Annotated in this window: 110 protein-coding genes, 1 other RNA gene, 1 pseudogene and 3 other annotated features (2 of these 115 only partly in view); of the genes and pseudogenes, 85 read left to right on the plus strand and 27 right to left on the minus strand. The window is 34.5% G+C overall.

The features are described from left to right. The 4 genes in view from HLK68_RS09410 to nth are tightly spaced (at most 15 nt apart) and all read left to right on the plus strand, a layout consistent with a single transcriptional unit that may run on beyond the window. On the plus strand, window positions 1-1,033 hold the 3' portion of the coding sequence (locus HLK68_RS09410) for a CCA tRNA nucleotidyltransferase (RefSeq protein ID WP_132942662.1). The gene continues 128 nt to the left of window position 1, outside the view; only the last 1,033 of its 1,161 coding nucleotides appear in the window; the start codon falls outside the window, past its left edge; the stop codon is at window positions 1,031-1,033. Beyond that, a complete protein-coding gene (locus HLK68_RS09415; RefSeq protein WP_009607331.1) occupies window positions 1,017-1,493 on the plus strand; it encodes a hypothetical protein in 477 nt (158 codons plus the stop codon). The genes HLK68_RS09410 and HLK68_RS09415 overlap by 17 nt, the downstream gene beginning before the upstream one ends. 10 nt (window positions 1,494-1,503) lie before the next feature. Next, the gene (locus tag HLK68_RS09420) at window positions 1,504-2,181 is read left to right on the plus strand and encodes a DnaD domain-containing protein (protein ID WP_006785419.1); all 678 of its coding nucleotides are present in this window, start codon (window positions 1,504-1,506) and stop codon (window positions 2,179-2,181) included. A 15-nt stretch (window positions 2,182-2,196) separates the two neighbouring features. Beyond that, a complete protein-coding gene (gene nth, locus HLK68_RS09425; RefSeq protein WP_006785420.1) occupies window positions 2,197-2,841 on the plus strand; it encodes an endonuclease III in 645 nt (214 codons plus the stop codon). Between the two features lie 36 nt (window positions 2,842-2,877). On the opposite strand, the gene HLK68_RS09430 is transcribed toward nth, so the two are convergent. Together HLK68_RS09430 and recU are read right to left on the minus strand one after the other, a co-directional pair. Then, window positions 2,878-5,928: a PBP1A family penicillin-binding protein gene (locus tag HLK68_RS09430; protein WP_132942663.1), complete on the minus strand. Its 3,051-nt coding sequence runs from the start codon at window positions 5,926-5,928 to the stop codon at window positions 2,878-2,880. 22 nt (window positions 5,929-5,950) lie between these two features. Then, complete coding sequence (gene recU, locus HLK68_RS09435; protein WP_009607335.1) at window positions 5,951-6,538, minus strand: Holliday junction resolvase RecU; 588 nt, start codon at window positions 6,536-6,538, stop codon at window positions 5,951-5,953. A gap of 167 nt (window positions 6,539-6,705) precedes the next feature. Here recU and rnpB point away from each other — a divergent pair. The 13 genes from rnpB to miaA all read left to right on the plus strand — a co-directional run bounded on the left by rnpB (window position 6,706) and on the right by miaA (window position 21,379). Continuing rightward, an RNA gene (gene rnpB, locus HLK68_RS09440) (RNase P RNA component class B) lies at window positions 6,706-7,084 on the plus strand. Window positions 7,085-7,341: 257 nt separating this feature from the next. Further along, complete coding sequence (locus tag HLK68_RS09445; protein WP_055165113.1) at window positions 7,342-8,202, plus strand: helix-turn-helix domain-containing protein; 861 nt, start codon at window positions 7,342-7,344, stop codon at window positions 8,200-8,202. Window positions 8,203-8,211: 9 nt separating this feature from the next. Then, entirely contained in the window at window positions 8,212-8,793 is a 582-nt protein-coding gene (gene pgsA, locus HLK68_RS09450) for a CDP-diacylglycerol--glycerol-3-phosphate 3-phosphatidyltransferase (RefSeq protein WP_006785424.1), read from the plus strand. Window positions 8,794-8,939: 146 nt separating this feature from the next. Next, window positions 8,940-9,977: a recombinase RecA gene (recA, locus tag HLK68_RS09455; protein WP_006785425.1), complete on the plus strand. Its 1,038-nt coding sequence runs from the start codon at window positions 8,940-8,942 to the stop codon at window positions 9,975-9,977. Between the two features lie 284 nt (window positions 9,978-10,261). After that, complete coding sequence (gene rny, locus HLK68_RS09460; RefSeq protein ID WP_006785426.1) at window positions 10,262-11,815, plus strand: ribonuclease Y; 1,554 nt, start codon at window positions 10,262-10,264, stop codon at window positions 11,813-11,815. Between the two features lie 102 nt (window positions 11,816-11,917). Continuing rightward, the gene (locus HLK68_RS09465; protein ID WP_006785427.1) at window positions 11,918-12,709 is read left to right on the plus strand and encodes a TIGR00282 family metallophosphoesterase; all 792 of its coding nucleotides are present in this window, start codon (window positions 11,918-11,920) and stop codon (window positions 12,707-12,709) included. Window positions 12,710-12,778: 69 nt separating this feature from the next. Further along, window positions 12,779-13,042, plus strand: a complete 264-nt coding sequence (locus HLK68_RS09470; RefSeq protein ID WP_006785428.1) for a stage V sporulation protein S — start codon at window positions 12,779-12,781, stop codon at window positions 13,040-13,042. Window positions 13,043-13,231: 189 nt separating this feature from the next. Further along, window positions 13,232-14,740 carry a tRNA (N6-isopentenyl adenosine(37)-C2)-methylthiotransferase MiaB gene (miaB, locus tag HLK68_RS09475; protein ID WP_006785429.1) on the plus strand — a complete coding sequence of 503 codons (1,509 nt, stop codon included), beginning with the start codon at window positions 13,232-13,234 and terminating at the stop codon, window positions 14,738-14,740. After that, window positions 14,724-15,074 carry a YlbF family regulator gene (locus HLK68_RS09480; RefSeq protein WP_006785430.1) on the plus strand — a complete coding sequence of 117 codons (351 nt, stop codon included), beginning with the start codon at window positions 14,724-14,726 and terminating at the stop codon, window positions 15,072-15,074. Before miaB ends, HLK68_RS09480 begins: the two co-directional genes overlap by 17 nt. A 159-nt stretch (window positions 15,075-15,233) precedes the next feature. Further along, window positions 15,234-15,779: an outer spore coat protein CotE gene (cotE, locus tag HLK68_RS09485; protein ID WP_006785431.1), complete on the plus strand. Its 546-nt coding sequence runs from the start codon at window positions 15,234-15,236 to the stop codon at window positions 15,777-15,779. A gap of 193 nt (window positions 15,780-15,972) precedes the next feature. Then, on the plus strand, window positions 15,973-18,612 hold the full coding sequence (mutS, locus tag HLK68_RS09490; protein WP_009607339.1) for a DNA mismatch repair protein MutS: 2,640 nt from the start codon (window positions 15,973-15,975) through the stop codon (window positions 18,610-18,612). A gap of 7 nt (window positions 18,613-18,619) precedes the next feature. Further along, window positions 18,620-20,449 (plus strand): DNA mismatch repair endonuclease MutL, encoded by a 1,830-nt coding sequence (mutL, locus tag HLK68_RS09495; RefSeq protein ID WP_006785433.1) that lies wholly within the window; start codon window positions 18,620-18,622, stop codon window positions 20,447-20,449. 9 nt (window positions 20,450-20,458) lie between these two features. Beyond that, a complete protein-coding gene (gene miaA, locus HLK68_RS09500) occupies window positions 20,459-21,379 on the plus strand; it encodes a tRNA (adenosine(37)-N6)-dimethylallyltransferase MiaA (protein WP_006785434.1) in 921 nt (306 codons plus the stop codon). 232 nt (window positions 21,380-21,611) lie between these two features. On the opposite strand, the gene lexA is transcribed toward miaA, so the two are convergent. Then, a complete protein-coding gene (gene lexA, locus HLK68_RS09505) occupies window positions 21,612-22,259 on the minus strand; it encodes a transcriptional repressor LexA (protein WP_006785435.1) in 648 nt (215 codons plus the stop codon). Window positions 22,260-22,410: 151 nt separating this feature from the next. Between lexA and HLK68_RS09510 the strand changes: the two genes are divergently transcribed. Further along, window positions 22,411-22,584, plus strand: a complete 174-nt coding sequence (locus tag HLK68_RS09510) for a hypothetical protein (RefSeq protein WP_009607333.1) — start codon at window positions 22,411-22,413, stop codon at window positions 22,582-22,584. 44 nt (window positions 22,585-22,628) lie between these two features. After that, window positions 22,629-22,868, plus strand: a complete 240-nt coding sequence (locus HLK68_RS09515) for a DUF896 domain-containing protein (protein ID WP_006785436.1) — start codon at window positions 22,629-22,631, stop codon at window positions 22,866-22,868. 50 nt (window positions 22,869-22,918) lie between these two features. On the opposite strand, the gene HLK68_RS09520 is transcribed toward HLK68_RS09515, so the two are convergent. After that, window positions 22,919-23,086 (minus strand): DUF362 domain-containing protein, encoded by a 168-nt coding sequence (locus HLK68_RS09520; protein ID WP_006785323.1) that lies wholly within the window; start codon window positions 23,084-23,086, stop codon window positions 22,919-22,921. Between the two features lie 318 nt (window positions 23,087-23,404). On the opposite strand from HLK68_RS09520, the gene tkt reads away from it, so the two are divergent. From tkt to HLK68_RS09535, 3 genes are all read left to right on the plus strand, one after another. Further along, entirely contained in the window at window positions 23,405-25,387 is a 1,983-nt protein-coding gene (gene tkt, locus HLK68_RS09525; RefSeq protein ID WP_055165122.1) for a transketolase, read from the plus strand. 145 nt (window positions 25,388-25,532) lie between these two features. Further along, the gene (locus HLK68_RS09530; RefSeq protein WP_132942664.1) at window positions 25,533-26,807 is read left to right on the plus strand and encodes a PTS transporter subunit IIC; all 1,275 of its coding nucleotides are present in this window, start codon (window positions 25,533-25,535) and stop codon (window positions 26,805-26,807) included. Between the two features lie 57 nt (window positions 26,808-26,864). Continuing rightward, window positions 26,865-27,089: a YneF family protein gene (locus HLK68_RS09535; RefSeq protein WP_006785326.1), complete on the plus strand. Its 225-nt coding sequence runs from the start codon at window positions 26,865-26,867 to the stop codon at window positions 27,087-27,089. Window positions 27,090-27,168: 79 nt separating this feature from the next. On the opposite strand, the gene HLK68_RS09540 is transcribed toward HLK68_RS09535, so the two are convergent. Beyond that, a complete protein-coding gene (locus tag HLK68_RS09540) occupies window positions 27,169-27,363 on the minus strand; it encodes an aspartyl-phosphate phosphatase Spo0E family protein (RefSeq protein WP_006785327.1) in 195 nt (64 codons plus the stop codon). A gap of 42 nt (window positions 27,364-27,405) precedes the next feature. After that, complete coding sequence (gene plsY / locus HLK68_RS09545; RefSeq protein WP_006785328.1) at window positions 27,406-27,987, minus strand: glycerol-3-phosphate 1-O-acyltransferase PlsY; 582 nt, start codon at window positions 27,985-27,987, stop codon at window positions 27,406-27,408. A gap of 257 nt (window positions 27,988-28,244) precedes the next feature. Between plsY and parE the strand changes: the two genes are divergently transcribed. The 21 genes from parE (at window position 28,245) to tyrS (ending at window position 53,174) form a co-directional block, all read left to right on the plus strand. Beyond that, window positions 28,245-30,179: a DNA topoisomerase IV subunit B gene (gene parE, locus HLK68_RS09550; protein WP_006785329.1), complete on the plus strand. Its 1,935-nt coding sequence runs from the start codon at window positions 28,245-28,247 to the stop codon at window positions 30,177-30,179. Window positions 30,180-30,182: 3 nt separating this feature from the next. Continuing rightward, window positions 30,183-32,588 (plus strand): DNA topoisomerase IV subunit A, encoded by a 2,406-nt coding sequence (gene parC, locus HLK68_RS09555; RefSeq protein ID WP_006785330.1) that lies wholly within the window; start codon window positions 30,183-30,185, stop codon window positions 32,586-32,588. Window positions 32,589-32,733: 145 nt separating this feature from the next. Next, window positions 32,734-33,000 carry a hypothetical protein gene (locus HLK68_RS09560; RefSeq protein WP_155077865.1) on the plus strand — a complete coding sequence of 89 codons (267 nt, stop codon included), beginning with the start codon at window positions 32,734-32,736 and terminating at the stop codon, window positions 32,998-33,000. Further along, window positions 32,990-34,117, plus strand: a complete 1,128-nt coding sequence (locus HLK68_RS09565; RefSeq protein ID WP_132942665.1) for a sporulation protein YqfD — start codon at window positions 32,990-32,992, stop codon at window positions 34,115-34,117. Before HLK68_RS09560 ends, HLK68_RS09565 begins: the two co-directional genes overlap by 11 nt. Before the next feature lie 12 nt (window positions 34,118-34,129). After that, a complete protein-coding gene (locus HLK68_RS09570; RefSeq protein WP_006785332.1) occupies window positions 34,130-35,098 on the plus strand; it encodes a PhoH family protein in 969 nt (322 codons plus the stop codon). A 17-nt stretch (window positions 35,099-35,115) separates the two neighbouring features. After that, the gene (ybeY, locus tag HLK68_RS09575) at window positions 35,116-35,589 is read left to right on the plus strand and encodes an rRNA maturation RNase YbeY (protein WP_006785333.1); all 474 of its coding nucleotides are present in this window, start codon (window positions 35,116-35,118) and stop codon (window positions 35,587-35,589) included. After that, complete coding sequence (locus HLK68_RS09580) at window positions 35,567-35,956, plus strand: diacylglycerol kinase family protein (protein ID WP_006785334.1); 390 nt, start codon at window positions 35,567-35,569, stop codon at window positions 35,954-35,956. Before ybeY ends, HLK68_RS09580 begins: the two co-directional genes overlap by 23 nt. A gap of 8 nt (window positions 35,957-35,964) precedes the next feature. Next, a complete protein-coding gene (gene cdd / locus HLK68_RS09585; RefSeq protein WP_006785335.1) occupies window positions 35,965-36,369 on the plus strand; it encodes a cytidine deaminase in 405 nt (134 codons plus the stop codon). Continuing rightward, on the plus strand, window positions 36,369-37,277 hold the full coding sequence (era, locus tag HLK68_RS09590) for a GTPase Era (RefSeq protein WP_006785336.1): 909 nt from the start codon (window positions 36,369-36,371) through the stop codon (window positions 37,275-37,277). Before cdd ends, era begins: the two co-directional genes overlap by 1 nt. Before the next feature lie 100 nt (window positions 37,278-37,377). Beyond that, window positions 37,378-37,539 carry a YqzL family protein gene (locus HLK68_RS09595; RefSeq protein ID WP_006785337.1) on the plus strand — a complete coding sequence of 54 codons (162 nt, stop codon included), beginning with the start codon at window positions 37,378-37,380 and terminating at the stop codon, window positions 37,537-37,539. Between the two features lie 4 nt (window positions 37,540-37,543). Then, a complete protein-coding gene (gene recO, locus HLK68_RS09600; RefSeq protein WP_006785338.1) occupies window positions 37,544-38,287 on the plus strand; it encodes a DNA repair protein RecO in 744 nt (247 codons plus the stop codon). 139 nt (window positions 38,288-38,426) lie between these two features. Further along, window positions 38,427-38,604 (plus strand) — a binding site (T-box leader). A 79-nt stretch (window positions 38,605-38,683) separates the two neighbouring features. Beyond that, the gene (locus HLK68_RS09605) at window positions 38,684-40,057 is read left to right on the plus strand and encodes a glycine--tRNA ligase (protein WP_006785339.1); all 1,374 of its coding nucleotides are present in this window, start codon (window positions 38,684-38,686) and stop codon (window positions 40,055-40,057) included. 47 nt (window positions 40,058-40,104) lie between these two features. Further along, window positions 40,105-41,901 (plus strand): DNA primase, encoded by a 1,797-nt coding sequence (gene dnaG, locus HLK68_RS09610; protein WP_009607147.1) that lies wholly within the window; start codon window positions 40,105-40,107, stop codon window positions 41,899-41,901. 14 nt (window positions 41,902-41,915) lie between these two features. Further along, a complete protein-coding gene (rpoD, locus tag HLK68_RS09615; protein WP_132942666.1) occupies window positions 41,916-43,286 on the plus strand; it encodes an RNA polymerase sigma factor RpoD in 1,371 nt (456 codons plus the stop codon). 11 nt (window positions 43,287-43,297) lie between these two features. Further along, window positions 43,298-43,987 carry a tRNA (adenine(22)-N(1))-methyltransferase gene (locus HLK68_RS09620; protein WP_006785342.1) on the plus strand — a complete coding sequence of 230 codons (690 nt, stop codon included), beginning with the start codon at window positions 43,298-43,300 and terminating at the stop codon, window positions 43,985-43,987. Beyond that, on the plus strand, window positions 43,975-45,084 hold the full coding sequence (locus HLK68_RS09625) for a Nif3-like dinuclear metal center hexameric protein (protein WP_132942667.1): 1,110 nt from the start codon (window positions 43,975-43,977) through the stop codon (window positions 45,082-45,084). The genes HLK68_RS09620 and HLK68_RS09625 overlap by 13 nt, the downstream gene beginning before the upstream one ends. A 67-nt stretch (window positions 45,085-45,151) precedes the next feature. Beyond that, window positions 45,152-45,357, plus strand: a binding site (T-box leader). Window positions 45,358-45,403: 46 nt separating this feature from the next. Beyond that, the gene (pheS, locus tag HLK68_RS09630) at window positions 45,404-46,432 is read left to right on the plus strand and encodes a phenylalanine--tRNA ligase subunit alpha (RefSeq protein WP_006785344.1); all 1,029 of its coding nucleotides are present in this window, start codon (window positions 45,404-45,406) and stop codon (window positions 46,430-46,432) included. 31 nt (window positions 46,433-46,463) lie between these two features. Then, window positions 46,464-48,881, plus strand: coding sequence for a phenylalanine--tRNA ligase subunit beta (gene pheT / locus HLK68_RS09635; protein ID WP_132942668.1), 2,418 nt, complete (start codon window positions 46,464-46,466; stop codon window positions 48,879-48,881). A gap of 130 nt (window positions 48,882-49,011) precedes the next feature. Beyond that, window positions 49,012-50,070, plus strand: coding sequence for a bifunctional 3-deoxy-7-phosphoheptulonate synthase/chorismate mutase (locus HLK68_RS09640; RefSeq protein ID WP_009607146.1), 1,059 nt, complete (start codon window positions 49,012-49,014; stop codon window positions 50,068-50,070). Between the two features lie 218 nt (window positions 50,071-50,288). Beyond that, window positions 50,289-51,278, plus strand: a complete 990-nt coding sequence (locus HLK68_RS09645; protein WP_006785347.1) for a substrate-binding domain-containing protein — start codon at window positions 50,289-50,291, stop codon at window positions 51,276-51,278. A gap of 49 nt (window positions 51,279-51,327) precedes the next feature. Continuing rightward, window positions 51,328-51,540 (plus strand) — a binding site (T-box leader). Window positions 51,541-51,905: 365 nt separating this feature from the next. Beyond that, window positions 51,906-53,174, plus strand: coding sequence for a tyrosine--tRNA ligase (gene tyrS / locus HLK68_RS09650; RefSeq protein ID WP_006785348.1), 1,269 nt, complete (start codon window positions 51,906-51,908; stop codon window positions 53,172-53,174). 58 nt (window positions 53,175-53,232) lie between these two features. Here tyrS and HLK68_RS09655 read toward each other — a convergent pair whose 3' ends face one another. Further along, window positions 53,233-54,141, minus strand: coding sequence for an AraC family transcriptional regulator (locus HLK68_RS09655; RefSeq protein WP_132942669.1), 909 nt, complete (start codon window positions 54,139-54,141; stop codon window positions 53,233-53,235). 176 nt (window positions 54,142-54,317) lie between these two features. Here HLK68_RS09655 and HLK68_RS09660 point away from each other — a divergent pair, with 176 nt between their 5' ends. After that, window positions 54,318-56,750: a glycoside hydrolase family 38 N-terminal domain-containing protein gene (locus HLK68_RS09660; protein ID WP_132942670.1), complete on the plus strand. Its 2,433-nt coding sequence runs from the start codon at window positions 54,318-54,320 to the stop codon at window positions 56,748-56,750. Between the two features lie 347 nt (window positions 56,751-57,097). On the opposite strand, the gene HLK68_RS09665 is transcribed toward HLK68_RS09660, so the two are convergent. Next, window positions 57,098-58,129, minus strand: coding sequence for a YeiH family protein (locus tag HLK68_RS09665; protein ID WP_006785351.1), 1,032 nt, complete (start codon window positions 58,127-58,129; stop codon window positions 57,098-57,100). Window positions 58,130-58,245: 116 nt separating this feature from the next. On the opposite strand from HLK68_RS09665, the gene HLK68_RS09670 reads away from it, so the two are divergent. Next, window positions 58,246-59,136, plus strand: a complete 891-nt coding sequence (locus tag HLK68_RS09670) for a LysR family transcriptional regulator (RefSeq protein WP_006785352.1) — start codon at window positions 58,246-58,248, stop codon at window positions 59,134-59,136. A 49-nt stretch (window positions 59,137-59,185) separates the two neighbouring features. On the opposite strand, the gene rpsD is transcribed toward HLK68_RS09670, so the two are convergent. Both rpsD and HLK68_RS09680 read right to left on the minus strand, forming a co-directional pair. Then, the gene (gene rpsD / locus HLK68_RS09675) at window positions 59,186-59,785 is read right to left on the minus strand and encodes a 30S ribosomal protein S4 (protein ID WP_009607141.1); all 600 of its coding nucleotides are present in this window, start codon (window positions 59,783-59,785) and stop codon (window positions 59,186-59,188) included. Between the two features lie 293 nt (window positions 59,786-60,078). Further along, on the minus strand, window positions 60,079-60,561 hold the full coding sequence (locus HLK68_RS09680) for a GAF domain-containing protein (RefSeq protein ID WP_009607152.1): 483 nt from the start codon (window positions 60,559-60,561) through the stop codon (window positions 60,079-60,081). Window positions 60,562-60,711: 150 nt separating this feature from the next. On the opposite strand from HLK68_RS09680, the gene HLK68_RS09685 reads away from it, so the two are divergent. The 4 genes from HLK68_RS09685 (at window position 60,712) to adhE (ending at window position 68,067) form a co-directional block, all read left to right on the plus strand. Next, entirely contained in the window at window positions 60,712-62,439 is a 1,728-nt protein-coding gene (locus HLK68_RS09685; RefSeq protein ID WP_006785356.1) for a septation ring formation regulator EzrA, read from the plus strand. 397 nt (window positions 62,440-62,836) lie between these two features. Next, window positions 62,837-63,982 (plus strand): cysteine desulfurase family protein, encoded by a 1,146-nt coding sequence (locus tag HLK68_RS09690; protein ID WP_006785357.1) that lies wholly within the window; start codon window positions 62,837-62,839, stop codon window positions 63,980-63,982. Further along, window positions 63,979-65,208: a tRNA uracil 4-sulfurtransferase ThiI gene (thiI, locus tag HLK68_RS09695; protein ID WP_006785358.1), complete on the plus strand. Its 1,230-nt coding sequence runs from the start codon at window positions 63,979-63,981 to the stop codon at window positions 65,206-65,208. The genes HLK68_RS09690 and thiI overlap by 4 nt, the downstream gene beginning before the upstream one ends. Window positions 65,209-65,469: 261 nt before the next feature. Continuing rightward, window positions 65,470-68,067, plus strand: a complete 2,598-nt coding sequence (adhE, locus tag HLK68_RS09700) for a bifunctional acetaldehyde-CoA/alcohol dehydrogenase (protein ID WP_006783246.1) — start codon at window positions 65,470-65,472, stop codon at window positions 68,065-68,067. Window positions 68,068-68,241: 174 nt separating this feature from the next. On the opposite strand, the gene HLK68_RS09705 is transcribed toward adhE, so the two are convergent. From HLK68_RS09705 to HLK68_RS09730, 6 genes are all read right to left on the minus strand, one after another. Further along, window positions 68,242-68,919, minus strand: a complete 678-nt coding sequence (locus HLK68_RS09705; protein ID WP_006783245.1) for an ABC transporter ATP-binding protein — start codon at window positions 68,917-68,919, stop codon at window positions 68,242-68,244. 16 nt (window positions 68,920-68,935) lie between these two features. Next, window positions 68,936-70,468 carry an ABC transporter permease gene (locus tag HLK68_RS09710; protein WP_006783244.1) on the minus strand — a complete coding sequence of 511 codons (1,533 nt, stop codon included), beginning with the start codon at window positions 70,466-70,468 and terminating at the stop codon, window positions 68,936-68,938. A gap of 948 nt (window positions 70,469-71,416) precedes the next feature. Next, window positions 71,417-71,632 carry an alpha/beta-type small acid-soluble spore protein gene (locus tag HLK68_RS09715; RefSeq protein WP_006783243.1) on the minus strand — a complete coding sequence of 72 codons (216 nt, stop codon included), beginning with the start codon at window positions 71,630-71,632 and terminating at the stop codon, window positions 71,417-71,419. A 125-nt stretch (window positions 71,633-71,757) separates the two neighbouring features. Beyond that, window positions 71,758-71,955, minus strand: a complete 198-nt coding sequence (locus HLK68_RS09720; RefSeq protein ID WP_006783242.1) for an alpha/beta-type small acid-soluble spore protein — start codon at window positions 71,953-71,955, stop codon at window positions 71,758-71,760. Window positions 71,956-72,030: 75 nt separating this feature from the next. Further along, the gene (locus HLK68_RS09725) at window positions 72,031-72,213 is read right to left on the minus strand and encodes an alpha/beta-type small acid-soluble spore protein (protein WP_006783241.1); all 183 of its coding nucleotides are present in this window, start codon (window positions 72,211-72,213) and stop codon (window positions 72,031-72,033) included. 83 nt (window positions 72,214-72,296) lie between these two features. After that, window positions 72,297-72,500 carry an alpha/beta-type small acid-soluble spore protein gene (locus HLK68_RS09730; RefSeq protein WP_006783240.1) on the minus strand — a complete coding sequence of 68 codons (204 nt, stop codon included), beginning with the start codon at window positions 72,498-72,500 and terminating at the stop codon, window positions 72,297-72,299. Between the two features lie 153 nt (window positions 72,501-72,653). Between HLK68_RS09730 and HLK68_RS09735 the strand changes: the two genes are divergently transcribed. The 23 genes from HLK68_RS09735 (at window position 72,654) to HLK68_RS09845 (ending at window position 96,514) form a co-directional block, all read left to right on the plus strand. Then, window positions 72,654-73,400: a TrmH family RNA methyltransferase gene (locus HLK68_RS09735; RefSeq protein WP_132942671.1), complete on the plus strand. Its 747-nt coding sequence runs from the start codon at window positions 72,654-72,656 to the stop codon at window positions 73,398-73,400. A gap of 169 nt (window positions 73,401-73,569) precedes the next feature. Beyond that, window positions 73,570-74,037, plus strand: a complete 468-nt coding sequence (gene rimP, locus HLK68_RS09740; protein WP_006783238.1) for a ribosome maturation factor RimP — start codon at window positions 73,570-73,572, stop codon at window positions 74,035-74,037. A 15-nt stretch (window positions 74,038-74,052) separates the two neighbouring features. Next, window positions 74,053-75,108 carry a transcription termination factor NusA gene (nusA, locus tag HLK68_RS09745; protein ID WP_006783237.1) on the plus strand — a complete coding sequence of 352 codons (1,056 nt, stop codon included), beginning with the start codon at window positions 74,053-74,055 and terminating at the stop codon, window positions 75,106-75,108. Window positions 75,109-75,135: 27 nt separating this feature from the next. After that, window positions 75,136-75,408: an RNase P modulator RnpM gene (rnpM, locus tag HLK68_RS09750; RefSeq protein ID WP_006783236.1), complete on the plus strand. Its 273-nt coding sequence runs from the start codon at window positions 75,136-75,138 to the stop codon at window positions 75,406-75,408. A gap of 9 nt (window positions 75,409-75,417) precedes the next feature. Further along, the gene (locus HLK68_RS09755) at window positions 75,418-75,720 is read left to right on the plus strand and encodes a L7Ae/L30e/S12e/Gadd45 family ribosomal protein (RefSeq protein WP_006783235.1); all 303 of its coding nucleotides are present in this window, start codon (window positions 75,418-75,420) and stop codon (window positions 75,718-75,720) included. A gap of 15 nt (window positions 75,721-75,735) precedes the next feature. Then, on the plus strand, window positions 75,736-77,835 hold the full coding sequence (gene infB, locus HLK68_RS09760) for a translation initiation factor IF-2 (protein WP_006783234.1): 2,100 nt from the start codon (window positions 75,736-75,738) through the stop codon (window positions 77,833-77,835). 32 nt (window positions 77,836-77,867) lie between these two features. After that, a complete protein-coding gene (gene rbfA / locus HLK68_RS09765) occupies window positions 77,868-78,221 on the plus strand; it encodes a 30S ribosome-binding factor RbfA (protein ID WP_006783233.1) in 354 nt (117 codons plus the stop codon). 123 nt (window positions 78,222-78,344) lie between these two features. Beyond that, complete coding sequence (locus tag HLK68_RS09770; protein WP_009606220.1) at window positions 78,345-78,800, plus strand: DUF4362 domain-containing protein; 456 nt, start codon at window positions 78,345-78,347, stop codon at window positions 78,798-78,800. 306 nt (window positions 78,801-79,106) lie between these two features. Further along, the gene (gene uvrC / locus HLK68_RS09775) at window positions 79,107-80,888 is read left to right on the plus strand and encodes an excinuclease ABC subunit UvrC (RefSeq protein ID WP_006783231.1); all 1,782 of its coding nucleotides are present in this window, start codon (window positions 79,107-79,109) and stop codon (window positions 80,886-80,888) included. Between the two features lie 127 nt (window positions 80,889-81,015). Next, on the plus strand, window positions 81,016-81,228 hold the full coding sequence (locus HLK68_RS09780) for a helix-turn-helix domain-containing protein (protein WP_006783230.1): 213 nt from the start codon (window positions 81,016-81,018) through the stop codon (window positions 81,226-81,228). 188 nt (window positions 81,229-81,416) lie between these two features. After that, window positions 81,417-82,514: an exonuclease domain-containing protein gene (locus HLK68_RS09785; protein WP_006783229.1), complete on the plus strand. Its 1,098-nt coding sequence runs from the start codon at window positions 81,417-81,419 to the stop codon at window positions 82,512-82,514. A 138-nt stretch (window positions 82,515-82,652) separates the two neighbouring features. Beyond that, entirely contained in the window at window positions 82,653-83,663 is a 1,011-nt protein-coding gene (locus HLK68_RS09790) for a GerMN domain-containing protein (protein ID WP_006783228.1), read from the plus strand. 52 nt (window positions 83,664-83,715) lie between these two features. Next, window positions 83,716-84,426: a ribonuclease PH gene (rph, locus tag HLK68_RS09795; RefSeq protein ID WP_006783227.1), complete on the plus strand. Its 711-nt coding sequence runs from the start codon at window positions 83,716-83,718 to the stop codon at window positions 84,424-84,426. Between the two features lie 14 nt (window positions 84,427-84,440). Next, window positions 84,441-85,034: an XTP/dITP diphosphatase gene (locus tag HLK68_RS09800; protein WP_006783226.1), complete on the plus strand. Its 594-nt coding sequence runs from the start codon at window positions 84,441-84,443 to the stop codon at window positions 85,032-85,034. Between the two features lie 9 nt (window positions 85,035-85,043). Next, complete coding sequence (locus tag HLK68_RS09805; protein WP_006783225.1) at window positions 85,044-85,553, plus strand: metallophosphoesterase; 510 nt, start codon at window positions 85,044-85,046, stop codon at window positions 85,551-85,553. Between the two features lie 21 nt (window positions 85,554-85,574). Continuing rightward, the gene (locus HLK68_RS09810; protein WP_006783224.1) at window positions 85,575-86,501 is read left to right on the plus strand and encodes a tetratricopeptide repeat protein; all 927 of its coding nucleotides are present in this window, start codon (window positions 85,575-85,577) and stop codon (window positions 86,499-86,501) included. Window positions 86,502-87,168: 667 nt separating this feature from the next. Next, the gene (locus tag HLK68_RS09815) at window positions 87,169-87,651 is read left to right on the plus strand and encodes a GNAT family N-acetyltransferase (RefSeq protein WP_006783223.1); all 483 of its coding nucleotides are present in this window, start codon (window positions 87,169-87,171) and stop codon (window positions 87,649-87,651) included. 589 nt (window positions 87,652-88,240) lie between these two features. Next, a complete protein-coding gene (locus HLK68_RS09820) occupies window positions 88,241-88,810 on the plus strand; it encodes a GNAT family N-acetyltransferase (RefSeq protein ID WP_006783222.1) in 570 nt (189 codons plus the stop codon). Window positions 88,811-88,909: 99 nt separating this feature from the next. Then, entirely contained in the window at window positions 88,910-89,416 is a 507-nt protein-coding gene (locus tag HLK68_RS09825; RefSeq protein WP_006783221.1) for a P-loop NTPase family protein, read from the plus strand. A 343-nt stretch (window positions 89,417-89,759) separates the two neighbouring features. After that, a complete protein-coding gene (locus HLK68_RS09830; protein WP_132942672.1) occupies window positions 89,760-90,434 on the plus strand; it encodes a hypothetical protein in 675 nt (224 codons plus the stop codon). Between the two features lie 158 nt (window positions 90,435-90,592). Beyond that, complete coding sequence (locus tag HLK68_RS09835; protein ID WP_006783219.1) at window positions 90,593-92,992, plus strand: type IA DNA topoisomerase; 2,400 nt, start codon at window positions 90,593-90,595, stop codon at window positions 92,990-92,992. Window positions 92,993-93,684: 692 nt separating this feature from the next. Further along, window positions 93,685-94,995, plus strand: a complete 1,311-nt coding sequence (locus tag HLK68_RS09840) for a conjugated bile salt MFS transporter (protein ID WP_009606217.1) — start codon at window positions 93,685-93,687, stop codon at window positions 94,993-94,995. A gap of 655 nt (window positions 94,996-95,650) precedes the next feature. Beyond that, the gene (locus tag HLK68_RS09845; RefSeq protein WP_006783217.1) at window positions 95,651-96,514 is read left to right on the plus strand and encodes a LysR family transcriptional regulator; all 864 of its coding nucleotides are present in this window, start codon (window positions 95,651-95,653) and stop codon (window positions 96,512-96,514) included. On the opposite strand, the gene HLK68_RS09850 is transcribed toward HLK68_RS09845, so the two are convergent. Together HLK68_RS09850 and HLK68_RS09855 are read right to left on the minus strand one after the other, a co-directional pair. Continuing rightward, window positions 96,511-97,077: a chromate transporter gene (locus HLK68_RS09850; protein WP_006783216.1), complete on the minus strand. Its 567-nt coding sequence runs from the start codon at window positions 97,075-97,077 to the stop codon at window positions 96,511-96,513. The genes HLK68_RS09845 and HLK68_RS09850 overlap by 4 nt on opposite strands. 4 nt (window positions 97,078-97,081) lie before the next feature. Further along, entirely contained in the window at window positions 97,082-97,675 is a 594-nt protein-coding gene (locus HLK68_RS09855; protein ID WP_006783215.1) for a chromate transporter, read from the minus strand. A 587-nt stretch (window positions 97,676-98,262) separates the two neighbouring features. Here HLK68_RS09855 and HLK68_RS09860 point away from each other — a divergent pair. Together HLK68_RS09860 and HLK68_RS09865 are read left to right on the plus strand one after the other, a co-directional pair. Beyond that, a protein-coding gene (locus tag HLK68_RS09860) for an IS3 family transposase (RefSeq protein ID WP_128446228.1) occupies window positions 98,263-99,395 on the plus strand; the annotation gives its coding sequence in 2 pieces (ribosomal slippage) (window positions 98,263-98,524 and window positions 98,524-99,395; 1,134 coding nt in all). Window positions 99,396-99,464: 69 nt separating this feature from the next. After that, window positions 99,465-100,394: an AraC family transcriptional regulator gene (locus HLK68_RS09865; protein ID WP_229040252.1), complete on the plus strand. Its 930-nt coding sequence runs from the start codon at window positions 99,465-99,467 to the stop codon at window positions 100,392-100,394. Window positions 100,395-100,726: 332 nt separating this feature from the next. Here the strand turns inward: HLK68_RS09865 and pgeF are convergent, their stop codons facing one another. Continuing rightward, entirely contained in the window at window positions 100,727-101,542 is an 816-nt protein-coding gene (gene pgeF, locus HLK68_RS09870; RefSeq protein ID WP_006785263.1) for a peptidoglycan editing factor PgeF, read from the minus strand. A 254-nt stretch (window positions 101,543-101,796) separates the two neighbouring features. On the opposite strand from pgeF, the gene HLK68_RS09875 reads away from it, so the two are divergent. Next, window positions 101,797-102,465 carry a potassium channel family protein gene (locus HLK68_RS09875; protein WP_006785264.1) on the plus strand — a complete coding sequence of 223 codons (669 nt, stop codon included), beginning with the start codon at window positions 101,797-101,799 and terminating at the stop codon, window positions 102,463-102,465. A gap of 144 nt (window positions 102,466-102,609) precedes the next feature. Next, window positions 102,610-102,927, plus strand: coding sequence for a hypothetical protein (locus tag HLK68_RS09880; RefSeq protein WP_006785265.1), 318 nt, complete (start codon window positions 102,610-102,612; stop codon window positions 102,925-102,927). Between the two features lie 28 nt (window positions 102,928-102,955). Here HLK68_RS09880 and HLK68_RS09885 read toward each other — a convergent pair whose 3' ends face one another. Together HLK68_RS09885 and HLK68_RS09890 are read right to left on the minus strand one after the other, a co-directional pair. Next, window positions 102,956-103,450 carry a GNAT family N-acetyltransferase gene (locus HLK68_RS09885; RefSeq protein ID WP_006785266.1) on the minus strand — a complete coding sequence of 165 codons (495 nt, stop codon included), beginning with the start codon at window positions 103,448-103,450 and terminating at the stop codon, window positions 102,956-102,958. A 12-nt stretch (window positions 103,451-103,462) separates the two neighbouring features. Beyond that, complete coding sequence (locus HLK68_RS09890; RefSeq protein WP_006785267.1) at window positions 103,463-104,053, minus strand: hypothetical protein; 591 nt, start codon at window positions 104,051-104,053, stop codon at window positions 103,463-103,465. A gap of 502 nt (window positions 104,054-104,555) precedes the next feature. Between HLK68_RS09890 and HLK68_RS09895 the strand changes: the two genes are divergently transcribed. Both HLK68_RS09895 and HLK68_RS09900 read left to right on the plus strand, forming a co-directional pair. Beyond that, the gene (locus tag HLK68_RS09895; protein ID WP_006785268.1) at window positions 104,556-104,951 is read left to right on the plus strand and encodes a GtrA family protein; all 396 of its coding nucleotides are present in this window, start codon (window positions 104,556-104,558) and stop codon (window positions 104,949-104,951) included. Window positions 104,952-105,148: 197 nt separating this feature from the next. Further along, window positions 105,149-105,664, plus strand: a complete 516-nt coding sequence (locus tag HLK68_RS09900) for a GNAT family N-acetyltransferase (RefSeq protein ID WP_006785269.1) — start codon at window positions 105,149-105,151, stop codon at window positions 105,662-105,664. Between the two features lie 243 nt (window positions 105,665-105,907). On the opposite strand, the gene HLK68_RS09905 is transcribed toward HLK68_RS09900, so the two are convergent. The 3 genes from HLK68_RS09905 to HLK68_RS09915 all read right to left on the minus strand — a co-directional run bounded on the left by HLK68_RS09905 (window position 105,908) and on the right by HLK68_RS09915 (window position 107,999). After that, window positions 105,908-106,324 (minus strand): hypothetical protein, encoded by a 417-nt coding sequence (locus tag HLK68_RS09905; protein WP_009606924.1) that lies wholly within the window; start codon window positions 106,322-106,324, stop codon window positions 105,908-105,910. Then, entirely contained in the window at window positions 106,318-106,524 is a 207-nt protein-coding gene (locus tag HLK68_RS09910) for a helix-turn-helix transcriptional regulator (protein WP_009606931.1), read from the minus strand. The genes HLK68_RS09905 and HLK68_RS09910 overlap by 7 nt, the downstream gene beginning before the upstream one ends. Window positions 106,525-106,715: 191 nt before the next feature. Continuing rightward, window positions 106,716-107,999, minus strand: a complete 1,284-nt coding sequence (locus HLK68_RS09915; protein ID WP_009606926.1) for a DUF1002 domain-containing protein — start codon at window positions 107,997-107,999, stop codon at window positions 106,716-106,718. A gap of 272 nt (window positions 108,000-108,271) precedes the next feature. Between HLK68_RS09915 and HLK68_RS14725 the strand changes: the two genes are divergently transcribed. Next, window positions 108,272-108,397 (plus strand): hypothetical protein, encoded by a 126-nt coding sequence (locus HLK68_RS14725; RefSeq protein WP_006785273.1) that lies wholly within the window; start codon window positions 108,272-108,274, stop codon window positions 108,395-108,397. 391 nt (window positions 108,398-108,788) lie between these two features. On the opposite strand, the gene HLK68_RS09920 is transcribed toward HLK68_RS14725, so the two are convergent. Beyond that, window positions 108,789-109,478 carry a hypothetical protein gene (locus tag HLK68_RS09920; RefSeq protein WP_055166331.1) on the minus strand — a complete coding sequence of 230 codons (690 nt, stop codon included), beginning with the start codon at window positions 109,476-109,478 and terminating at the stop codon, window positions 108,789-108,791. Window positions 109,479-110,232: 754 nt separating this feature from the next. Here HLK68_RS09920 and HLK68_RS09925 point away from each other — a divergent pair. The 5 genes from HLK68_RS09925 to HLK68_RS09945 all read left to right on the plus strand — a co-directional run bounded on the left by HLK68_RS09925 (window position 110,233) and on the right by HLK68_RS09945 (window position 113,104). Beyond that, entirely contained in the window at window positions 110,233-110,388 is a 156-nt protein-coding gene (locus HLK68_RS09925) for a hypothetical protein (protein ID WP_006785274.1), read from the plus strand. 280 nt (window positions 110,389-110,668) lie between these two features. Beyond that, window positions 110,669-111,118 (plus strand): GNAT family N-acetyltransferase, encoded by a 450-nt coding sequence (locus HLK68_RS09930; RefSeq protein WP_006785275.1) that lies wholly within the window; start codon window positions 110,669-110,671, stop codon window positions 111,116-111,118. Between the two features lies 1 nt (window position 111,119). Continuing rightward, on the plus strand, window positions 111,120-111,533 hold the full coding sequence (locus HLK68_RS09935; protein WP_006785276.1) for a bis(5'-nucleosyl)-tetraphosphatase: 414 nt from the start codon (window positions 111,120-111,122) through the stop codon (window positions 111,531-111,533). 231 nt (window positions 111,534-111,764) lie between these two features. Beyond that, a complete protein-coding gene (locus HLK68_RS09940) occupies window positions 111,765-112,391 on the plus strand; it encodes a hypothetical protein (protein ID WP_009606928.1) in 627 nt (208 codons plus the stop codon). A gap of 242 nt (window positions 112,392-112,633) precedes the next feature. Then, a complete protein-coding gene (locus HLK68_RS09945; protein ID WP_009606925.1) occupies window positions 112,634-113,104 on the plus strand; it encodes a hypothetical protein in 471 nt (156 codons plus the stop codon). 36 nt (window positions 113,105-113,140) lie between these two features. Here HLK68_RS09945 and HLK68_RS14730 read toward each other — a convergent pair. After that, window positions 113,141-113,365: pseudogene (locus HLK68_RS14730) on the minus strand (ribonuclease J); the annotation flags it as partial. A gap of 15 nt (window positions 113,366-113,380) precedes the next feature. Then, window positions 113,381-114,835: a ribonuclease J1 gene (rnjA, locus tag HLK68_RS09950; RefSeq protein WP_269149573.1), complete on the minus strand. Its 1,455-nt coding sequence runs from the start codon at window positions 114,833-114,835 to the stop codon at window positions 113,381-113,383. Window positions 114,836-115,153: 318 nt separating this feature from the next. Between rnjA and HLK68_RS09955 the strand changes: the two genes are divergently transcribed. Then, window positions 115,154-115,343, plus strand: partial view of a Cof-type HAD-IIB family hydrolase gene (locus HLK68_RS09955; RefSeq protein ID WP_006785280.1) — the 5' portion only. Its footprint extends 581 nt past the window's final position; only the first 190 of its 771 coding nucleotides appear in the window; its start codon is at window positions 115,154-115,156; its stop codon lies beyond the right edge, outside the window.

The following is a 115,343-nucleotide window of genomic DNA, read 5'->3' on the forward strand; positions in this document are numbered from 1 at the left end:
AACGTCCGCTAAACCTGATGTCGTCATTGGGTTATTTGAAAAGACGATTCAGACTGGAATTAAACATGGAACGGTGACCGTCATGATAGAAGGAATACCGGTTGAAGTCACAACTTTTCGTGTTGAAGAAGCATACGAAGACTTTAGAAGACCGAGTGAGGTTAGGTTTACGTCATCTCTAATAGAAGATTTAAAGCGTCGAGACTTTACGATGAATGCGATAGCAGAGTCAATTGATGGAACGCTTGAGGATCCCTTTCATGGACTTAAGGATTTAAGTAATCGTCAAATTAAGGCCGTAGGAGAGGCGAAGGAGCGCTTTATTGAAGATCCGTTACGAATGTTGCGCGGACTTCGTTTTATGTCAAAACTCGGCTTTGAGTTAGAGGATGAAACGTCTAAAGCAATAGGTGAAGTGGGCGCTTTAATTGAACACATCTCAAAAGAACGAATCAAAAAAGAAATTGAAGGGATGGTAAGTGGTGAGTTTTCATTAAAGGCATTTAATCTGCTAATCCATACCCCACTTTGTGACTCCATCACTTATTTTAAAGAACTGAAGCGATATTCAAGTTCTAACTTAGCAAGGCTAGAAGAGGGCGTTGAGTTATTTGCCTTAATTGGTTTGACAGTTGAGGAAATGGAAGACTATTTAAAAGCTTGGCCTTTTTCTAACGTTGAAAAACGTATGATTAAAGCGATTAGGGAGTGTTATGACAAACAGTTGCCCCCTCAGTATATTCAGTATAAATACAAAGAAGATTTAGCTCTCCATTATCATCGAATTCAGAATGTATTAAAACAATCAGTTGAAAAATTTGAGTTAAGAGAGCTACCGATTACTGATCGAAAAGAATTGGCGATTGAGGTAGCGGATATTATACAGTGGATTAATCACCCTAAAGGTCCATGGCTTAGTCAGCTACTTGAGGCGTTAGAGTTTGAAGTTGTAATGGGAACACTTGAAAATGAGGTCGTGAGTTTGCGAAACTATATTCAACAGTTAGGAGAAGGTTATGAAATCAAAAAATAGGTGGTTAAAACGATTTGTTTTATTAATAATTGTCCTAATTATTTCGGGATTTTTATTACTATTTTCTTATGTAATGGGACATGAAAAAAGTTTGATGAATTATCAGTCATCGCTTTCTAAGTTACCGGAGGTTGAGCAAGTGCTTGAAATTTCTGAGTATCAAGGGATTGATGCCTATTACGTGGCTAAAGTATTGCTAACGAATGAGACAGAGCAGTATTATTTTATTAAAGATAATGTCGTGGTTTATCAAGTCGAAATAAACAAGATTTTATCAACTGATGCCATTGTAAATAAAGCTTTATCGCTAACAGGTAGTGGGAAAGTGAAGCATTATTATTTAGGTTTTTTGGATGAAAATCCAATTTATGAAGTGTTAGTGACAACGTCTAAAGGTGAGGAATATGTGATTTTAAATGCTTTAGACGGAGAATTGATTTCGCATTTTATTATTGATTAGGAGTAGAAACATGATGTATGACTTATGGGAAAAAAAGCTGCTAGATTTTAATACATTATTGTTAACAATCTATAAAGAGCTTGAGTTAAATGAACAAGAATTTGTTTTTATTTGTTTGCTAGCTAATTTAATTCAAACGAATCCAGGTGGGTGGACCTTTGCCGACATTTCAAAACAGATGACGCTTGATGATGGCAGTTGTTCGCTATTATTTATCGGTCTTGTTGAACGTAAGTATATCTTGGTGAGTAGTAAAACAGATGAATTTGGAAAACGATTTGAAGAATATTCATTATCTCCTTTATTTACGCGTATTGAGAAGCATTTAAAACAGAAGAAAAATCAATCGAAGTCCACGCAACGAGAAGAGATTTTTACGTTGCTTGAGCAAGAGTTTGGAATTTTAAGCCCGCTTGATATAGAAACGATTCACATGTGGATGACAGAAGATAATTTTGATCCAGAACTGATTAAGTTAGCCATTTATGAGGTGAATGCGAATCAAATTAAATCAATTCGCTATATTGATAAAATTTTAATCGAGTGGAAAAAGAAAAATATTACAACCGTTGAGGAAGCTAAACGTCAGTTGATTCAGTTCAGACAACGTAAACAAAGTCCTATGGCAACGAATAATGAAGCTCCAGTAGTCGATCCTAATTTTTATTATGACTGGATGAATGAATAAAGAGGAAGTGAGCAAATGGTATCGAAGAAAAAAGCACTTGAAATCATTGATGTGATGGAAACATTATTTCCAGATGCGCACTGTGAATTAAATTTTAAAAATGAGTTTGAACTGGTATTAGCTGTTTTATTATCTGCCCAAACAACCGATAAAAGTGTTAATAAGCTAACTCAAACGTTATTTGAGAAATATAAATGTCCAGAAGATTATATCAAGGTTCCGTTAAGTGAGCTTGAGCAAGATGTTAAAACGATTGGATTATATCGAAATAAGGCGAAAAATATTCAAGCTTTGTCTCAAATCTTATTAGATAAATATGATGGAGTCGTTCCTTCGACATTTGAGGAACTCGTGAAACTACCAGGTGTTGGTCGAAAAACAGCCAATGTTGTTTTATCTGTTGGATTTGGAGTGCCACGTATAGCAGTAGATACACATGTTGAGCGTATCTCAAAGCGATTAGACTTTGCTAAAAAAGATGATACGGTCCTTGAAGTAGAAAATAGATTAATGAAGTTGATTCCAGAAAATAGATGGTCAAAAGCACACCATCTAATGATTTTCTTTGGTCGCTATCACTGCACGGCTAAGAATCCAAAATGTGAAACCTGTCCTTTGTTTGATGCATGTAAAGAAGGAAAAAAATTAATTAAAAAATAAAAAAGAGAAACGATTTAATCGTTTCTCTTTTTTTATTTAGTTAAAGAAGTTAAACAATGTTCTGATGAAACTAATCGTTTGGGCTCCTACTGGAGTTGCTCGCTCATCATCATCACCATCTCCATTTACGCCTGGATCTGGATTAATTGGATCTGGAATGACAGGCGTTTCTGGTGTTTCTGGTGTGGTACTAGCAGGTCCTTTTGAAACCGTGATGGTTAACGTTGAACCTGGTGTAATAGCAGATCCAATACCCGGATTTGAACCGATGAATCCACCACTTGCAATTGTTTCATGATTTTCTTGGTTGACTTTAATTGAAATCGAATTCAGAGTTCCCCAAGCTTGATATTTATTAATGAAGTCTGAATCTGACTGATAGTTTGGAACGACTAACTGGCTAGTAGCTACTTTGACATAAACGGTTGAACCAGGAGTTAATGTTCCACTGTTTGGAGAATTTGAAATGATAATTCCTTCAGCTACTGTTGTGCTTGGTTCGTCACTGAATGAAATATTAATTCCATTAGAACTTCCCCAAGATTCAGCTTGTGCTTTTGTCCAACCAGCCATATCTGGAATACTAACTGGTTTAAAGCAATTCTCACAGTCTACTGTGATACTGTTTGAATTATTACTTGCTAGAGCCCCGTAATTTTCATAACGTGCACGAATATAGAAATCTGTATAGTAAGACATTTCACCGTATCCAAGATCTTTTGTGAATGAATTATCACTTGTTGTTCCTAAGTGAACCTCATTGCCATCCATGTCTTTGGCATACACATCATAGACAGTTCCACCAATTGTATCTAATTGGAATTTCATCATGTAAAGTTGATCTTCTGGAACTTCAAGTTCTTTACAGCTACTTAACTTTGTACAGTTAGGTGTAATTGATTTATATTGACTGATTAAGCTATTGATATAGTTATAATCTAGCGTATAAGTTTTAATGTGTTCCCAAGATAATTGAAGTTGGCTTCCATTATAAGATCCTGTTAAGTTTTGTGGTGTAGCTAATTGTTCAAAACGCGTTGAATAAGCAGATGGTTGACTACCTTTAGGGAATAATTCAGACGCTTTATAGGCATCCGGTGTTAAAGAAGAAGCTAATTGTACTTGTCCATCTTCTGCACCACTTTCCTTTTCAATTGTGACACTGACTACTGAATCAGGTCGAGTTGGTTCCACATATCCTGCTGGATTTAAATAAGACATCAGGTTTTTAAAGACATACCAAGGAGCTGATTGTTCGCTGTTTGAAATATAGTGTCCTTGGCTCGTATCGGTATAACCGGTCCAAATGGCTGCTGTGTATTCGCTTGAATATCCAACAAACCATGAGTCACGAATTGCATTGTCTGGCATTCCATATTTTTCACGAATTTCTTGTGGGAAGTTTGTTGTTCCTGTTTTACCTGATAAATACATACTTGTAACATTTGCCGTTTTCCCGGTTCCATCTGTCATAACCGTGTGTAACATATCCGTTATAATATAGGCTGTTTCAGGACTCATTGCTGTCTCAGATTTTTGATCGGCATAGATGGTTGTTCCGTCTGATAAGACGATTTTTTCAATGGTGATAGGTTCATTATATGTTCCACCATTACCAAACGCTGCGTAAGCACCTGCCATATCAAGAGGAGAGAATCCTGTTTCAACTCCACCAATCGCTGTTGATTCATTTAATGTATCTTCAACTGGCATTCCAAGTCCTTGCGCAAATTCGGCTACTTTTTTATCCCCAACTGCATTAAATGCTTTAACAGCTGGGACATTTAATGATTTATTTAAAGCATTACGAATTGTCATACGTCCTTGATACATGTGGTTGTAGTTATGAACCATGACATCACTACCATTTTGGTAGGCATAATGATCATCGTTAATGGTTGTTCCTGAACCCCATCCAAGATATTCAATGGCAGGACCATAAGCGAAAATTGGTTTTGCTGTTGAACCAGGTTGGCGCTGGATTTGTGTTGCTAAGTTAAACGTACGCTCACCCTCAGCACTTCCTCCCCCAATCGCTCTGATTTCTCCTGTTTTCGTATCCATGAATATAATTCCTGATTGTAAATCTTGTGGCCAAGTATAATATTGATTTGTATTTTGTAAATCATAAACAAATGCTTGGGCGTATGGGTCCATTGTTGTATAAATTTGAAGTCCTGAATAAGGATCTAAACCGTATTTTTCTTGAACTTCATTGATAACAACGTCAATAAATGACTGGTATTTTGTTTTATCATCGACACCGCTTGTTTGATAAGCCAACATATCAGTAATTGGTTTGGCAGCAGCTAGGGTTGCCATATCTTCAGTGATATATCCGTGTTTAACCATTAGTTTTAAAACGGTATTACGTCGAGTTTCACTTGCATCAGGATTGGTATCTGGTCGATAAACGTTTGGTAATTGGACAATACCTGCAAGCGTTGCAGCTTCTGATAATGTTAAATCACTTGCATCCTTACCAAAGTAGTATTCAGACGCTTTTTGAATTCCGTTTACACTTCCTCCAAAGGGCGAGAAGTTTAAGTAAGCTTCAATAATTTGCTCTTTTGTTAGTACTTTTTCAATTTGAATTGATAAGTAAATCTCTTTGATTTTACGATCAATACTTTTTTCACTAGTTAAGTGAGATTGTTTAATTAACTGTTGAGTTAAGGTACTAGCCCCTTGGTCAAAATCACCTGATTTTAAGTTTGTTATTAAAGCAACTAAAAAACGTTGCCAGTCTACACCGTGATGTTCAAAGAATTTTGAATCTTCTACAGAGACAATGGCATCAATTAAAACAGGAGAGATTTGGTCATAGGTTACCCACTCACGTTTTTGAACACCAAGTTCATCAATAACATTTCCATCTTTATCATAAATATAACTTGATTCTGTCGCATAGATTTTTGAAATATCTAATTCTGGAGCAGTTTCAATCGTTTTGAAAATGATGAAACCACCAATCATCATTGCTGCGATTCCCCCCAATAAGACAACCAATAGGAATCCTTTTAAAATCGTTCCAACCGATTGAAATAGGGTGAGAGAAAATTTTTGTGCACCTTTATTTTTCTTCATCAACGTCACCGCCTTTTATTTTTTATAAGAATAATTCTTCTACCACTTTTAAATAATCAATTCTTGGATACGCTCCTTCATTGATTAAGGTTGCATGCTCCAAAAACTCCTCACGTTTTATCGAACGTCTACTACCTAGTTTATATTGTTGCCAAAACTCGATGAGCTTTTCACCAGGAAGTAAATAAATTTCATTAAATTTAGAAAATTTGACAAGTAAAAAGACAATCCCCCCATGTTTTAAAACTTGAGCCATATGTTCTACCTGATGTGCGTGGAGATTTTGAAGAGGGAAAATAGTTACATTAGATGTTTCTTTTGCTTCAAAATCGATATAGTGTCCTTTGAAAATGCCATTAAAATCTGTTGTTGACGGCGTTCTAAAATAGGCTTCTGTTATAACAGCAGCCGCACGTTTTGGATAGTTTACTTTAACAATTTGCACAGGTGTTGGTTTTTTATGAATGACCGCTTTATTTGTGGATAAATAATATTCATTTGAACGATTTAAATCATCTTCAAAAGACATTCCACGTTTTCCAAAAGTAATCGTTTTTTCACTTGAAGATTTAGAGATAACAGTTGATTTTTTTTTGTGGGGATAATTCACTGGGCTATACACCTCCTAATTGTATATCTTATCAAAAAAAAGGAAAAAAAGCTAATCTTACATAAGATTTCATATTAATATTGAAAGGAATTTGGTAGATAAAATAAAAAAATAGAATTTATTTACAATTGACTTTTATTTTGAAATTTGCCATAATATAAAATGTAACATTCGGGTAATTGCAGTGTCTTATGACATTGAGGAAAGTCCATGCTCGCACAACCTGCGATGGTTGTAGTGATCGTGCCTAACCAAACAATAAGTTAGGGCAGTCAAGTATGTGACTGACGGCTGGGAAAGCACCTAAGTCTTTGGATATGGTGTGATTACCTTTAAAAGTGCCACAGTGACGATAACTGTCGGAAACGGCAGAGTGGAACGGGTAAACCCCACGAGCGAGAAACCCAAATTTGGTAGGGGCACTTCTAAAGCGGAACTGAACGCGTATGGAAGGTAGAGAGTTATTCTCTACAGACAGATAATTACCACCTGAGTACGAGGAGGCATCCGTATGTAGTACAACGGTACAGAACATGGCTTACAGAATGTTATCTATGCATTTAATAAAAACACAGCACACAACAAGATTTGTTGTGTTTTTTTGTTTATAACAAAATATAAAATGTATGAATTATTTAAATTAACTAAACATATGAAAGATAAAGACAATCAATATAACTGGAAAAAACAAGATAAATTTGATAGTTTCGGTATAAAAATACTTATATTCACTTTTTAAATAAATATAGGTATGCTATTATTAATTTAGTTTGTTTTTATGGATGTTACGGGAGGTGTTGGAAATGGATTTTTCAAATAAAGAAAGTAATCAAAAATTAGCTGATTATTTGCGTGAACAACGTTTGAATCGAAGTTTAAATTTAGACGATGTCTCTGACAAAATAGGGGTTCCGATTCAACATTTAAAGAATATTGAAAGTGGCGATTTTTCAAGATTTGATGAGTTTTATTTAAAAATGTATATTAAAAAATATGCTAGTTTTTTATCTTTAAATGTAGATGAAATTTATCAATCTTTCTATGGTGAACAAATAAAACGAGAAGTTGAAGTTAAAATTAAAAAACAGAAGACAGAGAAGCGAACACGTAATTTTGGTCGCCTTGGTGGAATTGTTGCTGCCATATTAGTGATTGGTTTAGGTGGGTATTTTGTGATCGACATGATTAAAGCGGCTTCAGAAAAACCAACCGAAGAAGTTGTGATTAAAAATCCAAACTCATCTGAATTGATTAATGAACCAACAAAAAATACAGAAAATGAAGAAAAAAAAGATGCAGAAATGGTAGAACCGGAAATTTCGTTACCAAAAACAACCATATCGAAAGTATCACAAAACAATCAATCAACGATTTATGATGTGATGTCTGAGGGTGAGCAATTAGATTTAAAAATGGTATTTAACAATGATTGTTGGTTAAATGCAACGATGAATAATCAAAGTATTATTCCTGGGGAAACTTATCGAACTAATGATGTCTTTGAGTATACGTTTACTAAAGATATGCTAACCAATAATGAGGGAGTTTTAGAATTTAATATCGGTAATGTAACCGGATTAGAGATGATGATTAATGGAGAGCTAGTTAGCATTGACGAGACGGTTCCTCATCAATACATTACACTAAATATGAAAGTAAAATAGGTGAAAGTTATGAATTTAGCAAATAAGTTGACACTATTACGTGTGATTTTAATTCCATTTTTTATTGTTTGTTTTTATATCCCAAATTTAGTTTTTAATGTTGTAAATCTAAATGATTATCAAATTCCATTTGCAAATATTTTAGCGTTAATTATCTTTTTAGTTGCCGCAATTACGGATTTTATTGATGGATATATTGCGCGTAAATATAATATGATTACAGATTTTGGGAAGTTTATGGATCCATTGGCAGATAAGTTATTAGTAACAGCCGCTTTATTAATGTTACTTGAAAATACATTAATTTCTGGTTGGGTTGTGTTTGTTATTTTAGCACGTGAATTTATTGTAACAGGGTTCAGAACCATTGCAGCTTCAAAAGGTGTTGTGATTGCAGCAGGATGGTTAGGGAAAATCAAAACAGTTGTTCAATTTATTATGATTTCAACGTTATTATTATTAAATTATCCATTTGAGTTATTAAATTTACCAGTGGATCAAATCTTTGTAGCCTTAGCTGTTATTTTAACCTTAGCTTCAGGGGTTGAGTATATTTACAAAAATCTTCATATTTTTGATGGGGCAAAATAAATATTTTTTAAAAAAGCGAATTTTTGTTCGCTTTTTTGTTGCGCTAAAATAAAAAATAGTTTATTATTAAACTAAATTAAAGGAAATAGTCAACAAAATGGGTATGTTATAAGTAGATAAATAATGAAAGTGGAGGATTAAAATATATGAGTAATAATCGCGAAGCAGCTTTAATGCAGGCGCTTAAAAGTATTGAAAAGCAGTACGGAAAAGGATCTGTCATGAAGCTAGGTGAAAAAACAGATACAAGAATTGAAGTTGTTTCTTCAGGTTCATTAGCACTTGACTCTGCTTTAGGTGTTGGAGGTTATCCTCGAGGACGTGTTATTGAAATTTATGGACCAGAAAGTTCAGGGAAAACAACATTTGCGTTACATGCCATTGCAGAGGTACAAAAAAAAGGTGGAACAGCTGCGTTTATTGATGCAGAACATGCGTTGGATCCAGCTTATGCTGAAAAATTAGGAGTCGATACGGATGAATTATTAGTGTCGCAACCTGATACAGGTGAGCAGGCATTAGAAATTGCTGAAGCTTTAGTTCGAAGTGGAGCGATTGATATTTTAGTTATTGACTCAGTTGCCGCTTTAGTACCACGTGCTGAAATTGAAGGTGAGATGGGTGATTCACACGTCGGATTACAAGCACGATTAATGTCTCAGGCACTGCGTAAATTATCAGGTGCGATTAACACGACCAAAACCATCGCTATTTTCATTAATCAAATCCGTGAAAAAGTGGGGATTATGTTTGGTAACCCTGAAGTAACACCAGGGGGGCGTGCCTTAAAATTCTATTCAACGATTCGTCTTGAAGTACGTCGTGGAGAACAAATCAAGTTAGGAACAGATATTGTTGGAAACGTTGCGAAAATTAAAGTCGTGAAAAATAAAGTTGCTCCACCTTTTAAAACAGTTGAAGTAGATGTCATGTATGGTGAAGGGGTTTCTAAACAAGGAGAGATTCTTGATTTAGCTGTTGAATATAATATCATTGAGAAGAGTGGTTCTTGGTACTCATATAACGGTGAGAAATTAGGACAAGGACGTGAAAATGCTAAATTGTTCTTAAAAGAGAATCCATTTGTGATGGAAGAAGTAGCCGAATTAATTCGTGCTGAATTAAATATTGCAACAGATACGGTGCAAAATACTGGTTTAGATTTAAATTTTGATGAAGAATAAAAATAAAAAGAAGCGTTTATTATAAACGCTTCTTTTTTGTATAAAAAAGTAATAAATAGTAGAAAATAAGGAAGATTTGTAAAACAAATTCACCTTTTTAAGAAGATAAGAAAAATTAGGAAACAGTTTTTGTTTGTTTGTTGTGGAATTCTTGACATGTTATTACAATAATATTAAAATAAATAATGTAGTATTATATCGTAATACTAATTATCTTCAAACTATAGAACCGTTTAGTAGATCTATGGCGGATAATTTGATATTAATTAATTGGAGGTGCGCATATGCTAGAAATTATCATCTCCATTTTGCTAGTAGGGATAGGGTTAGTTATTGGGAATTTTAGAGGAAAGAAAGTCTATCAAGCTGAGATGGAACGAGCTGAACAATCGGCAGGACATATCATCTCAAAAGCAGAAAAAGAAGCTGAATCAAAAAAGAAAGAAGCGCTTTTAGAAACTAAGGAGGAAGTTCAAAAACTTAAAGTTGATGCAGAGCGCGACATTAAGGAAAAGAAAACGGAACTTGTTCGTTTAGAAGAACGTTTAGTACAACGAGAAGAAACAATAGATCGTCGAATTTTAAACTTAGAAAAACGTGAGATTGCTCTTGAAAAGAAAGATGAAGCTATAGCAGAAAAACAACTCGAACTAAAAGAACTAGAAAGCAAAGTGGAAGAAACTTTAGAAGAACAACGTCAAAAATTAGTTGAAATTTCGGGCTTAACAACAGATGGAGCACGAGAAATCATCTTTAGACGTGTAGAAGATGAAATGTCTCATGAAGTAGCGAAGTACATTAAAGAAGAAGAAGAAAAAGCTCGTTTAGAGGCTGATAAAAAAGCTAAAGAGTTAATTGTACTGGCTATTCAAAAATATGCATCAGAACAGACAAGTGACTATAGTGTCAATGTTGTTAACTTACCAAGTGATGAAATGAAAGGTCGAATCATTGGTCGTGAAGGTCGAAATATACGTACGATTGAATCATTAACGGGGGTAGATTTAATCATTGATGATACACCAGAAGCGGTCGTTTTATCATGTTTTGATCCAATTCGTCGTGAAGTGGCTCGTATTACATTAGAGACACTTGTTCAAGATGGAAGAATTCATCCTGCACGTATCGAAGAAATTGTTGAAAAAACACGTCGTGAAGTCGATTTACGCATCCGAGAATACGGTGAAAATGCTGTATTTGAAGTTGGAATCGGGAAAGTTCATCCTGATTTAATGAAAATTTTAGGACGTTTAAATTACCGTACAAGTTACGGACAAAATGTATTGAAACACTCTATGGAAGTTGCCTTCTTATCGGGTATTATTGCAGCTGAATTAGGTGAAGATGTAAAGCTTGCTAAACGTGCTGGTTTATTGCATGACATCGGAAAAGCAGTGGATCATGAGGTAGAAGGAAGCCACGTAGAGATTGGAATTGAATTAGCAACAAGATATCGTGAACACCCAGTTGTTATAGATGGAATTGCATCGCATCATGGTGATGTAGAACCGAAGAGTTTAATTGCAGTTATTGTTGCTGCAGCGGATACTTTATCTGCTGCTCGTCCAGGAGCACGTAGTGAATCCCTTGAAAATTATGTTAAACGTTTAGAACAACTTGAAAATATCGCTTGTCGATTTGAAGGGGTTGAAAAGGCGTTTGCCATTCAAGCAGGTCGTGAAGTACGTGTGGCTGTTATTCCTGAACAATTAGATGATGTTCAAGCTCATCAAGTTGCGCGCGAAATTCGTCAAACAATCGAAAATGAACTAGAATATCCAGGAAATATTAAAATTACGGTAATTCGAGAAACTCGAGCTGTTGAAACAGCTAGATAATTGTTCATATGATGGATTTAAAAGCTATTGATGCTGTCGTATCAATAGCTTTTTAATGTTAAAAAAATATTGCTACAAGATGCTACAAGAAAGGCTGATATCATGAAAATTTTATTTATCGGAGATATTTACGGAACACTTGGTCGTCAAATGATTCAAGAAAACTTACCAAAAATTAAAGAAATGTATAAGCCACACATTATTATTGCGAATGGAGAAAATATTTCTCACGGAAAAGGAATTAACGAGAAATACTATAAGTTTTTACTAGAACAAGGTGTCAATGCTGTGACGCTTGGTAATCATACGTGGGATAATCGTTCTATTTTTGATTTTATTGATGAAGCAGATAAATTAGTTCGCCCAGGGAACTTCCCAGCGTCTAATCCAGGTAAAGGATTAACATTTATTAAATTTAATTCATTAGAGGTTGCCGTTATTTCAGTTCAAGGAAGAACATTTATGCCAATGATTAATTGTCCATTTTTAGCCATTGATGAATTAATTAAAGAAGCGCAAAAGCGTACGAATATTATTTTTGTTGATTTTCATGCAGAAGCAACAAGTGAGAAAGTAGCACTAGGTTATTATGTAGATGGACGTGTTAGTGCTTGCGTGGGAACACATACACATGTTCCAACAGCAGATGAACGCATATTAACAAAAGGAACTGCATATATTACAGATGTTGGGATGACAGGACCGCTTGATGGGGTAATCGGAGTTGAGCGTGAGAATGTTATTAATAAGTTTATTGAAGGCTTACCAATCCGTTTTAATGCAGTTGAACAAGGTTCAGCGCAGTTAAATGCTGTTTTAATTGAAGTAAATGATAAAACGGGGAAAGCATCATCAATTAAACGTATTAATCTCAAGAAAGAATCAAGTCTTTAAAAAGTAGTCATGTATCGGGATGAGGGTGCATAAACTTACTGTGTAAAACAAAAAAAGAGGGGGACTAGTATGGAAGTATTAAAAGTATCATCTAAATCTAATCCTAATTCAGTTGCGGGGGCTTTAGCTAATGCATTTCGTGAAAGAGGCTTAGTTGAGATTCAAGCAATTGGGGCAGGAGCATTAAATCAAGCAGTAAAAGCTATTGCTATTGCTAGAGGATATGTAGCACCAACAGGGAAAGATTTAATTTGTATTCCGGCGTTTACAGATATCTTAATTGATGGAGAAGAACGTACGGCAATTAAACTGATTGTTGAATCAAGACAATAAATTTTAAAAATAAAAAAACTAGTGAAATCATAATCACTAGTTTTTTTTATACCGCTCTCTTTTTAAAACAGAAAATGACATCAGTTGATTATTATGAAGCTAGATTGTATAATAGAGAAAGTAACTGATGACTTGTCACAAAAAGGACAAAATTTGATAGATAGAGCTTTATGATATAGGGTGATAAAAATGAACGAACAACAAAAAGAACTTTCAATGCAGACAAAGCAAGTAAAAGAAGAAAAAGATTATAGTCGATATTTCCAACGTCCAAGTATTACGGATGCTCGTAAACGTAGTCGTGAGCAGGCACATGTTCACCGTGATTTTGCGATTGAGAATTCAATTAAAAATATTGGACAAGGAAAAAAATATTTAATTCAAACTTATGGTTGTCAAATGAATGAGCACGACTCAGAAGCCATCATCGGAATTGCTGAAGAATTAGGGTATACCAAAGCAACAACACAAGAAGAAGCCGATTTAATTATCTTAAATACGTGTGCCATTCGTGAAAATGCAGAAAATCGTGTTTTTGGTGAATTAGGACGTTTAAAACGATTAAAACGTACAAATCCTGATTTGATTTTAGGGGTTTGTGGATGTATGTCACAGGAAGAAAAAGTTGTAAATCAGATTATGGAAAAATATCAATACGTTGATTTAGTCTTCGGGACACATAACATTTATCGTTTACCAGAATATATTCACAATGCATTAATGGGGAAAGAGCGTGTCATTGAAGTTTGGTCTCAAGAGGGAGAAATCGTTGAAAATATGCCACGTACTCGCCAAGGTAGCATTAAAGCTTGGGTTAATATTATGTATGGTTGTGATGAATTCTGTACATACTGTATTGTACCGTACACACGCGGTAAAGAACGTAGCCGTCTACCAGAAGATATCATTGCTGAAATTAAACATTTAGCCGAAGAAGGATATCAAGAAGTAACATTACTTGGACAAAATGTTAATGCCTACGGAAAAGATTTTAAAGATCGTGAATATACATTCGGTGACTTATTAGATGATTTAAATAAAATTGATCTTCCACGTATTCGCTTTACGACCTCACATCCGCGTGACTTTGATGCAAAAACAATTCAAACATTAGCAAAACGCGGAAACTTAATGGAGCATATTCATTTACCTGTTCAATCAGGAAATAATGAAGTGTTAAAACGTATGAACCGTAAATATACACGTGAAATGTATTTACAATTAGTGCGTGATCTTAAAGAAGCGATTCCAGGTGTTTCAATCACAACGGATATCATTGTAGGATTCCCGGGTGAAACAGAAGAACAATTCCAAGATACATTATCATTAGTTGAAGAAGTAGGGTATGAAGGGGCCTTCACCTTTATTTTCTCACCACGTGAGGGAACTCCAGCAGCTCGTATGGAAGATAATGTGTCAGAAGCTGATAAAAAAGATCGTTTAAATCGTTTAAATGAAGCGATTAATCGTGGATTCCGTAATGGAAATAAACGTTTTGAAGGCCAAGTAGTTGACGTTTTAGTTGAAGGAACGAGTAAAAATGATGAGACGGTATTAGCAGGATATACACGTCACAATAAACTTGTTAACTTCAAAGCAGATGAATCTACGATTGGAAAAATCGTTAAAGTTAAAATCACGGAAGCTAAAACATGGCATTTAGCAGGAGAAATGGTTAACGATGACACAACTAACTAATTTAGCGTCATTTAATGCGTTAAAAGAAAAACTTGATCAAGATGAAGTCATAGTGCGATACCGTCAGTTAGCGGTTAAAGTTCATCAAAACGAAAGACTTTTGAATCTTTATGATGAGTATCTGCAAAAACAAAAAGAGTTAATCAAATTTGAACATTATCATAAATCAGGAGCGGCGTCTTCAGTGGCATCAGAAATGAAATTACTTGAAGACGAGCTTTATGCTAATCCTCTGTTTAATGAATATATTCAAACACAAATTGAATTAAATGAACTATTTCAAAGTATGACTCATATAATAGAATATAAGGTTAATAAACATCTTAGTGAATAGCTAAGATGTTTTTAATTTTAGGAGTGGATAGATGGATTACGGATTACCCATTCAGGAGTGGAGGAATAAAATTAATTCTGAATGAATTATCATAAAGTCCTCCAATTCAGTATCAAATAAGATATGAGCTGAATATAGTATCAGTGAGGAGGTATTAGGATGAATGATATTCGTGAAATTGTAACCAAAGCTGTAATTGGTAAAGGTAAAAAAAGATTTCGTGTTACTGAATCTATTGATGATGTAGCAGCACCTGCTGATAGTATTTTAGGTTGCTGGATCATCAATCATAAATTCGGAGCGCGCAAAAGTGATAATGCTGTTGATGTAAAAGGATTCTATGATATTAACGTGTGGTATTCATATGATGGAAACACAAAAACTGAAGTTGCAAGAAAATGTGTGGATTATGCAGATCATGTTAATGTTCATAGAACCATCCGTGATTGCTTATACGAAGGTGATGAAGTCATCGCTCGTACAATTCAACAACCAACTTGTGTGGATGCAAGAATTGAAGATGGTGAAATCATTGTTGAAGTTGAATTCGAACTGGTTGTAGAAGTCATTGGGGAAACAAAAATGCGCGTTTCTATTTTAGGACCTGTTGGTGTTGACGATGCAGATCTTGAAGATGATGAAGATTCAGAAATTGATCAAGTCAATACGAACTTCTTAGGAAACTCACCATTCAGAGGAGAATAAGGCGATCTCGCCTTATTCTTTTTTATTGATAAAAAGTCGAAAAATGACGAAGATAAGTATTTCCCGGAAAATAACTAAAGGTTAATTGTTTAAAATGATTTAAAGTCGTCGATGATAAGAAGAATCTGCATCAGACAAGCGAGCGGGTTTGTGCTATAATAAAAGAACATGTACTTGAAAAAGGAGTTTTTTTATGCGAGATAAGTCTAAATATACACCGATGATGCAACAATATTTAACAATAAAAGAGAATTATCAAGACGCATTCGTCTTTTTTAGATTAGGAGATTTTTACGAATTATTCTTTGAAGATGCTCAACTGGCGGCGAAAGAGTTAGAGATTGCATTAACTGGGCGTGAAGCAGGAGCAGAAGAACGCGTTCCAATGTGTGGGGTTCCTCATCATGCGGCCGATAATTATATTAATCGATTAATTGAAAAAGGATATAAAGTGGCAGTTTGTGAACAAGTTGAAGACCCAGCGAGTGCGAAGGGAGTTGTTCGCCGAGAAGTGGTTCGAATGTTAACACCTGGAACTGTGATGAATCAAAATGCTTTAAATGAAAAAGAGAATAATTTCATTATTTCAATTGTTGGAACCACTCAAGGCTATTCAATCGTCTATAGTGATTTATCAACAGGTGAAAACTATGCGATGAATTTAGAAAAAGATGCTCAAGTTTTAATGGGTGAACTCATTAGCCTTGGGTGTAAGGAAATCGTCATCGGTCCAGATGTTGAGATTAAAATGTTTGATAATCTTCGTGCCTTAAAACAAATTGTTTTATCGTTTGAGGAAAATTGTATTCTACCTATTGAATATCAGATCTTAGTATCAGAAATAAGTGATTCAAATCTTCAGGCTGCTTTTGGACGTTTAATTAACTATTTAATTCGGACACAAAAAAGTGCACTCGGTCACTTACAGCCGGTTAGTTTAACAAAGAATGATGATTTTTTACATATCGACTATAATTCACGACGAAATTTAGAATTAACGGAAACGATTCGTTCAAAATCACGTCAAGGTTCATTACTATGGTTACTAGACAAAACAAAAACAGCCATGGGGAGTCGTTTGTTAAAACAATGGATTGAACGTCCATGTATTAATGAACAAGTGATTAAAGAACGTTTAGATGTTGTTGAAGCTTTCATTGGCGATTTTATGGTGAAAGAAGAATTAAAACAACATTTAAATGAAGTTTATGATTTAGAACGTTTATCAGGGCGTATTGGATTTGGAAACGCCAATGCTCGTGATTTATTACAATTAAATTCATCACTAAAGCAAATCCCGAACATTAAATCGTTACTCAGTCAACTATCAATTCCATCGGTTTTTTCACAACTTGAAAAGATGGTTGATTGTACTCATATGACGCAGTTGCTTGAAAAAGCGATTGTTGAAAATCCACCGATTGGAATTAAAGAAGGTGGCATTATTAAAGATGGTTATAACGAGACATTAGATGAGTATCGTTATGTTATTAACCATGGAAAAGATTGGATTTTGGCTTTAGAAGCACAAGAGCGTGAAAAAACAGGAATTAAATCATTAAAAATTAAGTTTAATAAAGTATTTGGTTATTACATTGAAATCAGTAAAGCAAACTTGCACTTGATTCCTGAGAATGCAGGATATGAACGTAAACAAACGTTAGTGAATGCGGAGCGCTTTGTGACACAAGAATTAAAAGAAAAAGAAAATTTAATTTTAAATGCAGAAGAAAAATCAATCCAATTAGAATATGAATTGTTCTCAGAACTTCGTGGCATTGTTAAAAATGAAATTCCTAAAATTCAACAGATTGCAAAAGTGCTAGCGTATTTTGATGTATTACAAGCTTTTGCAACAATGAGTGAAGAGAATCGTTACACGCGTCCGATGTTAAATAAAAATCATGTGATTGAAATTAAAGATGGACGTCATCCTGTTGTTGAAAAAGTTTTAAAAGATGTGCAATATGTTGAAAATGATTGTATCATGCCATCAGATTTATCAATCCTATTGATTACAGGCCCTAACATGTCAGGTAAATCGACGTATATGCGTCAGTTAGCCCTGATTTCCATTATGGCTCAAATTGGATGCTTTGTTCCGGCAAGTTCAGCCAATCTTCCAATTTTTGATCAAGTCTTTACACGTATTGGAGCAGCGGATGATTTAGTATCGGGTCATAGTACGTTCATGGTTGAGATGATGGAAACCAATTATGCATTGGAGCATGCGACAAAAGATAGTTTAATTTTATTAGATGAAATTGGACGTGGAACTGCTACGTTTGATGGAATGGCGCTTGCACAATCGATTATAGAATATGTACATGATAATATCGGTGCTAAAACCTTATTTTCGACACATTACCATGAGTTAACACAACTTGAACAGCAATGTCCTCATTTACAGAACCGCCATGTTCGTGCCGAAGAGCATCAAGGTCAGTTAATCTTCATGCATAAAGTAATGGAAGGGCCGTCGGATAAATCATACGGAATTCATGTTGCAGAAATTGCCAAACTTCCTTCCCCCTTAATAACACGTGCAAAAGAGTTATTAACAGCTCTTGAAGAAGATAAAGTGATGATTCAACCAGCTCCTGTTGTAAAAGAAGAACCAAAGGTTTTAGGAGGTAGTGGGCAGTTATCGTTATTTGAAGAGGCTAAACCAATTGTTAAAGAAGTCGTTAAAGTTGAAAAAAAGGTCGAGATTGTCAATCCATATGAGGATATTATTGAAGAATTACAGTCTATTGATTTATATCAGTTAACGCCAATGCAAGCGATGAATGCGATGTATGAGATTAAGGTTAAACTCAATAATCGAAAGTAGGTGACGTATGGGAAAAATTAGACGTATGAGTGAGCAACTTGCCAATATGATTGCAGCGGGGGAAGTAATTGAGCGCCCCGCTTCAGTTGTTAAAGAGTTGCTTGAGAATGCGATTGATGCTAATAGTACGAGTATTGAAATTCAATTACAGGACTCAGGTGTTCGTCAAATCAGAGTGATCGATAATGGGGAGGGAATGAGTGAGAGTGATGCTCTCCTTGCCTTTGAACGTCATGCGACGAGTAAGGTTAAAACCCAATATGATATTTTTAGAATTCAAACACTTGGGTTTCGTGGTGAGGCCCTTCCGTCAATTGCTTCGGTTTCAGATGTTCATGTGAAAACATCGGATGGTGCGTCTTCGGGTGTTCATTTAAATATTAAAGCAGGAGAAGTTTTAGTGAATGAGCCGGGTGTGATGCGTAAAGGAACGGAGATGGAAGTCAATCATTTATTTTTTAATACACCAGCTCGCTTAAAACATATTAAGTCATTGAATACAGAGCTTAGTCATATTACAGATTATTTAAATAAAATTGCACTCTCTCACCCTGAAATTGCATTCAAGCTTTTAAATAATCAACGTTTACTTTTTCAAACGAATGGACAAAATAATTTGCAAAGCGTGATTGCAAGTGTTTATGGTTTTGATGTAGCTAAAAAAATGATTCCATTTTCGGCGAAAAATGATGATTTTGAGATTTCTGGATTTTTAAGCGATCCGATTATTAATCGTGCTTCCCGTAATTATGTGACGATTATCGTGAATGGGCGCGCGATTCGTAATTATAATTTGATGCGTTCGATTATAGAGGCTTATCATACGTTACTGCCTAAAGATAAGTATCCGATTGTGGTGCTTAATTTAAAACTAGATCCCATTTTAGTGGATGTTAACGTTCATCCAGCAAAGCTTGAGGTCCGCTTTTCGCAGGAGGAATCACTTAAAACATTTATTTATCATGAACTTCGCAACGTGTTAAAGCAAGTAGAATATATTCCAGAAACACAAATTGAAGAGCCGAAGGTCGTGATGCCAAAGCCAATTCAGCAAACGTTAAGTTTAACGAAGGAGGCGACTTTTAAGCCGACGATTGCGGTTCAGATGGTTGATGAAAATCCTATTGAATTAAAAAAAGAGAGTGTTGACGTAAAAAAAGAGTCAGTTCATGTTGAAGAAGTGGCAGAACCGATGGTTTCACTTGAACAACCCGCTCAAGATTTTAAAGTGGTCGTTCCAACGAGACAAGCGATTCCGCAGTTAGAACTTCATTATATTGGGCAATTACACGGAACATATTTATTGGCTCAAAATGAAGAAGGATTATTTATTGTCGATCAACATGCCGCAATGGAACGTATACAATATGAAAAAAATTATGCCTTACTTAAAGATGTGAAGGGTGATTGTATTGAACTCATTATTCCGATGGTGTTAAAATATTCGGCGAATGAATTATTGCTTTTAAAAGAGTCGTTACCTTCTTTAATGAAGTTTGGATTTGAGATTGAAGAGTTTGGCGGTCAATCACTTGTTGTTCGTACGATTCCCGTCTGGGTTCAAAATTTAGATGCTAAATTAATTGTAGAGACGATTTTACAGCAAATCATTTATGATAATAAAGTGGATATTGGTAAGTTACGCGAATCAGTGGCGATTATGATGAGTTGTAAAGGGTCGATTAAAGCGAATCAGTATATTAATGAGCATGAAATTAAACAGATGTTAGTTGATTTATGTTTATGTGATCAACCATATACGTGTCCACACGGACGTCCGATTATTGTAAAATTAACAAAATATGAAATTGAAAAATTGTTCAAGCGAGTCATGTAGGTGAAAAAAATGGATGTTATTTGTATTGTAGGTCCGACGGCAGTTGGAAAAACAAAGTTAAGTATTGAATTAGCGAAGCAGTTAAAGGGTGAAATCATTAGTGGTGATTCGATGCAAATTTATAAAACAATGGACATTGGAACAGCCAAAGCAACGATTGAAGAACGTGAAGGGATTGTTCATCATTTAATTGATGAAAAAAATCCAGATGAACCTTATTCAGTAGCGGAATTTCAAAAAACGGTGCGTGCAAAGATTGATCAAATTAAAAGTCGCGGGAACATGCCAATTATTGTAGGGGGGACGGGACTTTATATTAAAAGTGTTTTATATGATTACGAATTTGCAGGAGAATCAGAGACGAAAGAAGTCGATGATGAAAAATATAAGGATTTTGATAATGAATCCTTGCATCAAAAATTAGCAGAGGTTGATGAAGAAGCTGCGAAGACGATTCACCCGAATAATCGTAAGCGTGTTATTCGCGCGCTTGAAATTTTTGAAACATCAGGGGTGAAAAAATCTGAGATGATTCAAACACAACAACATGAATTGATATATGACGTTGCTTTAATCGGATTAACAGATGATCGCGATGTATTGTATGACCGTATTAATAAACGTGTGGATGTTATGTTTGAAACAGGACTTGTTGAGGAAGTGAGAGCTTTATTTGAAGCGGGAATTCCTCAGACGGCACAATCGATTCGTGCCATTGGTTATAAAGAGTTATATGATTATTTTAATGGCCTCACGTCTCTTGAGGAGTGTAAAGAATTAATTAAGCGCAATTCACGTCGTTATGCAAAGCGTCAATATACGTGGTTTAATAATCAAATGGATGTTAAGTGGTTCAAGGTGGATGTAAATCAGTTTGAAAAAACGGTTCAAAATGTTTTAACCTATATTGAATTAAAAAAAATGGATTAACTAGATTGTTAATCCATTTTTTATTTAATAAGGAGAGTTGATACTTTTTGATAAATTTTTTAGTAGCAAGAGAATGATGGCGATGACTGTTTTTTAACTCATCTTTAGTTTAGAGGGAGTTAGATGTTTACTTAACCAAAAAGCTGAAGTTAGAATAACAAAGGGATGAAGGCATTAAAGTGAAGTGACATAAAAAAATACCTTAATGAATGATTCATTAAGGTATTTTTGATTAGTGCATATTTCTAAATAAACCGATTACTTTGCCAACGATGTAAACATCGTTGGCAATAATCGGTTCTAATAAATCATTTTCTGGTTGTAAACGAATATGACCAGATTCTTTGAAGAACCGTTTAACCGTCACTTCATGATCATCTAGCATGGCTACTACAATATCCCCGTTATGGGCATCTTGCTGTTGTTGCACGATGATTTGATCACCATCATGGATTCCAGCATTAATCATTGAATCACCATGGACATTTAACATAAAGACAGTTTGGTTAGAAGGAATTAAATGTGTCGGAAGAGGGAAGAAATCATCAGGGTTTTCAATGGCTTCAATTGGCATCCCTGCTGTTACTTTACCGATTACCGGAACATTAACAACCGATTTGAATTCAATAATTTTTGAATCATTTTTAGCAGCCTTTGATTCTGTCTCATTTGCTAAAATCACAATTCCTCGTGTTGTCGATTTATCTTTACGGATAAATCCTTTCTTTTCAAGTTGATTTAGTTGGTTATGAACTGAAGCAGTTGATGAAAGACCAACAGCTATTCCAATTTCTCGAACACTTGGCGGATATCCTCGTTTATCAATTTCGGCTTTAATAAAATCAAGAATCGCTTGTTGACGTTTTGTAATAGGTTTCATGATATAACCTCCTTCCATTTTATTAACTTCATTATATCAGTAAAAAGAATAAAAGACAAACATTTGTTCTTTTTATATTGACGACAAACGAATGTTCGAATATAATAAAATTATAAAATCGAACATTCGTTTTAATAAAAGAGGGATAAAGATGTTTAATAAGTTTTGTTTATTTATTTATAGTTATCGATATTTAATTGGATTTTATTTTATTTGTTTAGGAATGATGATGATTGCACTGACTGATATCACGGATCTACTTATGTATTTAAAACCGAATACGATTATTCCGTTTTTAGAAGTATTTGCTTATCAAAAGAAGTGAAATTTGGTATATTAAAAGGGTGATCAAACATGGAGGTGCTAAAAATGTTAACGCCAGAAAAATTAAGTCGTTTAAATGAATTAGCGAAGAAGAAAAAAGAAGGAACTTTAACTGAAGAAGAAATGAAAGAGCAACAAGCTTTACGTGAAGAGTATCTATTAACTTTCAGAGAAAGTATGAAAAATACAATTGAAAATATGAGAGTCATTGATCCAAATGGTGATGATGTGACGCCAGAGAAAGTTAAAAAAATTCAAGAAGAGCGCGGAACTGTGATTCATTAATAAAAAAAAGATTTGCCCTTAGGCAAATCTTTTTTTTATTCTGATTAGAATTATGCTTCGATAATTGATTCTGTTGGACAAACTGCTTCGCAAGCCCCACAGTCAATACATACGTCTGCATCAATTGAGTAGATATCTCCTTCAGAAATACATTCTACTGGACATTCAGCAGCACAAGATCCACAAGCGATACAAGTATCAAGAATTTTACGTGGCATACGTGATAACCTCCCTATTAAATAACTCCTTTTTATTATAACATATGCTAGCAAATCCTGTAATCCCTATGCATTAATTCTATAAAAAACAGGATTAAAATCAGCAAAAATAAGTCGAGATTTTTCATTCTAATCTCTTTTATTATAAAAAATCGTATTCCCTGATTAGAGGATAGAAGGTTACGTCGAGAATAAGGAGAAGAACGCTAGAATGAAAGAAAAGATAGTTGTTAGATTGTGAAATAAAAATTTTTTCTAAAATATTGTAAAAATTTCGACAAAAGGGTATTATATAGGTGGTATAGAGGAGGTAATAACGTGGAAAATAACATCTCATTACAATCAATTAATGCAATTCGAACATTAGGTATTGACGCTATCAATAAGGCGAAATCAGGACATCCTGGTGTTGTGTTAGGGGCAGCACCGATGGCTTACACATTATTTACACAGCATTTAAATGCAAATCCAAGTAATAGTAATTGGTTTAATCGTGACCGTTTTGTGTTAGCGGCAGGACATGGTTCAATGTTACTTTATTCATTACTACATTTATCAGGATATAGTGTGAGCATGGATGACATTAAACAATTCCGTCAGTGGGATTCAAAAACACCAGGACATCCTGAGTATGGTCATACAGATGGAATTGATGCTACAAGTGGACCGCTTGGACAAGGAATTCCAATGGCAATCGGAATGGCATTAGCAGAAAAGTATTTAGCAAGCCGTTATAATAAAGAAGGTTACTCGTTAATCGATCATTACAACTTTGTAATTTGTGGTGATGGAGATTTAATGGAAGGGGTAACAAGTGAAGCATCATCACTTGCTGGACATTTAGGGCTTGGAAAAGTGGTTGTGTTATATGATTCAAATGACATTTGTTTAGATGGAGATTTAACACAAAGCTTTACAGAAGATGTTTTAAAGCGTTATGAATCTTATGGTTGGCATATTCAACGTGTTGAAGATGGAAATGATGTTGAAGCCATCAATAAAGCAATCGAATGTGCGAAACAAACAACAGATAAACCGTCAATTATTGAAGTGAAAACAGTCATTGGATATGGTTCAAAACTTCAAGGAACAAATGCAGTTCATGGTGCACCTCTTGGTGATGAGGACGGGGCGTATGCTAAATCACAATATGGATGGAATCATGAGCCATTTACGGTACCAGCTGAAGTTTATCATCATTTTAATGAAACAATTAAAGAACGTGGACAAGTTGCTAATAAGATGTGGGATGAATTATTTGCAAGTTACTCAAAAGCTTATCCAGAATTAGCAGAAGAGTTAACAAAAGCAATGAATAATGAATTAGTAGTTGATTTAAAAGACGTGATGCCAACTTATGAAACAGGGCATTCTGCAGCTACACGTGATACAAACAATGAAGCAATTAATGCTATTGCTTCGGCGATTCCTTATTTCTTAGGGGGATCTGCTGACCTTTCTCATTCAAATAAAACAAATATTAAAAATGGTGGAGATTTCTCTAAAGTAACACCAGATGGACGCAATATTTATTTCGGAGTTCGTGAGTTTGCGATGGCTTCGATTTTAAATGGGATGGCATTACACGGTGGAGTTCGCGTATTCGGTGGAACATTCTTCGTATTCTGCGACTATTTAAAACCAGCAATGCGTATGGCTGCCTTAATGGGATTACCAGTTACTTACGTTTTAACGCATGACTCAATTGCAGTAGGTGAAGATGGTCCAACACATGAACCAATCGAGCAATTAGCTATGTTACGTACGATTCCTAACTTCTCAGTCATTCGTCCAGCAGATGCAACTGAAACAGCAGCAGCCTGGCGTTTAGCTGTTGAATCTAAAAATACACCAACGGCGTTAATTTTAACTCGTCAAAATTTAACAACAATGGCTCATACATCATATGAAGGTGTAAGTAAAGGGGCTTACGTCGTAAGTGAAGCAGCTAAAGAAATGGATGGAATCTTAATTGCAACAGGTTCTGAGGTTAATTTAGCGGTTGAAGCACAAGAAAAATTAGCAAGTGAAGGAATTTATGTACGTGTTGTAAGCATGCCATCAATGGATTTATTTGAAAAACAATCAAAAGAATACCGTGAAAGCATTCTTCCAAAACAGGTAACAAAACGTATGTCAATTGAAATGGGAGCAACTTATGGATGGCATAAATATGTAGGCTTTGATGGAGTTGTCATGGGAATTGATCGTTTTGGAGCTTCTGCACCAGCTAATAAAGTTATTGAAGCTTATGGATTTACAGCAGAAAATGTTGTGTCATTATTCAAAGAAATGGCGTAATTTTTAAATTTAAATAAAAAGGGAAAGTTTTGGTCAAAGCCAAGCTTTCTTTTTTTTTGTTCAGAGTGAAATTTAGGTTAAAAACACATATAAAAGAATATGAAAATTTGTTATAATTAGGTAAAACTTTTGGGGAGGATGAGGGATGAGTCTTACACTAGAGGTGCAAATTTCCATTATTTTGATGATGAGTCTTTTTTTTATACTGATTACACTCATGAATCAAATTAAAGAACGTGAATCACTTAAGCAGTTAATAATTGTTCAATCTAAAATAATACTAGGAATCGGCTTGTTTTTAATGAGTTTAGTCTTTTTAAATAGTTATTATTATTTGATTTCTTCAGTGATTTGCTATGTTTTGAAAATATCACCCGTTTATATGAGTTCCGCTTCATTTGAAACAGTTTTAATCGAGAAATGGTTTGTGATTATATGTACGGTTTTAATGGCCTTTGTCACCAATGTAGCATTAGCTTATTATACAAGGTTTAAACATTTATTTATTGCACCATTTGAAATGATTATATTCACGACTGTGATGATGACTCTTTTACAACAAAGTTCACTCTCAATTTCGAGCCAAATTATGATGATGGCAGTAGTATTAGGAATGGTCATGAGTATAGCACCTTCAATCACCTCAAAGCTTTGTAAAGGGGAATTAGAAGGTCGTACAACACTTGGGTTATTTCATTACCTAGATAACTGGCTCTGTATTGGGGCAGGAAATTTATTTGGTAAGTGTCATTTATCAACTGAGGCCTTTGTTGAAAACTCAAATTTTAAACGAATACTTAAAAAAGGATTTAGTGGCGTGACGTGCTGTTTAATCATAACAACAGTTTTATTAACTTTTATCGCCTATTTTCAAGGCTATCATGAACAGACAAGATTAGTGATTTTGAATCAATTGATTGTTGAAGGTATTGGGTTGCAAGTGATTAATGTTTTAATTCTTTTAATGGGAATCGGCTGTTTTTATGGGTTTTATCGATTAATCATCAGTGTATATCCCGTTTATTTATCCTTTTTTGAAAAAATAATTCCAACTGCCTATTTTGCAACGGATTGGATTTATCAACTTCAACATTGTCGGTATGTTGGGTTAATTGGGTTTATTAGTAGTTATGTGGCTGCGCTTGTCACCTTAATGTATCTGAGTTTTTATCAAGTAACTGAGATTGTGATTCCAGAGTTAGTGTCTATTGGATTGATTGGAGTTTTAGTTAGTAAAATGGCAAATCAGGTAAATGGAGTTAAAGGGACACTGATTGCTTCATTTATGAATGGAATTTTATTAACCGTTATCCCAACGCTTTCATTACATTTTTTAAAAGCGCTACAATTAGAAGGAAGTTTTAGGTCACTAGACACGTTCTTTATTTCACAATTACTTGACAGATTGTTCATATTCTAGTATAAATTGAATATAGTATTGGACTATTCAATTGTAAAAATGTTTGGAGGAAGTAATATGTTATATACTAACTGGGTATTCTGGGTTTGGATTATTGTAGCTATTTTAATTGGTGCAATTATTGGATTCTTTGTTGCTCAAAAACAATTAAAAAAATATTTACAAAAAAACCCACCTATTAATGAAGAGGTTGTTCGTACAATGATGATGCAAATGGGACGTACACCATCTCAAAAACAAATTAATCAAGTGATGAAATCAATTAATCAAAATATGAAATAAAACAAAAAGCGTATGAAAACATACGCTTTTTATGATGATAAATGTAAGAAAAGACGCCTTTCAGGGCGTCTTTTTAAAATTAAAATTGTTGTTTAGAACACATGTATTCATTTACAACTAAATCTAATTCTTGACTTTTTGCTACTGTCAATTCATGTACCATTCCAAATGTTTTTACGAGTTCGTGTAATTCAGCCTTAATGGTTGTAATACGATTATAAATGTCTTTAGAATTATTGAAATTCATCGGTTCTGAACATGAAATAGTTTTCAAGATGATTCCCCCCAGGTATTTTTGAATATAATGTAATAGTGTTTAAAATGAGACTTTATTTTCAGTTCCATTTAAAATGCGTTTATAGTTCGGGATGTGCTTAATAATAATCATTGCAGCAAATAAGGTAAACATAATTTTGGCTGTTAAGTCATAATGTCCAAACCAAACAATTAATACTGCGGCAATTGAGATAATAGTTGAAGATAAAGAGACCATTTTCCATATCTTTAATGAAATGACAAAGATAATAAAGAGTGTGATAAATAAAAGAGGTGAATAGAATAAAATGATTCCTGCACTTGTTGCAACAGCTTTTCCACCTTTGAAGTTAGCAAAAATAGGGTAAATATGTCCGATTAAAGCAAACATCGAAATAATTAAGGGATGGATCGTAGCTCCTAAGTACATGGCTGCTAAAACAGCTAACCCACCTTTTAACACATCAAGAATAAAGACAATGGTCCCCCCTTTTTTTCCAAGAACTCGGAAGGCATTCGTTGACCCTAGGTTACCAGAACCATATTGACGAATATCTTTTTGATAAAATGTTTTTCCAATTACAAGCGCTGAAGGAAATGATCCTAGCAAGTAAGCGGCAATAATTAGTATGAAGTTAATCATTTAAATCCTCCTTTTTTGCAGAATTATTATAGCATAGACTCCGATAATATTAGTGAAATTTACAAAAAAAATATAAAAAACTTCTTTTTCGACATATTTCACGCTATAATTCATACTTTAATTAATGTATAATACAGTTATTTTGAATAGATTTGGAATTAAAATTTATAAATTAGTCTTATAATGTCTAATAACATCTTTTAATCTTCGAGAAAATCTTTTAAAATGAGATAATGGAAAGGGAAAGGAGTGTTATGATGTCGACGCACTTAAATTATAATGAAGACTCAATACAAGTACTCGAAGGACTAGAAGCAGTCCGTAAAAGACCAGGGATGTATATTGGTTCAACTGACAGTCGCGGGTTACATCATCTTGTCTATGAAATTGTAGATAATGCCATTGACGAAGTTTTAGCCGGATATGGTGATCATATAAAAGTAACAATTCATGAAAATAATAGCATCAGTGTACAAGATTCTGGGCGAGGAGTTCCAACTGGAATGCATAAATCAGGAAAGCCGACACCAGAAGTTATTTTTACTGTCTTACATGCAGGTGGAAAGTTTGGAACAGGTGGATATAAAACATCTGGAGGATTACACGGGGTAGGGGCAAGTGTTGTAAATGCCCTATCTGAGTGGGTTGAAGTGACAATCAAACGTGATGGGAATGTATATCGTCAACGTTTTGAGAATGGTGGGCATCCTGTTACAGGTCTTGATATCATTGGTAAAAGTAAAGAAACAGGAACATTAGTAAGCTTCAAACCAGATCCTGAAATTTTCTCAACAACAGTTTATTCATTTGATATTTTAAGTGAACGATTACGTGAATCAGCATTTCTTTTAAAAGGGTTAAAAATTGAGTTAATCGATTTAAGAAACGATAAAGAAGAAACATTTTACTATGAAGATGGAATTAAATCATTTGTTAGTTATTTAAACGAAGGAAAAGATACCCTTCATGATGTAGTTTATTTCGAGGGAGAAAGCCAAGAGATTGAAGTTGATTTTGCTTTCCAATATTCTGGAAGTTATTCAGAAAATATTTTATCTTTCGTTAATAATGTTCGGACTAAAGATGGTGGAACTCATGAAACAGGAGCTAAAGCTGTCTTAACTCGTATTTTTAATGACTATGCGAGACGTAATGGATTACTTAAAGAAAAAGAGAAAAATTTAGAAGGTGCAGACATTCGTGAAGGGTTAGCGGCCATCGTTTCAGTTCGAATTCCTGAAAATTTATTACAATTTGAAGGACAAACAAAGGCGAAACTTGGAACGCCAGAGGCTCGTTCAGCGGTAGATAATGTGATTGCAGAAAAATTAACATTTTTCTTTGAAGAAAATGGAGCTGTTGCGACACAATTAATTAAAAAAGCGATTAAAGCAGCTCAAGTCCGTGAAGCAGCGCGTAAAGCGCGAGAAGATGCTCGTAGTGGAAAAACGAAAAAGAAAAAAGAAACGAATCTTTCAGGAAAGTTAACGCCAGCTCAAACGAAAAATCCTCAGAAAAATGAGTTATTCTTAGTCGAAGGGGATTCAGCGGGTGGATCAGCGAAACTAGGTCGTAACCGTGCCTTCCAAGCAATTTTACCTCTACGTGGTAAGGTCATCAATACTGAAAAAGCAAAGATGGAAGATATCTTTAAAAATGAGGAAATTAATACGATGATTTATACCATCGGTGCAGGTGTAGGAGCGAATTTTGAATTAAGTGATGTCAATTATGATAAAGTCATCATTATGACCGATGCTGATACCGATGGGGCGCATATTCAGGTATTATTACTAACATTCTTCTTCCGATACATGCGTGAATTAGTTGAAGCGGGTAAAGTTTACATTGCATTGCCACCGCTTTATAAAGTGTCTAAAGGACAAGGAAAAAAGCAAGTGGTTGAGTATGCATGGACAGACGAAGAGTTAGGAAGCGTTATTGCGAAAGTCGGAAAAGGCTACATGTTACAACGTTACAAAGGTCTTGGAGAAATGAACGCGGATCAATTATGGGATACAACTATGAATCCTGAAACACGTACGTTAATTCAAGTCAGTATTGAAGATGCGGCAGATGCCGATCATCGCGTAACCACGTTAATGGGAGATAAAGTTGAGCCACGTCGTGAATGGATCGAGCAAAATGTCGATTTTACGATGGAAGATGATTATGATATAGAGAGGGTGTAATTTATGGAAAACTCAACCCAACGCGTTCAAGTAATGCGACTTGAAGATATTATGGGGGATCGTTTCGGACGTTACTCTAAATATATCATTCAAGATCGTGCGTTACCTGATGCTCGTGATGGATTAAAACCGGTACAACGACGTATTCTATATGCGATGTATAAAGACGGAAATACATTTGAAAAAGCATTCCGTAAATCGGCTAAAACAGTTGGAAATGTTATTGGTAATTACCATCCTCATGGCGATTCATCTGTATATGAGGCAATGGTTCGTATGTCTCAGGATTGGAAATTAAGAGAACCCCTTGTGCAAATGCATGGGAACAATGGTAGTATTGATGGCGATCCTGCAGCTGCGATGCGTTATACTGAAGCAAGATTATCAGCTATTTCAGGATTATTATTAAAAGATATCGATAAAAATTTAGTTGACTTTATTCCAAACTTTGATGATTCAATGACAGAACCAACGGTATTACCGGCATTTTTCCCTAACTTATTAGTTAATGGAGCGACAGGGATTTCAGCAGGATATGCAACTGATATTCCACCTCACAATTTAGCTGAAATTATTGATGCGGTGATTCATCGTATGAATCATAAACAGTGTCAATTAGATGACTTATTAACCTTTATCAAAGGGCCAGATTTCCCAACGGGAGCGATTATCCAAGGGATTCAAGAAATCAAAAAAGCATATGCTACGGGAAAAGGACGTATTATTGTTCGTTCAAAAGCTGAGATTGAAACGATTCGAGGAGGACGCGATCAAATCGTTGTCACTGAAATTCCTTACGAAGTCAATAAAGCGAATTTAGTGAAAAAAATTGATGATTTACGTATTGATAAAAAAATCGACGGAATCATGGAGGTTCGTGATGAAACTGATCGTAATGGATTACGTATTGTCATTGAACTAAAAAAAGACGTGAAATCTGAAATGGTGTTGAACTATTTATTCAAAAATACGGATTTACAAGTGTCATATAACATCAATATGGTGGCGATTCATAATAAGCGTCCTGTCTTGATGGGATTAATGGACTTAATTGACGCTTATATCCAACATCAAAAAGAAGTTGTAACTAATCGTTCAAATTATGATTTAAAACGTGCACGTGAACGTCAACACATCGTTGAAGGTTTAATTAAAATGGTGTCAGTTTTAGATGAAGTGGTTCATATGATCCGCCAATCGAAAGATAAATCAGATGCGAAGAAAAATTTAATGGTAGCTTTTGAGTTTAGTGAACGTCAAGCTGAAGCTATCGTGATGTTACAGTTATATCGTTTAACGAATACAGATGTGACAGCGCTACAACAAGAAAACGAAGAGTTATCAAAAACAATCTTAGAATTAACTGAGATTTTAAGTAGCGAAACGAAGTTATTAAAAGTCATTCAAACAGAATTAAAACAAGTGCGAAAAGATTTTAAAACGGAGCGACGCAGTCAAATAGAGGAACAAATTCAAGAGATTAAAATTGATGAGACTGATATGATTACCAAAGAAGATGTTATTGTCGCTGTTACAAAAGATGGATATGTCAAACGGACGAGTATTCGTTCATACAATGCAACGAAATCTGAAATGCCAGTGATGAAAGATGGCGATGAACTGGTATCAAAATTACAAGTCGATACGCTACAAACGCTATTGATGTTTACGAATCGAGGAAGTTTTATCTACTTACCAGTCTATAAACTCCCAGAGTTTAAATGGAAAGATATTGGACAGCACGTTTCAAATCTAGTAACGATCGATTCAGAGGAGAAAGTGATAGCAGTCTTCGCGATTAGTGATTTTAAATCGGAAGAGTGTTTATTCTTTACAACAGCAAACGGTATGATTAAAAAGACTCGTTTAGGTGATTTTGAAGTGTCTCGTTATAATCGTGCCATGATGGCGATGGCGGTTAAAGAAGATGATGTTTTAATTTCAGTGGTTAAAGCACCAAGTCCAAATGATGTCATCATGGTCACAAAACAGGGTTACTTGTTGAAGTTTAGTGATGAGGAAATTGCTATTACGGGTCTTAAGGCTATGGGGGTTAAAGGGATTGCCATTGGAAAAGATGATCAGCTAATCAAAGTGGTGTTAGCTAATGCAAACGATGAGTTGTTATTATTAACACAACGTGGGAATATCAAAAAGTTAAAAGTAAAAGATATTGCCCTCTCTTCACGTAATAAAAAAGGATCACTTGGAATCAAGGCGATTAAATCAAACCCACATTATTTTGTTGATTGTATTAAAGTTGAATCGAATCAAGAGGTTTATATTAAAACAGAGACAACGCAAGTGAAGTTGAATCTTTCACTCTTTAAGGCGGTTGATTTAAACTCTGTTGGAACCAATATTGTAGATGATGCGGTCATGAAATTGATGATTGATGAAATAGAATAATTAGAAAAGTCGGCTTCTATTAAGAAGTCGATTTTTTATTTTGAACCGAACTAAATTCATTTGTTCATATTCTTAGGTCTTAGCACATACAATCTTATGAGTGTATCTAGAGTTAAGTCGGAAATGATGGTGAAAAGGAATGCAAATGCTTAGTAAAGTTGAATCAGCAATATTTAAACAAACCTTACATTATCCACTACTACAAGTTGTAGAAAATAAAACCGTCATCATTAACGATCGTTGTACGGTTGAACATTTTACGGATGATTTTTGCATGGTTAAGACGCCTGATTGTACTTATCAGTTAAGTGGAATCAATTTTAGAGTTAAAGAATATGGAGACTTTGTTATTAGAATTGAAAGTGATGGAGTAAAAAAAATAGAAATAGTCGGTGATGAAAATGAAAAATAAGTGGTTAAGTCTGTTTATTCCAAAAGTTCAAATCATAGTGCCTACAATGACTGAAGTTAATCGATTGAGGCAACGTAATGTGATGATTTATGGGGTGAAAAAACATCCGAATGGTTACTTGGTGACGGTTAGGAAGGATATTTTGGATAAATTGGAGGGATATCCGGTTGCTCGGACACTTTCCATTTATCCGCCTTTTCTTAAAGTAGGAGTTCCTATCATTGGATTAGTGTTGATTTTGATGCTTTTAATGCAAAAGTATACCATCGGGTATCGGATTGATGGAAATTTAACACCACAGGAACAAGATGAATTAGAAACTTTGCTTGAACCCCACTTTCAGGAATTAGGTCCATTTCATTTCCTAAAAAGTGATTTGGATGTGATTTATGAGGAGCTTAAAGCTTATTACAATGATTATGTATGGGTAAATATCTACCGAAAAGGAACAGACATCATTTTTGATGTTTATGATATTACGTTAGAAGAACAAGATGATGACAGTGAATATTCACAAACGTTATTTGCTAAGCGTTCTGGTTTGGTGAAGAACTATATTGTAGACAGTTGTCGTGTGTTGGTGGAGCAAAATCAAGTTGTTAAAAAAGGGGATCCACTTGTTGCTTGTTATGTCGAACAACCATATACGAGTGAGATTATTCCGATAGATGATGTGGCACGGGGAGAAGTTTGGGCTGATACATGGTACACTGTTGATGTAAGGGCGTCTAAAAGCTATGTAGAAGAACGGTTTACAACGAATAAAGAGACTTATTATGTTCTTCATCTTGGCGGAAAAGAATTTACTTTTCCATTCGATGAGATAAATTTTGAAAAGTACGAAGAAGTCGATAAATCATATGATCCCTTCTTTTTCCTCAAAAATTCACCGCTTTATTTAGAAAAAAGACAATATTATGAAAAAAGTGATATAATAATAACAAACACTTATGACGAGATTAAGGCTAATTTATTAGTCCTTGTCCAAAATAAATTCAAAGAAGAAACCGATGGTGAGTTTATCATCAAGAATTTGGAGATAATATCAGAAGAGGAAACAGATGATGAGATTTATTTCAAATGTCATCTAACTGTATACGAAAATATCGCATATTAGAGGAGCTGAATTATGAGTAAAGATCCGATTAAGATACAAGAAGTATTTGAAACAATGGATGAGATTATTTCTGTTGTTGGACATCATGATAAGCATTTAAAAATCTTTGAAGATTACTATAATGTTGAAATTTCTTTACGTGGAGATCAACTCTACGTTTACGGAGATGAAGCAAAAGCTTCAGAAGTTCGTGAAGTGTTAGTAGCTTTAGTGGACTTACATCGTAAAGGAAAAGACGTAACAGAGCGAGATGTTTTATATGCAATTAAGATGAATGAACAAAATCGCCTAGGTGAACTTGAGTCATTGTTTGATGAACGATATAAAATTATTAAAACAACACAAGGGAAAACGATTTTTGCGAAAACTTTTAATCAAAAAGATTATTATCGAAAAATTCTAGATAATGATTTAGTCTTTGGAATTGGTCCTGCAGGGACAGGGAAAACTTATTTAGCAGTTGTTATTGGTGTTTCATTATTAAAGAAAAACATCGTTCGAAAAATTATTTTAACTCGTCCTGTTGTAGAAGCGGGAGAAAATTTAGGATTCTTACCTGGAGATTTAAAAGAGAAGGTGGATCCTTACTTAAGACCGTTATATGATGCGTTATATGATGTATTAGGTCTTGAACAAACTGAAAAAATGATTGAACGTGGGATTATCGAGATTGCCCCATTAGCTTATATGCGCGGTCGTACACTTGAAGATGCTTATATCATTTTAGATGAAGCGCAAAATACAACGAAACAACAGATGAAAATGTTCTTAACGCGTTTAGGATTTAATTCAAAAATGGTTGTCACAGGTGATGAAACGCAGATTGACCTTCCAAAACCGGTGAAGTCAGGATTAAAACATGCAAAAGAAATTTTACATGATGTTAAAGGAATTGAATTTGTTCAATTTGAAACAGTCGATGTTGTACGACATACGCTTGTTCAAAAAATTATTGAAAGCTATGAAAAGACCGGAGAATAAAGGAGCAACAAACGAAAATGGCAGTAGATATTCAATTTTACAATCAAACAGATGAAGCAGTTGAAAGATATGAGCAAATGATTGAACGTGTTGTAGTTGAAACGTTAAAGCAAGAAAACTTAGCGCATGAGTTTATTGAGTGTAGTTTTATCTTTGTGGATAATGAACAAATTCGTGAAATCAATGCAAATTATCGTCAAAAAGATGCCGTAACAGATGTTATAACATTTGCAATTGAGGATGAAACTCCTGGAGAAATAAAGATTCAAGGAGTTCCTATGCCAAGAATGTTAGGTGATGTCTTTATTTCATTACCACGCACACGAGAACAAGCAGAGCGATTTGGTCATTCATTTGATCGTGAACTTTCGTTTTTAGCCGTTCATGGATGTTTACATCTTCTAGGTTATGATCATCTTGTGAAAGAAGAAGAGGAAATCATGTTCGCTAAACAGGAGGATGTCCTAAATGCGCTCGGAATCAGACGTTAAAGAGACTCATTCTATTCAAGCAATTTTAAAATCGTTTAAATATGCAAGTCGGGGTATCTTGACATCATTCTTAATAGGGCGTAATATTAAAGTCCACTATACCGCAGCACTAATCGTGCTAGGGTGTGGGCTTTATTTTCGTATTAGCAAAGTAGAATTTATTTTGTTATTTCTAACAATTGCTCAAGTGATTACGTTAGAAATGATTAATACTGCGATAGAGAGAACCGTTGATTTAGTAACATCAGACTATCATATTTATGCGAAAATAGCGAAAGATGTCGCAGCAGGAGCCGTTTTGGTCAGCGCGATCATCGCAACTATTATCGGAGGAATTATCTTTCTTCCATATATATCTAGTCAGTAGGTGAAAAAATGAAAGAAATGTACACAGATTTAATTGCAGCAGCGAAGGAAGCTTATCAAAATGCATATGTTCCGTATTCGAAATTCCCAGTAGGTGCGGCTTTAAAATTAAAAGATGGAAGTATTATCAATGGAGCAAATGTTGAAAATGCCTCTTTTGGATTGACTAATTGTGCAGAGCGCTCAGCTTTATTTACAGCTTTTACAAAAGGTTATCGTCGTGACGATATTGAGGCCATTGCAGTTGTAGCAAATACAGATCGTCCAATTTCACCATGTGGAGCATGTCGTCAAGTCATTAGTGAATTAATGCCACAAGACGCACAAGTTATTTTATTAAGTAACAAGGACGAAATTAAAATTTATACAGTGTCAGAATTATTACCATATTCATTTACATCGGAGGATTTATAATGACAGAAAAACATTTTAAGTCTGGGTTCGTCTCAATTATTGGTCGCCCTAATGTTGGAAAATCAACATTTTTAAATCAAGTATTAGGGAAAAAAATTGCGATTATGAGCGATAAACCTCAAACAACACGAAATAAAATTCAAGGTGTTATCACAGATGCGGATTCACAAACAATTTTTATTGATACACCAGGAATTCATAAACCTAAACATGAGCTTGGAAAATTTATGACCGATTTAGCCATTGGAACATTAAATGAAGTGGATGCTGTTATGTTTATGGTCAATGCAACTGAGAAAGTAGGAAAAGGGGATCGCTTCATTATTGAACATTTACAAAATGTAAAACAACCTGTTTTCTTAGTCATTAATAAAATTGATTTAATTACAAAAGAAGAATTATTAACAGTTATTGCTTCATTCCGTGAAGAGTATAATTTTGCTGGAATTATTCCAATTTCTGCGATGACTGGGGAGAATGTAGAGACATTAATCTCAGTTATCAAAGAGGCGCTTCCTGAAGGGCCACAATTTTATCCATCAGATTATATTACTGATCATCCAGAACGTTTCATTATTTCTGAGTTAATTCGTGAAAAAGTTTTACATTTAACTCATGAAGAAGTTCCGCATTCAGTTGCTGTCGTTATTGATAAAATTGAAAAAGTAGAAGGTAAAAATGTGATTGATGTGATGGCGACTATTGTTGTTGAACGTCCTTCACAAAAAGGGATTTTAATTGGTAAGGGTGGAAAAATGTTAAAAGACATTGGAACACTAGCTCGTAAAGATATCGTGAAATTACTTGGAACAAAAATTTACTTAGAGTTATGGGTAAAGGTTCAAAAGGATTGGCGTAATAAAAAATTATACTTAAATGATTTCGGATATAGCGAAAAAGAATACTAATTCGACTTTTTAAGACAAAAGTGTCATAAATTCTTGGAGTTTGGATATCCTAATGACTAGAGGGTTTAAATAATAGCTTAGCTAGTAAGAAGGGATTTAAATGAATAGCTTAGAATGGGAAGTGTTCAAACGTACAGGAAAAATTGAGCACTATTTGTTATTAAAAGAAACTGAGAATAGTAAGATAGATTTAACTTCACCTACTGAGTTTTCAGAAGAATTAATAAGTTCGGAGGCAACGAAAGCCATAAGGGAGGATTAACAACATGGCGCTCGATGTGGATGGGATTATTTTAAAAAACTTTAATTATGGTGAACATCATAAAATTATAAAAGTTCTGACTCGGAATATGGGAGTTATTGGTGTGTTTGTCCAAAATGCCAATAAAGTTAATACAAAAAAGAGTGCACTTGTTCAACCATTAACAAGTGCACGTTTTAATTTAAAACCCTCAACCAATGCAAACAGTGAATTGTATTACTTATATTCTGGAGAAGTTGAAAATCATTATTTAAATATTAAGCTTGATTATGAAACGGTTGCTTATTTTTATTTCATGATTGAATTGATTTTAAAAGGTGTGTCATCAGATGAATATAGTGCTTATATTTATCGACTATTGAAAAATTTCTTAGACGCAGCAGACGCGGGGTATAATCCGTATCTGTTGAGTCTAATTTTTCAATTTAAAATGATGCCGGTTCTTGGGATAGAGCCAGTACTTGATTGTTGTGCAAATTGTCGTTCTACTGAACAGATTGTCACGATTGGTATCCGTCAAGGTGGATTAGTTTGTGCCAAGTGTTATGACAATACACAACCTATTTTAATTGATGCGCCCTTGATTCCAATTGTCCGTGCACTTTATCGAGTTGATATTGATCATCTACCAGAGGTTGAGCTAGAAGATGAATTACTACAACCTATTGAACAATTTTTAGATGCTTATTATGAGACTTATGCAGGACTTCATTTAAGAACGAAAAAGTTTTTAAAAGACTTAACATAAAATCAAAATCGCTTAAAAATCGCCACGATTTAAGTGATTTTTTTTGTTGAATAAATGATTTTCTTTTGTTATTTTTTCATACTTTTGTATATTGTGTTTTATGTATTGATATAATATAATGGTAATAGTATAATGCAATATTTATGTGATGACGAAGAATAGTACTTTTGAAGCATTGAACTTAAGCGAGTCTGGGAGGGTGTGAGCCAGATGTCAAATTCTTAAGGAACGGAACTTTCGAGCATATTTAACAAAGTGGTAAAAAGCTTGCTTTTTACAAATAGGGTGGAACCGCGGGAAAAACTCTCGTCCCTATGCTTGTGGGCATAGGTATGAGAGTTTTTATTATTTCTATGTTCACAAGATCTTAATTTTGTTAAGCAAAGGAGCATCAGTATGAGTCAAGTTACTATGGAAAAAATCGTAAATATGTCAAAAACACAAGGTTTCGTTTACCAAGGTAGTGAAATTTATGGTGGATTAGCGAACACTTGGGATTATGGGCCATTAGGTGTCGAATTAAAAAATAATGTTAAAAAAGCTTGGTGGAAAAAATTCATTCAAGAATCTCCATACAATGTAGGATTAGATAGCGCCATCTTAATGAACCCTCAAACATGGGTTGCATCAGGACATGTTGGAGGATTTAGTGATCCTTTAATGGACTGTAAAGTATGTAAAAGCCGTCACCGTGCCGATAAATTAATTGAAGATCATGGAGATGATATCGTAGCTGATGGATGGACAGAAGAACAAATGATGAATTACATCCGTGAACATAACATCGCATGTCCAGATTGTGGGGCACATGATTTCACAGATATTCGTCAATTTGAATTAATGTTCAAAACACACATGGGTGTTGTATCAGATGAAAAATCAGCTGTTTACTTACGTCCTGAAACAGCACAAGGAATCTTCGTTAACTTTAAAAACGTTCAACGTACATCTCGTAAAAAAATTCCATTTGGAATTGGACAAATCGGGAAATCATTCCGTAACGAAATTACACCAGGAAACTTTACATTCCGTACACGTGAATTCGAACAAATGGAATTAGAATTCTTCTGTAAACCAGGTGAAGATGCTAAGTGGTATGAATTCTGGAAAGAATATTGCTGGAATTGGCTAGTAAGCTTAGGAATGAACCCAGAGCACATCCGTCAACGTGAACATTCACCAGAAGAATTAAGTCATTATAGTAACGGAACATCAGATATTGAATATCGTTTCCCATTCGGATGGGGAGAATTATGGGGAGTTGCAAATCGTACAGATTTCGACTTAAAAGCTCATATGAAAGAATCAGGAGCAAACTTTGAATACCAAGATCCAACAACGAATGAAAAATACGTGCCATATTGTATTGAACCATCGGTTGGAGCTGATCGTGTAACCTTAGCCTTTTTAGTTGATGCTTATGCAGAAGAGACATTAGAAAATGGTGAAACACGTGAAGTGTTAAAATTCCATCCAGCTTTAGCTCCTTATAAAGTGGCAGTATTACCATTAGTTAAAAAATTAAATGAGCAAGCTTTAGAAGTATTTGCAGATTTATCAAAACACATGATGGTAGATTATGATGAAGCAGGAACAATTGGTAAACGTTACCGTCGTCAAGATGCAATCGGGACACCATTCTGTGTGACATTCGATTATGATTCATTAGAAGATAAAAAAGTAACTGTTCGTCACCGTGATACAATGGAACAAGAACGTGTTGCAATTGATGAGTTAGTTGAGTACATCACATCAAAAATTCAATTCTAAAACATAGTTTTACTAATTAGACATTATAGGAGAGAGGGTGATTTACGGTGAATAAGGGTCGGATTCCACAAGAATTATTTGATCAAGTCATTGCACAAAGTGACATTGTTGATGTTGTTAGTGATTATGTTCAATTAACTAAAGCCGGTAAAAACTATAAAGGCTTATGTCCTTTTCACGGTGAAAACACCCCTTCTTTTGTGGTGTCACCGGATAAAGGAATTTATAAATGCTTTGGTTGTGGTGAAGGTGGAAATGTTATTTCTTTTATTTCACAACTTGAAGCAATTTCTTACCCACAAGCTATTTTAAAATTGGCACAACGAGCAGGAATTCAAACCGACTTAGTTGCTAGTCTTTCGCAGTCTACACAAAATTCAAAATATAAAAATGAGTATGACCTTTTAGAATTTTCTAAAGGGTTTTACCATTATTATCTGAATCATACAAAAGAGGGAAAAATCGCCCTTGAGTATTTAACAAAACGTGGAATGTCAGCGGAAATGATTGAGCAATTTGGTATTGGTTTATCTCCATCCTACTCGGATGCTCTTGTCAAAACATTAGCAAATAACCAATTTTCTTTACCTCAGGCAACACAACTTGGGTTATTAAACGAGCATAATGGTCAATATTATGACCGATTTAAATCTCGGATTATGTTCCCAATTTTTGATAAGGTAGGAAAAGTGGTTGGATTTAGTGGGCGTGTCTTTTTAGAGGGGGACACACATTTAGGAAAGTATGTAAATTCTCCGGAATCACCATTATTTCAAAAGGGGAAACTGATTTATAACTTGCATGAGGCAAAGTTAGCCATTCGACGTCATAACCGAGTACTGTTATTTGAAGGATTTTTAGATGTTATTTCTGCTGTGGAAGCAGGAATTTCAGAATCTGTTGCCACAATGGGGACAGCTTTTACCGAGGATCATGGTCGAGAATTAAGACGTTTAACCGATCATATCATTATTTGTTATGACGGAGATAAAGCTGGATTAGCTGCTGCTAATAAAGCCATTCCAATTTTAATGTCGCAAAACTTTATAGTAAGTGTTGTCGAGATTCCATCGAAGATGGACCCGGATGAATTCATAAAAACAAATGGTGCCGAAGCTTTTTCGAAATTAGTTGATCAGGCGATTCCCGCCATCGATTATCAATATCGTTATATCAAACGTCAGTTTAATTTAGAATTTGTCAGTCATCGCGATCAATTTAAACGTGCTATTTATCATTTAGCATATTCTTTACAAAGTCCGACTCTTCAGGAGTTAATATTGAAAAAATTAGCGCAAGATATCTCCATCGGAGAACAAAGTATTTTACAAGAGTTTGCAAGTGGAAAAAGTCAAGTGTATAAAAATACCAATATTAACAACAATAAAAACGAAATGAGTCAAATGAGACGCCATCATTTGAGAGACACTAAGTATGACCGGTCAGAAAAAATGTTAATTCATTATATGTTAAAAGACCGACGTGTCGCTTTGCAGGTAGAGAAAGAATTAAATGGTTACTTAAATGATCCGACGAGACGAAACATTGTCCTTTACATTTTAGATTATTACACCGTACATGAGACAATGAATTTACAATATTTTTTAAATTGGATTGATGAAGCGTTAGTGAAACCAATCACGGACATTATTTTTGAATGTGAGACCTTACCACCTTTAACGAACGATAATGTCATCCGTGATTTAATATTAGTTGTGAAAGAGTATGTTTATAAAGCCCAAATGGAGCAGTTAAAAAAGCAAATCAGTGAAGCAACATTAGATCATGAAAAATTGGAACTACTAGGTAAAGTTAATCAACTTAAACAGCAGTTTGGTAAGTAAAAAGGAGTGGTTTTATGTCAAATCCGGTACTTGACGAGAAAAAAATTCTGGAAATTAATAATCAACTAATCAAGTTAGGAAAGAAGCGCGGTTATTTAACATACGATGAAATCAACAATAGTTTTGAACAAGTTCAATTAGATCCAGAAATGATTAGTTCATTTTTAGATTTATATGATTCAGAAGGAATCAGCATTGTTAAATCTGAGAAAATTGTTGAAACGCCTGAAGTTGGTGAGACAGAAGAGGAAGATACAGTCTTATTATTACCAGATTTTGATGCTGACGAAGATGAAGATAATATTCCAGCCAATTTCTCTACTGAAGATGAAGTTGATTTAGAAGAAAAATTTGATGAGTTTGAATTCACCTCACAATTTAAAATTAATGATCCAGTTCGTATGTATTTAAAAGAAATTGGACGCGTTGAATTATTATCTAGTCAAGAAGAAATTAACTTTGCGAAAAAGATTGAACGTGGAGATATCTCATCAGAAATTTTAGAAATACGCCGTAAAAATGAGCCGCTTCCGGAAGAGTTGTTAGAACGTATTGATTTATTAATCCAAGATGCTGGGGAAGCAAATGACGGAAATGAGTTTTTAATTGGGGTTACTGAATTAAGTGATGAAGAAGCACGCCGTGTTATTCAAGAAGGTGAATATGCAAAAAAACGTCTTGTTGAAGCTAACTTACGTTTAGTTGTTAGTATCGCTAAACGTCATGTTGGACGTGGGATGTTATTCTTAGATTTAATTCAAGAAGGAAATATGGGATTAATTAAAGCGGTTGAAAAATTCGATTATCGTAAAGGATTTAAATTCTCGACTTATGCAACATGGTGGATTCGTCAAGCTATTACACGTGCGATTGCGGATCAAGCGCGTACCATTCGTATTCCGGTTCACATGGTTGAAACAATTAATAAATTAGTTCGTATTCAACGTCAATTAGTTCAAGAATTAGGGCGTGAACCTTTACCAGAAGAAATTTCTGAGAAAATGGGAATCGCTCCTGAAAAAGTACGCGAAATTTTAAAAATTTCACAAGAACCTGTTTCATTAGAATCACCAGTAGGTGAAGAAGATGATTCTCATTTAGGAGATTTCATCCCAGATGCGGATGCCTTATCACCATCTGAATTCGCCTCAAATGAAATGCTAAAAAAAGAATTAGACGATGTGTTAGAAACATTAACGGATCGCGAAGAACGTGTTCTCCGTTTACGTTTTGGACTTGAAGATGGACGTACTCGTACGCTTGAAGAAGTAGGAAAAGAATTTGGTGTGACACGTGAACGTATTCGTCAAATTGAAGCGAAGGCCTTACGTAAACTTCGCCACCCATCTCGTAGCCGTCGTTTAAAAGACTTCATGGAAGAATAGGAATATAAAATATGAGTTATGAACTTTCAACACGATTACAAACATGTTTAGATGCGTTAAAACCTTTGCAAAAAATTGCAGATATTGGAACGGATCATGCTTATTTACCTTGTGTTGGAATGCTTGACAATCAGTTGACTTATGCAATTGCTGCAGATATTGGAGTTGGCCCATTAGAGTCAGCTAAAGCAACTATCAAACGATATGGATTAGAAGCTAAAATAGAAACTCGTCTAGGTGGCGGGTTATCCATTTTAGCTCCTAGTGAAGTAGAAGGGGTTGTCGTTGCAGGAATGGGAGGAAAACTGATTGTTTCTATTTTAGACGCAGACATTCCACTCACAACATCATTTAAGCGATTAGTTTTACAACCTAACATCGATGCAAATTTAGTTCGAGCTTGGTTATCTAACCATTCGTTTACAATCATTGATGAAAAAATCGTCTTAGATGAAGGGAAGTTTTATGAAGTCATTGTAGCCGAACCTACTGATGAAGAGACTTCATATAACGAACTAGATCTTGAATTTGGACCTATTTTACGTCAGACACCAAATGATGAGGTGTTTAAAGCAAGATGGATGAAAGAATTTAATAAAAATCAAGAAATTATGGATCAGTTAGCCGTTAATCACCCACGCTTGGCTGATTTAGAAGCTCGCCAGGCATTATTATCGGAGGTTTTAAAATGTCAATCGTAATTTCAGATGTGATTAAACAATTAGAAACTTTATATCCAAAACATTTAGCGGCGTTTGATAAAGACCCAAATGGATTACATATTGGAAATGTCAATCGTCCGTTAACAAAAGTTTTAGTCACACTTGATGTGACGAAATCTGTCGTTGAAGAAGCGATTGAAAAAGGAGCGAACTTAATTGTTGCTCATCATCCATTCATTTTTCGTCCTTTAGCGAATATTAATACCAATACGCCAAAAGGAAAAATTGTTGAACTTTGTATTAAACATGATATTTGTGTTTATGCGATGCATACTAATTTTGATATTGCGAAAAATGGGATGAATGATTGTTTAGCTCAAACCATCGGTTTAGAAAATATTCAACCGTTAATTCCAACCAAACGTGAAGAATATTCTAAATTAGTCATCTATACACCAGCTACTCACAGTGATTCGATTCGTCAAGTGATGTCAGAAGCGGGTGTTGGGCAAATCGGAAATTATTCTCATTGTACCTTTGCGAGTACGGGAATTGGTTCATTTAAACCGCTTGATGGAAGTCAACCGTTTTTAGGAAATGTAAATGAAGTAGAATTGATTGAAGAAGTAAAATTAGAAGGGGTTATTCCGACCGCTTTAGTTGGAAGCGCCATTGCAAAAATTAAATCGGTCCATCCATATGAGGAAATGGCGTATGATGTCTATGCCTTAAATGTGACGATGCCTGATGCTCAGTATGGACTGGGACGTATGGGACAAGTTCCGACCCCTTTAAAAGCTGTTGATTATATTAAACACGTCAAAAAGTCATTAAAGATTGAAAATGCACGTTTTGTCGGGTCACTAGATAAAACCATTAAAACAGTCGCTATCATTGGTGGTAGTGGGGCAAGTTATATCGGACCTGTCAAAGCGAAAAAAGTAGATTTATTTATTACAGGTGATGTTGGATTCCACGATGCTCAAGATGCACAGGATAGGGGCTTAAATGTCTTAGATGTTGGTCACCATGCAGAGTATGTAATGAAAGAGCACGTTGCTGCTATTTTAAATGAGTTGTTTGGAGAGATTGCAACTGCATCCGTGATTAGTACGGAACCCTTCCAATTTGTTTAAAATGAATAAATCACATAAAATATTGTCTTTTTTAGGTTCAATGTATATAATAGAACTAAGAAAAAATAAAAAAACGTTGAATGAGGCATAGTAGTGAGGACTAGCTATTCAGGGAGAGAATATCGTAGACTGAAAGTATTCTTATAGAGATAGCTCATGAATTCACCTTATGAGTGGTGCTAATCACACCCGGGAACTCCCCGTTATCTGTTTTGAGTGGACAAGTCAATGATTTGTCAATAAAGGTGGTACCGCGTGTGAAACGTCCTTTTTTAAGGACGTTTTTTTATTTTTAAAAAATAAGTTTGGAGGAATCGTCATGCTAAATCGATTAAAAGAGTTACAAATCGAAGCAATTAATGAAGTATCAAATACGACGGATTTAAAAGAGTTAAATGATCTTCGTGTTAAATATCTTGGTAAAAAAGGTCCAATCCAAGAAGTAATGAAAAATATGAAAGATATGCAACCTGAAGAACGTAAAAGTGCAGGAGCTGTTTCAAATGAAGTAAAAAATGCAATCTCAGCAGCGATTGAAACAAAAAAAGAAGAGTTAGAGGCTTTAGCGATTCAACAAAAATTAGCAAATGAAACGATCGACGTGACATTACCAGGTCGTACAGTAAACATTGGAGTAACGCACCCATTACAGGCGGTGACAAATGAATTAGAATCATTATTTATTTCAATGGGATATACGGTAGAAGAAGGACCAGAAGTTGAATGGGATCATTATAACTTCGAACTTTTAAACTTACCTAAAGGTCATCCAGCTCGTGATATGCAAGATTCATTCTATATTACAGAAGAATCATTATTACGTACGCATACATCACCTGTTCAAGCACGCGTTTTAGAAGCAGCGAAAGGAAAAGGTCCAATTAAAATTATCTGTCCAGGTAAAGTATACCGTCGTGATGATGATGATGCGACTCACTCACATCAATTTACACAAATTGAAGGATTAGTAGTTGATACTGATGTAACAATGGCTGATTTAAAAGGAACATTACTTGAACTTGCACGTCAAATGTTTGGTCAAGATCGCGAAATCCGTTTACGCCCATCATTCTTCCCATTCACTGAACCATCAGTTGAAGTGGACGTAACATGCTCAAAATGTGGTGGATGTGGATGTAACATTTGTAAAGGTACAGGATGGATTGAAATTTTAGGAGCAGGTATGGTTCATCCAAACGTATTAGAAATGTCTGGATTTGACTCAAAAGTATATCAAGGATTTGCCTTTGGTATTGGAGCAGAACGTATTGCAATGCTTAAATACGGAATTGAAGATATCCGTAACTTCTATACAAATGATTTAAGATTTATCAATCAATTTAAATAAGACATTTTTAATAGGAATTGGAGGCTATAACATGTTAGTTTCAGTAAATTGGTTAAATCAATATGTCAATATTAGCGATATTGATCCAAAAGAATTAGCAGAGCGTATTACACGCACAGGAATCGAAGTAGAATCAGTAAACATCTTATCAGATGCAACAAATATTGTTATTGGTCATGTTTTAGAACGTGTTCAACATCCAAATGCCGATAAATTATCGGTTTGCCAAGTAGATGTTGGAGGAGAAGAAGGGGTTCTTCAAATCGTTTGTGGAGCGAAAAACGTAGCTGCGGGACAAAAAATTATTGTCGCTAAACCAGGAGCTGTTTTACCAGGAAACTTCAAAATTAAACGTTCTAAATTACGCGGTGAAGAATCAAACGGAATGTGCTGTTCATTAAAAGAATTAGGAATTGAGCAAAAATTAGTTCCAACAGCTTATGCTGAAGGAATCTTCGTTTGTGCGGATGATGCACCGGTTGGAATGGATGCATTAGAATATTTAAAATTCAATGATACGGTTATTGAATTAGGATTAACACCTAACCGTATGGATTGTTTATCTATGTATGGAGTGGCTTACGAAGTTGGAGCTATTTTATCACGTGAGGTTAAATTTGAAGAGGTTTCTGTTAACGAAGTAGCAGAAGCAGCTAAAGATTTAATCAAAGTAACATCTAACACAGAAAAATCACCAGCTTATTTAACACGCGTGGTGAAAAATGTTGAAATTAAGGAATCTCCACAATGGTTACAAGCGATGTTAATCGCAGCAGGGATGCGTCCGAAAAATAACGTAGTCGATGTCACAAACTTCGTCATGTTAGAAATGGGACAACCATTACATGCATTTGATTATGAGACGATTACGTCAAAAGAAATTGTTGTACGTGAAGCTGTTAATGGTGAAACAATTAAAACGTTAGACGGTCAAGACCGTGAATTGGTTGAAGGAGATATCATCATTACAGACGGAAAAACGCCAATTGCGATTGCCGGCGTAATGGGGGGAGAAAATACAGAGGTTACCGATGAAACAAAAACTGTTTTATTAGAATCTGCAATGTTTGATCGTCTTCAAGTTCGTAAAACAGCAACTCGCTTAGGATTACGTTCTGAAGCGTCAGCTCGTTTTGAAAAGGGAATTGATCCTCAACGTGTCGAGTTAGCGTTAAATCGTGCAGCTTCATTATTAGCTGAGCTTGCAAATGGTGAAGTTTGCCAAGGAATCGTGGCAGATGATCGATTTGAATTAACAGCGGTTGACATTGAGATTACAGCCGAAAAAATTAACTCAGTTTTAGGAACAAACATGTCAACGGATGAAGTGGCATCAATTTGGTCTCGTTTACAATTTACTTATGATTTAAATGGTGAAGTCTTCACAGTTCATGTGCCATCTCGACGCTTAGATATTACAATTGTTGAAGATTTAATTGAAGAAGCGGGGCGTATTTATGGATACGATAAAATCCCAACAACCCTCCCTTCAACAGATATTAAAGGTGGATATTCACCAATTCAATTAGTACGTAACCGTGCTCATGAAACGTTAAAAGCATGTGGGCTAACACAAGTGATTACGTATTCATTAACAAGTGAGGAAAAAGCGACTCAATTCTTATCATTACCAGCAGATGTAAAAGAAACCGTTAAGTTATCAATGCCAATGAGTGAAGAGCGTGCTTACTTACGTCAATCAACAATTCCAGGATTATTAGAAGTCGTTCGTTACAACAATGCTCGTACAATGGCTAATGTTGCAATTTATGAAATTGGTAAAGTATACGGACAAACTGAAGGGGATTACGTAGAAGAAACGAAATTTTCAGGTGCGGTAACGGGACAATTAATCCAAAATAAATGGCAAGGAAAAGTTGAAAATGTTGACTTCTTTGTAGCTAAAGGATATGTTGAGACATTATTAACTGAAATGGGTCATTTAAATGTTACTTATCGTCCAGTTGATGCAACGGAATATAAAGACTTCCATCCAGGACGTAGTGCGGTTGTGTTAGTAAATGATGTAACAGTTGGAGTAGTCGGTCAAGTTCACCCTGCCTTACAACAAGAATTAGATTTAAATGAAACATATGTTTTTGAATTATCATTAGATGCTTTATACGGATTAGAAACATCAAAACCTGGATATGAAATCATCGCTAAACATCCAGGGATGACTCGTGATATTGCCTTAGTGGTAAATCGTGAAGTGTTAGCTGACGACCTAGTTCAAACGATTAAAAAGGCTGCTAATAAATTATTACAAACAGTTGAAGTGTTCGATATTTATGAAGGTAAGGGAGTAGAAGAAGGTAAGAAATCTGTTGCGATTTCACTTTACTACTTAGATCGTGAAAAAACATTAACAGACGAAGATTTACAACCAACACATCAAAAAGTATTAGATGCTTTAACAGCAGAACATGATGCTGTGTTACGCGGATAATTATCAAAACCTAAAAAGGAACAAGTTTCGACTTGTTTCTTTTTATTTTGATGAGAATATTAGTGAAAAGTTTTCAAAAAACAGAAAAGTTGGTTATAATAGAAATAGTAATGACAGATGAGGTGAAAACATGACAAATCAAAATCTAAAACAGCTTAGAGATCGTATAGATGAAATTAATTTACAAATGCTTGAGTTATTAAACGAACGTACTGCTATTGTAGAATTAGTAGGACGCGAAAAAGATAAACAAGGATTAAAAAAATATGATCCCATTCGTGAACATCAAATTTTAGAAAGTTTAAAAGCTAAAAATAATGGACCGATGACGGATGAAATGATGGTTCATATTTTTAAAGAAATCTTTAAGTTGAGTGTGAAGTTACAAGAAGATAATAGTCAAAAAGGATTATTAGTATCTCGAAAAAATAAAGCTCATGATACGGTGATTGATGTTCAAGGTGACTTGGTCGGAGGTGATGTTCAAACTCTGATTTTTGGTCCATGTAGCGTTGAATCAAAAGAACAAATGGAGCTCGTGGCTAAGAATTTAGCAGACAAAGGTTTAAAATACATCCGTGGAGGTGCATTTAAGCCACGTACATCGCCATATGATTTCCAAGGTTTAGGAGTCGAAGGGTTGAAAATTATGTCGGAAACAGCAAAAAAATATGGGTTACGCGTGGTTAGTGAAATCATGGATGCAAAAGATTTAGAAGAAGCTTTACCCTATTTAGATGTGGTTCAAATTGGAGCACGTAATATGCAAAACTTCTCGTTATTAAAGGCAGTTGGGCAAATCGATAAACCTGTGCTATTAAAACGAGGCTTAAGTGCAACGATTGAAGAGTTCATTAATGCTGCTGAATATATTACAATGCATGGAAATCCAAATGTTATGTTATGTGAACGTGGAATTCGTACTTACGAAAAAGCAACTCGTAATACATTAGATATTTCTGCAGTTCCAATTTTAAAACAAGAAACACATTTACCAGTATTTGTTGATATTACTCATTCAACAGGGCGTAAGGATATTTTATTACCGATTGCCAAAGCGGCACTTGCGGTAGGAGCAGATGGAATCATGGCAGAGGTTCATCCGAATCCATGCGTTGCTTTATCGGATGCTGCGCAACAAATGAGTTTGGAAGAATTTGATGATTTTTATAAAAATCTTTCAAAATAGAATATGAAAACCCATTCCTGCCTATAATAGAATAAGTTTTCAAAAAGCAAACGGTTTATTTATGAAAATTTTCATTATATTATTGCGAAATAGTTTTATTTTCGCTAAAATTGTCTATGTATCGAAATATAAAGGGCATGTTAACGCTTGCAAACGAAAAGTGTGTAAGGTAAAATGATAAATAGGTACAGGAAAAATTTACATTTAGGAGTGATGTTATGTCAAAAGTAACGATTTACGATGTGGCACGTGTTGCGGATGTTTCACTAGCAACAGTATCTCGCGTTTTAAATAACCCAGAAAAAGTAAAGCCAAAAACTCGTGAACGTGTTTTAGCTGCAATCAATGAATTAGGATACCGTCCAAATGCGATTGCACGTGGACTTGCAAGTCGTCGTTCAACAAACGTTGGATTAATTGTTCCAACATGTTCTCGTGCATCAGTATCAGAAATGATTGATGGAGTGGCTGATATCGCAGATAAATATCGTTATTCAGTGTTCTTAAATGTAACACATAATGAATTAGATATTGCAGCAAATGTTTGGCAGAACATGATTGCTTCTCAAGTAGACGGTGTTTTAATGATGGCCGATCGTTTAAGTGATGAGGAAATTACACGTTTAGCAAATGATACAGTGCCAACGGTTTTATTATCAGTTAAAGATTTAGATGAGCGTATCCCAGCCGTTTTAATTAATTATGAATTAGCGGCTTATGAAGCAACTAAAAAATTAATTGAGAATGGAAATAAAGATATTGCCTTTATTACGTCAAGTTCATATTATGCAATGAATGATTTAAAAGAACAAGGATATCGTCGTGCCTTAGCTGAAGCGGGACTTGAACCACGTATCTTAGGTTTATACAATAAATTTGAAAACTCATTAGAGTCATTCAAAGAATTCTTTGCCAATAACCAAGCACCTGATGCAGCCTTAGCTGTTCGTGACTCTGTTGCTGTTATGTTTATGAATGCAGCCATTGAACATGGAATTAGTGTGCCAGATGAGTTAGAAATTATCGGATTCCAAAATACAAAATATGCAATTATGTCACGTCCTCAATTAAGTACAATCAATATCCCAACATACGATATTGGGGCAGTTGCGATGCGTTTATTAACGAAGTTAATGAAAGAGGAAGAAGTAACAGAAACACAAATCACGTTACCTCACTCATTTGTATGGCGTAATACAACAAAATAAGGTTGACAATGCTCGACTGCTTTTGTTATAATCCAGTCAAAAGATAAATAATAATGCAATGAAAAGATCACAGTAGAAATCATTGAAATGCAGTATCAGAGACTTAGTGGACGGTGAGAACTAAGGCAATAATGAAATCGAATTACAATCTTGGAGCATGTTCAAATGAACCGGAAACAATCCGTTATCAAATCAAGTGGTTAAATCAAAACCTTTTTGATCTAACAAGTTGGGTGGTACCGCGACTATAATCGTCCCTTCATTCTACAATACGTAGAGTGGAGGGATTTTTAGTTGGACTAGTAATCTTCGATTACTTAGTCCAACTTATCCTGAGTGTTTGGAATATCTTGCGAAGATTAGATATTCCCACGAAGGGCTGTTAGTTGTCCTCAGCTAGTCGCGTTAGCGACTTAGCTGAACTATACACCGCCTCGGGCGTGTGTTATCCGTATATTCTAGGCGAGGTGTAGCTGAGCCCTACTACTAGGAATGAATCATTTTTAGGATAAGAGCTTAGTACAACTTGTCCTGAGGGTTTTCGATCCATTTATTTGATTGCTTGAAGCATTGTAAGGCTGCTGATTAAGTTATATCTTTCAAAATATTGTTGAAGAGGTGAATGAAATGAAAAATGAATTCTTAAAAGACCTACAATGGCGTGGGTTAATTAATGATTGTACGGATTTTGATGCTTTAGATGAGTTAGTTGAGAAAGGGAATATCACGTTATACTGTGGTTTTGACCCAACAGCAGATAGTTTACATATTGGACATTTATTAATGATTTTAATTTTAAAACGATTCCAATTAGCAGGGCATAAACCATTAGCTCTTGTAGGAGGAGCAACAGGATTAATCGGGGATCCATCAGGTCGTTCGGTTGAACGTCCAGATAGTAATTTAGAAACAGTTGAAAAATGGTCTAACAGTATTAAAGGACAATTATCTCAATTCTTAGATTTCAATGAGACTGAAGCAAATGGTGCTGAAATCGTAAATAATTATGATTGGACTTCAAATGTTAATATGCTTGATTTCTTACGTGATGTTGGGAAATACTTTAATGTTAACTATATTTTAGCGAAAGACCTTGTATGTTCACGTTTAGATAAAGGGATGACATTCACTGAATTCTCTTATACGATTTTACAAGGAATGGATTTCAAACATTTATATGAAACCAAAAAATGTGTGTTACAAATTGGTGGATCGGATCAATGGGGGAATATTACCTCTGGACTTGAGTTAATTCGTAAACAATTAGGACATGAAGAAAAAGCAGTTGGATTAACAATGCCATTAGTAACAAAAGCGGATGGAACAAAGTTCGGAAAAACAGCAGGTGGAGCTGTTTGGTTAGATCGTAAGAAAACATCTCCATATGAGTTATACCAATTCTTAATCAACACAGCTGACGAAGATGTTGTCAAATTCTTAAAATACTTCACATTCTTAACAAAAGAAGAAATTGAAGCAGTAGAAGCAGAATTTAAAGAAGCACCACATTTACGTCATGGACAAAAAGTATTAGCACGTGAAGTGGTAACTTTAGTTCATGGTGTTGAAGCTTACGAACAAGCCTTAAAAATTACAGAAGCCTTATTCAGTGGAAACCTTGCAGGATTAACTGCTGAAGAAATCGAAGTTGGATTCAAAGATGTTCCATCAGTTGAATTAGCTGAAGATCTTAACTTAGTGGATGCCTTAGTGTTTGCTAAAGCGGCTAGCTCAAAACGTGAATCACGTGAATTCATCAATAATAATTCAATCTTAATTAACGGAGAAAAAGTTAATAATTTAGAATTTATTGTATCAAAAGAAAATGCAATTGGTGGTAAGTTTACAGTCATCCGCCGTGGTAAGAAGAAATATTTCTTAATTAAACACGTTTAGTCAAAAAAAAGAAATCGTGAGAAAAGTTTAATTTTTTCACGATTTCTTTTTTTATGAATTAACTTACCTTTGATTGTTGAAAGGCTTTAGGAGAAATTCCGCATTGTTTTTTGAAGAGACGACTAAATTGACCCACATCTTGAATTCCAACAAGTAAGGCAACCTCGCCTACTTTATAGTTCATTCGTAAATAGAGCTTGGCGAGATTAATCTTACGAGTATTAATATATTCTTTTGGCGTTTTGTGGACATATTTATTGAAGAGATAATGTAAATTTCGATGGGACATATAAGAAGCATTAGCTAAATCTTGAATGGTAATGGGTTTATTTAAATTACTTTCGATAAACATGAGCAATTGATTAAATTCACTTGGATAGCGATTCGCATCGAGAGGATGGCTATTTTGACTGGAACATAATAAAGATAAACCCTCGAAGGCCATTGTTTTCATCATATTGTAAATGCCATAATTATTTAGCGTATTAGGCCCGATGTGGTTCATTAAAAAATCGATATAAGAAAACATGTGATCACAATGATGAACAACTATTTCATGCTGCTGAGTAAAAGAATGAAGAATTTTTTCTTCAATAGAGGGAAAATGAGTAGGTGAAATAGCATGAATGTAATCAAGGGTAATCACAAAAAAGATTAAATAAAGCTCAGATGAATAAGTTCCATTAATGGAAGCTTTGAGCCTAATCTCATGTTCAATAAGAGGGTTACAGATAAAAATATCGCCTTTATTTAAATTATAAAGTTTGTCACCATGAAGATATTCTCCTGTTCCTTCAATCACAAAACAAAGTTCGTAGTAATCGTGACGGTGTACCTTATTAGTTGGAGAGATCTGATCAAATTTACATAGACTATCTGGTTTAATGGTTATCACAAAGCGACCGAATTTTTCCTGAATTAAAATATCTGATACTAAATTAAAGATATAAAATTTATCAATTCCCATAATAGCTCCTTGCACAATAGGTCAAATTTTTATTCGTTCTGGATTATTTGATATTTACCATAGTTTATTATAATAAGATTATATTCGAGATAGCGCTTAATGAAAAGAGAGAGTGTTAGAGGGATTTATAATATTAAAAAAATGTATCTATCAAAGAGGCTAAGGAGCGAACTGATATGTCAAAAATAAAATTAACGAAAAAATGGGAAGTTTTATTAATTCATCATACACACACTGATATTGGATATACGCAAAGTCAAGAAGTGATTGAGTTTTATCATGTGAACTTTATTAAACAAGTCATTGAGATTTTAGAGGGATTAAGAGTTCAGGGAAAAGAGAAAGATTTTAAATGGGTATGTGAGGCCTTTTGGGGTGTTGAAACTTTTTTAAGAAGAGTTGATGAATCATGGAGAAAGCGTTTTGAAACATGTGTGAAAAATGGTGGAATTGAACTGACGGGAAGCTATTTAAATATGACAGAATTAATTGATGACCAGGTATTAAAGAATCAAATCAAAAAATCTGTTGATTATGGAAAGAGCATTGAAAAAGAGGTTAGATGTGCCATGACAGCCGATATTAACGGTTATTCTTGGGGATTTGTTGATGCACTAGCTGAGAATGGAATTGAAAATTTATTATCCTGTGTTCATACTCATCATGGAATGTATCCTTTATTTAGGAAGTTAATGCCTTTTTATTGGGAGTCCGAAAAGGGGAATAAAGTGTTAGTCTGGAATGGGGAGCATTATCACTTTGGGAATGAGTTTGGGATTGTAAAAACAGCAACAGGATCATATGTTCATAAGGATGAACTTCGAGATTCTTTTACGCAAGATAAATTAAAAGAATATGGGCATAAACGTATGTATCGATACCTTAAATCATTAGAGGATCAAGCTTATGAATATAACTTTGTTCCGATTACCGTTCATGGACTCCCAACGGATAATAGTTCAGCTAATCTTGAGGTATTGGAATTTGTACAGTGGTGGAATGAGAATTTTTCGCATGAAGTTATAATTAAGATGTCGACGCTTGAGGAATTATTTGATCGTGTCAGGGCGAGTGAGGTTGAAATCCAAACATATAGAGGGGATTGGCCAGATTGGTGGGCGTTTGGTGTAGGAAGTACACCAAACGCGGTAAAAGTCTATAAAGAAGCACAACGTTTATTACAAATGACAAAGATGATAGATGAAAATCTGTGTGACAACAAGTTAGTTAATGAATGTGAAGAAATGTTAATGTTGTATGCGGAACATACATGGGGACATTCTGCTTCGATTACAAATCCTTGGAATTCACTGGTTAACCTAATGGATTACAAAAAATCATCGTATGCTGCACGTGCGCATGAATTAGCGATTAGAAATTATTTAAATGTTCTGGAGGCAAGAGGGATGACGAGTTTAAAACCAAATCGAGAGCCAAAGTTTAAAGTGATAAATCCTCATTCGCGAACAGTCACCGAGTGTGTAAAATTATTTTTAGATTACTGGGAAACTTCAAATTTGATTAATGTCGTCGTTGATGATTTAGGAAATGAATATGCCACTCAAATTGAACGTCAGCCAAGAGGAGAGGCAATCCATTTTATTGCCACATTAGAAGCGAATGAAGAACGAACCTTTTGGGTGGAAAGACGAGAGCATCCAGTGCATTATATCAAAATTAAGAATGAATCAGCCTGTGTCCAAGGGTATGATGATATATTTTTATACGAGGATAAAAGAGCTGTTATTAAGTATGATCAGACCTATGAGAATGGGCATGTAAGAATTTCGTGGAACAAACAACATGGAATTATAAGTTGGTATGATAAAGTAAATCAGGTGGAATTGCTAGATCCCTCATCTGAAACAGGTGCATTTATGCCTATTTATGAATGTTCAAAAGCTTACTCTCAAACGACATCGGATCAATATAGCGTGCGTTCAAGACTCGGGCGGAATATGCGTGGAGCAAATCATGAGGTATATTATGTACACATTAAACAGATTACGATCAATGAAATAGGAGAGATTTATGGAAAGATTCAACTGGATTTAGAATTAGAGGGAACAACACTCGCAAAGGTCGAGCTTAAAATTTATCATGATATTTGTAAAGTTGAGGTTCAAGTTATTCTAAACAAGATGAGTGTTTGGGATCCTGAAAGTCTCTACGTTGCGCTACCTTTTGCTTATAATCAGCAAAAAATGGACTTATTTGCAGAGAAAACAGGATGTACTGTTCAATTGAAGAAAGATCAATTATTGGGAACAAATTGTGATTATTACTTGGTTCAAGAAGGGGTTGGATTAAAAAAAGGCAGTTATGGAATGAGCATCGCCATGCCGGACACCCCATTAATTTATACGTCCCCCTTAAGATATGAAAATGCAAAAAAATTATATCATCCTAAGTATACGAAGGCGACTGACTATGAACTTTACTCATGGCCGATGAATAATCTTTGGGAAACAAATTTCAAAGTATCATTAGCTGGATTTATTGAATTGAACTATGCGGTGAGCTGGTCAAATCAGATTGAAAGTAAGCAAGATTTAACAAGAAGAAATCATGAAATGAATATGGGATTCCTCAATTATCGAATCGACTAAAATATATAAGTAGCGTTAAGTTTTTCATAGCGTAAAAATCTTTAACGAATCACCCTAACAGTGGAGGATTTCTCTCTTTGAGAGGTTAGGTTCTCCCTATAAAGGGTCGTCATACCGACTCAAATCCATCTATCGTGAAAGATTCATTAGAAAGAATCCGTTTGATTAAACGGATTTTTTTATGTGATGATTTCGTTTAGTGTCAGAAGAAAAAAATAAATACAGCCACCATTGCCGTTAAGACTAGTATCAATTGAGAAAGAAAAGGACAATAAAAACTTTTTTATCTGTCAGTAGGTTCATAATAAGATAACAAAAAAAGACACCATGAGGTGCCTTTAAAAATTTTATAGTAAAATCCCGATTAAAACAACGGCGATCATAATTTGGGCAATTCCGATTAATAAACAGTAAATCCCGCTTTTGACGCCTGCTTTCATTAAATCTTTGAATTTAACACTCATTCCGATTCCGGCCAATGCAAAGATTTCTAAATAGTTACTAATTTGTTTAAATCCATGTGATATATTTTCATTAATGATTCCAACACTGAATAAGAAACACATGATAAAGAATCCAATGACATACCATGGAATTTTAATTTTTGCTTTTGGTTGTTGATGATGTAATTCTGCTTCATGGTTTTCTTCATCTTTTTTCAGTTTAGCAAATGATAAAATAACAAATACTAAGAAAATAATTCGGACAATTTTAAAGATGGTCGCGTATTGTAACACATCATGGTTAACCATTGAACCACTTCCAACAACTTGGCCAACTGATTGCAAGGTTCCTCCGATTAAAGCTGATGATTTAATGGTTTCATTTCCATAAAGAATAGAGGTTAAAAAGGGTAAAATCATCATTAAGATGGTTCCAGTTAAGTTAACTAATGTAATCGTAATAGATTTATCCACGTCGTTTGCCTTTATAACAGGTGCGGTCGCTCCAATAGCTGAAGATCCGCAGACAGCGTTACCTGCTGCCATTAATAAGCGGAAATCTTCTGAGAATCCAAGTTTTTTTCCAACAAGGATACAAAAAATAATGGTTAAAATCATTTGTAGTACGATGAAACTAACACCTGAAACACCTAATTGTAAAATAACCTTATAGCTTAAAGTTCCGCCTAATAAAACAATAGAGTAAGAAAGTAAGTTAGATTCTGAAAAACGAACCCCTTTATAGAAGCTTTTATGTGTTAAAACTGTATTCCCAAGTAATAGGCCGAGTAAAATCGCAATCGTCGCACCTCCGAGTGCTGGAACAAAGGTTCCAACGTATTTGGAAATTAACCCGATTATAATGCAGACAATAAGACCAGGTAATAGCTCTTTAACGTTTACAAACTTTTGTTGCATAAAGTTTCGAGTTTTCATTTAAAACGCTCCTTCATCTAAGTTCTACGTTATTAGTATATAACAGGTCTTATTATAAGTAAAATTAATTGTTATAATGCTAACAATAAGTAAAAATAATAATAGAGGTGTCAAATATGATTGATGAATTAAGATCATTTATTCAGGTAGTCGAAAATCAGAACTTTACAAAGGCGGCAAAGAAGTTAAACCTATCACAACCGGCAGTTAGTTTGCATATTTTAGGACTTGAAAAACAACTTGATACCAAACTTATTTTGCGATCTAATAAAGAAAAAAACTTTTTATTAACATCAGATGGGGAAATTTTATTTAAACGTGCAAAAGAAATTGTTCATCAGTATGATGATATGATTAATGAAATTAAATCACACGCAATGGAAGTTAAAGGAACCCTAAAAATTGGAGCTAGTTTGACGATTGGAGAGTATCTGCTACCTTCTATTCTTGGAGAGTTATCTAAGTTATATCCTGCCCTCAGTTTTGAAGTTACCATTGAAAATAGTCAGTCTATTTTAAATAAAGTGAATCAATTAGAGCTTGAGATTGGGTTAGTTGAAACTGAGATAGAAAGTGATCAATTGAATCGAGTCCCATTTTATCGGGATGTGCTACAAGTAGCCTACACGAGTAGTTTAGTTCCTCCAAACAATCCAGAACACTATCATCAGTTTTTTAATGAGCAAGTATGGTTATTACGAGAGTCAGGATCAGGGACGAGAGAGAGAACTGATTTCTTTTTAGAGAATTATGGAATTACACCGTATCGTCGAATTATTCTGGGGAGTAACTATATTATTAAAGAAACGCTCAGACAGCAACCCTCAGTTACCTTTACTTCAACGTTAATGAAGAAACAAAAGTTTGAGGGAATTGAGTATTTAGAAGATGAGGGATATCAATTATCACGATTATTTTATTACGTGACAAAAGATGGCGTTGTTTTGAGTAAACGCGTTCAAATTTTTATGGCTTTATTACAGGAATTATATGAGCCAGTAAAATAAAAAAAAGACTTCGGAAAATCCGAAGTCTTTTTTAATGAGCCATTAAAGATTAACGGCTGTAGAACTCTACGATTAAGTTTTCGTGGATGTCAGCGAATACTTCTGAACGTTCTGGTAAACGTACATAAGTTCCTGTCATTGTAGCTTCATCGAAAGTTACGAAGTCTGGACGGTGGATAGTAGCCTCTAAAGACGCTTTAACTACAGCTAAGTTAGCTGATTTTTCACGTAAAGAGATTGTTTGTCCTGGTTTTACTGAGTAAGAAGGAATATCAACGCGTTTTCCATCTACAGTAATGTGTCCGTGGTTTACTAATTGACGAGCTTGACGACGAGTCGCAGCTAATCCTAAACGATAAACTAAGTTATCTAAACGAGATTCTAACATGTATAAGAAGTTCTCACCATGTTTACCTGCTAATTTACCAGCTTTATCGTATGTACGACGGAATTGACGCTCAGTCATTCCATAAGCATGACGTAATTTTTGTTTCTCTTGTAATTGTAATCCGTATTCAGAGATTTTTTTACGAGATTGTCCGTGTTGCCCAGGTGCATAAGGGCGTTTTTGTAATTCTTTTCCGTTTTCTAAGATAGAGTATCCTAAACGACGAGAAATTTTCCAGCTTGGTCCAGTATAACGAGCCATGCTAATACCTCCTTTAATTTGTAAGAAATTTGATTTTGCATATCAAAAAAGGAGAAAATTTATCTTTACCTATAAGATAGATTAAAATCTCATATCCTCGCCTTTGCAGCCAAAAGGTTATACGATATGCCATCAGCCAAGCCAAGCTTTACTGAGGTTTAATCTAAACGTTATAGTCTGATAAACAGCTGCCTTTAATATACGCACTCAAGTATAATATCAACTTTCATTTGTATTGTCAACAAAAAATCCCTATCTCATACATTTACCATTTAATCTCTACAAAAAAAGGTTTAAATAAGTGATTCAACCAAAATTTGAACGAATTTTTCTAAGTAATGTTGATCGGTTTTTGAAAATCGATTCAAAAGCGGACTATCAATATCAAGGACCCCCATTAATTCGTTATCTTTAATAATCGGAACGACAATTTCAGAGTTGGTTGCACTATCACAAGCAATATGGCCAACAAATTCATGAACATTTTGAACTAATGCAGTTTGCTTTGTTGTTGCAACATAACCACAAACTCCCTTATCAAATGGAATACGAATGCAGGCTGGTAGTCCTTGAAAGGGTCCTAGTACGAGTTGGTTGTTTTTTACGAGATAGAATCCGACCCAGTTAATTTCCTCTAAAAATACATTTAGTAAGGCAGATGCATTAGAGAGGTTTGCAATTAAATCCGATTCTCCTGCAATTAAAGCTTTTAATTGTGCTAAAACGAGTTCGTAATTTTCTTCTAAAGTTCCAGTGTAAGCTTCTTTTTGAAACATCTTAAATTCCCCCTGAGATTTAATCTATAAGTTGGAGAAAATTATAACAAAAAATATAAGAAAAACATAGAAAGAATAGGATTTTTTGATTAAATTATGATATTATTGTAAGATAAAAAATAATTATTAATAATCGTGATGGAGGATACTATGGGAGATTTTAAGTTAATACTCTTGATTGTAATGGTCATTGTTCTCGTGACTGTATTATTATATTCAATCATTATTGTCTCAAAGAAGAAACAGTATTATACGAAAATCGATGAGCTTGATTATTTCAAACATGAGATATCTAATAAGACGGTACCGTTTGAGTTAGCAAAGTTACGCAGTACAAAAAAGAGTGAACGCATTGTAAAAATGGTGCAACAATGGGAACAACGTTGGGGGAAATTAGAAGCACAATTTATTACTGTCACGGAACAAATTATTTATGCGGAAGAGTTGGTGTCACAACGTAGCTTTTCCGAGGTTGATGAATTATTAGAGGAGACGCATCAACAATTAGAGGGGCTCAATCAAGAGGTTGAGGGTTTATTAAATGAAATTAAAGAGTTAAAAAAATCAGAAGAACGTAGTCGTTCAAACGTCTTAGGGTTAAAAGAACACTTTGAACAGTTAAAGATTCAATATGAGGGGGAAATTGATCAATTTACTGAATTTAAAGAAGAAATTAAACAGTTATTTAAAGACATTGAAAGTTTATTTTTTAAATTTAATGAATGTATGGAAGATTGTAATTATGATGTAGCAGATGAAACCATTGCGACGATTAAAATAGAGATGGAAAAAGTAACGATTATTTTTGATCGTGTACCGATTTATTTAACGAGTATTAAAACTGAGATTCGACCTTTATTAAAAGATGTTTTAAAAAGCTATGAAAACTTAACACAGTCAGGTGTCTATTTAAAACATTTAGAAATTGAAGAAACAATATCGATTTATAAAGAACAGTTATCACAAATGACGGATTTAATTAAACAGTTTGAATTTGAGCAAATCGAAACACGCTTGATGGAAATGAGTCAAGATGCGAAACAAATGATTACATTCATGAAAAAGGAATTAGAGATTCAAGATTCTTTAACGGCTGGATTAAAAGAAGTTAAAGAGTCCATTTCAAAAATGAATAAACAGGCCGATCATTTAAGTCAACGTTATGATAATATCAAATCAAATTATACATTACCTGAAGAAGATGAAGATAACTTTAATTTCATTTTAAATGAGGTTAAAATTATCACGAATAAATATGAATTTTTAGAAAAAAATGCGCAACAAAAACAAACGGCCAATTCAATTCTTTGTCGTGAGTTAGATGAGATTTTAAATCAAATGGATGAGATTGAACAACAGTTAAACATATTTGAACATGAAATTGAAAACTTATATGCGGGGGAAAAAGAGGCTCGTCAACGTGCGCTTAAGTTATTAAAAGCCTTTAATGATTTAAAAGGATACTATCAACAAGTGAAGTTACCAGTTAAGAATGACGAGATAAAACAAATGATGGGCTCAGCGAATCAAATGATGATGTCATTATTTGAGACGATTGGGCAAATGCCAATTAATATTACGGCGATTGAGGAGCAATTAAAAACCGCTGAGGATATGATTCAAATGCTCAGTTTTAAAGTTGAAAAAGAGGTTCAGCAATTAAAATTAGCAGAGCGTTTAATGGTTTATGGACATCGTTATATTGGCCGTGAAGGCATGTACGTGGTCGATTTAACGATTGCAGAAGATCAATTCAGACAAGGAAATTATGAAACAGTGATTCATAACATGAAAGATTTAATTAAAACATTAGAAGGTTCAGCGTTTGATTTTACATTTGATCAGTTTAAACAAGAATTAGATTGTTATTTATTATAGAAAGTAAATGGGGAGACTATCTATACAAGGAGGATAACTTTGATAGATAGTCTTTTTTATTTGAAACGATTGAAGTAGTGAAATGGAAATAATTCAGTTTAAGTGGGAGATAATAACGATAAAGAGAGATTTTTTCCGTAAGACAACATATGTTAGTAGTGGAGGAAATTAATTTTTTTCTCGCAAAGCTCCTTATTTCCTCATATTTTATAATGTAAACAAATCATAGAATGACCATTTTATTTATCATAGACGTTTACGAAAATCGTCATTTGTGATTCTATCATAAATGTGGTATAATGTCGAAACGTGAAATACACTAATTTATAGTGAGATTAGTAGTAAGAATGGACGTTTAAAATGGGCGTGAGATGTTTATGTCGGAAGGAGAATGACCATGATTTATTTAGATAATAGCGCGACCACTTCAGTTGATCCAGAAGTGTTGACAGCTTTTACAAAAGTTAATCAGAACTTCTGGGGAAACCCAAGCTCACTTCATGCCTTTGGAGCTCGTGCTGAACAACTATTAATTCAAGCAGAAAAACAAACCTTATCTTTATTGAATGCTAAGCAACATAAAGTGATTTTTACATCTGGTGCAACAGAAAGTAATAATTTAGCCATTCGTGGTGTCTGTCATGCCTATAAAAATCGTGGTTGTCATATCATTACAACCCCAGTGGAGCATGCCTCAGTTTATGAAACAGCCGAAGACCTGGAACAAGAAGGTTTTCGCGTAACTTTCATTGATGTAAAAAAATCTAAAACAGAAATTTTAAAACAAATTGAAGAAGCAATTTGTGAAGATACGATTTTAATTTCTTGTATGCATGTTAACAATGAAATGGGAATGATTTTCCCAATTTATGAAATTGGACAATTAATTAAAAAATATCCAAAAATAAAATTTCATGTTGATGCTGTTCAAAGTGTAGGGAAAATTCCTGTTGATATGGATAAAATGAATATTGATTTATTATCATTCTCTGCTCATAAGTTTCATGGCTTAAAAGGGTGTGGAGCTCTCGTAATGAATCAATATTTAAAACTTGTTCCTGAAATTACAGGTGGTCATCAAATGTATGGCCTTCGTTCAGGAACGATTAATGTAGCAGGGGCAGTAGCTTTAGCCAAAGCTTTGCGATTAGCGATTGAACCTTTAAATGCAAATTATAATCATGTTAAATCATTATATGACTATACAGTAAAAGAATTAAAAGCGATGGACGGAGTAACGGTAAATGACTGCTATCCTGAATTAACACCATACATTATTAATTTTGCTGTTGAGAATATTAAAGGGGAAACATTAGTTCATGCTTTAGAGGAACATGATGTTTATATCTCTGCTAAATCAGCTTGTTCGTCAAAGTCTGCTCAAGCATCAAGAATTTTACTAGCACTTGGAGTTAGTGAAGAGGTGGCTTTAGATAGCGTACGATTAAGCTTTGCTAATACGTCAACACTTGAAGAAGCGACACAATTCATAAATGCACTAAAACTTGTCGTTGTACAAATGAGGAAGGAAATGATGAAATGATTTATGACCGTATATTAGTTCGCTATGGTGAATTATCAATTAAAGGAAAGAATCGTAAGTATTTTAAAAATGCCTTACACCGTATTATCCGTCGTAAATGTCGTTCGTTAGAAAACATTACGTATGAAATCACACGTGATCGTTTCTATATTATTTTAAATGGAACGGCGCCAGAATTAGTGACAGAGCAATTAGATAAAGTATTTGGATTACAGTCATATAGCTTATGTGCTCGTTGTGAAAATGATATTGATGCTATGAAAGCATTAGCTTTAGAGATTATTAAAGAAATGCCACAAGTTCCTACAACATTTAAAGTCGAAACAAAGCGCGCTCAAAAACAATTTCCAATGACTTCAGGTGAAATTTCACGTGGAGTGGGAGCTCACTTATTAATTAATACTGAACATTTATCGGTAGATGTTCATCATCCAGATGTGACAGTATTTGTTGAGGTTCGTCGTGAAGGAACATTCATCATGGCAGAACATATTAAAGGATTAGGTGGATTCCCTGTTGGAATTAGTGGGAAAGGTCTTTTAATGATTTCTGGTGGAATTGATAGCCCAGTAGCGGGATATTTAATGCAAAAACGTGGAGTTGAAATTGAAGCGATTCACTTTGCATCACCACCGTATACATCAGTTCGATCAAAACAAAAAGTATTAGACTTAATGGAGAAAAATGCACATTATGCGCCAGTAGATGAAATTAACGTACACGTTGTTCCGTTTACTGAATTACAAACAGCTATTTATGAAAACATTCCAAATAGCTATACCATGACAGTTATGCGTCGTATGATGTATCGTATTGCTGAAGGAATCGCTAAAAAACGTGAAATTTTAGTTTTAGCAAATGGAGAAAGCTTAGGACAAGTTGCTTCACAAACTTTAGCAAGTATGTATGCCATCAATGCGGTTACGAATATGCCAATTATTCGTCCAGTTGCGACACTTGATAAAAATGAAATTATTGAGATTGCGAAACACATCGATACTTATGATATTTCAATTCGTCCATATGAGGACTGCTGTACGGTCTTTGTTCCGGAACATCCTGCAACAAACCCTTCATTAGAAAAATGTATTGAGTTTGAACAAAACTTTGATTTCGAATCATTAGTGCAAAAATGTATTGATGAAACAGAAATTATCACAGTACGTGCCGGAGAAATGATTGAGTTAGAAGATAATGCCGTTTGTGCATTAAATGATTTATTCTAAAAAAAAAGCTAAAAGAAGAAATTCTTTTAGCTTTTTTTATTTTCAGTTAATAAAGATCAGACTTTAAATGGTTTTTTTAGACTAATTTTTCAATAATATTCCATAAAAACAGTTACAAAAAGCGTTTTTTGAACTAAAAATTACTATTTTGTGAAATAATAAACGCTTTCACTACGTTTTCATTAGACAAATAATTCACAATGTAATATAATTACAACTGTAAGTAAGTGAATGTATTCACAATCTTGAGGAGGAGTCGGAATGACTAATAAAATTACAAATGTAGATGAATTAATGTCAACTCTTGAAACAGTACGCGCAGCACAAAGAGAATTTGCTAAATTTACGCAAGAGCAAGTAGATGAATTATTCTATAAAGCAGCAATGGCAATCAATAATTTACGTATTCCGTTAGCTCAAATGGCAGTTGAAGAAACTGGAATGGGATTAGTTGAAGATAAAGTGATTAAAAACCACTATGCTTCTGAATATATTTACAATAAATATCGTGATGAAAAAACTTGTGGAGTTTTATCTGAAGATTTATCATTCGGTATCCAAAAAGTTGCAGAACCTGTAGGAGTAATTGGGGCGGTTATTCCAACAACAAACCCAACATCAACTGCATGTTTCAAATGTTTAATGGCTATTAAAACTCGTAATGCAATCGTTATCTCTGCGCATCCACGTGCTAAAAACTGTACAAACTATACAGCAAAAGTAATTCGTGAAACAATCGAAGCAGCTGGAGCACCAAAAGGATTAATTGCATGGATTGACGAACCAAGTATCGAGTTAACAAATACAGTTATGAAAGAAGTAGATTTAATTTTAGCAACAGGTGGGCCAGGAATGGTTAAATCAGCTTATTCTTCAGGAACACCAGCAATCGGGGTAGGGGCAGGAAATACACCAGTTATTTTCCACAAAACATGTAATGTTCCAATGGCAGTTAACTCATTATTATTATCAAAAACATTTGATTATGGAGTAATCTGTGCGTCAGAACAATCAATCATCGTTGATGAATCAATTTATGAAAATGTTAAAGCTGAACTTAAAAAACGTGGAGCTTTATTATTAAATAAAAAACAATTAGATGCTGTTCGTGAAACAATCATTGTTAACGGAGCATTAAATGCTAAAATTGTAGGACAACCTGCATGGAAAATCGCTGAATTAGCAGGATTTGAAGTCCCTAAAGATACTAAAGTATTAGTAGGTGAAGTAACGGATACTTCATTAGAAGAGCCATTCGCTCATGAAAAATTATCAGTTGTATTAGCAATGTACAAATCAACTAACCATGAACAGGCAGTTGAAATGGCCTATACATTAGTAGAACACAGTGGATTAGGACATACATCAGCCATTTATGCAGATGAGTTACGTGCAGAAGCTGACATTCAAGCAATGGCATCTCGTATGCGTACAACAACATTCTTAATCAACCAACCAACTGCACACGGAGGAATTGGAGATTTATTCAACTTCGCTTTAGCACCATCATTAACATTAGGTTGCGGGTCTTGGGGAAATAACTCAGTATCAGAAAACGTTGGACCTAAACACTTAATTAATATTAAAACAATTGCTAAAAGGAGAGAGAATATGCTTTGGTTCAAAGTGCCTGCAAAAGTTTACTATAAATTTGGATGCTTACCAATCGCATTAGAAGATTTAAAATTTGATGGTAAAAAACGTGCATTCATCGTAACAGATAAAGTATTATTCGATTTAGGATATACAAAACATGTAACAGATGAATTAGATAAATACGGAATTCAATATACAATTTGTACAGATGTACATCCAGATCCATTATTATCAGATGCTAAAAAAGGTGCTCAAGCCATGGCTGAATTCAAACCTGATACAATCATTGCATTAGGTGGAGGATCTGCAATGGATGCAGCTAAAATCATGTGGGTATTATATGAACACCCAGAAACAAACTTCCAAGACTTAGCAATGCGTTTCATGGACGTTCGTAAACGTATCTTCCGCTTCCCCCAAATGGGTAAAAAAGCTAGCTTAGTATGTATCGCAACTTCAGCTGGTACAGGTTCTGAGGTAACGCCATTCGCTGTTATCACTGATGATGAAACAGGAGTAAAATACCCATTAGCTGACTACGAATTAACACCAACAATGGCGATTGTTGACCCAGTGTTAATGTTATCAATGCCAAAAGGATTATGTGCTGCTTCAGGTATCGACGTTTTAACTCATGCCTTAGAATCATTAGTAGCAACAGTAGCAACTGAATACACAATTCCATTATCATTAGAATCAGCTAAATTAGTATTCGATTACTTACCAGAATCTTACCATGGTGGGGCAGAAGCTAAAGTAGCGAAAGAGAAAATGGCTAATGCATCATGTATGGCAGGTATGGCATTCTCTAATGCAATGTTAGGATTATGTCACTCAATGGCTCATAAATTAGGATCAGCATTCCATATTCCTCATGGTATTGCAAATGCTTTATTAATCAACGAAGTTATTAAATACAATGCAACAGATGCACCATTCAAACAAGGAACATTCCCTCAATACGAAACTCCTCAAGCCATCGAACGTTATGCAAAAGCTGCTGAGTACTGTGGATTAACAGGACGTACAAATGAAGAGAAAATTCAAGCATTATTAAATAAAATCAATGAATTAAAAGCTGAAATCAATATTCCAATGAGTATCTCTGAATGTGGCGTATCAGAAGCTGATTTCTTAGCAGCAGTAGATAAATTAGCAGTAGATGCATTTGATGATCAATGTACAGGGGCTAACCCACGCTACCCATTAATCGAAGATATCAAACAATTATATTTAAATGCTTTCTACGGTGAAGCAAAATAATTAAAGTATTAATAAAAAAACTCCCTCACGCACACGAGGGAGTTTTTTATGATCTTAAAAATAGTCCTTTACTAAAACAGAAATAAGGACTAAATTAAAATTTTAGAATAGAAAAAGTTTTCTTCGCATAAAAAAATCCCTTAAAAGATAAATCAAGGGATTTTTTAAATTTTATTATTGATTCGCAACGACAACTTTACCGTCTTCAATACGATAAATAACATCACTATGCTGCGCGACACGGTCAGAGTGAGTGACAACAATGATACATTTATTAAATTGATGAGCTAAAACACGGAATAAGTCACAGATTTCTGCTTCTGTTTGAGAATCTAAGTTTCCAGTCGGTTCATCGGCAAAAATCAGATCAGCTCCGGTAACAAGCGCACGAGCAATTGCGACACGTTGTTGTTCTCCCCCAGAAAGTTGTTTAATAAATTTATGAGCTTTGATTTTTGAAATACCAAGTTTCTCTAAAAATCCTAAGGCTATTTCACGTTTATTTTTAGGCATTTCATTATCTGTAATTTTCATCGCCATTTCAACATTTTCAACAGCTGTTAAATAAGGAATCAAGTTGAAAGACTGGAATACGATTGCCATATGATTACGACGATATTTCACAAAACCAATTTCTTGAATCGGTTTTCCGTCTACAATCACTTGGCCTTGTTGGATATCGTCAAGTCCCGCTGCAATTGAGAGTAACGTTGATTTTCCAGATCCAGATGGACCTAAAATAGAATAAAACTGTCCACGTTCAAACGTACAATTGACATCTTCAAGGACAATACGGCGAATATCACCGTCAACATAAGCATGAGAAAGATTTCTTAACTCTAAGATAGACATTATAAGGCACCTCGCTTTATCGAATGGTTAAAATAGTTTTTGGATTATATCGCATGATGAAGATAATCGGAATAAAGGTACTAACAGCAACAACTAGAAGTCCATAGGCCATTAATTCAAGATAAACAATTGGATCGAGTTCAATATTAAAGCTTGTGACGAAGTCAGTATATTGTAATGTTGAGCTTTCGTTACTATACATTTGCTCAGGAACATAAATATTAAAATTATTTGATTGCGTCATCGCGCTTTCCATTTGGGTTTGTAATAGTTGTTGTCCGTAGTATTTAGCGATAAAATTACCAGAAACAATTGATAAGCTAAAGGCTACTAAGGCAATAATTAATAACTCGCTCATTAATTGACCAATGACTTTAAGTTTACTTTCACCAAGAGATAATAGAACCCCAATTTCATATTCACGGCTTTTTAACGTTAATGAAGTAATTAAACTTAAGATTAAAATTCCAGCTCCAAACACAATGTAAATAATTAAATTTGACGTTTGAGTCATGCTATCAATTGATTTAGCAATTGAATCATACGTTGAATTCCCAACTTTTAAAACATGATATTCAGAAGGTAATAAGCGTGTATTATCTTCGATAAAATCACGCACTTTTAGAGGATCTTTTAATAAATAACCGATGGTATTCGGTTGAACTTCACTATATTGCTCTAAATATTCGTCTGCTTCTTCTTGTGTCCAATACCCCTGGGCAATACTTTCTTGAATTGATTCCTTTTGTACTTCAAAACTTAACTCATAAGCGACATTATAAGGCACATAAATTTGAGTCGCCACACGTTCTGTCATCCATGTGTCATTTTGGTCGGCTGCACTTAAATTTCGATAAATTCCAACAATTTCAAAATCATTTTCAGTTGTACTTGGAAGTGCTGCTTCTTCAGCATCCCAAACCATTTTGAAATCGACAGGGAGCGTATCTCCAACAGATAAATTATTTGCTTTAGCAAGGTTTTCTTCAATAACTAGCACATAATTGCTATTAGCGACATCATCTTCATTAATTCCACGTCCATCTACAATTTCAATCGTTCCACTGGCTACTTTAAATTCACTAGAACTTGATCCTAACATTTCATAGTAATCTGGTTCTTGGAACGTTTCAGTATTTCCTTCTGAATCAGTACTTGTAATCCAATTTCCCCCGCCTTGGCTATTAGGATCTTTGTATGCCTTAATTGAACGAATTAAAGCAGTTGATTGTGTACTTAAATCAAAAGCTTCCACATCGTTTGAACGACCAATTTCAAGGGCAGTCTCGAGCGAAATGTTTGGCATGGGATCTGTTTCCGAGTCAACAAATCCAAGCTCTTGAGCACGCCAATATCTATCATAATCTTGAGTGTAATAAATGATAGGAGTCATTTGACTAAGTGTTGCATTGGTTGCCTTCTCAGTCCCTTTAAGAATAAAAATTCCTGTTACGATGAGATTGGAAATGACAAACATAACTAAAAAAATCATTAATGATTTCATCGGCTTACGAATATTTTGTTTCCAAGCACGAAATAAAAAATCCATGTATAGTTCTCCCCTTTATAATAAAAATAATGGATAAAATAATAAAACTTACCATTTCATCTGTTTTATATTTTATCATAAAGAGTAGCTAGAAACGTGTCTGAGTCATTAAATTAAGAAATTCTTAAGAATTAAAAAAGTAGCACCGAAGTGCTACTTTATCACTTATTTAATTGTAACAAATCGATTCAATGGAAACACCTCATTTAACATATCACTTAGTGTTTGAACAAAAGTTAACTGATACACGAGATTTATAACAAACTAGTGCTAAACCAGTACAACGGAAACACCTCATTTACGTTATAGTGTTAAATCATACACAACCACATCATTTATAATAAATCAGTGAATAAACGGTACAATGGAAACACCTCAATTACGCTCATTTAGCGTTTTATAGTACAGAAGCAAACACCACATTTATAACAAATTAGTGCTTAATCAGTACAACGGAAACACCTCATTTATGATGATTTAGTGTCTATTAGAATCAATTGTTAAAGTTGGCGGATTGGATTTCATGTTTTATCCCTCGCATTTTTGATAATAAAATCGTGATAACAACTTAAAACTTTGGCGGATTAGCTAACATAACATCATCCTCACATTCTACAAAAACTGCAAAACATTGAGTAACAGTAAGTGCATAATCAAGAATTTCTAATTAAAGAAAATTCAACTCCAAAAACGTTGGTGGATTAGATTCCATCCTTGATCCCTCACATTTCTTTAAGAGTTTGTGACACTGGATCTTTCGTGTTTTTCACGGTAATAATTTTATCAAAACTTTGGCGGATTTGCATTCATCTTGATCCCTCACGTTTAATTAGAATTTGACGTGATATTTAAATAAGTTGGCGGAATATCGTTCATGTTATGACCTCACAGTCTTGTTTGATAAAACGGACCTTGACGCTTTGACATGAAACAGTATACCTAGTTTAATTATTGTTGGTTTTGAGAAGCACCTAATTGTGATTGAGCTTGTTTCACTAAACGTTTAGTGATTTCACCACCAACAGATCCGTTTTGACGAGCTGTAGCATCAGCTCCTAAAGTAACACCTTGTTCACTAGCAATCTCATATTTCATTTGATCGATAGCAGCTTGTGCTGATGGGACAACTAATTTGTTTGATGAGTTGTTTGAATTGTTTGTCATGTTGTTCACCTCCTGACAATAAATATAATATCCATCCATCGACAAATTCATACGAATCTATCGATGGAAATTTATTCATATTTTTTAGAAGCTTAGTAGTAAAGAAAATAACGTTGGCCCAATCGTTATTTTTGTGAAGTTCCACTCATTTGTTGCTGTGCCATTGCAACTAAACGTTTCGTAATTTCACCACCGACTGAACCGTTAAGACGTGAAGATGTATCAGCACCTAATTCGACACCAAATTCGCGAGCAATCTCATATTTCATTTGATCAAGAGCAGCTTGAGCACCAGGAACCACTAATTTATTACGACTTGACATATTAATAACCTCCTGTAATGGTAATCTTGAATGATACTTCTGTTTCTTTTTCTTTAAAACTAAATTTAAATCCGGTTATTTTAAGTTTTGTTTAGCTTGGGCAATTAAACGTTTTGTAATCTCACCGCCAACAGCTCCATTTTCTTGAGCTGTTGCAGTACGTCCAAAGTTAACACCAAGTTCTTTAGCAATTTCGTATTTCATTTGATCCACGGCTTCTTGAGCACCAGGAACGATTAATTTATTACGAGTAGCCATAGGGGGCACCTCCCGATAGATATCAATTGTAACTTTAATGACAATTGAAGTTGAATAACAAAACCTTTAAATTAAATTCATAACTATTTTTGGTTAGTATAGCTTGATCCAAGTTGTGATTGAGCTTGTTTCACTAAACGTTTAGTGATTTCACCACCAACTGAACCGTTTTGACGAGCTGTAGCATCAGCCCCTAAAGTCACACCTAATTCACTAGCAATCTCAGCTTTCATGTTATCAATTGCAGCTTGAGCACCAGGAACCACTAATTTATTACGGTTTGCCATGATTGTCACCTCCTGACAATCATAATTTGTGCAGATTCGACAAAATAATACACTTAAATAAATATTTTTTTAAAAAAATCAGTTGTAAGATTCAAAAATAGTGTATAGTAAAGAAGACGAATTAAATAAACAATCAATATAATAGGTGATGAGATGTTAATTGAATCAAATAATAACCCTAAATTTAAAAAATGGGCGAAACTACAACAAAAAAAATATCGATACCAATCTCTTGAGTACATTGTCGAAGGGGAACACTTAGTTTTAGAAGCTATTAAAATGAATGTCGTGAAAGAAGTCTTAGTTAAAGAAGGAACAACTCTTCATTTAAACGAAGATTATCATGCCGTTTCAAATATTTATCTTTTAAAAGAAAATTTATTCGACCAAATTGCTTCAACCGAAACACCCCAACCGATCATGGCTGTCTGTGAAATGAAAACAATGAACATTAAAAACCAACATCGTTTGCTATTACTTGATCGAGTGCAAGATCCAGGCAACTTAGGAACATTACTAAGAAGTGCGGTCGCATTTGGATTTGATGGAGTCATTCTTGGAGATGGATGCGTTGATTTATATAATGAGAAAGTGATTCGTTCAACGCAAGGTGCCATTTTTAAATTACCTATTTTGAATCAAAACTTAGAAGAAGCTGTGACATCATTAAAAGAACAAGGGGTTCGAATTTATGGAACGAGTCTTCAAAATGGTCGTCCTTTAAATGAAATAGAAGAAACGATGAAAATGGCTTTCATTCTTGGAAATGAAGGAAGTGGCGTTTCAAAAGAGTTATTAAGTTTGACAGATGGAAATATTTTTATTGAAATGAGTGAAAATATTGAATCTTTGAATGTTTCGATTGCTGGAAGTATTATAATGTATCGTTTTCGTCAATAATAAGGGTGAATGTTTCCCATACTAAATAGTGAACAACACAATTATTCATCATATACTTTACTCTCGATATAAATTGTGTTACAATATTTTCACATAGTATTGCGTGTAAGAGTGGGGCTTCCCACTCTTTTGTATTATGGTCAAAATGTTTGAAAGCGGTGAAATTCTAATGTCAAATATCGTTGCAAAAACAGAAGAATTAGTTAAACCAATTTGTGAAGCTAATAATGTTGAATTAGTTGATGTTGAGTATGTAAAAGAAGGTCAAAACTTCTTTTTGCGCGTGTATGTTGATACACCAGAAGGAATCGACATCGATCAATGTGCTGATGTAGCAGAAGCACTAAGCGAGAAACTAGATCAACATGATTATATTGAAGATGAGTACATGTTAGAGGTTTCATCACCAGGCGCTGAACGTCCTTTAAAAACAAAAGAAGCCGTTGCTGAATCAATTGGTGCGTATATTAATGTAAAGACGTATAAAGCAATTGATGGACAAAAAGAGTTTGAAGGACATCTAATAAAATTTGAAGAGGATATTTTAACTCTTGAAGTTTTAGTGAAAACACGTAAAAAGGTAGTTGAAATACCTTATGATAAAGCTGCGAAGGTTCGTCTTGCGATTAAATTTTAAGGAGGATAAAAAAGGATGAATACGAAAGAGTTTTTTGCTGCTCTAGAATTACTTGAAAAAGAAAAAGGTATTTCTAAGGATATTATTATTGAGGCATTTGAGCATGCATTAATCAGTGCTTATAAAAAGAATTTTAATCAAGCGACAAATGTTAAAGTTGAGATTAACGAAGTCACTGGAACAGTGAAATTATATCAACAAAAAACAGTGGTTGAAGAAGTGACAAGACCACAAGAACAAATTAGCTTAGATGAAGCAATGCGATTAAATCCACACTATCAAGAAGGGGATATCATCAACTTCGAAGTAACTCCTAAAGATTTTGGACGTATCGCGACTCAAACAGCTAAACAAGTCGTGAAACAACGTATTCGTCAAGCAGAACGTGATAACTTATTCCAAGAGTTCAAAGATCGTGAAGGTGAAATTGTAACTGGAATTGTTGTAAAAGATGATGGGAAACATGTTTTTGTAGACTTAGGAAAAATTGAGGCATTACTTCCAATACGTGAAATTATGAATCCAGATGAAATCAAACCAAATTCTCGTATTAAAGTGTACATTAGTAAAATTGAGTCAAAAAATAAAGGACCTGTGGTATATGTATCACGTAAAGATCCAAACTTAATTAAACGCTTATTTGAATTAGAAGTCCCAGAAATCTATGATGGAACAGTTGAAATTATGTCTGTTGCACGTGATGCTGGAGATCGTACAAAAATCTGTGTGGCTTCAGAAGATGAAAATGTCGATCCAGTAGGAGCATGTGTAGGTCCATCAGGACAACGTGTTCAAAACATTGTAGACGAGTTAAACGGTGAGAAAATTGATATCATTCAATTCTCTAAAGATCCAGCTGTATTAGTGGCAAATGCTTTAAGTCCAGCTCAAGTGTCAAAAGTTGTCGTGGATGAAGCAAAAAAAGCAACAGTTGTCCTTGTTCCAGATAACCAATTATCATTAGCAATTGGTAAGCGTGGACAAAATGCTCGTTTAGCTGCTCAATTAACAGGATGGAAAATTGATATCAAACCTGAATCAGAAGCAGATAATTTAGGTATTGAATTATAATTCTAAATCGCGCAAGGAGGTCGCTCAATGAAACAAAAGAAAATCCCTATGCGTAAGTGTGTCATTACAGGTGAACAACAACCGAAAAAAGATTTAATTCGTGTGGTTCGTGGAACCGATGGCGAAGTGTCAGTTGATCCAACTGGAAAGAAAAATGGACGTGGTGTTTATCTTCATTTAACACCTGAAGTTGTCGCTTTAGCTAAAAAGAAAAATGTTTTAAGTCGTCATTTAGAAGTTGAAGTCCCAGAGACTATCTATGAAGAATTAGAGCAATTAGCAGGGAAGCAAATGAAATAGGTGATGTGAATGAATCAACAGTGGTTAAGTTTTCTTGGCTTAGCATTAAGTGCAGGAGCGGTTATCACAGGTGAACAAATGGTAGTGCAGGCAATTCAAGCTAAAAAAGTGCATTTAGTTATCTTAGCTGAAGATACGTCAGCTAATACGTTTAAAAAAGTAACGGATAAATGTCGCTTTTATAATGTTGAATGTGTGCAAAAAGCCGACAGCTTAGAATTAGGTCATGCCTTAGGAAAGGAATTCCGAAAAGTTGTCGGAATTACCAATCCCAACTTTGCAAAAGCATTAAGTAAGAAAATGAATGCATAAGAGAGAGGTGACATAATGAGGGTTCACGAATATGCAAAACAATTTAATGTTTCAAGTAAAGAGGTGTTGCAAGTTTTAGAAGAAAACAACATCTCAGTAAAAAGTCATATGTCAGTGTTAGGAGACGATGTTATATTGATGCTAGATAAAAATTTTAAAAACGAACAAGGTTCAAAAATCGAAGATGTAAACAACACAGAAAAAGAAACAACAAATGAGACAGACGATTTATTTAAATACGATGATTATTTAGAAGTTAACCGTCCAAAAATCACTAAAAAGAAAAAAGGTTCAAATCAAAAGAAAATTAAAAATGAAAAAAGCGATCGTATCGCAAACGTTCCAGTTAAAGAAGATGCTGAAGCAAACATTGTTTACTATAGTGAAGATTTAACAGTAGGTGAATTAGCAGAACGTCTTGGAAAATCAACTGGAGAAATCGTAAAACAATTATTAATGCTTGGAATGATGGCAACAGTTAACCAAACATTAGATCGTGAAACAGTTGAATTAGTAGCTGAAGAAGCTGGATTCGAAGTTAAAGATAAAATCTTTACAGATGTGATTGAATTTGAAAAAATCGTTTTAGAAGATTCAGAAGAAGATTTAGAAAAACGTCCACCAGTTGTGACAATCATGGGACACGTTGACCACGGTAAAACAACTTTATTAGATGCGATTCGTAACTCGCGTGTTGTAACTGGAGAAGCTGGAGGAATCACACAACATATCGGTGCATACCAAGTAAATCATAATGGAAATGTGATTACATTCTTAGATACACCAGGACATGCTGCCTTCACTTCAATGCGTGCTCGTGGAGCACAAGTTACAGATATCTGTGTTCTTGTTGTCGCAGCAGATGATGGGGTGATGCCTCAAACAAAAGAAGCAATCGATCATGCAAAAGCAGCTGGAGTTCCAATTATCGTTGCGGTTAATAAAATGGATAAACCAACAGCGAACCCAGATCGCGTAATGCAAGAATTAACAAACTTCAACTTACTTGCTGAGGAGTGGGGAGGAGATACCATCTTCGTTCGTCTTTCAGCATTACAAGGTGAAGGAATTGATGAATTACTTGAAATGATTAACTTAGTATCTGAAATGGCTGAGTTAAAAGCGAATCCAAAACGTTTAGCGACAGGTACTGTAATCGAAGCGAAACTTGATAAAGGTCGTGGACCAGTTGCAACATTATTAGTTGAAAATGGAACATTACGTATTGGAGATTCAATCGTTGTAGGTAACACTCATGGACGTGTTCGTGCGATGGTAGATGATTTAAATAAACGTATTGAAGCAGCGGGACCATCAACTCCAGTTGAAATTACCGGATTAAATGATGTGCCACAAGCTGGAGATCGCTTCATGGTATTCCCAAGTGAAAAAGAAGCCCGCCAAATTGCAGAACAACGTACAGCTAATGCTCGTGAACTTGGAAACAAAGCTGGTAAGGCTGTTTCATTAGATGATTTATTCTCTCAAATTCAAGAGGGTGAGTTAAAAGAATTAAACTTAATCATCAAAGGTGACGTTCAAGGTTCAGTTGAAGCATTAAGCGGTTCATTACAAAAAATTGATGTAGAAGGTGCAAAAATTAACATTATTCGTGCATCAGTTGGAACAATTACTGAAACAGATGTAACATTAGCATCAGCTTCAGGAGCAATCATTATTGGATTTAACGTTCGTCCATCAGCAGCAACTCGCCAACAAGCGGCAGCTGAAGGAGTAGATATTCGCTTACATTCAATTATTTATAAAGTAATTGATGAAATCGAAGCAGCAATGAAAGGTCTTTTAGATCCAGTATTCGAAGAAAAAGTAACAGGACAGTTAGAAGTTCGTCAAACATTCAAAGTTTCAAAAGTTGGAACAATTGCAGGATGTTATGTAACGGATGGATCGGTATCTCGTAACGCAAGCGTACGTGTTATCCGTGATGGAATTGTTGTTTTTGAAGGTGAATTAGGATCATTAAAACGTTTCAAAGATGAAGTTAAAGAAGTTAACTACGGTTACGAGTGTGGAATTACAATCGACCGTTTCAATGATATCAAAGAAGGAGATATCATCGAAGCTTACGTTATGGAAGAAGTAAAACGCGCTTAGTCATTGTATTTTAGATAAAAAGGGTGATTTGGATGTCACGCATTAGAGTGCAGAAAATTTCAAAACAAATCGAACGTGATGTAACTGATATCATCATGAACGAGATTAAAGATACAAAAATAGGATTTGTAACAGTTACAGGAGCAGAAGTGACTAATGACTTATCATTCTGTAAAATTTACTATTCAGTCCTTGGTGGAGAAAATCGTCGTGAAGCTGCGACTAAAGCATTAATTCGCTCAAAAGGATTTATCCGCTCAGAATTAAGTAAACGATTATCAATCCGTAAAGTGCCTGAATTGATTTTTGAAATTGATGAATCAATTGAATATGGTAATAAAATTGACACGATGTTAAATGAGTTACGTCGTCAAGGTAAAATGTAGTCATGAAAAGGTGCCTTCTTTTAGAAGGCACCTTTTTTATAGTTTAAAACTTAAGATTCCCTTGTTTTCGACATCGAAAAAATGATAAAATAACATGATAACTGACAAAATAGGTGAGAAAAAATGGCGAAAAAAATAATTATGGGGATTTGTATTAGTATCATTTTAGCAGGATTTAGTTGGTTCTTTATAAATGGAGAATTTGATTCATCTGCTATCACGGTATCATCATATGATATAGTAGTCGGAACAGAAGCTGGAGATGTCATTCAGCAAGGTGATACCATTATTAACTTAGCAAGACTAGAAGAATTTTATAAAAATATACGACGAGAAATCGATGATGAAATGACGATTGCGATTGTCCATTCTCAACATAACATTGATTTATACGAATTAATCTTTGAGAACAATCAATTGAAGCTTTATTATGATATTGCTCAAGATGAACAAGGACGAAAGGAATATAAAATTAAAATCTATCAATCCATTAAAAAGATTTTAAAAGGAAATCAAGTGATTTATAAATTAGTAAATGAAAATGAAGAACGTCCGTTTTTAGCTTATAATTTGAAATAATCATTAACATATTCGGAGATATAAGTCCAACTAAGTTTTTCAAACTTAGACAATGTTTAGTTTATGCCCCTATTGGTTGAGGATAGCACTTCGTAGGCAGGTATCCCCTATACAATGTCACCCCACCAAAGATGGAAATAAATCGTGTGGTGGGACCCTATTACCAAAAAGATTTAGCAACTAAGACTCTTAATTTATTTATGAATTATATCTCTATTTCAAGATAGACTAATCCTAGAATCTTTGTTAGTATAAAAACTATCGAAATCCTAGGATTTTTTAGTAGAATTAAAAGGTGGGACCTGAATGAATCAATTAATTAAAGATAAGTTAGCCATCCTTCCGATGAATCCTGGTTGTTATTTGATGAAAGACGCCAAAGGACAAGTCATCTATGTTGGAAAAGCGAAACGTTTAAAAAATCGCGTTAAATCTTATTTTATTGGAACTCATAATGGGAAGACAGCACGATTAGTTCGTGAAATTGTCGATTTTGAATACATTATTACCTCTAGTGAACTCGAAGCCCTAGTTCTTGAAATCAATCTGATTAAAAAATATGATCCAAAGTACAATATCATGTTGACGGACGATAAACATTATCCGTATATTAAAATTACAAACGAGGTCCATCCTCGCCTAGTGACAACCCGTAAAATTAAAAAAGATGGAGGTAAATACTTTGGTCCATATCCCAATGCTCGTGCCGCGAATGAAACCATTCGGTTATTAAATAAATTATATCCGTTACGAAAATGCCATACGATTCCTCAAAAGGTTTGTTTATATTATCATATTCATCAATGTTTAGCACCTTGTGAATTTAAGATAACACCAGAAGACTACAAACCGTATATTGAACAAATTACACGTTTTTTAAAAGGTGATTATTCCGATGTTAAAAAAGATTTAGTGAGTCGAATGGAAGAAGCAGCTGAAAAGTTAGAATTTGAGCGAGCGAAAGAATACCGAGATTTAATCGCGAACATTGAAGCGACCGTTGAGAAACAAAAAATGACGATGAATGATTTTATTGATCGAGATGTGTTTGGATATTATACGATGAATGGATTAATTTGTGTCCAAGTTTTCTTCATTCGTCAAGGAAAGGTCATTGAACGTGAAGTGTCTATTTTTGATGGCATTGAAGATACAGAGGAAGCTGTTTTAACGTTTATCGGTCGCTTTTATCAAGGCAATAATTTAAAACCGAAAGAAATTTTTATTCCAGCAACACTCAATCAAGAGTTATTAAGTCAATTATTAGATATCAAAGTCATTGTTCCAAAAATTGGTGATAAAAAAGAATTAGTTGAACTAGCCATGAAAAATGCTGAAATGGCATTAAGTGAAAAACTCCAATTAATTGAAAAACAAGAAGAGAGAACCTTAAAAGCAGTTGAACGGTTAGGAGAAGTGTTAAATATTCCAACACCACATCGAATTGAAGCATTCGATAACTCCCATCATCAGGGGATGGATGCCGTCTCAGCGATGGTTGTGTTTACAGATGGACGCCCGGATAAAAAACAATACCGAAAATATAAAATTCAAACAACATCGGATGGAGATGACTATCAAGCAATGCGAGAAGTCATTTATCGCCGTTATTTTAAAGTATTAAATGAAGATTTGCCAGCCCCAGATTTAATTGTTATTGATGGTGGAAAGGGACAAGTGGCTATTGCACAAGAGGTTCTCTCTTCCTTAAATATGACCATCCCCGTCGTTGGACTGGTTAAAGATGAGAAACATAGAACATCATTCTTACTAGATGGGCGTGATATGGAAGAAATAAAACTTCCGACACGTTCAAATGTCTTCCAACTTTTAACGCGTATTCAAGATGAAGTCCATCGCTTTGTCATTGGATTTCATCATCAGTCGGCTCAAAAGCGAACGCTAACGTCTATTTTAGATGAAATTCCAGGTGTTGGGCCGAAACGTAAACGATTATTAATTCAAAATTTTGGAACACTTGAACGAATGGTCGAAGCAGATGAACAAGAGTATTTAAAACTTGGCTTTCCTGCTGAAGTCATCCGTAGAATTAAGACGTTTATCGCCGAAGAAATACAGAAAAAATAGTCACTTGGACCACTCAATTTATATCACTATTCCCCTACAAAAACATAAGATATACTAGATACAGGCTCACTTAAGAGCCGTATCGCTCGAGGATAATGACTACCTCAAAAGAATGGGGGTAGAAAGGTTGAACAAAGGTCAGTCAATTTTAACTAAACGTGAACAAGAAATTTTCAATTTACTTGTTAGAAATATGACAACAAGTGAAATTGCTGAAGAATTGAAAATCAGTGAAAAAACAGTTAGAAATCATATCTCAAATGTTATTCTAAAATTAAATGTCAAAGGACGCTCACAGGCCATTATTGAGCTTTTGAAATTGGGTGTCATTGAGTTATAAAAAATCACCACCAGCTACTGGTGGTGATTTTCATTACCACTAAAATAGATGGATTATCATTCACTTCCTTTAAAAAGGTTTGAACGCGAGTAGATTAAAGCCAAAAAGTGTATTATAATAAAAGGGAATAGAGAAATCACGCTAAGTGATAACAATATCATATTTTTCTAAGATGATGAATTTGTTTGATGGAAGTGGTAATCATGCTCGGACATACCGGAGTTATTTTAAAAATAAATATGAATGACTATAAAATATGGATTAATGAAACGTGTTTTTCTTATGAAAATAAATTACATGTGACCAACTCAATGATTGGACAAACCGTTCAGTATAGCTTAAACCAAACGGGAATGATTAATCATCTTGAATTAGTCGTTCAAAAAACCAAAGAGTTAAAAGGAAAAATTCAGTCGATGAATTTATCAATTCCTCGAATTTCTTTGCACACCGATGGACAACTTTTACATTTTTACGTGCCACATCGATACTTAGAACTGGTGAAACGTCACTTTAAACCAGGGGATTTTATGCATTTTTCTTATAATCCAACCGAATTTAAACTGGGAAAAGCATCTTATTTTGTGATTACAGGAATCAAAAGTGATCCACGTAAAAAGATGGCGAATCCTCAACAAGTCAAAAATGAATTGAGACAGACCATTAATTTATTAATGGACTCCCCTTTTTATGCCTTTTTAGATTTAGAATTTTCAATGAGTGGACCTGAATATCGTGGAACTAAATTCATACCGGAAATTATTCAATTTGGATTAATCATAGCCGATGCCGAGGGAAATCTCGTGGAAAAATTCTCAGCGTATGTAAAACCAACAATCTTCCCACAAATTTCAGGTAAAACACAAGAATTTTTAAAAATTACAGATGCATCTGTCGCATATGGCATTACTTATTTAGAGTTTTATGGTTACATTAAAGAAGTCATTGCACGATATAACCCATTATTTATTGTATGGGGTGTTTCTGATGGATTTATTTTGGAAAACTCATATGTGATTAATGGAGTAAAACCTTTATTTGAGACCAATCAATTAATCGACCTACAACGCATTCATCGACAATATTACCAAATCGGGCAAGATATTGGGCTATATAATGCCATTCGAAGTTATGAAATTTTAACTGGGACGCAAATTCATGATGCGATTGTCGATGCTTTAGTTTTACATAATATTTTTTATAAGTTTAAATCGATTATTTTGGCGAATGAGCAGTATCCATTTAAGGAAAACTATCAAAATATCATGAATAATCGCTTAGGTTAGTTCAAAAAAGATAACTTTTTATCAAAACAAATGAGGAAATGACAAGTATTCACGACTCATTGGTTTGATGGATAGAATGGTTATCTTTTTTTTTATACCCTCATATAGTTAGATATAAATTCAAGCGAGGTGAAAGCAATGAAAACGAATTGGTTGAAAAAATTGACACTACCAGTCTTAGCCATGGCATTCGTCTATTACTTAACAAAAAGTGGAGAAGACCCAGCGACCAAAAACTTAGTTCAAAACATTACGAATCAACAAAGTACATTACAAACAAGTGAAATCAGTGAAGACTGTTACGAAGTTTACGCTCTTCATGATTCAGGGTACATGGTTAAAACATATGTTGAAAAAGGGGAAGAAACAGATCAAGTTCAAGCGGTATTCGATTTATTAACCATTAAATCAAATCAATTACCACTTAAAACGACATCTTTGATTTCACCGATGACTGTGCTAAATGACTATACCCTAAACGATGGAACCTTAACGTTAGATTTATCAAAAGAATTCCTTAACTATGATGCTAGTCAAGAGCAACAAGTTGTTGAATCTTTAGTCTGGAGCTTTACTAGCCTTGAAGGTGTAGATCGTGTTAAATTTGAAATTGATGGACAACCCGTTTCCAATCTAAATGGAACCCTAGCTGTTGAACGTGGTCTGACTCGCCAAATGGGAATAAACCTAGAAATGGATACGAATAATTTAGATAACACACAACTAGTGACGCTATATTTCATGACAGACGACACTCAAAACGGATTACTTGTTCCAGTCACACGATTAATCCCTAGTAGCGTAGATCCAGTGAATTATGCCATCGACTCATTAATCCAAGGATCAGTGGGGGGTGAGTATATCAGCGTCTTTGATAACCAAACGACATTAATGACAGAACCAGTGATTGAAAATGGAGTCATTACGCTTAACTTTAGTTCAGATTTATACTATGACAATAACCAAACCGTTGTTTCTTCTTTAATGCATGAACAGTTAGTCATGACCTTAACAGAATTCGATGGAATTGAAGCTGTCTCAGTTTTAATCGATGGAAACTCAAAAATTGTTGATGATACTTTACGTTCAGTTGCTATTCCAACAAGTCGTAATATTTTTGAACCTGTAAATGACGCCATATCAAAATAGAATATGTTATAATGAATAAGACAGTTTCAAAACAACAAGCAGGTGATAAAACATGAGAACTAATGAACGTAAAAATAATGAACTAAGACCCGTCGAATTCATTCCAAATTATATTATGCATCCAGAAGGAGCTGTTTTAATTTCAGTTGGAAACACAAAAGTGATTTGCACTGCAACGATTGAAAATAAATTACCCCCTTTTATGCGAGGACAGGGAAAAGGTTGGATTACAGCTGAGTACTCTATGTTACCACGCGCGACGAATACACGTAATGTTCGAGAATCAGCTCGTGGAAAATTATCAGGTCGTACGATGGAAATTCAACGTTTAATCGGTCGTTCTTTACGTGCCGCTGTTGATTTAGAAAAACTAGGTGAACGTACGATTTGGATTGACTGTGATGTGATTCAAGCAGATGGTGGAACACGTACAGCGTCTATTACAGGATCAGTTGTGGCAATGAAATTAGCTTTCGATAAATTAGTAGCAGAAGGTGTTTTAAAAGAATCTCCTCTTAAAGAACATTTAGCGGCAATCTCAGTTGGAATCAAAGATGGTGAAGTCATTTTAGACTTAGACTACGAAGAAGATTCAAGTGCAGAAGTCGATATGAATGTGATCATGACTGAGAGCGGACAATTTGTTGAAATCCAAGGAACAGGTGAAGAGGCGACGTACTCACATGCTGAGTTATTACAAATGCTTGACGTTGCAAGCCAAGGAATTAAACAATTAATTGAAGCTCAAAAACAAATCGGTTAATAGGAGACTAAAACATGAAAGAAGTCATCATTGCGACACAAAACAGTGGAAAAGCAAAAGAATTTGAACATATTTTCAATCGTTATAACATTCAAGTTAAATCATTACTCGATTTAGGTGACGTCACTGAAATCGAGGAAAATGGTGAGACATTTGAAGAAAACGCCTTAATCAAAGCGCGTGAAATAGCAAAAAAATATAAAAAATTAGTCATTGCAGATGACTCAGGGCTAGAAGTTGATGCCTTAAATAAACGCCCAGGTGTTTATAGTGCTCGTTATGCTGGAGAAGATCGTGATGACGCCAAAAACATTGATAAAGTCTTAACAGAGCTTGAAGGGATAGAAGAAAAAAATCGTAGTGCCCGTTTCGTTTGTGCCCTTGCTCTTGTCACAGAAAATGGTGAAGAATACGTCGTTCGAGGAGAGTGTGAAGGTCAAATTTTAACACATCGCCAAGGAAACGAAGGGTTTGGATACGATCCAATCTTCTATCTACCATCCATCCAAAAAACAATGGCCGAGATTCCAAAAAGCGAAAAAAACGTCTTAAGTCATCGTGCGGATGCCTTCAAGAAGTTAGAAAATGTCTTAATGGATTTAATGTAGGAGACGGATATGTTACTTGTCATTGTAAGTGATAGCCATGGCGATACAAACGCTTTATCATTAATACGTGAGCGCCACCTTTTAGACGCTGACCTACTTATTCACTGTGGAGATTCGCAGTTACCTGCAAATCATCCGTTATTAAACGAATATCTGAGTGTTTTAGGAAACTGTGATTTTGATAAAAACTTATTAAAAGAACGCATCGAACCTCTTACACTTGGTGCTCGTTTATTCATAACGCACGGGCATCTATACGACGTTAAATATTCATTAACAAGACTTTATTATCGTGCACGAGAATTGGATGCTAACATCGTATGTTATGGTCATTCTCATTGCATCGGGGCAGAAATGGTAGACGGCATTTTATTTATGAATCCTGGAAGTGTTGTCTTACCAAGAAATACAAAAGAAAAAACATATGCCTTACTAGAGATTAGTGAGACTTCATTTGAACTGAGCTATCATGAAGTTCAAAGTGGTAAAGTATTAGTCAAAGAAAGCTTTAAACGATAGAAAAGAAAGGTAGGGGGTCTAATGCAGGAAAATTATCAATATTATCTAAATCAAAAAGCGGTGGCTTCGCATTATTTAGAATTAGGAAATGTTTTGAAAGCATTAGAGCATTTTAATAATGCCTACCATACATCATTTGGGACAGAAGATTTAGATTTAATGTTAGACTTAGCATTTTTATATGATGAAATCGATGATCGTAAGAAAGCACTTGAATTATTTTATGAGATGATTAAAATCGACAGTGAATTTCCAACCTCTTATTATGGAATCGCTACGATCTATGATGATGATGAAGAGTATGAAAAAGCAATTTATTATTATCAAAAAACAATCGAGCTTGATCCAGAATACGAAGCAGCACATTTTTTCTTAGCTAACATTTATGACGAAACAGATGAAATTGAAAAAGCGATTTATCATTATGAAAAGACACTAGAACTTGATCCAAACTATTTTTATGCCTATATTAATCTGGGATGTATTTATGAAGCTCAAAATCAAAACTTAAAAGCTTACCATTATTTTTATAAAGCCTATAGTCTTGATCCAACAGATTACACGGCATTATTTAATTTAGGAGTCGTTTGTCGTAAGTTAAATCAAGTCAAAGAATCGATTCGCTATTACCGTAAGTCGCTGCAAAGTAATCCTGAGTATTCGTTTACCTATTTAAATTTAGCTATTTTATATAAAGAAGAATATCATGACTATTTAGAAAGTATTAAAATTTATACAGAAGGGATTCAATATAATCCAAATGTATCCGTTTTATATTATAATCGTGCTTGTTGCTATGCGTTAATGGAAAACAAAGAAGCAGCACTTGAAGATTTAATCATTGCTAATCAACTGAGCCCAAGCTTATTAGAATATATGGAAAAGGATGACGAACTGGTACAAGTTCGTCAAATGCCAGCCTATCAAAATGCTTTTAGTGTGAAATAAGACCGTTCTTTTACCGGTCTTATTTTTTTATTCTCAGTCATAATAGCTGTGGATAAATGAATCGTAACAGGTTATGGAATTGGCAAGTTAGATGATAATGCTATTTGAGGGTAAAGTCTTAAAACATGAACGAAAAGAAGTAAAATATGAGAAGGCTTACTTCGAAATATCGGTTATAATTTGAATCGTTTCTGAATAAAAATAGAAAAGTAAAATAAATGGAGGGGAAACATGAATTTTGTCGTTCTATCTGATTGCCATAGAAACCTGCCAGCACTACAGGTCATTATGGGAGTATTAAAAAGTTGCCCTCATGCATGATGCTATGTAAGAAGATGGAACCTTTAAAGCCATTGAGAAGGATAACTCACCACAGGCGTTAGATGGGTTATTTAAAGAGATTGATACTGATTTGATTTTCTATGATCATTCACATCAAAAGTATGATGTAAATGTCGGTGCGAGTGGTTATATTAAAAGTAATCAGACGCATGATACGAGGTTGAGGTTTCAAGAGGATGGCTATGAGATTAATGTCAGATAGGTAAGTTATGAAAAACATAAGACATTAGAAAAAATGGATGAACTCAACCTGCTAGAATGCGAGTTTATGAAAGCCGTCTTTTTCTAAAAAGAGAGAATAATTCAATGAAAAAGGAGAGAAAAAATGAAACTAATGACTCATGCTTTAACAGAAGATCAAGCAAAAGTGATTGCAAGTTGGCGATATGAGGGAAAGTATGCTCTTTATAATTTACCAACTTGGGATGAGATGAAGGCGCAAAACTACGCACTTTGCGATGCAGTGAAACGCCAACGTTTCTTAGGATTTTCGCAGGAGGAGGGTGAGCTCATCGGTTTTATTAACTTACTTTGTGAAGAGGATCATGTGTTCTTTGGCATGGGCGTGCACCCTGATTATTGTAATCAAGGTTTTGGACGAGATATCATTGCGTACGCCATTAAGGAGAGCCAAAAGCGCCATGCTAATTTGCCACTTTTACTTGAGGTACGAACTTGGAATGAACGTGCCATTAGATGCTACCAGTCACAAAATTTTAAGATTATTGAGAAAAAGAAACAAGAAACCTACTTAGGACTCGGGGAGTTTTATGTCATGAAATATGAACATGACGATGAAAATTGTTAATTAAGTGGACGCTAATCTTAACTAGAAAGAATCGTTAGATTGTCGAATCATAGACCCTCTCTCATATGAATGATTTTAAGCAGACATCTCTTTCCTAGAGGTGTTTTTTTGTTTATTTTATAATAGGTATGGATAACTTTAAGGGTGGAATTTATTCAGAATGAGATTTAAGGCCTACTTCAAAAGCATAGACTGTTAGGATGAAATTAAAGCATTTGATGAGGGAGGTACTTCTTTTCAGTTGGTTAAAAATGGGGGTTATAGTGATTCGAAAATAATATCCATTAGTTACCCAAAAATATGAAACGTGAATCTTACTTCTATGGAGTGAAGTTAAAAGATTGAAAAGCTGAACAAATGATTCTGTTTTATGAGGTATCAAGGAGTCAGAGTTACGAACTTAGCATGATTCATCGCATTTATCAAAGAAAAGTCCCATTAAAAGAAGATCTTAGCTTTCATTTACGAATCAAATATCATTTCCATTAAATGACGGCAATAAGTCTTTTGAGAATGGGAATTATCGTGTTTTAATAATGTGTGTGGATAACTTATATGGTATAATAAGGAAAATCAGAGGAGGGATAGAATGTTAAATCATACAGGAACAAAAGTGATTGAAACACCAAGGTTAATCTTAAGACCATTCAAGATCAGCGATGCGTCTATGATGTATCAAAACTGGGCATCAGACGATGAAGTCACAAAATATTTAACGTGGCCAACGCATAGCGATATTTTCGTAACGAAGACCATTTTACAGATGTGGGTAGAGGGGTATAAAAATAAGGACTACTATCAATGGGCAATCGAGTTAAAGAAAACAGGTGAAGTGATTGGAAGTTTGAGTTTATTCAATATTAATAATCATGATGAAAATGCTGAAGTGGGATATTGTATTAGTCGTGATTATTGGAATCAGGGGATTGTAACTGAAGCTTTTAATGGCTTAATTAAACTAGCGTTTGAAGAGATTGGCTTTGCTCGTCTAACTGCGCGTCATGATGTGTTAAATCCGGCTTCTGGACGCGTGATGGAAAAATGCGGTCTTACCTATGAAGGAACACTTCGTAAAATTTCAAAAAATCAAGCAGGACAACTCGTCGACTGTAAATATTATTCGATTTTAAAAGAGGAATATGATGAGAAGCAGTTTTAATTTGAGAACCAATGATTAGCGATTAGGATAAGGAATGATCATTTTCAATGAGAGATGAGGGGAAACTTTCATCATTTTACTTACTTGGAGGAAGAAAAAATGAAAAAAATTATGGTAATTGGATGCTGCGGTAGCGGGAAATCAACCTTATCAAAACAACTCGCTAAAAAACTAAAATTACCACTTGTTCATCTAGATGTGTTAAATTGGTGTGGAAATTGGGAATGTGTTCCGCAAGAGACGTTTGATTCGTTACTATTAGAAGAGTTACAAAAAGAAGAATGGATTATTGAAGGCAATTACAATCGAACGATTCCAATGCGTCTAGAATATTGTGATACGGTGATTTACTTAGATTATTCAAGGTGGACGTGCTTATTAGGAGTTTTAAAACGTGTTATCAAAGGTTATGGAAAAACTCGTTCTGATATGGGGGGGAATTGTCCTGAAAGACTTGATTTCGAATTTTTAAAATTCGTATGGAACTTTAACCAAAATAATCGAGAACGCTACTTAAAACTATTAAGTGAACAATCTGATAAAAACGTGATTATTCTTCGTAATCGAAAAGAAGGTGCCACGTTTCTTAAAGAGATGATTGGATGAAAAATCGGATTGGAACCTCATTCAGGAGACGCTGAAACGACAGGATTTTGTGAGCAGGAGAGAAAAATTTAGCTCTTTATAATGGCCTGTATGGAGAACAAACCATTTGTTGCTAACGTCAGCGAATTGGTTAATTTCTAATTGTTATCACATCAAGTTAAGATGTCCTAAGTTTTACGATTAATCATGCGTTCAAACAAGAAGGATAGCCATTGGCTATCCTTTTAATCTATAAAAAGAATAGCTTCTATAATCAATAGAAACTATTTAAGGATAGAATGAATTTTTTTCTAAAACATGGTATTATGTGATGAGGATAAATAAAAGATAAAGGGGGATGGGAATGAATCAAAAACAAGTTATTTGTTATGTGATATTAGCTCTAATGTTTATCTTAGCCGGCTCTAGCAATGAAATACCGGATACATGTGTCGACCGAATTTTTGTTCTGCTACACGGGGCGAATTGGTCATTTCATTATGCCGGAATATTTTTGATGATCATTATTTATACCTGTTTTAAACAGCTTAATCTCCAAAAAGAGAATGCTTTTTTCAAAACAAGATGGCGACGTATCATAGCGACTTTTTTGTTTTTGAATCTTAGCACTCATACTGCAAATCTCACTGTCCAACTGTATAAAAGCTTTTCATCTGATTTAAGTTCGATTTATTTAAATCGTCAGGAATCTCATGTATCTGTGAATGGCCGTGAAACAGAGCTTAAGTTAGAGGGACAACTAGAACTGAAAAACTGTTCAAATGAAGAACAATGGTTTTACTTAACTATTACAATGCCAACGTTTGTGGAAGAGGCAGTCGGAATGAAAGATGTTATAATTAATCAAGCGTTTAATCTTCCGGCCAAAACCAAGCAAAGAATAACGATTGATGAAACGTTTAATATTCAAATGTCACCCTATTATTCCTTTAATTCTAACGCTTACGAATACACGTTATTCAATGAAAAAAGTGAAATCATTTTTAAAGGTAGCTTTGATCAGTATTTATTTCATTAATCAGCATCGGTGGCATCTCTTAAATCAAGAGATGCTTTTTTGATAGGTATCAAATGAAACTTTAAAATTTCAATGTGAAATTTTTGATTATCAGTGATATAATATTCTTCTGTGTTTAAAAAACAAAAGGATACGTTTAAAAAAGGAGGCGGTTCAACATGGCGAGAGCTTTATTGATTGCTGAAAAACCGTCATTAATGAGAGAAGTTCAGGCTGTTTATAAAATGATGAATTTTCCGGACCAAATTGATTTTAAATCATTTCGAGGGCATACGATGACGTTGCTTGCACCGGGTGATTATACACCGGAGTGGGAAAAGTGGGATTTAAAAACATTGCCGATGATTCCATCAAAATTTAAATATAAGGTCATTGAAAATGGTGATTATTTCAACATTTATCAAGATATTAAGAAAACAATTGAATTGGGAAACTATGATTATTTGATTAACTGTTGTGACCCGGGGCGTGAGGGACAATTAATATTTCACTCGGTTTATGAAAGCTTAGGTTGTCGTTTGCCTGTGAAACGTTTTTGGAATAATGGAATGACAGAACAGGCGATTATGGATGCCTTAAATCACATGGAAGATGATTTGAATACCCCACGTTTAAAAAATATGATTCATGCGAGTAAATTAAGAGCTGATTTTGATTGGCTCATTGGGATGAATTTTACGCGTGCCTTTTCAATAGGGGCTAATCAACGTAAAGCTTTACCACTTGGACGTGTGATGACGCCCGTATTAAATATGATTGCACAGCGTGAGATGGAGTTAAAAGATTTTAAACCGAAGCCATTTTGGGAAATTGAAGCTGATTTTGGTGAGTATAAAGGAACGTATTTCGATCATGATAATGAAAATGAAACGAAGTTTTTTGATAAAGAAAAAGCGGATGCGTTAATTCAAAGCTTACCGAATGTAGGAATGATTGAAAAGGTTGAAAAAAAGGTGGAGAAGAAATACGCTCCAAGTTTGCATTCATTGGCTGATTTGCAACGCGAGGCAAATAAGGTGTATAGTTTTACGATGTCTGAAACATTAGACATTGTTCAAGAACTCTATGAAGCTAAATACTTATCTTATCCGCGTACTGATTCAGCGTATATCACACAAGATGAAGCGAAGCGATTCCCGCAACTATTGGCGGCGATTAAAGAGATTCCGGATGTTTTGAAGTATGTACAGCCGATTTTAGATGAAGCGGGAGTCATCGAGAAAACGGCAAGAAATAAAAAGTATGTTGATGATAGTAAGGTTAGTGATCACTACGCCATCATTCCAACAGGGAAACCAGTAGATTTTAATCGCTTAAGCAAACGACAACAACAAATTATGAGTTTAGTAGCCAAGCGTTTTGTGGCTATTTTTATGCCTCCAAGTGTCGTGAATAAAACATCGGTGATTACAAATTGTAGTGGACGAAAATTTAAGACAAATGGAAATGAAGTCGTTGATAAGGGATATACTGTTTTATATAAAACCAAATTTAGTGAAAATAGTTTGCCATCACTTTTAGAAAATCAGCCGGTTTCTTTAACCGAAACAACACTAATAGAGAAGGCCACAACTCCCCCAAGCCGCTATAACGATGCCACGATTCTTGAGGCAATGATTAATGCGGGACGTTTTCTAGAGGATAAAGATTTAAAAGATGTTTTAAAATCGAGTGAAGGAATTGGAACTCCGGCAACGCGTGGTTCGATTATTGAAAAATTAATTAATTTAAAAATGATTGAACGTAAAAAGAAAACGTTCTATGCCACTGATTATGGAATTTCAATCATTCAAAATTTAAACGGGCATCTCGTTGCTTCTCCTGAATTAACAGCACAGTGGGAACAAAAATTAAAATCAATTGAAGCTTGTCAGCTAGAACCGATGACGTTTTGGCATGAAATGATTGAGTATATTAAAGTTGCCACAGAAGAGTTTAAACAAATGACGTATCAAATTCATGGAGTAGCAGCGACGTATACAAACTCTGAAATTAAGTTGATTGGAAACTGTCCAAAATGCGGTCAGAAGGTAGCGGCAGGTAAAAATTATTATTATTGTACGGAGTATAAAAAAACGTGCGATTTTATTAGTGGGAAAGCGATTCTTGGCACGAAAATTTCAGAAGCCAATATGAAAAAAATTCTTCAAGGAAAACCAAGTAATATCCTAACCTTTAAAAAAGTAGAGGCGAATGGTGAGAAAAAAACATGGAAAGCAGCCCTGATTTATAGTGCTGAAAAACAACAAGTGGTTTTCCATTTTGAAGATGAAGGACCTAAAGTTCCAACCAAACAATTGCATTTAAAGTGTCCGAGCTGTGGAAATACATTAAATGAAACAGGGAACTTTTATATGTGCCCTGAATATAAAAAAAGCTGTCAATTTATTATCGGAAAAACCTATTTTGGTGCTCCGATTTCCATTGAAAATGTGGAGCAAATGTTAAGGGGGCAGACAACGGAACCAAAACAAGTCACCTTCACCGATGGAACGGTTGCTCAGGGGGTTTTATATCTCGATGTTCCAACGAAAAAAATGAAATTTAAACGAATATAAAAATAAACGAAAATCATCAATTTTCTAAATAAAAAAGATTAATCTCAACTTAGTCAGTAGTTACGACAGTCAGATTAATCTTTTTTATTATGTTGCTCTATTTATAATCAGCCAGCAGAAGTTAAACAATGTTAAATATGGAGCGAGAATACTTACCAATCAAGAGGGAAATAATCCACTATTAAGAGGCAAGCGAGAGCTATTATTAAAAATAAATATATCTTATATAATTATTATTATTAAATTTCGCTCTGTTAGATAGTCAGGTTGAAATCTACATCGTTTATTTTAAATTAGTAAATCTATTCTAGTAACAAAAAAGTTGTTTAGTTTAGAGTTGACCATCCCATGGGGATCTTGAGATTAGTGTGGCATGAAAAGATTCAATAGCTATCTTTTGTAAGTACAACCTTCATTGTTAAAAAATCGAATGAGATGAAGGTCGATTCGCATGAAATCGTGGAATGATATTACTTTAATTTTCTAGAACTTTATTCTATACTCTTAAATCCTATTTAGAAATTTTTCGTCATATTTAATTTGATATATATCAATTGAAAATACATTTTTTTACTCTTATTGTTAAAACTATAATTAATTGAAATAATTTATTTAAATCATAAATATTTCAATGGATAGCGTATTTACTTGATAAAAAATATGTCGGTTTTAATGAAGGAGGAATTTAACTTATGAGTACTCTCAATAATAACAAACAACATAAATTCTTTTATGGGTGGGTCATTGTTGCAGCATGTTTACTTATTCAAGCCATACCATTTGGAGTCGCCTCTAACTTACCCCCTACTTTTACAAACTATGTTGTTAATGGAGAAGGGTTTAGTTATGCATCCTTTACCCTAATCTTTACGATTGGGACTGTTGTATCTGCTATTTGTTCGCCTTTTATAGGAAAAATATTTACTAAAGTCAATGTTAAACTATTATTTATCATCGGTTCTATATTTGTCGGCGGTGGATTTATGTTATACTCACTAGCTGGCAATAAACTAATTGCTTATTATATAATAGCTGCCATCGTTCAAGTCGGAAATGCTATTGTTTCTGCAATTGGAGTTCCTACACTGATAAATGCCTGGTTTAAGGTTAATAAGGGGAGAGCACTTGGGATTGCCTTCTGCGGTGGAGGAATAGGTAATATAGTTCTTCAAACGTTAGCAGGTAAATGGTTAACTGACCCAAATATAGGATATAAAGGAGCTTATTTAAGATTTGGACTCATCGCACTAATTGGTTCATTATTAATCTCTATATTTCTTGTCAGATTGCCTAAATCAGCAGATGAATTAGCCGCAAATGCTCCTAAGAAAAAATTAGAAGGGCAAGAAGATGTAGCCCATCATATAAGTTGGGGATATACAGTAGGTGAAACAACTAAAATGCCTCAATTTTGGCTAATAGCGGCTTCTTTTATCTTCATCGGATTCTATGTTAGTGGATTTGCTTTACAATTCATTCCTTATTTCCAAAGCTTAGAAGAAAAGAAAATATTACTGATTTCATCAGCTACATTAGCCTCTATGTTCGGATTATTTTCGATCTTTGGTAACATTTTGGGTGGGATTCTTTTTGATAAACTAGGATTATCAAAATCATTCCTATTGGCCGGAACTTTAGTCATTATAGCAGGGTTATGCTTATTATTTGTCGGAAAAATAAATGCACTTGGATACCTCTTTACAGGTGCATTCGGAATCTCAATGTTTTCTTATGTCATGGGACCTTCCTATATGACAAGCTCACTATTTGGAGATCGAGACTATGGATCTATTCTTGGATTTATCCAATTATTCTTTGCCGTTGGCTTTGCTGTCGGTACCCCAATTTTCAGTCTTATTTTAGAGAAGGCAGGATGGGCAACAGCATGGACTTCTTCGATTATATTTGCTGTTATTGCGTATGCAGGACTATTAATTGCTTCTTTATCTATACTTAAAATGAATAAAGAAAAAAATGTTCGTGAAACGAAAAGAATTTCTTAATAAAAAAATATTTTAGAGCGATTATCAAAGAAAAACCATTATCTCAAATCAGATTTAATCTGAACTCAGATAATGGTTTTTCTTTTGTACAATTTCTTTGCAACAATTGTGAGCGGGGGCCTGTTCCCTTTAAGGGATATTATCCTCGATGAATACAGGTGATGAAGGTGGAGATGAGTATCCACTTTCTATTAAATTTTGATTACGATAAGCGGTTTGAATTTAGAAAGCTTTTGGTATAATTCTATATGAACTAAAAAATTAAATTAAACGTATCAAGTTGACTAAAGTATAAGATTTTTCACGTTTTCTGATTAAATATATTTATTCATTTAATTAAGTATCTTTTTCTGTTGGAGTCTAAACTGATTAATTTAATACTGTCAATTAAGAAGTCATGATGATCACAAAAATGAATAGCACTGAAAATTACAACTTGCACAGATGGACTCTAATGTTAATATAATAGTGTAGTCTATGGTTGTATTTAAAAGAGATGCCTGATCGATTCAATTTTTATTATTTCTATAAGATGGATTCGCAGACATCTAAGATAAAAGAAATTCATGAATAGAGTTATCGGGATATATGAAAGCTTAAAGATTCAATGTTTTTTTATAAAGGGTTTAAGTTTATGATAGGAGGAGTAGATAGTATGAGCATTAGACATTTGCGAATTTTTATCATGGTTGCATCACTTAAGAATATGAGTGCAGCGGCAGAGAAGTTGTTCATTACACAACCATCGGTTAGCCAAGCAATTAAAGAAATTGAACATTATTATGGAGTGAAATTATTTGAGCGTTTATCAAAAAAGTTATATTTGACAGAAAGTGGAGAGTATTTATTAAGATATGCAACTCATATTGTTCAATCCTTTGATGAGATGGAAACGATGATGAAGAATAAATCGGACAATATTGCTTTGCGTATTGGAGCATCTATTACTGTAGGAAGTTGTTTGTTAAATCATATTCTGGATGATTTAGAAGAAGAAAATAATAAAATAACAACGCAGATTTATGTTCGTAATACAAAGGAAATTGAAAAAATGTTATTAGATAGTGAACTAGATGTTGCCTTAGTTGAGGGAACCGTGACCAGTAAAGATTTGATTTCGAAACCTGTTTATCAGGATAAGTTAATTATGGTAGTTGGAAAAGGGCATAAATTTTATAATCGAGATGAAATTAGTATTGAAGAACTTCAAGGAGAGGCTATTATTTCTCGTGAAGAGGGAAGTGGAAGTAAAACAATTTTTGATAATATTCTGAAAAGTAATCAGATAGAAGTCGATATTAAATGGAGTAGTACAGATACGGGGGCAATTAAGGATGCAGTACTGGAATCAAGAGGATTAGCTGTGTTATCTCGTCTTATGGTAGAGCGAGAATTGAAAAAAGGTACACTCCATGAAGTTTCTCTAAAAGAAGTATCTATGTTTAGAGAAATATTTGTCGTGTACCATAAAAATAAATTTATGTCTAAATCTTTAAAATGTTTTTTAGAGATTCTTTAAAAAATCATATAGATGATTGTTCCAATTAGACCTGATCCGAAAATAACTGGAATTGGACTTAACTTGAATTTACGAAGAGCAACTAAACCTCCTACGAATAAAGCAAATTCAACAATACGGAAGTTAGATAAGATAATTTCATGTTTCTCAGCTTGGAATAATGCTAATGTTAAAATAGATAAACCTGCTGATGAAATTAGTGAAACAACAGCTGGACGTAAACTAGATAAGATTGTTTGAACGCCTGAGAAGTTACGATATTTGTAGTAAAAGTGCGCAAGTGTTAAACAGATAATAAACGATGGAATAATAACCCCTAAAGTACAAATAAGTGCACCAGGTAATCCATTTAATTTTGTTCCAACAAATGTTGCAGCATTGATTGAAATAGGACCAGGTGTCATTTCAGCAATAGTTACTAAATCGGCGAATTCAGGAAGGGTCATTAACCCTTGGATATTAACAATTTGGTTTTGAATTAATGGGAGTGCTGCATATCCACCACCTACACTAAATAAACCGACTTGAATAAAACTCAAAAATAAAATCCAGATAATATTCATTAATCTACGCCCCCTCTATACCTTGTTTTTTAGATTTTTTTAAATCGATAAAAAGATTTAAAAAGCCAATTGCAAGACATAAGAAAATAACTGTCATTGCACTAATATCAAGTACGTAAGTCATAATGAACGTAATGACCATTAATGAAATATATACCGCATTTTTGGTTTTAATAACATTTTGAGCCAATTTGATAACAACATCACAAATAACGGCAGCTACTCCTGCGCGCATTACCATTAATGCCGTTGCGATCACTTTACTTTCTCTAAATTGTGTATAGAATAATGAAATAATTGAGATAATGACAATTGGTGGAATTGAAGTTCCAACAATTGCAACGATTGAGCCTAAAATTCCTTGCATACGATATCCTAAAATGACAGATGCATTAATTGGGATAGGTCCAGGCGAAGATTGTGCAATAGCTGTAATATCAAGCATTTCATCTTCTTCTAACCAGCCTAATTCTTCAACAAATTTCTTTTTCATTAACGAGACAATAACGAAACCTCCACCAAATGTTGAAGCACTTAAAATGAAGGTAGATTTAAATAATTCCCATAAGATTTTCCAATCCTTTTTTTTATTGTGCATCTTAAACTCTCCTTATTAAAGTATTTATTTTTTACAATAATTAGTATACGATTTATTATTCTATAAGTTAAATACATATATATTATTAAATATATAAGTAAATACCTATGGTAAAAAATATTAAGAAGTGGTGGAAAATCATCATTGTTTGTTTGAATACGAAGGATAAACGACTAATCTTAAAGTAAATGAGAGATTAGATATCAAGTTGTTAAATCATCTGACTAGAAGAAAAAGGTTATTTCTAACGGACTAAGTGATGGATTAGCCGATTAGCTTATCTTATTTTTGGCTAAATGTAATCGTAATTGTGTTCGTGGGAGGGGTGACTGTCACCATGGATACAATTTCATCATTAGATTACAGTTTATAGTAGGACTTTCTAACCTTGAAATATAGGATAAAAAGAATTGAAATCACTGATCATAAAAAGAACATATCTAACCTCAGAATGAGTTTCTGTTCTTAGATATGTTTTTTTATGTAAATATTACGTATGAGAACTTGTGGATAGGTTACAATTAATTAGACAGTTTTTTTAAGGTCATGTAGAATTATAAATAATATCAATCTAAAGGAGCTTTAACATGACCCAAACTAAAACTCGTAGACCACGCCGTACGTATACAGATGAATTTAAAAACCAATTAGTCCAGCTTTATTTAAATGGGAAACGTAAATGTGATATTGTTCGTGAATACGATATCTCATCGTCTTTACTCGATAAATGGATTAAACAGTCAACTTCTACAGGTTCTTTTAAGGAGAAAGATAACCGCTCAGAAGAAGAACAGGAGTTAATCCAACTTCGTAAAAAAGTTAAGCAATTGGAAATGGAAAATGATATTTTAAAGCAAGCCGCGCTGATCTTAGGACGAAGATAAATGTGATTAAAAACAATACACACAAATATTCAGTTTCAGCGATGTGCAAAGTCCTTAATGTGCCTCGTAGCACTTATTATTATGAGTCTAAACCGAAGAAAGATGAAACTCAACTGGTTACTGATATCATTGAGATTTTTCGTCGAAGCCGAAATAATTACGGGACTCGAAAAATTAAGCAAGAGTTAAAAAAGATGGGACAACAAGTTTCACGTCGTCGTATTAGTCGTATCATGAAACAAGAAGGCCTTGTATCGAATTATACCGTTGCTCAATTTAAGCCGCATACAGCTAAATGTAACGAAGATAACACTGAAAATATCGTGGATCGTAACTTTGATGAACAACCACATTTAAACGTTGTTGTCAGTGATTTAACGTACGTTCGTGTAAAAAATCGCTGGCACTATCTTTGTGTGCTTGTAGACCTGTTTAATCGTGAAATTATCGGTTATAGCTCTGGGCCTAATAAGGATGCAGAATTAGTTAAGAAGGCGTTCAGTACAGTCCAAACTAACCTAAGTCAAATCAAGATTTTCCACACGGATCGAGGTAACGAATTTAAGAATAAAATCATTGATGAGATTTTAGAGGTATTTGAAATTGAACGCTCTTTAAGTATGAAGGGATGTCCCTATGACAACGCTGTTGCAGAAGCGACCTATAAAGTAATCAAAACAGAATTTGTAAACCATCAGATATTTGAAACCCAAGAACAACTAGGTTATGAATTTGCCGACTACGTTAACTGGTATAACAATCATAGGATCCACTCTTCACTGGGATATTTATCCCCAGTTGAATATCGTCAAAATACCCTTAAAAAAGTTGTTTAGTTTAGTGTTGACAATCCAATTATGAATAAATTCATATTAGATAGAAGATACAAGGATTTAGTCGAAAGTATGGGGATATCTATAGAAGAATCTTTAAGAAGATCGGAATTGTCTAAGGATCTCTTTGATAACAAAGTCCCTTCAATGACGGTAGAGGAGTACATTAGATTCATGGATACCTTAAAGGAACTAGCGATAGATTCGTCTGCTCCAATAAAAGTAGCTCAAATTGAAAATGTTGAAACAATTTCACCTCCTATTTTTGCAGCTCTTTGTAGTAAAGATGTCTTAACCTGTATGAAAAGAATTTCAATGTATAAAAGGCTAATCGGTCCTTTAGTATTCTTAGTTACCGAGAATAAAGATCATATCACTCTAGAGTTAACGTTTGAAAAAGAAAGATATCAATTACCTGAATTTTCAGTTGCGCTTGAGCTAGTTTTTCTAGTGAACTGTATTAGAAAAGCTACTAAGAAACATATTATTCCACAACAAATTATGACAACATATCGTTTAGATAGTGAGGAGTACACAGAATTTTTTGGAATAAAGCCAACGGTAGGTCCTAAACATATGCTCATCCTGTCCAAGAAGGATGCACTAGAACCATTTGTTTATCAAAATGATATGATGTGGGATTATTTTGAGCCTGAGTTAAAAAGAAGACTTAGTGAGCTAGAAGTAGAAGATAGTTGTGGTGCTAGAGTGAGAAGTGTACTGATCGAGCTATTACCTAGTGCGGAAAATAGTATCGAACAGGTGGCATTAAAACTTGGTTATAGTAAGCGAACACTTCAAAGAAAATTAAAGGAAGAAAATACAACTTTTCAACAGCAACTCAATCATACTCGAGAATTATTAGCGAAACATTATCTGAAAAACTCAGATATGACAAATGAAGATATCGCTTATTTATTAGGATACCAAGATTCAAATTCGTTTATAAGAGCCTTTCAGATGTGGACAGGAGTCACTATTAGTGAATATAGAAAAAAGTAAATAGGGTTAATCATGTTTATTAACTTACGCATAGGTATCAGAAGATAAACCTGATAGTGAGATGAACATCCATTAGATGTAACAACTAAATTTATAAACATGTATGATTTCCTTGAATCATGACTCAGGAAGTAAGAGACATATCGAATATCGTAAAACGGATTAATAGTGTATTAATCAAAATGGTAAAGGAGTCTAGCTTTCAATATTTTGCTCGTCAAATCTTATTACTATCTAACTAGGATATTCAATTCACACATCATTTAGTTGGAGGAAGGGGATTATTAGGCTCTAAAAAAGGGCAACCTCAATAGAGTTCGCCCTTTTTATGATTAATCTTTTAAGCACATGAAGTTCATCATGCGTCCTGTCACTGAATTTTTTCTAAAACTGTAGAATAAATCGCTGTCTGTATAGGTGCAATAAGAGGTCACTGAAATATTTCCAGCAGGAACTCCTTCATGCAACGCTTGCTTATAGTTGAGCAATTTCGGGTCAAACTTATATTGGCCTCTACCTAGCTCAACAAACGTTTCTTCAACGTTAGCAACACATGATTTCTTCACTTCATCAATTACCGTATCATCAACACGGTAAGCATCGCGACCGATACATGGTCCAATGGTTACGAAGATTTCCTCAGGTTTGATTCCTTCCACATCCTTTAATGTGCGAAGCATTTCATGCATCATTCCATCAACTGTTCCACGCCATCCTGCATGTGCAACCCCGATTAAATGACGAGTTGGAACGTAGAAATAAAGCGGAGTACAATCTGCATAAAACGTTGCTAAGACCACATTTGATTCCGTTGTATAAAGTCCATCTGTTGCCTTAATTCCAGATTCAAAACTGTGGACTCCAGCCCCTAAATCAGCGCTCGTCACCTTATGAACATTCGTCGTGTGTAATTGCTCTGCAAATACCCATTGCTCAAGGGGAGCTTGAATGGCCTCTGCAACAAGTCGTCGGTTGTTTAACACGGCCGTTGGCTCATCTCCAACATGATACGCAATGTTTAAACCTTGGAAGGCCCCAACAGAAGTTCCATCTTGTAGCGTGGTAAACCCTGCAATCAAATTAGAATCCTGATTCATCCATGGTTCAATAAATAATAGATTGTCTTTTTTAATAAACGGTTCTTTCATTCTTTTCACCTCATGCTTATTATAACAGACACTTCATTAAAAGATGTAACAAATTTCTAACGGATGATCGTCATTCAACGTTGAATCCATAAAGTTTCTTTATCAAAAAGAGTTAAATTATATAAGGTTACATTTTTTTTGGATGTAGACGATTGTTTTTAAACGTGTTAAAATAAATCATGAAACTTTAACACATAATAAAGTTTAAAAAAAGTCATCGTGAGATGCCTGACAATAATAAAGAGGGATTTTGTATGGAAAAGAAAGATACAACATTCGCCGTCATTGGTTGTGGCCAATTTGGTGGAAGTGTCGTTGAAGAATTAGCTCGTCAAGGAGCAGATGTTATCGCCATTGATAACAATGAAGAAGTGATTAAAAAATATGTTAATATTGCAACACAAGCCATCATTTTAGATTCAACAGACGAAGAAGCCTTAAGAAGTATCGGAATTCGTAACATTGACCATGTTATCGTAGGAATTGGACAAAATATCCAAGCCAGTATTTTAACAGCCTTATTATTAAAAGAAATTGGCGTAAATAAAGTAACGGTAAAAGTGGTAAATGATTACCATAAAAAAGTTATTTTAAAAATCGGTGCTGATTCAGTCATTCAACCTGAAAAAGATACAGGAAAACGTCTAGCACATCAAATGTTATCAGACTTCGTACTCGATTACTTAGTGCTATCAGACAATTATAGTATCGTTGAATTATTAGCAGCGGGGCCAATTGTTGGGCAAACCTTAATCGATTTAAATATTCCACAACGTTTTGGCATCAATATTGCAGCCATTAAACGTCGTGATAACATTGTTGTACCTCAAGCGAACACAGAAGTCAAAGAAGGCGACGTGTTACTTGTCATTGGAGAAAACAAAGACATCAGTGAATTTGATCACTGGTTATTAAATAGTTAATCAGAGCCAATTTTGGCTCTTTTTTTTGTATCAATCGATAATTCATTAATTTCTATACGTGATATAATGAAGTTAAAAAGGTAAAGAGGAGTTGGATGATAAAAGGTGGTATGATCACAAAGATTCGTGAGAGGGCGGAGTTTAATGTATGAATTTTTAGAGGGGCATGGGTTAATACAGATGATTTTATTAATCTTATTTATAGGCTTACAATTTAAATTATCTTTAAAAAAAGATGGGAAGCAAGGGAGTATTATTTTATGGTTGATGGGAATTTTAATGGTACTTCAAACGACAAGCCAAAGTATTAATCAAAAAGAACTCTTAAATTATTATAGTGGGATTGACGTCATCGTAGATTTCTTTATTGAAGCCAAGTTATACACGATTTCATTGATGATTTTAGGATTCATTCATTGTATCTGCCGAATTAAAGTCATCAGTAAACAAAGTGATCATTAAAAGGGTCAAGCAAAAATGCTTGGCCCTTTTAGTATGTTTTCTCTAAGATATATTGACATGCATCATCCTTCATTGGATTTTCAATTTTGACAAGATGGAATCCACATTTGTTGACATAAAAATGATGGTTACGCTTAGAGAAGCCCGGAGTATCGGTACACCACTTCAGGGTATTTGGATATTGTTTCTCAATAAAGTTCCAAATTTTCAAACCGATTCCCTTATTTTGAAGGCTAGGATCAATAAAGATATTTCCTAAGAAATGAATATTTGTGTCGTGATTAAGCCATAGAATGATGCTCCCAATCGGTTTTCCATCCATTGAAATTTTATAAGACGTTGAATTAGGATGAAGCCCAAAGCGACGAAGGAAATCTCCGTTATCATAACCAGCAGGTCCACCCTTCGGTTTATTTAGATGAATTCGTGTATCCTCGTCAAATGCGCGTTCCATGATAGGGGTTAAAATAGTAAGATCAGTTTCATGTAAGATCTCAAATGATAAATTTTCGAATTGTTTCATTTTCATACTCCTTTAGTCTGAATAAGGCTGAAGTGATAATTTAATTAAAATAACCGACTCCCCGACGTTGAAGAACTCGTCTAAATTAACCTCATCTAGCGGAATGCCTATTGGAATATTGGTTGCAATAGAACCTCCATTATTAGCATAATAGATATAAAGTTCTGTTCCAAGTGGGAGAGCCATGGGTTCACTGAAAAAAGCTTGTGAATACTGCGTCAAATCTTCCTCAATTTTGAGACTTCCACTTGCCATCATTCCATCTTTTCCTGACAACACACGGATTTGATTGCCTTGAAAATTGAGACCAATCGTCTCATCAACAGAACGTCCGGCTGGTTCAGGTTCACTCATTCCAAAAAATTGATACTCTTTGACTAATTCTTTTTGCTCATACACTTCATAAGTTAATGAAAGCTCATATCCATCATGAGCAGGCAAATGATTTAACGAATATAATAATACTTTATGACCGGTCAGACTTAATAAATACTCTTCTTTCTCAGATAAAGTTTGAGGAACTAATTCAGTTGTATGGGTTTGACATCCCATTAAAGTAAGGATACAACTCAATACAAGACAACTTCCTAAAAATTTTTTCATTTATATCTCCTCCCATTCTATGCTTATTGTATCATGAAAAATACATTTCTAATTAATTACAATTTATTAGAACGGATTTTGATAATGATTTATTTCCCACTGTTTCGAATCTCTTTGTAAATCTAAAATGATTAAATAGACGCCCCGTTTTAAACTTCAAACGATCGTCTCATATCAAATCTAAGTTTCAGTAGGTTAGACGCTAATCTGGCTAATAGTCCTTTTAAATTTAAAACAGAGCTTTGTTGCTAATAACAAAGCAGTCAGGCGACCTTATCAGCATGACATAAAGGGAATCTAATCATTGATGACCATTTATTTGAACCAGCATATGCCATGAATTTCTGCATATATATAAGTCTAGATAAGTTTTTAATAGGTTAGAAACCTTTAGCTAGACTATAGAATGTCTATTTGGGAGTAGGAATACAGTCGCAAAAATACCTACTAACTTAGTTTATTTTTTTAATTCTGTAAATAGTGGTAAGCAGGGGGCATAGTTATGCAGTTCATTAAAGAAGTAATCAGAAAGTATTTCATTAAATTTGGATTAGTTGGTTTTGTGAACACAATGATTCAACAAGTCATTTATATTTTCTTAGTTTTCAAAGGACGACAATTTATTGGGGCACAGACGTATAGTTTCACGGTAGCACTTTTTTGCTCTTATATTTTAAATAGTCATTTTACGTACGTGATGCCCTTATCGTTCAAACAATTTTTTCATTTTTTTATGGCAAATTTACCGACTTACCTCATCCAGATTCTAACGCTTGTTATTTTAGTAGAAGGATTAGGGGCACCGCGAATAATGGCCTTATTTTTAACACTCTCTGTCACTCCGTTTACTTTTTTACTCGTTTCATTTAGTATGCTTAAAGCAAAGGGAGAGGGATAAAATAAGAAAGAATAGTAAAGATAGTACATCAGTTGATGTGCTATTTTTATTGAATTCATTTCGTTTATCACGACCCTAAAGGGGAATCAGTTGGATAATTTTTGCCATTATTTTATGGATGAAACTTGTTAACTCTTTAAAATGGGTGATATGATAGGAAAAAGACAAATGATTAAGAAGTTAAAAGGAGAATGACGATGAAGTTTAGAAAATCAACGGAAGCTGATCTTGATTCGATTATGGAAATTATCAAACAGGCACAGGCTTACTTTAAAGCAAATGGCATTGATCAATGGCAAAATAATTACCCGAATCTAAGTACGATAAGCCATGACATCGCTCATGGTCATAGCCACATTCTAATCAAAGATAATCAAGTGGTGGCAACGGCCGCGATTTCTTTCGATGGTGAGAAAAATTATAACCAAATTGAAGCGGGAAGCTGGCTAACGGGTGGGGATTATGCAGTGATACATCGAATAGCTGTAGACAACCGTTATAAAGGAACAGGCCTCTCATCAGACATCATTAAGGAAGTCGAGCAACTTTGTTTAGAAAAAGGTGTTCACAGTATTAAAGTCGATACGCATCAGGATAATAAATCCATGCAAAAATTACTTCAAAAAAATAATTTCACGTCTTGTGGCATCATTTATGTGGAGGATGGAAGTCCTCGAATTGCGTTTGAAAAAGTATTAGGTGAGAACATCTAACAAATGAATCGAATGAAAAGACTGAGTTAGCTTTTTGACGGGATGTCCAAAACAACTAGAAGAATCAGTTGAAGATAATTAAAGGTAGGCAGATAAACATTAAATTTCTCAATGTAAATAAAGAAGTCATCTGCATCTGAATCCATCCTTAGAAATCATCGTTAAAAGAAGCGTGGAATCGATGATCATGATGTCGATGATGGAATCAAAGAAAAAGAACCTGCGTGTGCAGGTTCTTTTTTATTACAATTCCTTATCGTATTTCGTCATGAGATAGAGTCCGATACCAACATGAAGTGCTGAAAGAGCACAACAAATCAGCGTAATCCAAAGCGAACCATCCACTAAAATATTAATCCAAGCCACCCCTAACACACACCAGCTTGTAATATCGCCAGCTTTTGCTTTCGCTTTGTCGCGAATCATGACACTGCGTTCATCTTTAAACTCGATTTCATTTTGTTTAACAATTTCAGGATTTTTGTGTTCATAAGAAATCATATAAAGTTGAGCAACACTTAAACCGAATAACCCTGATCCAATTCCAATCAAGATGCCAGAGATCGTCTTAAACGCTTCATCTTGCATAAAAAATCCAAGTGTCACTAATAGTATTCCAACAATCATTCCGGCAATCCAAACAGCCTGTTTTTTTAACATTCTGACTCCTCCTCATAAATAAAAATCTCTTCAATAGTTAAACCAAAATAACGGGCAATCTTAAAAGCTAACACAATAGAGGGATTGTATCTTCCCTTTTCAAGTGAGCTGATCGTTTGACGGGATACCTCAAGAATAGTGGCCAATTCTTCTTGATTTATTCCACGTGCTTTTCGAAGTTCTTCTAATCGATTTTTCACATCGCAACTCCTTTCTGTTTTTGATGTAAAGTTAACTTTACATTCATAGTATATGTGATTTGAATAATAATGTAAAGTTAACTTTACAAAAAAGAGATTCTGAAAACCTTTTGAGATGAAAGGAGAGGAAATAAATGTGAGGAATTAAAAAAAGTGATGAATGGAAAGTCCAATTCATCACTTTTTTACTATTATTCTTGAACAGTTTGTGTCTCCTCTGTTGCTTGATTGACTAGTTCAGATGCTTCATCTGATTCTGTATTTGGTGTTGCCTCAGCATCTGATGTGGGTTCTTCTGCCGGAGTTTCCTCTGTTACCATTTCTGAATCTGCTGTATTTTCTTCTGTTACTGGCATCTCAATTGCTTCATCGGTTGTCTCTGATTTTTCTGACTCAGGAGCCACGACTTCTTCATCTTGAGGGGCATCTGTCTCTTCTGTTGATTCAACCTCATCGGTTGTTTCTAATGACTCATTAGTTTCAGGAACGATTGCATCTGTTGGGGCTGTTTCATTTCCACCTGTAAATAACCCTTTAATCCAGTTTACGAAATTTTTAAATAAATCAACAAACCAATCACCGATTTTTTCAAAGAAACCAGATTCTTTTAACTTAATTCCCGCTTCTTTTAAGCTTTCAGAAATTTTATCACCGATATTGTTCATCGTTTCCTCAATATCTTTGTAATCAATATTTAAATCATTCACGTCTTCCATCAAACTTAACACACGAGCATTTGCTTCTTCACTTAATTCAACACCATAATTGTTCGTGACATTAATGATAATTTCTTGAATTTGTGTTGAGTTAGGAGAATCCTTGATGACTTGTTGCTTAATATCATTGATAATTCCAGATGCAACATTTGATGAATCTCCTGATGAGTTAATTTCATTCGTTTCATCCTTTAAAATCTCGTCAGCGATATCGAGTGTTGTATCGATCTCCTCTTTAGCGACCACTTTATTCTCTTCTGATAAAGCTTCACCCATAATTTCCTCGGCTCCAGCTAAAATTCCTGCTAAGGCAGACTCGCCCGTTACCATAAATGGAGCAGATACATTAACTTCAGCGTTTGTAATACCAGACGTAATTAACGCATTTGTAAACATTTCGTTCGTTACTAAACTGACGTTTTTGGATGTAACCTGAACACCGCCACCACTTGTTAACTTTACATAGGCAGATGAGTACCATCCCCCTGTATAATTATCTAATGCGTTAGGAGCTAAACCTAGTTGCTCGATTGCTGTTGCATTATCAACATAAATGGCCGGCATATCGGCAGATACACCAAAATACTCGCGTAATGCGGCTTCTTCTTTTTTATTTAAATTTGAACCGAAAGATAAAATTTCGCCTTGGCGATACTCACCACTAAATGAGGTTCCAGCGAAAACAGTCGTCGATGCTCCGAATCCTGCAAAAACAGCTAAAGTTAATACCGCTTTTTTAAATAAACCTTTTTTTATCATAACTTCAATCCTCTATCTTCTCTATAATTTTTATGTGATTCATTTACTAGACTCTAATGATCTCCCCCTGACTCTTCCAAAATTAACGTTATTTTACCATATATCAATTCAGAAAGAAATAGACATCCAGTGTCTAAAACCTTAAGATTTTCTTAAGATAGAGTAGGGACTACATTCATTTTGAGCTATATGATGAAAAATAAAATTGAATTGTTAATATTTGGTTTTTGATTTAAAATGAACTTAATAACAAAAGAGAGAGGGGAGATACCATGTCGGAGACCATGGCCTTATTGATACAATTGGCTGTTATCGGAGTCTTACTGATTCCATTCGTTTATTTATTTAGACTGACGGTTAAAGTATTAAAAGCAAATATTAATAAAAATTCTAAATAGCACCATCAATCTATTTTAATAGGGGAGTACAATAAAACTAGAATCATATAGCAGAGAAATGCTCGTCCTACTGTTAATTATGACATGTTTAATGAGGGAAAATGTTGAGAAAATAAAACAAAAATTAAAGGTTGTGATTTTAGTTGTAGCTACCATCACTTTTTGAGGGAGTTTTCCGGACATAAAAAAATAGAACTCAATCATTGACGGATAAGCTCTATTTTTTAGTTTTAAAGTTGTATTTTATAACAGCGATACGTATCAATGGGTTTAAATCCAACTCTTAAAGTAGCTTCAATTTGTGTAGGAGTTTCTTCATCGACAAAGAAGAGCACATAGTCTAGGGATGGATTGAGACAATCCTCTAAAGACACCGAAAGTAAGTCAAGTTCTAAACCTTGGTTTTGATAGGCTTGATTAAGTGAAAGCCCAAAAATTTCATATTCCACGCTATTACATCTAATAAATAGACTTCCAACAATGGAATCCTGCTCAACACCCACATAAATCTTCCATAAATCAAGATGTTCAAAAATTCGTTTGCTATTCCAGTACAGATTTGGATGATGTGTATCATGGAAGATAGCATACTCGCATAACGTTCCTTAGGTAATGGAATCACTTCATGATGAGGCGTAATAGATATGAAATCCTCTTTTTGAAGTTTCATCGTCACACAGGCATCCAAAAGTTCAGCCTGAATACTTTCTAAGTAAGAAATTGCCACCTGATTTTCAATAGGATAACCAAAAAATAATTCGAAATTTAAATAATGATCGCGAAGATAATCAATAAACTTTGAGGCAACTCGATTAAAATCACGTTTTGCAAAAATTCCCCCTAATGATTGGAGATATAAATCCTGTGACTTTACTTGTAAAGTTAAAACACCTATCAGCTCCTGATCCTCGATATAGGCTAAAATCTTGTCTTCGTTATCATTTAACGATTTAGAAAATCGTTCATAAAGGTCACCAAAATCTTTATATTTTGGAAAACTACACGTCTCTTGCTGACGTTCAAATTCCCAGGCAAATCGAGCCACTTCTGTTAGTAAATCCTCTTTAATTTCAATAATCATCTTTGTTCCTCGTTCCTTTTAAGATTAAAAATGACACGTCGAATCGGATCATAAATAATTCCCCTCCAATAGATGTCAGATCTTAATTATACCTAAACTATGACATGATTTCCTTATTTTTACAAATTATAGTATATAATTAAACTATTAAAAAGGAAGGTTGAGGTTTATTCTTAGTTTCAGTATCTGAACTAGGAGAAATCATGACTTTTCCAAGTCATTAGTGATGAAATAGGAAAAGATTTCAGGGACTGATGGGAAATCAAAGCGGGTTTGCCATTTTAGTTACAATAATCGTTGAAGCTTTATTAGTTGTTTAAATAAGTGGAAAAGGCTGAAAATTAATGGCCCAATCTAAGTTAGTCTGAATCAGAGAGGAGTTCAACATGGAAATTTATATCATGCCATCTGCAAATATGATGATCGGACAAGTTATCTCACTTATAGTGATAATCTCGGTTATTTATTTATATGTTTTATTAGTTAGAGCATTGAGAATTTATATTAAGAAACATTCGTAGATATAAAAGGCTCTTCTCTTACTAGGATCATTTGCAACAGCCTGTTTAGATGGATTGTGAGTGATGGTTACGAACGTAAAACAGACAAGAACGTAATTATGGATGAGATTAGTAGTTTTAACTTTTGCCTTACGACAGAAATTTTCTATTGATACAAAAAATAGGACTAAGGCCTTTAGCCTAAGCTATTTATGACATCAAAATCAATGATTTCTAATTAAAGGAGTGAAAAAATGACGAAAGAACTCATCATTGATATTCTCATCGCTATCTGTATTGCCGGAGTTACCCTAGCTGGAATCCTATATTTTTTATCCTATGATTCATACGATAAAGACGTCGATCGGCGACTAAAAGAAAGTGAGAGAAAAAACGAAAAAGGGAAGTGAAATCTGTCTCGATACACAGAGGATATCAAGCCGCTTAAATCTCTTAGCCGTGACATCATGGAGGTCTAAATGACAGACATTTAGTACTTTTGTTTTGAGTAAGAGCATGATGATAGGTGAAACCCTTCAACAGACATGCCTTGGAAGTTTTGATGTTGATGACTTATCCTAAATCTCATCGGGGCTATGATTGGGTTTACCTACTACAAAGGAATCACAAAAATTAACTTAATGTCACCAATCAAGAATCAGATTGAATCCCAACAATAAGGAGAAATAAATGGAAATTAGAAAACTGACAATTCAGGATGAATATTATAATAAAACGATTGAAATGGCCAACCACTGTTCATGGGGAGCAGGGCCCCATTTAGCTAGACGAATGAAAGGGCAACAATTTTCAGACTTCGAATGCCCTTTTGTAGCTATAGAAAAAGGAGAAGTCGTAGGATATTGCACGCTAACCAAAACAGATTTCATTCCAAACTGTCCTTATACTCCCTGGATCGGATTTGTCTTTGTCGATGAACATCATCGTGGAAAAAGAATTAGCCAACAAATGATTCAACACGTCCTCGAATATGCTAAACAACAAGGATTTAAAAAAGTCTATCTTTCAACCGAAGAAGAAAATCTTTACGAAAAATACGGCTTTGTTTACATCGATACCTTAAAAAGTGATGCCGGAACAATGGAAACCATCCTAATGTATGATGTAGCGGGAGAATAAGATGAGTATTGAAAAATCATGTGGGATCATGGTTTATCATTCATTAGAAAAAGAACCAAAATTTTTACTACTTCAAAGTCGAATCAATAATCATTGGAGCTTTCCAAAAGGACATATGGAAATAGGGGAGACCGAAAAAGAGACAGCTATTCGCGAAGTATTCGAGGAAACAGGTTTACCCCTATCAGTAGTAGAGGGGTTCAAAACGTCTTGTCACTACAAATTGGAAAATGGTAACCTTAAAGAAGTTATTTTCTTCTTAGGAGAAGCAACAGAGGCATCTGTTCAAATCCAAGTCGTTGAAATCATGGATTATAAATGGCTCAACCAAGAAGAAGCCATTATGCAATTAACATTTGAAAATGTAAAATTGATTTTAAAAGAAGCCATTCAATTTATAAACGAAAAAAAATAACGTCATTTCTTTGTAAATCACAGTATTTTTTAAAAACAGGAATAAACAAACTTTTATCCGATTGAATGTTTCAAGGAGATAATTTACAAAAAATGATAAAATACATGAATATGATGTATAAAAAAGGTAAAAAATATATCTTGAACACAAAAAATACAAGTTTATGATAACGGTTGTGATATACTTGTTCCATTATCAAAATTTAAGAAAAACTTAAGTGAGGGATAAAGCATGAACTTTAAAAAAATTGGATTAATGCTTTCAGCATTACTTGTGACAGTCGGATTAGCAGGATGTAGCGGGTCAAAATTACCAGAAGGTGATGTTAAGATCGTTAAACAAGATATCAATGGAGTAATCGGATTATTATTAGAATCAGCTGATTATGGACAAGACCAAAGTACAGTTGCTTCCATGGTATTACCAGAAGGATCATCATATGATATCAACCTAAGTGTTGAACAATATGAGAATGGACAATTAGTGAATACATTAGAATTACCGACATATACAACCGCAACAATGGATAAAAACGGAATCGTTCACATGATTTTAAACATCGGTGAAAGCGACATTAAAACTATCTACTCAATTGCAGAAGTGGATACAGAAAAAACAACAGATAGCAAAAACCCACAATATAAAGTGACAAAAATGAATGAAGCACCGATGACATTCGATGCACGTACAGAGATTGGTCAATACGGTGGTGACTTAAATACACCAGTTGCGCTTGCAGGATATGTAACATTCAAAGAGGGTGGAACACAAGAAGGAATCAACTTAACATCATACACGGATGAAGTAGGGAACTACGCCTCAGCAAACATTGTTAAAGTAAACATTGTTCAAAAATAATAGAAAAGAGGAACCCATTATGGGTTCCTCTTTTTTACTTTTCGTGAAGAGCACACAATTAAGCTAGTTGACAATCACAGATGAATGAAGCACCCACTTTGGCTACTTCCTAATCAAAACCAAAAAAATAACAGCTGAAGTTGTTAGTCCATAAAAAAATGACTCTAAATCAAACATTTAATAGAAAAAATATGTTACATTAAAATTAAATAGAAGGAAGTGAAAGTAAAGGAGAGATTACGATGAAAAAATTAAGAATCATCCTCGTTTTCCTGTGCTTATTAATAGCATTATCTGGCTGTCAAACCTCAACTAAAACACAAACAGCCAATGAATTTGTACAACAATTTATAACGGAATTTTTAACTTATAAATACGATGAAAAAACAGAACAAAGAGAGGCCTACAATCAGTTAAGCGAAAAAATAGCACCATACTTTACTAAAGACTGCTACCTATTTTTTACACAACAGAACTATGGCGTCATCCCCATTCAAGCCGCAGAGAAATATCAATCTGATATCACTGTAAAAGATATTCACTTAGAAGAATCATTTCATGAAGACAAAACAGTGGGGTATAACGTAGAGGTTAGCCTAGAGTTACCAGATGAGGTTGCCAATGTCAATCTGACACTTAGCATTCGTGAGCATCATGATACGTTTGAAATATACGCCATCAAATTTTTCAAAATTGATGAATCATTGCAATAAAAAATCGTAGGGATTTTATTCCCTACGATTTTTTTATTAAATCTCCATAATGATTGGTAAAATCATTGGACGACGTTGAGTTTTACTAAATAAGAATGGAGCTACTACATCAGAAATGGCAGACTTCAACTCTTCAGTTGAAACATGCTTAGATGTTTGAAGTTTATGTAACACAATCTCGCGAACTGCAATCTCAGTATTTTTAATTAAATCCTCAGATTCCTTCATATAAACAAATCCACGAGAGACCACATTTGGTCCATTTAATAAACGTTTTTAAGCGCGTTTAATTGAAACGGCAACAATGACAAGACCATCTTCAGATAAAATCTTACGATCACGAATAATCTCAGTTCCAACATCGCCAATCCCGCTACTATCCGTATAAATCGTTCCCGAATGAATACGACCTGAAACGCGTGCTCCGTGTTGATTAAAGGCTAACACATCACCATTATTAAGTACGAAGCAATTTTCTTCCGGAACTCCACATTGCACCCCAAGTTCAGCATGAATACTTAACATACGGTACTCACCGTGAATCGGTAAGAAATATTTTGGACGCATTAAATTAAGCATTAACTTTAGCTCTTCTTGTCCAGCATGTCCAGATGTATGAATATCCGTTAAAGGACTATGCGTAATAACCTCAGCACCCGCACGATACAACGCATTAATCGTCTTACCAACACTTAACGCATTTCCTGGAATCGGTGAAGAAGAGAAAATCACCGTATCACCTGGAATAATTTGAATCTGACGATGTGTTCCATTTGCAATACGAGAAAGCGCCGCTAAAGGCTCACCTTGAGATCCTGTACATAAAATGGTAACCTCATTTTGTGGTAAATGCTTCACCTCATTTGCCGATACAAACGTATCCTCAGGGCAATGAATATACCCATATTCTAAACCAATTTTAATTGTGGCTTCCATACTACGACCGAAAATCGCAATCTTACGATTTGTTGCCACACACGCCTCCACAATTTGTTGGACACGGTGAACGTTAGAAGCAAATGTCGCAATAATAATACGACCGTCAATCTTCTTGAAGATATCGCCTAAGCTTTCCCCAACTCGACGCTCAGAAATCGTGAAAATAGGTAATTCACTGTTCGTACTATCAGATAAAAGACATAAAACGCCTTCTTCCCCTAAACGAGCCATCTTAGCATACTCAGCTGGTGGTCCAATTGGTGTGAAATCGAACTTGAAGTCACCTGTATGAACGATAATTCCATGAGGTGTTTTGATTGCAATCCCATAAGAATCCGGAATACTATGATTCGTACGGAAGAACTCAAACGTAAAATGCTTTGATTTAATCACCGTATCAGAATTAAACTCGACAATGTTGGCTTGACGTAATAGCTTACGTTCTTCTAACTTATTTTTAATTAAACCAATCGCTAATTTACCAGCATAGATTTTAGGAATTTTTAATTGACGAAGTAAAAATGGAATCCCACCAATATGATCCTCATGACCGTGGGTAATAAATAAACCTACAATTTTATCTTGATTCTCAATTAAATATTGATAATCTGGAATGACATAATCCACTCCAAGTAAATAATCTTCTGGGAACTTGATCCCCGCATCGATAATACAAATCTCATCGCGGTACTGAACACAGTACATATTTTTTCCGATTTCACCTAATCCGCCTAGAGCGAAAACAGCCACATCATTCGGCTTAATCGGCGAACTTTTTTTGCGTTGACTCATAAGACACGCCCTTTCCTATAATAATTCATTACAATTCAAAAAAAACAATCCATTTTACACTCGTTTATAATTCCTCAAAACGTTTCTGGTCCTTAACATATTCTGGACATCATGCTAACATTATAACATGAGTTTCAAAAAAGGTCGAAAAAATATTTATAAAAATAAATTCTATTAAAGTCCATAACCAACATCTTTTATTATACCATTACATCGAGGGAATATAACAGATTAGGACTTGAATTTATGTAATAAATTTACTATGATGAATGAAATAACAAAAAAATTAGACATAATAAGATAAAGGAAGTGAAAGTGATGGAAAAAAGCTTAATTTTATTTGATATAGATGGCACGATTCTTAAGAGCGAAACGAATCAAATACCGAGTAGCACCATTCTAGCTATTCAAAAACTTCAACAAGCCGGACATGATCTCGGTATCGCAACAGGCCGTGCCTTATTCTTAGTGGATGAGCGCCTTAAACAACTCCCATTCAATACCTTTG

Origin of the sequence: Turicibacter sanguinis (genome assembly GCF_013046825.1) — a bacterium.
Classification (GTDB): domain Bacteria; phylum Bacillota_I; class Bacilli_A; order MOL361; family Turicibacteraceae; genus Turicibacter; species Turicibacter sanguinis.

Coding starts and splice junctions, on each gene's coding strand:
- HLK68_RS09940 (WP_009606928.1), top strand. CDS start 111,765: ATGAACTTTAAAAAAATTGGATTAATGCTTTCAGCATTACTTGTGACA.
- HLK68_RS09930 (WP_006785275.1), top strand. CDS start 110,669: ATGGAAATTAGAAAACTGACAATTCAGGATGAATATTATAATAAAACG.
- HLK68_RS09815 (WP_006783223.1), top strand. CDS start 87,169: ATGAAACTAATGACTCATGCTTTAACAGAAGATCAAGCAAAAGTGATT.
- pgsA (WP_006785424.1), top strand. CDS start 8,212: ATGAATTTAGCAAATAAGTTGACACTATTACGTGTGATTTTAATTCCA.
- HLK68_RS09820 (WP_006783222.1), top strand. CDS start 88,241: ATGTTAAATCATACAGGAACAAAAGTGATTGAAACACCAAGGTTAATC.
- HLK68_RS09880 (WP_006785265.1), top strand. CDS start 102,610: ATGTATGAATTTTTAGAGGGGCATGGGTTAATACAGATGATTTTATTA.
- HLK68_RS09560 (WP_155077865.1), top strand. CDS start 32,734: ATGCTTAGTAAAGTTGAATCAGCAATATTTAAACAAACCTTACATTAT.
- HLK68_RS09660 (WP_132942670.1), top strand. CDS start 54,318: ATGTCAAAAATAAAATTAACGAAAAAATGGGAAGTTTTATTAATTCAT.
- HLK68_RS09445 (WP_055165113.1), top strand. CDS start 7,342: ATGGATTTTTCAAATAAAGAAAGTAATCAAAAATTAGCTGATTATTTG.
- HLK68_RS09655 (WP_132942669.1), bottom strand. CDS start 54,141: ATGGGAATTGATAAATTTTATATCTTTAATTTAGTATCAGATATTTTA.
- HLK68_RS09535 (WP_006785326.1), top strand. CDS start 26,865: ATGTTATATACTAACTGGGTATTCTGGGTTTGGATTATTGTAGCTATT.
- HLK68_RS09670 (WP_006785352.1), top strand. CDS start 58,246: ATGATTGATGAATTAAGATCATTTATTCAGGTAGTCGAAAATCAGAAC.
- HLK68_RS09805 (WP_006783225.1), top strand. CDS start 85,044: ATGTTACTTGTCATTGTAAGTGATAGCCATGGCGATACAAACGCTTTA.
- plsY (WP_006785328.1), bottom strand. CDS start 27,987: ATGATTAACTTCATACTAATTATTGCCGCTTACTTGCTAGGATCATTT.
- rimP (WP_006783238.1), top strand. CDS start 73,570: ATGTCAAATATCGTTGCAAAAACAGAAGAATTAGTTAAACCAATTTGT.
- mutS (WP_009607339.1), top strand. CDS start 15,973: ATGCGAGATAAGTCTAAATATACACCGATGATGCAACAATATTTAACA.
- HLK68_RS09865 (WP_229040252.1), top strand. CDS start 99,465: ATGGGGATATCTATAGAAGAATCTTTAAGAAGATCGGAATTGTCTAAG.
- HLK68_RS09570 (WP_006785332.1), top strand. CDS start 34,130: ATGAGTAAAGATCCGATTAAGATACAAGAAGTATTTGAAACAATGGAT.
- HLK68_RS09850 (WP_006783216.1), bottom strand. CDS start 97,077: ATGAATATTATCTGGATTTTATTTTTGAGTTTTATTCAAGTCGGTTTA.
- nth (WP_006785420.1), top strand. CDS start 2,197: ATGGTATCGAAGAAAAAAGCACTTGAAATCATTGATGTGATGGAAACA.
- miaA (WP_006785434.1), top strand. CDS start 20,459: ATGGATGTTATTTGTATTGTAGGTCCGACGGCAGTTGGAAAAACAAAG.
- HLK68_RS09510 (WP_009607333.1), top strand. CDS start 22,411: ATGTTTAATAAGTTTTGTTTATTTATTTATAGTTATCGATATTTAATT.
- rpsD (WP_009607141.1), bottom strand. CDS start 59,785: ATGGCTCGTTATACTGGACCAAGCTGGAAAATTTCTCGTCGTTTAGGA.
- thiI (WP_006785358.1), top strand. CDS start 63,979: ATGATTTATGACCGTATATTAGTTCGCTATGGTGAATTATCAATTAAA.
- HLK68_RS09840 (WP_009606217.1), top strand. CDS start 93,685: ATGAGTACTCTCAATAATAACAAACAACATAAATTCTTTTATGGGTGG.
- rnjA (WP_269149573.1), bottom strand. CDS start 114,835: ATGAGTCAACGCAAAAAAAGTTCGCCGATTAAGCCGAATGATGTGGCT.
- HLK68_RS09515 (WP_006785436.1), top strand. CDS start 22,629: ATGTTAACGCCAGAAAAATTAAGTCGTTTAAATGAATTAGCGAAGAAG.
- HLK68_RS09705 (WP_006783245.1), bottom strand. CDS start 68,919: ATGTCTATCTTAGAGTTAAGAAATCTTTCTCATGCTTATGTTGACGGT.
- parE (WP_006785329.1), top strand. CDS start 28,245: ATGTCGACGCACTTAAATTATAATGAAGACTCAATACAAGTACTCGAA.
- HLK68_RS09665 (WP_006785351.1), bottom strand. CDS start 58,129: ATGAAAACTCGAAACTTTATGCAACAAAAGTTTGTAAACGTTAAAGAG.
- pheT (WP_132942668.1), top strand. CDS start 46,464: ATGTTAGTTTCAGTAAATTGGTTAAATCAATATGTCAATATTAGCGAT.
- HLK68_RS09530 (WP_132942664.1), top strand. CDS start 25,533: ATGAGTCTTACACTAGAGGTGCAAATTTCCATTATTTTGATGATGAGT.
- HLK68_RS09945 (WP_009606925.1), top strand. CDS start 112,634: ATGAAAAAATTAAGAATCATCCTCGTTTTCCTGTGCTTATTAATAGCA.
- rpoD (WP_132942666.1), top strand. CDS start 41,916: ATGTCAAATCCGGTACTTGACGAGAAAAAAATTCTGGAAATTAATAAT.
- HLK68_RS09735 (WP_132942671.1), top strand. CDS start 72,654: ATGTTAATTGAATCAAATAATAACCCTAAATTTAAAAAATGGGCGAAA.
- HLK68_RS09640 (WP_009607146.1), top strand. CDS start 49,012: ATGACAAATCAAAATCTAAAACAGCTTAGAGATCGTATAGATGAAATT.
- HLK68_RS09710 (WP_006783244.1), bottom strand. CDS start 70,468: ATGGATTTTTTATTTCGTGCTTGGAAACAAAATATTCGTAAGCCGATG.
- HLK68_RS09625 (WP_132942667.1), top strand. CDS start 43,975: ATGTCAATCGTAATTTCAGATGTGATTAAACAATTAGAAACTTTATAT.
- HLK68_RS09715 (WP_006783243.1), bottom strand. CDS start 71,632: ATGACAAACAATTCAAACAACTCATCAAACAAATTAGTTGTCCCATCA.
- mutL (WP_006785433.1), top strand. CDS start 18,620: ATGGGAAAAATTAGACGTATGAGTGAGCAACTTGCCAATATGATTGCA.
- HLK68_RS09420 (WP_006785419.1), top strand. CDS start 1,504: ATGATGTATGACTTATGGGAAAAAAAGCTGCTAGATTTTAATACATTA.
- HLK68_RS09645 (WP_006785347.1), top strand. CDS start 50,289: ATGTCAAAAGTAACGATTTACGATGTGGCACGTGTTGCGGATGTTTCA.
- adhE (WP_006783246.1), top strand. CDS start 65,470: ATGACTAATAAAATTACAAATGTAGATGAATTAATGTCAACTCTTGAA.
- rny (WP_006785426.1), top strand. CDS start 10,262: ATGCTAGAAATTATCATCTCCATTTTGCTAGTAGGGATAGGGTTAGTT.
- pheS (WP_006785344.1), top strand. CDS start 45,404: ATGCTAAATCGATTAAAAGAGTTACAAATCGAAGCAATTAATGAAGTA.
- HLK68_RS09790 (WP_006783228.1), top strand. CDS start 82,653: ATGAAAACGAATTGGTTGAAAAAATTGACACTACCAGTCTTAGCCATG.
- parC (WP_006785330.1), top strand. CDS start 30,183: ATGGAAAACTCAACCCAACGCGTTCAAGTAATGCGACTTGAAGATATT.
- HLK68_RS09825 (WP_006783221.1), top strand. CDS start 88,910: ATGAAAAAAATTATGGTAATTGGATGCTGCGGTAGCGGGAAATCAACC.
- HLK68_RS09925 (WP_006785274.1), top strand. CDS start 110,233: ATGACGAAAGAACTCATCATTGATATTCTCATCGCTATCTGTATTGCC.
- HLK68_RS09685 (WP_006785356.1), top strand. CDS start 60,712: ATGGGAGATTTTAAGTTAATACTCTTGATTGTAATGGTCATTGTTCTC.
- uvrC (WP_006783231.1), top strand. CDS start 79,107: ATGAATCAATTAATTAAAGATAAGTTAGCCATCCTTCCGATGAATCCT.
- HLK68_RS09920 (WP_055166331.1), bottom strand. CDS start 109,478: ATGATTATTGAAATTAAAGAGGATTTACTAACAGAAGTGGCTCGATTT.
- HLK68_RS09605 (WP_006785339.1), top strand. CDS start 38,684: ATGAGTCAAGTTACTATGGAAAAAATCGTAAATATGTCAAAAACACAA.
- HLK68_RS09415 (WP_009607331.1), top strand. CDS start 1,017: ATGAAATCAAAAAATAGGTGGTTAAAACGATTTGTTTTATTAATAATT.
- HLK68_RS09520 (WP_006785323.1), bottom strand. CDS start 23,086: ATGCCACGTAAAATTCTTGATACTTGTATCGCTTGTGGATCTTGTGCT.
- HLK68_RS14725 (WP_006785273.1), top strand. CDS start 108,272: ATGTCGGAGACCATGGCCTTATTGATACAATTGGCTGTTATCGGAGTC.
- cotE (WP_006785431.1), top strand. CDS start 15,234: ATGAATGATATTCGTGAAATTGTAACCAAAGCTGTAATTGGTAAAGGT.
- HLK68_RS09680 (WP_009607152.1), bottom strand. CDS start 60,561: ATGTTTCAAAAAGAAGCTTACACTGGAACTTTAGAAGAAAATTACGAA.
- nusA (WP_006783237.1), top strand. CDS start 74,053: ATGAATACGAAAGAGTTTTTTGCTGCTCTAGAATTACTTGAAAAAGAA.
- HLK68_RS09890 (WP_006785267.1), bottom strand. CDS start 104,053: ATGAAAAAATTTTTAGGAAGTTGTCTTGTATTGAGTTGTATCCTTACT.
- HLK68_RS09755 (WP_006783235.1), top strand. CDS start 75,418: ATGAATCAACAGTGGTTAAGTTTTCTTGGCTTAGCATTAAGTGCAGGA.
- lexA (WP_006785435.1), bottom strand. CDS start 22,259: ATGAAACCTATTACAAAACGTCAACAAGCGATTCTTGATTTTATTAAA.
- HLK68_RS09900 (WP_006785269.1), top strand. CDS start 105,149: ATGAAGTTTAGAAAATCAACGGAAGCTGATCTTGATTCGATTATGGAA.
- HLK68_RS09595 (WP_006785337.1), top strand. CDS start 37,378: ATGAATAGCTTAGAATGGGAAGTGTTCAAACGTACAGGAAAAATTGAG.
- HLK68_RS09480 (WP_006785430.1), top strand. CDS start 14,724: ATGACACAACTAACTAATTTAGCGTCATTTAATGCGTTAAAAGAAAAA.
- HLK68_RS09835 (WP_006783219.1), top strand. CDS start 90,593: ATGGCGAGAGCTTTATTGATTGCTGAAAAACCGTCATTAATGAGAGAA.
- HLK68_RS09580 (WP_006785334.1), top strand. CDS start 35,567: ATGCGCTCGGAATCAGACGTTAAAGAGACTCATTCTATTCAAGCAATT.
- HLK68_RS09620 (WP_006785342.1), top strand. CDS start 43,298: ATGAGTTATGAACTTTCAACACGATTACAAACATGTTTAGATGCGTTA.
- HLK68_RS09690 (WP_006785357.1), top strand. CDS start 62,837: ATGATTTATTTAGATAATAGCGCGACCACTTCAGTTGATCCAGAAGTG.
- HLK68_RS09800 (WP_006783226.1), top strand. CDS start 84,441: ATGAAAGAAGTCATCATTGCGACACAAAACAGTGGAAAAGCAAAAGAA.
- HLK68_RS09785 (WP_006783229.1), top strand. CDS start 81,417: ATGGAAGTGGTAATCATGCTCGGACATACCGGAGTTATTTTAAAAATA.
- HLK68_RS09935 (WP_006785276.1), top strand. CDS start 111,120: ATGAGTATTGAAAAATCATGTGGGATCATGGTTTATCATTCATTAGAA.
- HLK68_RS09470 (WP_006785428.1), top strand. CDS start 12,779: ATGGAAGTATTAAAAGTATCATCTAAATCTAATCCTAATTCAGTTGCG.
- recO (WP_006785338.1), top strand. CDS start 37,544: ATGGCGCTCGATGTGGATGGGATTATTTTAAAAAACTTTAATTATGGT.
- HLK68_RS09720 (WP_006783242.1), bottom strand. CDS start 71,955: ATGTCAAGTCGTAATAAATTAGTGGTTCCTGGTGCTCAAGCTGCTCTT.
- HLK68_RS09565 (WP_132942665.1), top strand. CDS start 32,990: ATGAAAAATAAGTGGTTAAGTCTGTTTATTCCAAAAGTTCAAATCATA.
- rnpM (WP_006783236.1), top strand. CDS start 75,136: ATGAAACAAAAGAAAATCCCTATGCGTAAGTGTGTCATTACAGGTGAA.
- rbfA (WP_006783233.1), top strand. CDS start 77,868: ATGTCACGCATTAGAGTGCAGAAAATTTCAAAACAAATCGAACGTGAT.
- HLK68_RS09895 (WP_006785268.1), top strand. CDS start 104,556: ATGCAGTTCATTAAAGAAGTAATCAGAAAGTATTTCATTAAATTTGGA.
- rph (WP_006783227.1), top strand. CDS start 83,716: ATGAGAACTAATGAACGTAAAAATAATGAACTAAGACCCGTCGAATTC.
- HLK68_RS09770 (WP_009606220.1), top strand. CDS start 78,345: ATGGCGAAAAAAATAATTATGGGGATTTGTATTAGTATCATTTTAGCA.
- miaB (WP_006785429.1), top strand. CDS start 13,232: ATGAACGAACAACAAAAAGAACTTTCAATGCAGACAAAGCAAGTAAAA.
- HLK68_RS09885 (WP_006785266.1), bottom strand. CDS start 103,450: ATGAAACAATTCGAAAATTTATCATTTGAGATCTTACATGAAACTGAT.
- HLK68_RS09915 (WP_009606926.1), bottom strand. CDS start 107,999: ATGATAAAAAAAGGTTTATTTAAAAAAGCGGTATTAACTTTAGCTGTT.
- pgeF (WP_006785263.1), bottom strand. CDS start 101,542: ATGAAAGAACCGTTTATTAAAAAAGACAATCTATTATTTATTGAACCA.
- HLK68_RS09730 (WP_006783240.1), bottom strand. CDS start 72,500: ATGGCAAACCGTAATAAATTAGTGGTTCCTGGTGCTCAAGCTGCAATT.
- HLK68_RS09905 (WP_009606924.1), bottom strand. CDS start 106,324: ATGTTAAAAAAACAGGCTGTTTGGATTGCCGGAATGATTGTTGGAATA.
- cdd (WP_006785335.1), top strand. CDS start 35,965: ATGAAAGAAATGTACACAGATTTAATTGCAGCAGCGAAGGAAGCTTAT.
- HLK68_RS09875 (WP_006785264.1), top strand. CDS start 101,797: ATGGAAAAGAAAGATACAACATTCGCCGTCATTGGTTGTGGCCAATTT.
- tyrS (WP_006785348.1), top strand. CDS start 51,906: ATGAAAAATGAATTCTTAAAAGACCTACAATGGCGTGGGTTAATTAAT.
- HLK68_RS09465 (WP_006785427.1), top strand. CDS start 11,918: ATGAAAATTTTATTTATCGGAGATATTTACGGAACACTTGGTCGTCAA.
- HLK68_RS09845 (WP_006783217.1), top strand. CDS start 95,651: ATGAGCATTAGACATTTGCGAATTTTTATCATGGTTGCATCACTTAAG.
- HLK68_RS09725 (WP_006783241.1), bottom strand. CDS start 72,213: ATGGCTACTCGTAATAAATTAATCGTTCCTGGTGCTCAAGAAGCCGTG.
- HLK68_RS09810 (WP_006783224.1), top strand. CDS start 85,575: ATGCAGGAAAATTATCAATATTATCTAAATCAAAAAGCGGTGGCTTCG.
- HLK68_RS09855 (WP_006783215.1), bottom strand. CDS start 97,675: ATGCACAATAAAAAAAAGGATTGGAAAATCTTATGGGAATTATTTAAA.
- recA (WP_006785425.1), top strand. CDS start 8,940: ATGAGTAATAATCGCGAAGCAGCTTTAATGCAGGCGCTTAAAAGTATT.
- HLK68_RS09830 (WP_132942672.1), top strand. CDS start 89,760: ATGAATCAAAAACAAGTTATTTGTTATGTGATATTAGCTCTAATGTTT.
- ybeY (WP_006785333.1), top strand. CDS start 35,116: ATGGCAGTAGATATTCAATTTTACAATCAAACAGATGAAGCAGTTGAA.
- infB (WP_006783234.1), top strand. CDS start 75,736: ATGAGGGTTCACGAATATGCAAAACAATTTAATGTTTCAAGTAAAGAG.
- era (WP_006785336.1), top strand. CDS start 36,369: ATGACAGAAAAACATTTTAAGTCTGGGTTCGTCTCAATTATTGGTCGC.
- HLK68_RS09430 (WP_132942663.1), bottom strand. CDS start 5,928: ATGAAGAAAAATAAAGGTGCACAAAAATTTTCTCTCACCCTATTTCAA.